The organism is Streptomyces sp. NPDC051018, from assembly GCF_044456085.1.
Lineage (GTDB): Bacteria > Actinomycetota > Actinomycetes > Streptomycetales > Streptomycetaceae > Streptomyces.
In genome coordinates, this window is record NZ_JBITFN010000014.1 from 113,649 (window position 1) to 213,278 (window position 99,630).

General features: G+C 71.2%; 73 protein-coding genes and 2 tRNA genes. 51 read left to right on the forward strand and 24 right to left on the reverse strand.

The window, feature by feature from the left end; genetic code table 11:
- The first annotated feature begins 225 nt into the window (after window positions 1-225).
- Window positions 226-831, forward strand: a complete 606-nt coding sequence (locus tag ACIBCM_RS23655; RefSeq protein WP_399246417.1) for a DUF1203 domain-containing protein — start codon at window positions 226-228, stop codon at window positions 829-831.
- Window positions 832-908: 77 nt separating this feature from the next.
- Here the strand turns inward: ACIBCM_RS23655 and ACIBCM_RS23660 are convergent, their stop codons facing one another.
- The gene (locus tag ACIBCM_RS23660; protein WP_399246274.1) at window positions 909-1,940 is read right to left on the reverse strand and encodes an aspartate-semialdehyde dehydrogenase; all 1,032 of its coding nucleotides are present in this window, start codon (window positions 1,938-1,940) and stop codon (window positions 909-911) included.
- A 191-nt stretch (window positions 1,941-2,131) separates the two neighbouring features.
- Here ACIBCM_RS23660 and ACIBCM_RS23665 point away from each other — a divergent pair, with 191 nt between their 5' ends.
- Complete coding sequence (locus tag ACIBCM_RS23665; RefSeq protein WP_399246276.1) at window positions 2,132-2,656, forward strand: RNA polymerase sigma factor; 525 nt, start codon at window positions 2,132-2,134, stop codon at window positions 2,654-2,656.
- A 1-nt stretch (window position 2,657) separates the two neighbouring features.
- Window positions 2,658-3,677 carry a hypothetical protein gene (locus ACIBCM_RS23670; protein WP_399246278.1) on the forward strand — a complete coding sequence of 340 codons (1,020 nt, stop codon included), beginning with the start codon at window positions 2,658-2,660 and terminating at the stop codon, window positions 3,675-3,677.
- 508 nt (window positions 3,678-4,185) lie between these two features.
- Here ACIBCM_RS23670 and ACIBCM_RS23675 read toward each other — a convergent pair.
- Complete coding sequence (locus ACIBCM_RS23675) at window positions 4,186-7,518, reverse strand: S8 family serine peptidase (RefSeq protein ID WP_399246280.1); 3,333 nt, start codon at window positions 7,516-7,518, stop codon at window positions 4,186-4,188.
- A 424-nt stretch (window positions 7,519-7,942) separates the two neighbouring features.
- Between ACIBCM_RS23675 and ACIBCM_RS23680 the strand changes: the two genes are divergently transcribed.
- Window positions 7,943-9,199, forward strand: coding sequence for a serine hydrolase domain-containing protein (locus ACIBCM_RS23680; protein WP_399246282.1), 1,257 nt, complete (start codon window positions 7,943-7,945; stop codon window positions 9,197-9,199).
- A gap of 25 nt (window positions 9,200-9,224) precedes the next feature.
- On the opposite strand, the gene ACIBCM_RS23685 is transcribed toward ACIBCM_RS23680, so the two are convergent.
- The gene (locus ACIBCM_RS23685) at window positions 9,225-10,244 is read right to left on the reverse strand and encodes a hypothetical protein (protein ID WP_399246283.1); all 1,020 of its coding nucleotides are present in this window, start codon (window positions 10,242-10,244) and stop codon (window positions 9,225-9,227) included.
- 180 nt (window positions 10,245-10,424) lie between these two features.
- Window positions 10,425-12,995 carry an aminopeptidase N gene (pepN, locus tag ACIBCM_RS23690; protein ID WP_399246285.1) on the reverse strand — a complete coding sequence of 857 codons (2,571 nt, stop codon included), beginning with the start codon at window positions 12,993-12,995 and terminating at the stop codon, window positions 10,425-10,427.
- Between the two features lie 125 nt (window positions 12,996-13,120).
- Between pepN and ACIBCM_RS23695 the strand changes: the two genes are divergently transcribed.
- A complete protein-coding gene (locus ACIBCM_RS23695) occupies window positions 13,121-13,762 on the forward strand; it encodes a DsbA family protein (RefSeq protein ID WP_399246287.1) in 642 nt (213 codons plus the stop codon).
- A 185-nt stretch (window positions 13,763-13,947) separates the two neighbouring features.
- Here ACIBCM_RS23695 and ACIBCM_RS23700 read toward each other — a convergent pair whose 3' ends face one another.
- The 3 genes from ACIBCM_RS23700 to ACIBCM_RS23710 form a co-directional block, all read right to left on the reverse strand.
- On the reverse strand, window positions 13,948-14,583 hold the full coding sequence (locus ACIBCM_RS23700; RefSeq protein WP_399246289.1) for a superoxide dismutase: 636 nt from the start codon (window positions 14,581-14,583) through the stop codon (window positions 13,948-13,950).
- 189 nt (window positions 14,584-14,772) lie between these two features.
- Window positions 14,773-15,885, reverse strand: a complete 1,113-nt coding sequence (locus tag ACIBCM_RS23705) for a glycerophosphodiester phosphodiesterase family protein (RefSeq protein ID WP_399246291.1) — start codon at window positions 15,883-15,885, stop codon at window positions 14,773-14,775.
- Between the two features lie 601 nt (window positions 15,886-16,486).
- The gene (locus tag ACIBCM_RS23710) at window positions 16,487-17,920 is read right to left on the reverse strand and encodes an amino acid permease (RefSeq protein WP_399246293.1); all 1,434 of its coding nucleotides are present in this window, start codon (window positions 17,918-17,920) and stop codon (window positions 16,487-16,489) included.
- Between the two features lie 381 nt (window positions 17,921-18,301).
- Here ACIBCM_RS23710 and ACIBCM_RS23715 point away from each other — a divergent pair, with 381 nt between their 5' ends.
- The 3 genes from ACIBCM_RS23715 (at window position 18,302) to ACIBCM_RS23725 (ending at window position 20,622) form a co-directional block, all read left to right on the forward strand.
- Window positions 18,302-18,886: a biotin transporter BioY gene (locus ACIBCM_RS23715; protein WP_399246295.1), complete on the forward strand. Its 585-nt coding sequence runs from the start codon at window positions 18,302-18,304 to the stop codon at window positions 18,884-18,886.
- 83 nt (window positions 18,887-18,969) lie between these two features.
- A complete protein-coding gene (locus ACIBCM_RS23720; protein WP_399246297.1) occupies window positions 18,970-19,455 on the forward strand; it encodes a ribose-5-phosphate isomerase in 486 nt (161 codons plus the stop codon).
- A 357-nt stretch (window positions 19,456-19,812) separates the two neighbouring features.
- The gene (locus tag ACIBCM_RS23725) at window positions 19,813-20,622 is read left to right on the forward strand and encodes an Fpg/Nei family DNA glycosylase (RefSeq protein WP_399246299.1); all 810 of its coding nucleotides are present in this window, start codon (window positions 19,813-19,815) and stop codon (window positions 20,620-20,622) included.
- Between the two features lie 295 nt (window positions 20,623-20,917).
- On the opposite strand, the gene ACIBCM_RS23730 is transcribed toward ACIBCM_RS23725, so the two are convergent.
- Complete coding sequence (locus ACIBCM_RS23730; RefSeq protein ID WP_399246301.1) at window positions 20,918-22,138, reverse strand: GNAT family N-acetyltransferase; 1,221 nt, start codon at window positions 22,136-22,138, stop codon at window positions 20,918-20,920.
- A 300-nt stretch (window positions 22,139-22,438) separates the two neighbouring features.
- Here ACIBCM_RS23730 and ACIBCM_RS23735 point away from each other — a divergent pair, with 300 nt between their 5' ends.
- Window positions 22,439-23,584 carry a PP2C family protein-serine/threonine phosphatase gene (locus ACIBCM_RS23735; protein ID WP_399246303.1) on the forward strand — a complete coding sequence of 382 codons (1,146 nt, stop codon included), beginning with the start codon at window positions 22,439-22,441 and terminating at the stop codon, window positions 23,582-23,584.
- Here the strand turns inward: ACIBCM_RS23735 and ACIBCM_RS23740 are convergent.
- Window positions 23,541-24,224, reverse strand: coding sequence for a DUF998 domain-containing protein (locus ACIBCM_RS23740; protein WP_399246304.1), 684 nt, complete (start codon window positions 24,222-24,224; stop codon window positions 23,541-23,543). The genes ACIBCM_RS23735 and ACIBCM_RS23740 overlap by 44 nt on opposite strands.
- Window positions 24,225-24,486: 262 nt before the next feature.
- Between ACIBCM_RS23740 and ACIBCM_RS23745 the strand changes: the two genes are divergently transcribed.
- Window positions 24,487-24,816, forward strand: coding sequence for a YciI family protein (locus ACIBCM_RS23745; protein ID WP_399246306.1), 330 nt, complete (start codon window positions 24,487-24,489; stop codon window positions 24,814-24,816).
- A 163-nt stretch (window positions 24,817-24,979) separates the two neighbouring features.
- Complete coding sequence (locus ACIBCM_RS23750) at window positions 24,980-27,028, forward strand: DUF6596 domain-containing protein (RefSeq protein WP_399246308.1); 2,049 nt, start codon at window positions 24,980-24,982, stop codon at window positions 27,026-27,028.
- Here ACIBCM_RS23750 and ACIBCM_RS23755 read toward each other — a convergent pair.
- Window positions 27,017-28,168: a cation:proton antiporter gene (locus tag ACIBCM_RS23755; protein WP_399246310.1), complete on the reverse strand. Its 1,152-nt coding sequence runs from the start codon at window positions 28,166-28,168 to the stop codon at window positions 27,017-27,019. The two genes, ACIBCM_RS23750 and ACIBCM_RS23755, sit on opposite strands and share 12 nt — an antisense overlap.
- Window positions 28,169-28,550: 382 nt before the next feature.
- Here ACIBCM_RS23755 and ACIBCM_RS23760 point away from each other — a divergent pair, with 382 nt between their 5' ends.
- The 5 genes from ACIBCM_RS23760 to ACIBCM_RS23780 all read left to right on the forward strand — a co-directional run bounded on the left by ACIBCM_RS23760 (window position 28,551) and on the right by ACIBCM_RS23780 (window position 33,493).
- The gene (locus ACIBCM_RS23760) at window positions 28,551-29,498 is read left to right on the forward strand and encodes an ABC transporter ATP-binding protein (RefSeq protein ID WP_399246419.1); all 948 of its coding nucleotides are present in this window, start codon (window positions 28,551-28,553) and stop codon (window positions 29,496-29,498) included.
- Window positions 29,498-31,948 (forward strand): FtsX-like permease family protein, encoded by a 2,451-nt coding sequence (locus tag ACIBCM_RS23765; RefSeq protein ID WP_399246312.1) that lies wholly within the window; start codon window positions 29,498-29,500, stop codon window positions 31,946-31,948. The genes ACIBCM_RS23760 and ACIBCM_RS23765 overlap by 1 nt, the downstream gene beginning before the upstream one ends.
- A 360-nt stretch (window positions 31,949-32,308) precedes the next feature.
- Entirely contained in the window at window positions 32,309-32,776 is a 468-nt protein-coding gene (locus ACIBCM_RS23770; protein WP_399246314.1) for an HD domain-containing protein, read from the forward strand.
- Between the two features lie 246 nt (window positions 32,777-33,022).
- Window positions 33,023-33,217 carry a hypothetical protein gene (locus ACIBCM_RS23775; RefSeq protein WP_399246316.1) on the forward strand — a complete coding sequence of 65 codons (195 nt, stop codon included), beginning with the start codon at window positions 33,023-33,025 and terminating at the stop codon, window positions 33,215-33,217.
- Window positions 33,218-33,301: 84 nt separating this feature from the next.
- Window positions 33,302-33,493 carry a hypothetical protein gene (locus ACIBCM_RS23780; RefSeq protein ID WP_399246318.1) on the forward strand — a complete coding sequence of 64 codons (192 nt, stop codon included), beginning with the start codon at window positions 33,302-33,304 and terminating at the stop codon, window positions 33,491-33,493.
- A gap of 151 nt (window positions 33,494-33,644) precedes the next feature.
- Here the strand turns inward: ACIBCM_RS23780 and ACIBCM_RS23785 are convergent.
- A tRNA-Gly gene (locus ACIBCM_RS23785) sits at window positions 33,645-33,718 on the reverse strand.
- Window positions 33,719-33,859: 141 nt separating this feature from the next.
- Between ACIBCM_RS23785 and ACIBCM_RS23790 the strand changes: the two genes are divergently transcribed.
- From ACIBCM_RS23790 to clpX, 5 genes are all read left to right on the forward strand, one after another.
- Window positions 33,860-33,936, forward strand: a tRNA-Pro gene (locus ACIBCM_RS23790).
- A gap of 208 nt (window positions 33,937-34,144) precedes the next feature.
- Entirely contained in the window at window positions 34,145-35,578 is a 1,434-nt protein-coding gene (gene tig / locus ACIBCM_RS23795) for a trigger factor (RefSeq protein ID WP_399246320.1), read from the forward strand.
- A 556-nt stretch (window positions 35,579-36,134) separates the two neighbouring features.
- Complete coding sequence (locus tag ACIBCM_RS23800; protein ID WP_399246322.1) at window positions 36,135-36,749, forward strand: ATP-dependent Clp protease proteolytic subunit; 615 nt, start codon at window positions 36,135-36,137, stop codon at window positions 36,747-36,749.
- An 87-nt stretch (window positions 36,750-36,836) separates the two neighbouring features.
- The gene (locus ACIBCM_RS23805; RefSeq protein WP_399246324.1) at window positions 36,837-37,496 is read left to right on the forward strand and encodes an ATP-dependent Clp protease proteolytic subunit; all 660 of its coding nucleotides are present in this window, start codon (window positions 36,837-36,839) and stop codon (window positions 37,494-37,496) included.
- Window positions 37,497-37,642: 146 nt separating this feature from the next.
- Window positions 37,643-38,926: an ATP-dependent Clp protease ATP-binding subunit ClpX gene (gene clpX, locus ACIBCM_RS23810; protein WP_399246326.1), complete on the forward strand. Its 1,284-nt coding sequence runs from the start codon at window positions 37,643-37,645 to the stop codon at window positions 38,924-38,926.
- 248 nt (window positions 38,927-39,174) lie between these two features.
- On the opposite strand, the gene ACIBCM_RS23815 is transcribed toward clpX, so the two are convergent.
- Window positions 39,175-40,236, reverse strand: a complete 1,062-nt coding sequence (locus ACIBCM_RS23815; RefSeq protein WP_399246328.1) for a hypothetical protein — start codon at window positions 40,234-40,236, stop codon at window positions 39,175-39,177.
- Window positions 40,237-40,374: 138 nt separating this feature from the next.
- Here ACIBCM_RS23815 and ACIBCM_RS23820 point away from each other — a divergent pair, with 138 nt between their 5' ends.
- The 12 genes from ACIBCM_RS23820 (at window position 40,375) to ACIBCM_RS23875 (ending at window position 57,878) form a co-directional block, all read left to right on the forward strand.
- Window positions 40,375-42,996: a valine--tRNA ligase gene (locus ACIBCM_RS23820; protein ID WP_399246330.1), complete on the forward strand. Its 2,622-nt coding sequence runs from the start codon at window positions 40,375-40,377 to the stop codon at window positions 42,994-42,996.
- Window positions 42,997-43,445: 449 nt separating this feature from the next.
- The gene (locus tag ACIBCM_RS23825; RefSeq protein ID WP_399246331.1) at window positions 43,446-44,630 is read left to right on the forward strand and encodes a sensor histidine kinase; all 1,185 of its coding nucleotides are present in this window, start codon (window positions 43,446-43,448) and stop codon (window positions 44,628-44,630) included.
- A 63-nt stretch (window positions 44,631-44,693) separates the two neighbouring features.
- On the forward strand, window positions 44,694-46,214 hold the full coding sequence (locus ACIBCM_RS23830) for a bifunctional folylpolyglutamate synthase/dihydrofolate synthase (protein ID WP_399246333.1): 1,521 nt from the start codon (window positions 44,694-44,696) through the stop codon (window positions 46,212-46,214).
- A gap of 4 nt (window positions 46,215-46,218) precedes the next feature.
- Window positions 46,219-46,569 (forward strand): DUF4233 domain-containing protein, encoded by a 351-nt coding sequence (locus ACIBCM_RS23835; RefSeq protein WP_399246335.1) that lies wholly within the window; start codon window positions 46,219-46,221, stop codon window positions 46,567-46,569.
- A gap of 216 nt (window positions 46,570-46,785) precedes the next feature.
- The gene (gene ndk / locus ACIBCM_RS23840) at window positions 46,786-47,199 is read left to right on the forward strand and encodes a nucleoside-diphosphate kinase (RefSeq protein ID WP_399246337.1); all 414 of its coding nucleotides are present in this window, start codon (window positions 46,786-46,788) and stop codon (window positions 47,197-47,199) included.
- Between the two features lie 257 nt (window positions 47,200-47,456).
- Complete coding sequence (locus ACIBCM_RS23845) at window positions 47,457-48,476, forward strand: rod shape-determining protein (protein ID WP_389264228.1); 1,020 nt, start codon at window positions 47,457-47,459, stop codon at window positions 48,474-48,476.
- A 311-nt stretch (window positions 48,477-48,787) separates the two neighbouring features.
- Entirely contained in the window at window positions 48,788-49,870 is a 1,083-nt protein-coding gene (mreC, locus tag ACIBCM_RS23850) for a rod shape-determining protein MreC (RefSeq protein WP_399246340.1), read from the forward strand.
- Window positions 49,871-49,882: 12 nt separating this feature from the next.
- Window positions 49,883-50,551: a rod shape-determining protein MreD gene (gene mreD, locus ACIBCM_RS23855; RefSeq protein WP_399246342.1), complete on the forward strand. Its 669-nt coding sequence runs from the start codon at window positions 49,883-49,885 to the stop codon at window positions 50,549-50,551.
- A gap of 22 nt (window positions 50,552-50,573) precedes the next feature.
- A complete protein-coding gene (gene mrdA / locus ACIBCM_RS23860; RefSeq protein WP_399246344.1) occupies window positions 50,574-52,832 on the forward strand; it encodes a penicillin-binding protein 2 in 2,259 nt (752 codons plus the stop codon).
- A gap of 3 nt (window positions 52,833-52,835) precedes the next feature.
- On the forward strand, window positions 52,836-54,038 hold the full coding sequence (gene rodA / locus ACIBCM_RS23865) for a rod shape-determining protein RodA (protein ID WP_399246346.1): 1,203 nt from the start codon (window positions 52,836-52,838) through the stop codon (window positions 54,036-54,038).
- A gap of 168 nt (window positions 54,039-54,206) precedes the next feature.
- Window positions 54,207-55,745 (forward strand): CHAD domain-containing protein, encoded by a 1,539-nt coding sequence (locus ACIBCM_RS23870; RefSeq protein WP_399246348.1) that lies wholly within the window; start codon window positions 54,207-54,209, stop codon window positions 55,743-55,745.
- Window positions 55,746-55,949: 204 nt separating this feature from the next.
- Window positions 55,950-57,878: a TIGR03960 family B12-binding radical SAM protein gene (locus ACIBCM_RS23875; RefSeq protein ID WP_399246350.1), complete on the forward strand. Its 1,929-nt coding sequence runs from the start codon at window positions 55,950-55,952 to the stop codon at window positions 57,876-57,878.
- Window positions 57,879-58,117: 239 nt separating this feature from the next.
- On the opposite strand, the gene ACIBCM_RS23880 is transcribed toward ACIBCM_RS23875, so the two are convergent.
- Genes ACIBCM_RS23880 through ACIBCM_RS23890 form a run of 3 tightly spaced genes read right to left on the reverse strand, consistent with a single transcriptional unit; the run spans window position 58,118 to window position 59,624 of the window.
- Complete coding sequence (locus ACIBCM_RS23880) at window positions 58,118-58,459, reverse strand: hypothetical protein (RefSeq protein ID WP_399246352.1); 342 nt, start codon at window positions 58,457-58,459, stop codon at window positions 58,118-58,120.
- Between the two features lie 26 nt (window positions 58,460-58,485).
- Window positions 58,486-59,394, reverse strand: a complete 909-nt coding sequence (locus ACIBCM_RS23885; protein WP_399246354.1) for a radical SAM protein — start codon at window positions 59,392-59,394, stop codon at window positions 58,486-58,488.
- Between the two features lie 56 nt (window positions 59,395-59,450).
- Window positions 59,451-59,624 (reverse strand): hypothetical protein, encoded by a 174-nt coding sequence (locus ACIBCM_RS23890; protein WP_399246356.1) that lies wholly within the window; start codon window positions 59,622-59,624, stop codon window positions 59,451-59,453.
- 345 nt (window positions 59,625-59,969) lie between these two features.
- Here ACIBCM_RS23890 and ACIBCM_RS23895 point away from each other — a divergent pair, with 345 nt between their 5' ends.
- Both ACIBCM_RS23895 and ACIBCM_RS23900 read left to right on the forward strand, forming a co-directional pair.
- Window positions 59,970-60,461 carry a helix-turn-helix transcriptional regulator gene (locus tag ACIBCM_RS23895; RefSeq protein ID WP_399246358.1) on the forward strand — a complete coding sequence of 164 codons (492 nt, stop codon included), beginning with the start codon at window positions 59,970-59,972 and terminating at the stop codon, window positions 60,459-60,461.
- A 116-nt stretch (window positions 60,462-60,577) separates the two neighbouring features.
- A complete protein-coding gene (locus ACIBCM_RS23900; protein ID WP_399246360.1) occupies window positions 60,578-61,366 on the forward strand; it encodes a hypothetical protein in 789 nt (262 codons plus the stop codon).
- Window positions 61,367-61,611: 245 nt separating this feature from the next.
- Here ACIBCM_RS23900 and ACIBCM_RS23905 read toward each other — a convergent pair whose 3' ends face one another.
- A complete protein-coding gene (locus tag ACIBCM_RS23905; protein ID WP_399246362.1) occupies window positions 61,612-63,186 on the reverse strand; it encodes a recombinase family protein in 1,575 nt (524 codons plus the stop codon).
- A gap of 143 nt (window positions 63,187-63,329) precedes the next feature.
- Here ACIBCM_RS23905 and ACIBCM_RS23910 point away from each other — a divergent pair, with 143 nt between their 5' ends.
- From ACIBCM_RS23910 to ACIBCM_RS23920, 3 genes are all read left to right on the forward strand, one after another.
- Window positions 63,330-63,491: a hypothetical protein gene (locus tag ACIBCM_RS23910; RefSeq protein WP_399246364.1), complete on the forward strand. Its 162-nt coding sequence runs from the start codon at window positions 63,330-63,332 to the stop codon at window positions 63,489-63,491.
- A 250-nt stretch (window positions 63,492-63,741) separates the two neighbouring features.
- A complete protein-coding gene (locus ACIBCM_RS23915) occupies window positions 63,742-64,140 on the forward strand; it encodes a hypothetical protein (RefSeq protein ID WP_399246366.1) in 399 nt (132 codons plus the stop codon).
- Window positions 64,137-64,592 (forward strand): tail fiber domain-containing protein, encoded by a 456-nt coding sequence (locus tag ACIBCM_RS23920; RefSeq protein WP_399246368.1) that lies wholly within the window; start codon window positions 64,137-64,139, stop codon window positions 64,590-64,592. Before ACIBCM_RS23915 ends, ACIBCM_RS23920 begins: the two co-directional genes overlap by 4 nt.
- Window positions 64,593-65,115: 523 nt before the next feature.
- On the opposite strand, the gene ACIBCM_RS23925 is transcribed toward ACIBCM_RS23920, so the two are convergent.
- Window positions 65,116-65,529, reverse strand: coding sequence for a hypothetical protein (locus ACIBCM_RS23925; protein ID WP_399246370.1), 414 nt, complete (start codon window positions 65,527-65,529; stop codon window positions 65,116-65,118).
- A gap of 391 nt (window positions 65,530-65,920) precedes the next feature.
- Here ACIBCM_RS23925 and ACIBCM_RS23930 point away from each other — a divergent pair, with 391 nt between their 5' ends.
- The 7 genes from ACIBCM_RS23930 to ACIBCM_RS23960 all read left to right on the forward strand — a co-directional run bounded on the left by ACIBCM_RS23930 (window position 65,921) and on the right by ACIBCM_RS23960 (window position 77,613).
- Window positions 65,921-67,132, forward strand: coding sequence for a hypothetical protein (locus tag ACIBCM_RS23930; RefSeq protein WP_399246372.1), 1,212 nt, complete (start codon window positions 65,921-65,923; stop codon window positions 67,130-67,132).
- Between the two features lie 131 nt (window positions 67,133-67,263).
- The gene (locus ACIBCM_RS23935) at window positions 67,264-68,010 is read left to right on the forward strand and encodes a TIGR03936 family radical SAM-associated protein (protein WP_399246421.1); all 747 of its coding nucleotides are present in this window, start codon (window positions 67,264-67,266) and stop codon (window positions 68,008-68,010) included.
- Between the two features lie 282 nt (window positions 68,011-68,292).
- Complete coding sequence (locus ACIBCM_RS23940; RefSeq protein ID WP_399246374.1) at window positions 68,293-72,105, forward strand: ribonuclease E/G; 3,813 nt, start codon at window positions 68,293-68,295, stop codon at window positions 72,103-72,105.
- A gap of 351 nt (window positions 72,106-72,456) precedes the next feature.
- Window positions 72,457-73,584, forward strand: coding sequence for a DegT/DnrJ/EryC1/StrS family aminotransferase (locus tag ACIBCM_RS23945; protein ID WP_399246376.1), 1,128 nt, complete (start codon window positions 72,457-72,459; stop codon window positions 73,582-73,584).
- Window positions 73,581-74,624, forward strand: a complete 1,044-nt coding sequence (locus ACIBCM_RS23950; protein WP_399246378.1) for a Gfo/Idh/MocA family protein — start codon at window positions 73,581-73,583, stop codon at window positions 74,622-74,624. The genes ACIBCM_RS23945 and ACIBCM_RS23950 overlap by 4 nt, the downstream gene beginning before the upstream one ends.
- A 62-nt stretch (window positions 74,625-74,686) precedes the next feature.
- Complete coding sequence (locus ACIBCM_RS23955) at window positions 74,687-76,333, forward strand: glycosyltransferase family 2 protein (RefSeq protein WP_399246380.1); 1,647 nt, start codon at window positions 74,687-74,689, stop codon at window positions 76,331-76,333.
- Complete coding sequence (locus tag ACIBCM_RS23960) at window positions 76,330-77,613, forward strand: nucleotide sugar dehydrogenase (RefSeq protein ID WP_399246382.1); 1,284 nt, start codon at window positions 76,330-76,332, stop codon at window positions 77,611-77,613. Before ACIBCM_RS23955 ends, ACIBCM_RS23960 begins: the two co-directional genes overlap by 4 nt.
- Window positions 77,614-77,774: 161 nt before the next feature.
- Here ACIBCM_RS23960 and ACIBCM_RS23965 read toward each other — a convergent pair whose 3' ends face one another.
- From ACIBCM_RS23965 to wecB, 4 genes are all read right to left on the reverse strand, one after another.
- Window positions 77,775-80,225: a glycosyl transferase family 1 gene (locus tag ACIBCM_RS23965; RefSeq protein ID WP_399246383.1), complete on the reverse strand. Its 2,451-nt coding sequence runs from the start codon at window positions 80,223-80,225 to the stop codon at window positions 77,775-77,777.
- 977 nt (window positions 80,226-81,202) lie between these two features.
- Window positions 81,203-83,335, reverse strand: coding sequence for a hypothetical protein (locus ACIBCM_RS23970; RefSeq protein ID WP_399246385.1), 2,133 nt, complete (start codon window positions 83,333-83,335; stop codon window positions 81,203-81,205).
- Window positions 83,332-84,729 (reverse strand): glycosyl transferase, encoded by a 1,398-nt coding sequence (locus ACIBCM_RS23975; RefSeq protein WP_399246387.1) that lies wholly within the window; start codon window positions 84,727-84,729, stop codon window positions 83,332-83,334. Before ACIBCM_RS23975 ends, ACIBCM_RS23970 begins: the two co-directional genes overlap by 4 nt.
- Before the next feature lie 88 nt (window positions 84,730-84,817).
- The gene (gene wecB / locus ACIBCM_RS23980) at window positions 84,818-85,903 is read right to left on the reverse strand and encodes a non-hydrolyzing UDP-N-acetylglucosamine 2-epimerase (protein WP_399246389.1); all 1,086 of its coding nucleotides are present in this window, start codon (window positions 85,901-85,903) and stop codon (window positions 84,818-84,820) included.
- 665 nt (window positions 85,904-86,568) lie between these two features.
- Here wecB and ACIBCM_RS23985 point away from each other — a divergent pair.
- Together ACIBCM_RS23985 and ACIBCM_RS23990 are read left to right on the forward strand one after the other, a co-directional pair.
- On the forward strand, window positions 86,569-88,137 hold the full coding sequence (locus ACIBCM_RS23985; protein WP_399246391.1) for a glycosyltransferase family 4 protein: 1,569 nt from the start codon (window positions 86,569-86,571) through the stop codon (window positions 88,135-88,137).
- A gap of 675 nt (window positions 88,138-88,812) precedes the next feature.
- Entirely contained in the window at window positions 88,813-90,963 is a 2,151-nt protein-coding gene (locus ACIBCM_RS23990; RefSeq protein WP_399246393.1) for a glycosyltransferase, read from the forward strand.
- 101 nt (window positions 90,964-91,064) lie between these two features.
- Here the strand turns inward: ACIBCM_RS23990 and ACIBCM_RS23995 are convergent, their stop codons facing one another.
- The 3 genes from ACIBCM_RS23995 to ACIBCM_RS24005 all read right to left on the reverse strand — a co-directional run bounded on the left by ACIBCM_RS23995 (window position 91,065) and on the right by ACIBCM_RS24005 (window position 94,054).
- Window positions 91,065-92,258, reverse strand: a complete 1,194-nt coding sequence (locus tag ACIBCM_RS23995; protein WP_399246394.1) for a glycosyltransferase family 39 protein — start codon at window positions 92,256-92,258, stop codon at window positions 91,065-91,067.
- A 248-nt stretch (window positions 92,259-92,506) separates the two neighbouring features.
- Entirely contained in the window at window positions 92,507-93,262 is a 756-nt protein-coding gene (locus ACIBCM_RS24000) for a polyprenol monophosphomannose synthase (protein WP_399246396.1), read from the reverse strand.
- Window positions 93,263-93,451: 189 nt separating this feature from the next.
- Window positions 93,452-94,054, reverse strand: coding sequence for an acyltransferase (locus ACIBCM_RS24005; RefSeq protein ID WP_399246397.1), 603 nt, complete (start codon window positions 94,052-94,054; stop codon window positions 93,452-93,454).
- A 496-nt stretch (window positions 94,055-94,550) separates the two neighbouring features.
- Here ACIBCM_RS24005 and rplU point away from each other — a divergent pair, with 496 nt between their 5' ends.
- From rplU to ACIBCM_RS24025, 4 genes are all read left to right on the forward strand, one after another.
- The gene (rplU, locus tag ACIBCM_RS24010; protein WP_114036861.1) at window positions 94,551-94,871 is read left to right on the forward strand and encodes a 50S ribosomal protein L21; all 321 of its coding nucleotides are present in this window, start codon (window positions 94,551-94,553) and stop codon (window positions 94,869-94,871) included.
- Window positions 94,872-94,885: 14 nt separating this feature from the next.
- On the forward strand, window positions 94,886-95,140 hold the full coding sequence (rpmA, locus tag ACIBCM_RS24015) for a 50S ribosomal protein L27 (protein WP_358823549.1): 255 nt from the start codon (window positions 94,886-94,888) through the stop codon (window positions 95,138-95,140).
- Between the two features lie 321 nt (window positions 95,141-95,461).
- Window positions 95,462-96,901 carry a GTPase ObgE gene (obgE, locus tag ACIBCM_RS24020; RefSeq protein ID WP_399246400.1) on the forward strand — a complete coding sequence of 480 codons (1,440 nt, stop codon included), beginning with the start codon at window positions 95,462-95,464 and terminating at the stop codon, window positions 96,899-96,901.
- A gap of 410 nt (window positions 96,902-97,311) precedes the next feature.
- The gene (locus ACIBCM_RS24025; protein WP_399246402.1) at window positions 97,312-99,360 is read left to right on the forward strand and encodes a glycosyltransferase family 4 protein; all 2,049 of its coding nucleotides are present in this window, start codon (window positions 97,312-97,314) and stop codon (window positions 99,358-99,360) included.
- Window positions 99,361-99,630 lie beyond the last annotated feature (270 nt).

Below are 99,630 nucleotides of genomic sequence, written 5' to 3' on the forward strand. Positions count from 1 at the left end.
GACGATGGATTTCGTGACGGTTTCCGCCATCCTTCCATGGGGTGCGGGGTGCCCGCCGCCGAGTGGAGCCGGGCACGGAAGGGCGAATGTGATGTCCGATTTCCGCCGGAATCCTGTGAGTTTCCGGGGGAGGCTCGCCGTATGACCACCGAGCCCGTCAGCACGAAGTCCATCCATGCCAGCAACGCCGATCCCAACGACGACGATCCCACCGGTACCGAGACCATGGAGACCGGGCCCGCCGGCGCCGACCCCTCGGGAACCGGGCGCCCCGCCGACGAGGAGTACGCGGCCGGCGCCGAGCGGTACCACGCGGTCCCGATCGAACCCGGTGTCCTCGACCGGCTCCGGACCCGCGACGACGCAGGCCGAGCCCTCGCCCCCTTCACCGACGGCGAAGGCGGCGCGCCGCTGCGGTGCTGTCTGCGGGCGAGCCGCGCCGGGGAGTCCCTCGCCCTCGTCTCGTACGCGCCCTTGCGGCGCTGGGCGGCCCGGTCCGGTGCGACGCCCGGGGCGTACGACGAGCAGGGGCCGGTCTTCATCCACGCCGCGCCCTGCGGGGGCCCGGACCCCGCCGACACCCGCTTCCCCTTCGTCCGCCCGGGCGCCCTCCGCGTGCTGCGCCGCTACGGCGCGGACGGCCGTATCGCGGGCGGCCTGCTCCTGGAGATCCCCGAGGACCCGGCGCCCGCGTTCGACGCGGCACTGGCGGAGGCGTTCGCCGATCCGGCGGTGGCCTTCGTCCATGTCCGCGCCGTGGAGTACGGCTGCTTCCTCTTCCTGGTCGGGCGCCCGCCGACCGGGGCGCCACCCGGGGCCGGGCAGGGCTGAGCGGCGGGGCGGGTCAGGCAGCGGCCCCCGGCACGCGGGACGCGTGGCGGGGGCCGGGGCCGGTACGACCCGGAGGTCTACTCGGCCTTCAGCTCGGCGGCCACCAGCTCCGCGATCTGCACCGCGTTCAGCGCCGCCCCCTTGCGGAGGTTGTCATTGGACACGAACAGCGCGAGACCGTGCTCCACCGTCTCGTCCGCCCTGATCCGGCCCACGTACGACGCGTCCCTGCCCGCCGCCTGGAGCGGCGTCGGAATCTCGGACAGCTCCACCCCGGGCGCGTCCTTCAGCAACTCGTACGCACGCCCGACGCTCAGCGGGCGCTCGAACCGCGCGTTCACCTGAAGGGAGTGCCCCGAGAACACCGGCACCCGCACACAGGTGCCGGAGACCTTCAGACCGGGCAGCTCCAGGATCTTCCGGGACTCGTTGCGGAGCTTCTGCTCCTCGTCCGTCTCGAAGGAGCCGTCGTCGACGAGGTTGCCCGCGAGCGGGAGCACATTGAAGGCGATGGGCCGCTTGTAGACGGCGGGCTCGGGGAAGTCCACGGCCCCGCCGTCGTGGGTGAGGGCCGCGGCGTGCTCCGCCGTCTTCTTGATCTGGCCGTCCAGCTCGGCGACACCGGAGAGACCGGACCCGGACACGGCCTGGTAGGTCGTGGCGACCATCGACACCAGACCCGCTTCCAGCGCCAGCGGCTTCAGCACCGGCATCGCGGCCATCGTGGTGCAGTTCGGGTTGGCGATGATGCCCTTGGGGCGGTCCTTGACCGCGTGCGGGTTGACCTCGGAGACGACCAGCGGCACCTCGGGGTCCATCCGCCAGGCGGAGGAGTTGTCGATCACGACCGCGCCCTGTCCGGCGACCTTCCCGGCGAGGGCCCGGGAGGTCGAGCCGCCCGCGGAGAGGAGCACGATGTCCAGGCCGGAATAGTCCGCGGCGGACGCGTCCTCGACCGTGATCGACCGCCCCTCCCACTCGATGACGGACCCCGCCGAGCGGGCCGAGGCGAACAGCCGCAGCTCCTCGACCGGGAACTTCCGTTCCGCGAGGATCCCGCGCATGACCGTGCCCACCTGACCGGTGGCTCCGACGATTCCGACCCTCACGGAAGACTCCTTCGTACTGATCTGGCTGGCCTGGGTTCCGTTCCATGATGCGTGTCCCCACGGCCGACTTGTCCAGTCCATTGTCCAGGGGGCGGGATGTGTGACGCAGACCATGGGCCGTGCGCCGGGTGTGGCGAACGATTCACCCGGTTCCCGCGTCGTAGGGGAAACGCATCGTGGGGGAGGCAGCCTTGCCGAGCAGCGGCGGAGGAAGGGGCGGGGGAGCGGACCCTCTCGCTCCGGCGCAGGTCAGCCGGGTACGTGCCGTCCTCGCGCTCGGCGGGGTGCCGTACGCCGATCTTCCGGACGGTGTGCAGCAGGTCAGGCTGCGGCTGCTGGAGCGCCGGGCGAGCGGCAAGGAACCACCGCGGGACGTGGGCGCGTGGGCCGCGGTGGTGGCGTCGAACCTCGCCGCCGACTGGCACCGCGAGCGCAGCCGCCGGGAGCGTACGGGCGCCCGGCTCGCCGCGCTCAAGGTGTGGAGCGCGGAGAGCCAGGGCGGGCAGGAGGCCCGGCTCCTCGCGCTCACCGTCGCCGACGGTCTGGACGCGCTGCCCGAGGCCCAGCGGCAGGTGCTGGTCCTGCGCTTCTACGCGGATCTCACCGTGCCGCAGATCGCACGGGAACTCGGACTGCCCGAGGGAACGGTCAAGAGCAGGCTCCACGCGGCGGCGAAGGCGATGCGCAGCCGGCTCCACACGGACGAGGTGGTCTGACATGTCCAGGGACGACATCGAGGGCCGCGGCGGATTCGGTGACGCGTTCGAGGGCGGGTCCCGTGGTGCGGCTGACCGTGGGTTCGGCGACGGCCCCGGCCACCGGCCAGGCGAGGGGCCCGGCGACGGCTCCGGCCACCGGCCCGGCGACAGCTTCTGCGGGGGGAACGGGGGCGGAGATCGTGACGCTGACGACGCGCTGATGGCGGTCCTGCTGGGTGAACCACCGGCCGAGGGCGACCCCGGGGCGGCCGCCGCCGCGCGCGACATGCGGATTCTGGGGGAGCAGCTCCGGCTCATCGGTGACGCGCTGGCCCATGAGGAGCCGGCTCCGGGGCCGGACCCGTTCCCCGGGCCGGACCCGTCTCCGGACCCGTTCCCCGGGCCGGACCCGTTCCCCGGGGTGGACACCGGACCGGACCCGTCTTCCGCGCTGGACACCGGGCCGGTCACCGGGCCCGGCCCGTCGCCCGAACCGGTCACCCCGCCGGACCGCCCGTCTCTTTCGCCGTCCCCGCCGGGCCCGGGCCTCCGGCCCGTACCGCGGCGAGAGCCCCGGCCGAAACGGCGCCGCCGCCGTCTGGCGGTCGCGCTCGCGGCCTCCGCCGCCGTCCTCGCCACCCTCGCGGGCATCGGCGTCGGCGTGCAGTACCAGGCGGCCCGGACCGGGGCCGCCGACAGCAAGGCGGCGAAGCTCGCCCCCGACGGGTACACGGCCTGCGCCCGGCTGATCGCCGAGGGCACCGTGGTCCGTACCGAGGCCGTGCCCGGACGTACCCGTGTCGTGCTGGAGGTCGAGCGCTACCTCAAGCCGGCGGCGGGCCCGAAGGAGGCGGAGTTCTTCGTCACCCGCGAGGAGACCGCGAACGTGCTGGTGGGGACCCGCATGCTGGTGATCGTGTCCCGGCTCCCCGAGGAGGGCGTCAGCTACTACACCGGCGCCGAGATCGCGGCAGGCCGCGCATGGGTGACCGAGGGCCTCTCCGCCGACGCCGACCTCTCCTGCCCCGGCGCGGGGTGACGACGGACCGCCCCCGGGCACCCGCCCGTGCGGTGGTGCGCGGTACGGCGGGCTGAAACGGGGCGCCGTTTCCGCAGCGGGATCCGAGCACCCGCTCGTACGGCCGGGCGGAGAGGGCCCGGGCGCCGGCGCCCGTACGGCAGGGCGAACCGGGAACGCCGCCCTTGGCAGGGGACGCCGGGTGCCGTCCCCGCAAGGGGCCCGGCTCCCGCTCGCACAGCCGGGTGAGCGAGCCCGGACATCCGCCCGTACGGCGGGACGGACTCGGGGGCCGGCCCGGGGTGCGTACGGCAGGACCTCATCCCGGCTCGGCACCCACCCCGACCGGCGGCGGGACGCCCGACACCCGCCCGAACCCGCAAAGGCGGGCGCCCGCAAGGGGCGCCCGCCTTTGCGCCCTGTCCTCCGGGGCCGACGGAACCCGGAAGGCCGAGGACCACGGACAGGCCGAGGACCACGGACAGGACATAGGACTACGGACAGGAGGACCACGGTCGAGGACCGAAGGTCAGGGGACGACCTTCCCGATCACCACGCTGCCCGCGCCCGCCGAGGTGCCGCGGGCGTTGACCAGGCGGACCTCGCCGAAGAACTGCCGGCCCTCGGGCGCCGCGCCCGCGGCCACCACCTCGGCGCCGACCTCCGCAGACTCACCGCTCCCCAGCCTGACCGGCTTGGCCGCGTCGACCGTCAGCCGTCCGAGGGAGGGCGTGAAGAAGACATCGCGGTAGTCGTACTCGGTCGTTCCCGAGGGCACGGAGTAGCCCTCGACCACGATGGTGTAGACGCCGGGAGCGGGGTCGGTCAGGCTGACCGCCTCCTCCGAGTCCCCGTCCGCGGCCTGGCCCACCTGCGCGCCCTCGCGGTAGACGTAGAGGTCGAGGTCCGCGCTCCGGTCGGAGACACCGCCGATGGCGACGTCCAGGCGCTCGACGTCCTCGCCGATGGTGACCGTCGTCTCCTGGGAGTCGCCGTTCCCGATGGACGGCCGGGTGACCTTCGCCGAGCCCAGCGAACCGCCCTCCAGCCTGCCGTCGATCGTGCCGTAGCGGTTGGTGACCTTCCAGCCGACGGCCGCCGGGGTACCGGCCTTCACCTCGGGCAGCGTCCTGACGGCCGGGTCGAAGTCGGCCCCCACCAGGGAGACGTCCAGCCGGTAGGGGTTGCTCAGCAGCGGGGAGGTACGCCGGGACTCGACCTCGATCTCCCACACACCCGGCTCCGGATCGGTGTACGACCGCAGATCCGGCCGGCAGGTGTTGCCGGGGTTCGGGTAGTCCGGGTAGCAGTAGACGGTCGCGCTGTCCTCCATCTGCACCCCGTGCGGATGGATGCCGATGAACCGCGTCTGGCTCCCCGCCGCGAGCCCGCCGAGCGCCACCTCCAGCGTCTTCGCGCCCTCCGGCACCGTGACGAAGTACGACCGGTGGCTGTTGCGGTCCACCGATCCGCTCGCCGAGTACGCGTACGACGGCGATGCCAGCGGAGCCGCGGCGACGACGGTCGCCAGGATCTGCTTGTCGACGCCCTCGGTGCGCGGATCGTCCGCCTCCAGGATCGCGCTGTGCACCCCCTCCGTCCTCGGCCGGGCCTGCACGGTGACGGTCACCGGCTGGTTCAGCGGCAGCCGGACCCGGTCACCGGCCGGCAGCCGGAAGGTCCCGTCCCCGTACTTCCAGTCGAGGTCGTGCCAGACAGAGCCCCGGGGACCGGTGGTACGGGTGAGCGTGATGTCGTACGACTTCGTGCGGCCGGGCCGGGCACCCCCGTCCCGGTCGTAGAGGCCGGTGCCGAAGCCCGGGGTCCGCAGCGCGTCGTCGATCGCCGTGTCGACGGGTGCCTTGACCTTGTACTCGTGCGCGCCGGCCCCTTCTTCAACAGTCTCCCAGGCATCCACGATGTCGATCAGTCCCGCGCCCTGCTCATGGGCCTTCGCCCCGGGGACCGGCCGTGCGGTGCTGGTGAGCGCGGTGCGCAGCTTCGCCGGGGTGAGCGCGATACCGCGCTGCCCGGCGGCCGACAGCAGCAGCGCGCCCGCGCCCGCCACCTGCGGTGAGGACATCGAGGTGCCCTGGATCATCGAGTAGCCGGGAGGCAGCGGGTAGCCCGCCTCCCTGACCGGGCCTCCGGGGGCCCAGGTCTGGGTGGTCTGGATTGCCGAGCCGGGCGCGGTGACGGTGGGGGTGAAACCGCCGTCCTCGCGCGGGCCGCGGGAGGAGAACGGCATCATGGCGTACCGGGCGGTCACCCGCGAGCCGTAGTTGGCGGCCCAGGTCTCCCGGGAGATGGACGCGCCGACGGAGATCGCCTTGTCGGCGACACCGGGGTCGCCGATGGTGTTGGTGCCGGGGCCGTCGTTGCCCGCGGAGATCACCAGCTGGACGCCGTAGGCGTCGATGAGCCGGTTGTACAGCTCCGCGCGGGCGTTGTTGCCGTCGTTCAGCGCCGGCAGACCGCCGATGGAGATGTTGACGATGTCCACACCGCGGTTGACGACCAGATCGAGCAGGCCCTCGGTGAGCGCGATGTTGGAGCAGCCGCCGCCCCAGGAACAGGCGCGTGAGGAGACCAGCCGGGCGCCGGGCGCCGCGCCGTTCATCGCGCCGCCGAACAGTCCGTTGGCCGCGGTGATTCCGGCGACGTGCGTGCCGTGCGAGCCCTCGATCAGGCCGATGCTCGCGTAGTCCGCCGTGTCGCCCGCGTCGTTGTAGACGACGTCCTTGCGGATCTCGATGACGAAGGGGATGCGTTCGGCGACCGGGGTGGCCGGGTCGTCCGTGCCGAACCAGCCGATCTGGAAGCCGTCCTTGTACGGCTTCATCGCGGTGTCGTCGGTGAAGTCGGCGTTGTCGTCGAGGTCGACGCGTACGGTGCCGGCGGCCGGGTCGTACAGCATCGCCCAGGTGTCGGTGGTGTCGCCGTCGCGGTTGAGGTCTCCGGCCATGTCCCCGGCGAGGGTGGCCCTCTCGGCGAAGAGGCTGAAGCGGTACGAGCCCGCGGGGGCGGTGTAGGTGCGGCCGTTCACGGGGAACGCCGGGCCGTTCACTTCCAGCCGCATCTGGCGCCAGGTGCCGTCACGGTCGGCGACGGGATCGGTCGCGGTGACCCAGTCGACGACCTTGCGTTCGCCGGTGGTGGTCTTCTGGAGCGCGGGGTGCCCGAGGTCGATCCCGGAGTCCAGGATCCCGATCGTGACCCCGCGGCCGTCGTACCGGGGGTTCTCCCGGACGAAGTCCACCGCGCCCGTCTCGAAGGACGGGTTGTACGGGTTCTTCGCCGGGGTGGCGGGCCCGGGCGCCGGGTAGGCCGCGCCCTGCCGGGGCGCCTTGCCCAGGGCGGCCGGGGTGCTGTCGGCTGCGGGCAGCGGGTCGTCCAGCACGATCTCGTGCCTCAGGTCGATGCCGTGCACCGAGGGGAGTTTCGCGGCCGCCCTGAGGGCCTTCTCCGCCTTCGCCGTGGGAAGCGTGGCCCGTACATAGCCGAGCTTGTCGTGGGTCCTGCCGACCAGGGCGCCCTTGACGGCGTCCAGCTGGCCGCTGACCTGCTCGGTCGATCCGGGGGCGGTGGCGACCATGAAGGTGACGCTCTTGTCGCCCTGGGCCTCGGCGTCGGCGAGTAGTTGGAGGTCGGCCGCGCCGATCTTCTTCTCGGCGGGTTCCAGCGCGGCCTTGGTCCCGGGCACGGCCACCGGGTCGTCCGCGGGCTGAGTGGAGAAGGCGGGGGCCATTCCCACCGCCACGAGCGCGGCCACCAGCGAGGCGGCGGCCCCGATGCGGACCGCGCGTCGTCTGTGCCGGGGTATGGGACTTCCGGGTGCGGAGTTCGGGGAGTGGGGGGTCATCGGCACTCCTGTGGGTGAGGAAACGGGTCGCTGTGGGGTGGAGCCAGTCCGGATTGCGGTGTCCGACGACCGCTCAGCCTTGCGTACGGGGCAGGTGTTTGTGGAGAGTCCATGGGTATGTGATGTGTCCATGGCGTACACCCGCCAGCGCGGACGATGCGCCATCGGGGACAAAGCCGTGCTCCCTACCCGTCTCCGGCGGCCCGCCGGTCGCTCCCTCGCCCGTCCTCGTGCCCGCCGGTGACCGGGGTGTGACGCGGAGGAATGTCCGGTATCCGCTCAACTCCCTGCCACCGCACAACTCTTGGGCTCTGATGCGGGTCTCTCCAGCCGACCGGGCCGACGTCCGCGCACAGGAAACCCGGAGAACCAGAAAGCCAGGAAAGCCAGAAAGCCAGGGAAACCAGGGAAACAGGGAGCTGATATGCCGGCACATACGGCCCGTACGGCAGTGATCGCGGCGGTGGCGGTCCTGGCCACCGCGGCCCTGACGGCACCGGCCGTCGCGGTGTCCCCGACCAGCACGGATTCCCCGACCGCCGGGAAAGCCCCGGCGCTGACGGGATCCCCGGCCACCGAGGAGTCCCCGGCCGAAGCGCAATCCCCGTCCGCCGCGGGCCCTTCGCCCGGCCGGGGCCATGAGCGCACCCAGCGGGCCATCGAGGCGGCCGTGCGGGACGGTGTCCCCGGGGTCGTCGCCCGCGCCCGCGACCGCGACGGCACCTGGAACGGCACCGCGGGCGTCGGTGATCTGCGCACCGGCCGTGAGCGGCTGCCCCAGGACCGCTACCGCGTCGCGTCCATCACCAAGACCTTCGTCGCCACCGTCGTGCTCCAACTGGAGGCCGAGGGGCGCCTGGACCTCGACGACTCCGTCGAGCGGGTGCTGCCCGGAGTGCTCCGGGGCAACGGCCACGACGGCCGCCGCGTCACCCTGCGCCGGCTCCTCAACCACACCAGCGGCGTCTACAACTACACCAGCGACCCCGGTCTTCAGGAGAAGTTCTTCGGCAGCGGCTTCTTCGAGCACCGCTACGACTCCTGGAAGCCCGAGCAGCTCGTCGCCGTCGCGATGAAGCACCGGCCCGACTTCGCCCCCGGCACGGGCTGGAACTACTCCAACACCAACTACGTCCTCGCCGGCATGGTCATCGAGAAGGTGACCGGCCGGTCCTACGGCTCCGAGATCGAACGCCGTTTCCTGCGCCCCCTCAAGCTGCGGTCCACCTCGGTGCCCGGCAACGACCCCCGGGTGCCACGCCCCGCGAGCCGCGCGTACTCGAAGCTCTCCGCGGATCCGAACGCCAGGACCCATGACGTCACCGAGCTGAACCCGTCGGCTGCCTGGGCCGCGGGCGAGATGATCTCCGACTCCGCCGATCTGCACCGCTTCTACCGCGAGCTGCTGAAGGGCCGTCTGCTGCCGCCGGAGCAGATGAGGGAGATGACCACCACCGTCCGTCCCGATCCCCAGCGGCCCGAGGTCGGCTACGGCCTGGGGCTGGTGCGGATCCGGCTGAGCTGCGGTACGGAGGTGTGGGGTCATAGCGGCGGCATCCACGGTTCCGCGTCCGAGGCGCTGATGACCCGGGACACCGGGCACGCGCTGACGCTCAACTTCAACGGGGACTGGGCCGGGGACAGCTCGGCGGTCGTCGAAGCGGAGTTCTGCGGCCGGTGAACGGAGGTGCCGCCCCGCCCTGTGCTCAGCGGGGCAGCACCACCAGATACGCGGCGGGCTCCCGGTCGCCCGCCGCCATCAGCGCCGTCCGTACCACCGTCGCCTGCTGCTCCAGCGAATCCCGCAGCTTCCTCGGGGTGATGTGCACCACGGTGACCCCGAGCCGCTCCAGATGCTCCCGCTTGCGTACGTGCTCCGACCACATCATGTCCTCGTCCTGCCGGGGCGCCCGGGTGTCCAGCTCCACCGCGACCGCCTCCTCGGGCCAGTAGGCGTCCACCCCGCCCAGATACGGTCCCCCCGGCAGCCGCAGATCCACGTTCCAGAGGGGGTCCGGCAGCCCGTGCAGGAACACCATCTCGTAGAGCCGGTCCTCCGCGACCGAACGCCCCTGAGCGAGCAGCGCGTCCACCGCGTCCACGACATGCGGCCGGTCCAGCAGCCGCGCCCGGTTCAGCTCCGCGACCACCGCGCCCGGTTCGCAGTGACCCCCGCGCACGGCCTCGGTCATCAGCAGCCGTACGGCCTCGGGGTCGTCCGACTGCGCGACGGCGTCCGCGAGCGCCCGGGCCACGGGGGCGACCGGCAGTCCGTCGATCCGCTCGGCCCGGGGCATCGCCTGGGTACGGACGATCCGGGCGCACCCGGTGGACCGCAGCCGCCGGGTCCTCGGCACCAGTACGTCGATCCGGTTCAGCGCGGTCAGCGGCGGTGCCGTGGAGAACTCCCGCAGCGCGAGGGCGGCGATGCCCGTGATCATCGCCTCCCCGTACGGGCTCCCCGCCCGGCCGCCCTGCGAAGGGATCGGGGGCCGCCCGGCGTAGAGCAGCACCCCGTGGAGCCGCTCCTCGCCGGTGGGCGGGCCGGGGTGCAGCACGTACACGCCCGGCAGCAGCGTCTGCCAGGGGCCTCCGGGCCGGCACTTCGCGGTGGTACGGGCGGCCGACACCCCGTGCGCGCGGAGCTGAGCGGTGGAGAGCACCCGGCGCTGGACGTCGGAGAGGTGGGAGAGGGGGACGGGGGAGAGCGGGGTGTTGTGGTTCATGGCGGGGGGATGCCCGCGGACGGGGTGGGAGCTAACCGCTGTTACACGGTCGTCGACAATTCCGGACAACACCGTCCTAAAGTACGGGAGTTCGAATGCCGAATGGGCCTCGGGCCACTCGTTGCGCAGGGCGGGCGGCGGCTTCCCGTACCGCCGCCGCTCGCCCCGGACGGCGGGTCCTCAGCCCGCGGCTCCCGCGTCGCACTCCTGGCCCCGCAGTGACCGGGCCAGATCGTCCCGCGCCTCCAGGATCAGCCGGCGCAGCGCGGGCGGCGCGTCCCGGTGGGAGGTGAGCCATGCGTCGGCCGCCGTGAGGGCGGGCTCGCCCTGAAGGGAGGGGAACAGGCCCGACACCACATCCATCGCGCTCTGGATGGAACGTTCGCTCCACAGCCGATCGATCGCCGCGAAGTACGCCGGCAGATAGGGCGCCAGCAGTTCCCGCTGCCCCGGCTGGACAAACCCGGAGATCGTCGCCGTCACCAGCGCGTTGGACAGGGTGTCGGACTCGACGACCCGCTCCCACGCCTCGTCCTTGACGGCGGTGGACGGGCGCGCGGCCAGGCAGCGGGCGCGGTGGCGGGTGCCGGACGCCGTGTCGTCCCGGGCGAGTTCCGCCGCGATCACGGACTCGTCCGCGCGACCGTGGGACGCCAGCGGCTCCAGGAGCGTCCAGCGCAGTTCCTGGTCCACCTCCAGACCGTCGATCTTCGCCGTGCCCGCCAGCAGCCCGGACAGCAGCTGGAGGTCGGCGTCCGAGACCGCGACCGCCGCGAAGAACCGGGCCCAGGCCAGCTGGTGCTCACTGCCCGGCCCGGCGAGCCGCAGCTCCCGGAGCGCCCCCTGGGCCAGCAGCCGTCCGCCCTCCTCGCGCCACTCGGGCGCGGCGTAGTGGACCAGCGCCGAACGGGCCCACGCGTGCAGCATCTGGAGCACGCCGATGTCGGACTCGCGCCCGGAGAACCTCAGCACCAGGTCCACGAAGTCCCGGGCGGGCATCAGGGCGTCACGGGTCAGATTCCACAGGGCCGACCAGCACAGCGCCCGCGCCAGCGGATCGGTCAGGTCACCGAGGTGCCCGCGCAGGGTCGCCAGGGAACCCTCGTCGAAGCGGATCTTGCAGTACGTCAGATCCTCGTCGTTCACCAGGACCAGCTCGGGCCGCTCGGAGCCCGCCAGCCCGGCCACGGTCGTGCGCGCGCCCGTCACATCCGCCTCGGCACGCGCGTACCGCACCAGCTCCGTGCCCTCGAACCGGTAGAGCCCCACCGCGATCCGGTGCGGGCGCAGCTCGGCGTCCCCGTCCTGGACGACCGCGAGCTCGGTGATCCGGTCGGCGGAGTCGCAGGTCACCACCGGGGTGAGCGAGTTGACCCCGGAGGTCTGGAGCCAGGAGCGCGACCAGGCGGCCAGATCCCGTCCGGACGTCTCCTCCAGTACGGAGAGCAGATCGCCGAGCCGGGTGTTCCCCCAGGCGTGCCGCTTGAAGTAGCGCCGCGCGCCCTCCAGGAACGCCTCCTCGCCCACATAGGCGACCAGCTGCTTCAGCACGGAGGCGCCCTTGGCGTAGGTGATGCCGTCGAAGTTCAGCTTGGCGTCCTCCAGATCACGGATGTCGGCCGTGACCGGGTGGGTGGAGGGCAGCTGGTCGGCGCGGTACGCCCACGCCTTGCGGCTGTTGGCGAAGGTGATCCACCCGTCGGTGAAGCGGGTGGCGCCGACGAGCGCATACGAGCCCATGAAGTCGGCGAAGGACTCCTTCAGCCACAGGTCGTCCCACCACTCCATGGTGACCAGGTCGCCGAACCACATGTGGGCCATCTCGTGCAGGATCGTGGTGGCCCTGCGCTCGTACGACGCCCGGGTGACCTGACCCCGGAAGATGTACTCCTCGCGGAAGGTGACACACCCCGGGTTCTCCATCGCGCCGATGTTGTACTCGGGCACGAACGCCTGGTCGTACTTGCCGAAGGGGTACGGGAAGTCGAAGCGGTCGTGGAAGAAGTCCAGGCCCTGCTTGGTGACGAGGAAGACGTCGTCGGCGTCGAAGTGCCGGGCGAGGCCCTTGCGGCACAGCGCGCCGAGCGGGATCTCCAGGCTCCTGCCGTCGTCGAGCGTCCGGGTGTAGAGATCGGTCTCGTAGTGGTAGGGACCGGCGACGACGGCCGTGATGTACGTGGAGATCGGGGGGGTCTCGGCGAACCGCCGGAGACCCTTCTCCTCGTGCTCCACGGCGCCGTTGCTCCAGACGGTCCACCCCTCCGGCGCGGTCACCTCGAAACGGAACGGGGCCTTCAGGTCGGGCTGTTCGAAGTTGGCGAACACCCGCCGGGCATCGGCCGGCTCGTACTGCGTATAGAGGTAGACCTCGCCGTCCTCCGGGTCGACGAAGCGGTGCAGGCCCTCGCCGGTACGGCTGTAGGCGCACTGCGCGTCCACGACCAGGACGTTCTCCGCTGCCAGGCCCTCCAGCGCGATGCGCGAGCCGTCGAAGACGGCGGCCGGGTCCAGCTCCGTGCCGTTCAGGGTCACCCGGGTGACCGAGGGGGCGATCAGATCGGCGAAGGAGGCCGCTCCGGGCCGTGCCGCGCGGAAGCGGATCGTGGTCACCGAGCGGAAGGTGCGCGGCCCGGAGCCCCCGGGGTCGTCCCCGACCGCGGACCGCAGATCGAGTGCCACCTCGTATCCGTCGACCGACAGCAGCTCGGCCCGCTCACGGGCCTCGTCGCGGGACAGATTCTCACCGGGCACGGGCACTCCTTTGTGTCTCGTTCGAACGGCATCGATCCTCCCATGCGCACCTTGCGGCCGGTATCCGGGAATCGGCCGCCGGGCGTCGGCGTTGTCGGGGGGAGGCGCACTCGATGAGGAGAGATATGACCGAGAACGGCAGGACCCCGGTGGACTTCTGGTTCGATCCGGTGTGCCCCTGGGCCTGGATGACCTCCCGCTGGATGCTGGAGGTGGAGAAGGTCCGGGATGTCGAGGTCCGCTGGCACGTGATGAGCCTCGCCGTGCTGAACGAGGACAAGCTGGACGAGGTCCCGGAGGAGTACCGGGAGGGCCTGAAAGCGGCGTGGGGACCGGTCCGGGTCGCGATCGCCGCCCGCGAACTGCACGGCGCAGAGGTCCTCGGGAAGCTGTACACCGCCCTCGGCACCCGGTTCCACAACCGCGGCGAGGGCGTCGGCCGCGAGTCCGTCGCCGCCGCCCTGGCGGACGCGGGCCTGCCCGCCGAACTGGTCGAGTACATGGACCGGGACACCTACGACACCCAGCTGAGGGCCTCCCACAAGGAGGGCATCGACAAGGTCGGCCAGGAGGTCGGCACACCGGTCATCGCGGTCCCGGGCGCGGACGGCGGGCAGGTCGCCTTCTTCGGCCCGGTCGTCACCCCCGCGCCGCGGGGCGAGGAGGCGGCGAGGCTCTGGGACGGCACCCTGCTGGTGGCGTCGATCCCCGGCTTCTACGAGATCAAGCGCACCCGTACACGCGGGCCGGACTTCTCCAACCTCTGACCGCGCCCCGGCCGACCGGCGTCGTCCGCGCCCCGGCCGGTGTCGTCCGCGGACCGGAACGCCGTCCGCGGACCGGATTACGGAAGGACCCCCGCGAGTCACGTCCTCGCGGGGGCCCTTCTTTCATCCGCCTGCAGGTGAAGGTTGAGAAGACGATCACGAGCAGGACGACTGTTGCCCGCCCGTCAGGGCGCGATCAGCGGGGTGCGCTCCTTCGCCTCCGCGTACCGCTTCGCCACGTCCTGCCAGTTCACGACCTGCCACATCGCGTCGATGAAGTCCACCTTCTGGTTCTTGTACTGAAGGTAGAAGGCGTGCTCCCAGGCGTCGAAGACCAGGATCGGCACCGAGCCCTGGCCCACATTGCCCTGGTGGTCGTAGACCTGCTCCACGATCAGCCGCCGGCTGACCGGCTCGTACGCGAGAACACCCCAGCCCGAGCCCTGGGTCGTCGCGGACGCCTTGGTCAGCTGGGCCTTGAACTTCTCGAAGGAGCCGAACGACTCCGCGATCGCGTCCGCCAGCTCACCGACCCCGTCCTTCTCCAGCGGCTCGCCGCCGCCGTCGCCGGTCATGTTGTGCCAGTAGATGCTGTGCAGGATATGGCCGGAGAGATGGAACGCGAGGTTCTTCTCCAGCCCGTTGATCGCCCCCCACGCGTCCTTGTCGCGTGCCTCCGCCAGCTGCTCCAGCGTGTCGTTGGCGCCCTTGACGTACGCGGCGTGGTGCTTGTCGTGGTGCAGCTCGATGATCTGCGGATTGATGACCGGTTCGAGCGCCGCGTAGTCGTAGGGAAGTTCAGGAAGCGTGTAGATGGCCATGTCCGGTCCCTCCGAGCTGCTTGTTGCACATTCTATGCAACTGCACGTTAGCAGCAGGAGGGAGCCGGACCGGATCAGGCCTTGGTCCTAGGACCTGAGTCCCCGTGCCCGCGAGCCCGCTTCCGGGACCCGCCGCCGGGCGCGGCGGCGGGCGCGGCGGCGGGTCTGTGCCAGGGGCTCCGGGCGGGTCTACGCCAGGGGCTCCGCGCGGGTCTGCTCCCTGGCGATGACCGCGAGGTCGGGGAAGTCGGTGACGACGGCGTCCACACCGAGGCGGTAGTGCCGGGCGTACTCGGCGAGCGCGTCACCGAACTCGCTGCCGACCGTGCCCCGGCGCAGATCCGCGGGCAGATACTGGTTCTCGGCGCGGAAGGTGTACGCGCCGACCCGCAGCCCCGCCCGGTGCGCGTCCGCGAGCAGCGGCGACGGCGGTACGACGGAGGACTTGTCCGGGCCGATCCACTGCGCGTACTCCGCGATTCTCCGCAGGCCCTCCGGCGTCGACATCTGCGCGTACGTCTGGTCGTGGCCGTAGGGACCGCCGGTCGTCCCGAGTGCCTGCCACAGCGGCAGCCTCAGCCGGGCGTCGGCGATCCGCAGCAGGCTGGACGGCTCGAAGGACTGGACCACGCACTCGCGCGCGCCGAGCCGGTTGCGGCGGATCACCCGGACGAGTTCCGGCTCCAGCGGCAGCCCGATGGAACGGAAGTACGTGGGGTGCTTGGTCTCGGGGAAGACGGCGATGCGCCGCTCATGACGCTTCGACAGTTCCCGTGCCAGATCCACGACCTCCTGGAACGTCATGATCCGCTCGGTCCGGTCGAACACGGTGTTGCGGTTGCGGATCAGGGGCAGACGCTCGACCGCGCGCAGGGTCTTCAGCTCGGCGAGCGTGAAGTCCTCGGTGAACCAGCCGCTCACCTGCCGTCCGTCGATCAGCTTCTTCGTCCTGCGCTCGGCGAACTCCGGGTGCGAGGCGACGTCGGTCGTCTGCGAGATCTCGTTCTCGTGGCGCACGACCAGGACATGGTCCTTCGTCACCACCAGATCCGGCTCGATCCAGTCGGCGCCCGTCTGTACGGCGAGGGTGTACGACCCCGCCGTGTGCTCGGGGCGCCAGCCGGCCGCGCCCCGGTGCCCGATCACCACCGGGCCCCGCGGATGCTTCGGCTCTCCCTCGCCCTTCTGCTGCTCCTGTGCCCGGGCGGTGCCGGCGAGCGCGGTCGCGGGGGTCACGGCGGTCGCCGCGGTTGCCGCGGTCGCGGCGAGAAGAAGGGAACGGCGTCGTGGCAGTGCGGACATGAGGCTCTCCCAATTCCGGGTCTCGGACATGGTGGGGGGCGATCCACCACGCTGATCACCTCACATGGCGCGCGGGGGACCGGAACATGTCCATGCGATGTCATTTCCCCGCGCCTCCGTGTTCCGGCCCGTCCGGCCTCCACTGCGCGGCTTGCTTGCGTGGCCCTGCCCCGATCCCCGCGCCTCAATCGCCGGCGAGGCAACTCTTCCGCCGCCTGCGCCTTTCCAGCCCACCCGCCACTTGAGCAAGGACCCCGGCCGGGGGTGCATGGGCTTGGTCATTCCAGCCCGCCCGGCGTTTGAGGACGGACCTTGGCCCGGTGGGTTTGGACGCGTGGGTTGCTTGCGGGGCTCTGCCCCGGCCCCCGCGCCTCAATCGCCGGCGAGGCTGTTTTTCCCGTCGCCTGAGCATGTCCACCCCGCCCGCCGCTTGACCACGGACCCCGGCCGGGGGTGCCTGGGCTTGGGCATGTCCAGCCCGTCCGGCGCTTGAGGACGGACCTTGGCCGGGGGTGCCTGGGCTTGGGTTTTTCAGCCTGTCCGGCGCTTGAGGACGGACCCCGCCCCCGGGCGGCGCCCCCGCCTCGCAGGGGCGGAAACCTCAGCCCGTCCGGCGCTTGAGGACACCCACCCTCTGCCGCGCGTAGCCCACCACCATCAGCACCGCCGTCAACCCACCCGTGTAATACAGCTGCGTCCGCGTCCCCGGCTCCCTCGCCATCAGAAAGAACACCGTCGCCATGCCCAGCAGCGCCGCCCAGGTCAGCCACGGGTACAGCCACATGCGTACGACCAGCCGCGAGGGATCCTCACGCTCGGTCCTGCGCCGCAGGATCAACTGGGAGACCGTGATGAAGATCCAGACGACGAGAATGATCGCGCCGATCATGTTGAGGAGCCACATGAAGACATCGTCCGGCCGCCAGTAACTGAGCAGTACACAGCCGAAGCCGAACAAGGAGGAGACGAGCACCGCCATCCGGGGCACCCCGCCGTGCGCGTGGCCGAGGACCCGGGGCCCCTGACCGCGGGCGACCAGGGAGCAGGCCATGCGCGACGCACCGTAGATATTGGCGTTCATCGCTGAGAGCAGCGCCACGAGGACGACGACGTTCATGATCTGGCCGGCCTCGGAGATCCCGAGGTGATCGAGCGTGGCGACGTACGGACCCTTGGACACCACCCGCGGGTCGTCCCAGGGCACCAGGGTGACGATGACGGCCATGGAGCCGATGTAGAAGACGGCGATACGCCACATCGCTGTCCGGACCGCCTTGGCGACGCCCTTCACCGGATGCTCGGACTCCGCCGCCGCGATGGTGACGGTCTCCAGACCGCCGTACGCGAACACCGACGCGAGGAGACCGACGACGAACCCGTCGACGCCCATCGGCATGAAGCCGCCCTCGCCGGTGAGGTTGGAGGCTCCGGGCGCGTCGGTCCCCGGCAGGAGCCCGGCGATCGCGAGCGCCCCGATCCCCAGGAACAGCACGATCGCCCCGACCTTCAGCGCGGCGAACCAGAACTCGAACTCGCCGAAGTTCTTGACCGCGGCCAGATTCGTACCGCAGAAGACCAACATGAACAGGGCGACCCACGCCCATTCGGGCGTCCCGGGCAGCCAGCCGGACATGATCTTCGCCGCTCCGATGCCTTCGAGGCCGACGGCCACACAGAGCAGGAACCAGAACGCCCAGCCGGAGGTGAACCCCGCCCAGGGGCCGATCGCGCGCTCGGCGTGGACGGAGAAGGACCCGGACGCCGGGTTGGCCGCCGACATCTCGCCGAGCATCCGCATCACGAGCATGACGAGCAGCCCGGAGAGGGCGTACGCGACGACGATGGAGGGCCCGGCCTTCGCGATGCCCGCGCCGGAGCCGACGAAGAGTCCGGCGCCGATGACCCCGCCGAGGGCGATCATCGAAAGATGGCGCTGCTTGAGGCCGTGGGAGAGCGTGATGTCGTCGGGGCGGCGTTCGGAGCCCCCGGACCCGCCGGAGCGGTCGGCGGGCGCGGGCGCGGAGGTACGGGACATGGGGGAGTGCCCTGTTCATTGGCTGTGGGGACGGGCCACAGTCTGAGCGGACGTACCGCCGACAGGGAACAGCTGTCCGCTATACGGTCACGAGGCTCACACAAGGTGTACACGCGAACAACTCGCCGCGAGGGCCCCGGTGAACGGGGCTTTGGTGGAACCCTACAGCTCGCCTACCTCCCGCAGGGGGATCGGACAAGCCCCTACCTCCAGTGACAAGAGTCACGGACGCGTCCAGGTGTGGCGCTGATTTTGTGGGACCCCCATGAAGCGCGCTCAGCCGCCTTTGTCGGCGGCTGACGGTGATCGGGGGAATCCTCGTGGGCTACCGTCACTGTGTTCCCTCTACACCTTCCTGCACCCTCGCCCCGCGGAGACCCGATGAGCACTGCTTCAGCCACCTCCCGTCCCGGCGCGGTCCTCGCGGACCTGCTGCCCGCCTCCCGTACGCGGGACATCGCCCTGGTCGTCGGCGGCGCGGCGCTCACCGGTGTGGCGGCCCAGATCGCCCTGCCGATCCCCGGCTCCCCGGTGCCGGTCTCGGGCCAGACCTTCGCCGCGCTCCTCGTCGGCACGGCGCTCGGCGCGCGCAGGGGCTTCCTCTCCCTCGGGCTGTACGCCGTGGCGGGCATGGCCGGTCTGCCGTGGTTCGCGGAGGGCGAGGCGGGCTGGGGGATGCCGTCGTTCGGGTACATCCTCGGCATGCTGCTCGCGGCCACCGTCGTCGGCGGGCTGGCCCGCCGCGGGGCCGACCGTTCCGTTCCGCGCGCGGCGGGCGCGATGGTGCTCGGCTCGGTGATCATCTACGCGATCGGCGTCCCGTATCTCGCTCTGTCCACGGGCATGACGCTCACTCAGGCGGTCGCGGCCGGGCTCACCCCGTTCCTGATCGGAGACGCCGTGAAGGCGGCCCTGGCGATGGGCGCGCTGCCCGCGGCGTGGAAGCTCATCGGCCGCAAGGGCTGAGGCCCGAACCGGGGGCAGGGTACGCCTTCCGGCCGGGGCACCCCCTGGCCGGAACGCGTCTTCGGCCGTGCCACACTCGGATCATGCGCGTGTACCTCGGTTCCGACCATGCCGGATACGAACTCAAAAACCACCTCGTCGAGTGGCTCAAGGCCCATGGCCACGACCCCGTCGACTGCGGTCCCCATATCTACGACGCCCTCGACGACTACCCCCCCTTCTGCCTCCGTGCCGCCGAGCGGACGGCCGCCGACCCCGACAGCCTCGGCATCGTCATCGGCGGCTCCGGCAACGGCGAGCAGATCGCGGCGAACAAGGTGAAGGGGGTACGGGCGGCGCTGGCATGGAGCGAGCAGACCGCGGCGCTCGGACGTGAGCACAACAACGCGAACGTGGTGGCGATCGGGGGGCGGATGCACTCCGTGGAGGAGTCCACGAAGTTCGTCGAGATCTTCCTCGGCACGCCGTACTCCGGTGAGGAGCGGCACACCCGCCGGATCGACATGCTGACGGCGTACGAGACCACGGGCGAACTCCCTCCGATCCCCGAGGGCCACCCCGAGTCCTGATCGCTGCTGCGACGCCGGGCCGTCCTCGGGCCCCCGGGACCGGGGCCGTGTCCCCGCGACCGGGATTCGCGGCACCGGCCCGCGGGCAGGGCCGGGACCGGGCGTTCGGGCACCGGACGGCGAGGCGGTCCGGCAGCCGGTACGATCCAGCCCGTCCGTCGATCGAGGACGGACGGTCCCGGCACCGAGGGGTCCCGGCACCGAGGGGTCCCGGCACCGAGGGGTCCCGGCACCGAGCCCGGCCGACCCGAGGGGGCCGCCCGGGCGGGAGCCGCCGGCCACCCGCGGGGATCGAGGAGCGGGAGCACGGGGCACGCCCCGGCAAGGGACCGGACCCCCTGTGAGAGGAGCCGTACCTTGCCCGAAGGGCACACGATCCACCGTCTCGCCGCCGATCACCGCACCCGCTTCCTCGCGCGCCGGGTCACCGTCCGCAGCCCGCAGGGCAAGTTCTCCGACTCCGCCGCGCTGCTCGACCGTCAGGTGCTCGACGACGCCGAGGCCCACGGCAAACATCTCTTCCTCGGCTTCGGCGCCCTCGGCTGGATCCATATCCATCTGGGCCTCTTCGGCAGGGTCGACTTCGGTGACGCCCCCGCGCCCCCGCCCCTGGACACCGTCCGGCTCCGCCTCGCCGACGAGGACTCGTACGTCGATCTGCGGGGGCCGACGACCTGCGCGCTGATCACGGACGGCGAGAAGGCGGCGATACACGACCGCCTGGGGCCCGATCCGCTGCGGCCGGGCGACGACCCGGGACGCGCGTGGGCGAGGATCGCCCGTTCCCGTACGACGATCGCCGCACTGCTCATGGATCAGAAGATCATCGCGGGCGTGGGCAACGTCTACCGCGCGGAGGTCCTGTTCCGGCACGGCATCGATCCGTATCGCGCGGGCCGGGAGCTGACCCGCGAGCAGTGGGACACGATCTGGGCGGACCTCGTGGAGCTGATGCGCGAGGGCGTACGCAACAACCGCATCGACACGGTCCGCCCCGAGCACATGCCCGAGGCGATGGGCAGACCGCCGCGGATCGACGACCACGGCGGCGAGGTCTATGTGTACCGCCGGGCGAACCTGCCCTGCCATATCTGCGCCACGGAGATCCGTACCGCCGGTCTGGCGGCGCGCAATCTGTTCTGGTGCCCGCGCTGCCAGCGCGGCTGATCGACGGCACCGGGCCCCGCGCCCGGGCACCCGCCCCCGCCCGCGTCCGCGTCCGCGCAGCATCCCCGTGCCCGGGCCGCGCCCCGGCCGCTCACCGGGCGCCCCGGCCGCACCCCGCCGCAGCGCCCGCCGAGGGCGCCCGTACCGGGCAGGCGCCCTCACACCCGCAGAGCCTCCGCGGAGCCCCCGCACCGGCAGCCGGTGCCGACGCGCACACCGGCCCAGCGCCCCGGCCCCACGGCCGCCCATCACCTCACCCGCGCGCCCCGCACAGGTCCCGCACCCCTGAGAACCCTCAGAAGTCGTGCGGAACCCAGGGCGCCACATCGCTTCCGAACGCCAGGGACGCCGTCTCCACCACGGCGGGCGAGAGCGTCCGCACCCGCCCGGCGCCCTCCAGTTCCCGCAGGGACGTCCCGCCCAGATAGAGCGCGCCCAGCTCCCGTACCGACAGGACCATGTCCGCGGGGTCCGCCGTACGCTCGCACACCGCGCCCTTGGGGTCGCCGGAGAGCCGCCACCGCCCCTCGTTCCAGGGGCAGAAGGAGTCCTCGACCTCCAGGACGGCGTCCACCGGCACCCGGTACGTCCGCGCGGCCAGCGCGGCCCCGACGTCCACGGGCCTGAGGAACAGCCCGTCCCAGACGCGCAGCGCGCACCGGCGCGGATCGGAGACCAGATGGAACAGCGGGTCGTCGGCGGGCCGGTTGTCGCAAGCGATCGTCGAGGTGAGGTCGATGCCGAAGAGGAACCGCCACAGGGCCGCGTACGAGGAGGGGTCCAGCGCGTTCAGCTCCCGCAGTTCGACCGTCCCGTCGGGCCCGGCCGCGTTCCAGGAGGCGCGGTTGCGGAAGAGGGCGTAGCCGGCGGGCTCCCCGTCCCGCTCCGCGAGCACGCACTGGAGCGGCGCCGAGGGGTCGCGGTCGAAGATCTGGAGGCGGTCCCAGCCGGGCAGCCGGTCGATCATCCCGGGGCGGCTCGGGACGGTCCCGGCGTAGACCGCCTCACAGGCGGCCATCCCTTCGGCGGGGGCGACCTGCCGGAGCCGTATCGAGTCCCCGTCCTCCGCCGGGCCGTTCAGCCGTACGCGTGAGGTGTCGACGTCGGTACGGAGGCGACGGCTCGCGATGCCGTAGCCGAAGCGTCCGTAGATCGCCGGCTCGGACGCCAGGAGCATGGCCAGCGGCTCGCCCCGCTCCCGGACGTCGTCGAGCTGGCGGCGCATGAGGGAGGTCAGGATCCCGCGACGGCGGTGTGTCGCCGCGACGCTCACCATGGTGACGCCCGCGGAGGGTACGAGAGAGCCGCCCGGCACCGTCACCCGGAAAGGGAAGGACCCGGCCGTACCGACGCATTCGCCGCCGTCGTAGGCACCCAGTGAGCGGTCGTAGTGGGTGAGACTCCTCACCAGCTCACGGTGCTCGGAGCCCTTGTCCCCGTCTCCGAAGGCCCGTTCCAGGCCGCCGTACCAGACGTCCCACTCGGTCGGACTGAGGACCCGCAGCTCGGTCGTCATTCACTCATCCCTGTCTCGGAGCATCCATCAGAGGTATCGGTCACAGGCGCCGGAAAGACGCCCGCATCACATCAGAGGGCACATACGTCACAGGGGTTTCACGCCACGCCGGCCGGGGCAACTCCAGCCGTCCGCACGACGGTTATGCGCCTCCCTCCGTCGTGGCGACAGCTCCCGCAACGTACTTGTCATATGCCATCATTACCAGGCGATATGTCGACAGTGCGATCCGATTTCGAACGCATTGTCTCAGGGGTCCCCCTGCACGAACCGCCGACGGATCGATAGGGTCACACGACAATGGCCCGTGGGAGCGCAGCAGATTCGATCAAGGCCCGGATGCGGAAGTCGGTGCACCGGGTGCGCACCGCGCTGCGCAAATCCGCGGTCGACTACTTCCGCGGCGACGGCTCGGACACCCTCGCGCTCACCGGGCTTCTGCTGACCGTGCCGCTGCTCACCTGGGGCACGACCCAGAACTCCGAGTGGATCTCGCCGGCGGCCCTGGTGCTGCCGATCGTGGCCGGCGCGCTGCTGCTGCGGCCCGCGAGCCTGCTCGGGCTGTACGCGGCGTGCGCGGCGGGCCTGATCGTGGAGACCTTCGCGCTCGGCCCGTACGCCGACGGGCCGGCCCGGGTCACCCCCGGCACCGTCCTCGTGGTCGCGGCCTGCGGGTTCTTCGGGCTGCTGATCGCCCAGTTCAGAGCCCGCGTCGGCGTGCCCTGGCGGCGGGGCGGGACCATGCTGTTCGACCTGCGGGAACGCATCCGGGTGCAGAGTGCCCTGCCCCGGCTCCCGGCGGGCTGGCACCGGGAGATGGCGCTGCGTCCGGCGGGCGGGCAGTCCTTCTCGGGCGACTTCGTCGTCGCCGCCCGGACGAACGGGGGCCGCACCCTCGAAGTCGTTCTCACCGATGTCTCCGGCAAGGGCATGGACGCGGCCTCCCGCGCCCTGCTGCTCTCCGGCGCCTTCGGCGGGCTCCTCGGCTCGCTGCCGCCGCACGGCTTCCTGCCCGCGGCCAACGGCTATCTGCTGCGCCAGGACTGGGACGAGGGGTTCGCCACCTCGATCCACCTGGTCCTGGACCTGGACTCAGGCGACTACGAACTGCTCTCCGCGGGCCATCTGCCGGCGCTCCAGCTGAACGCGGGCAGCGGACGCTGGGAGGAGAAGGGGGCGGAGGGTCCGCTGCTCGGGGTGTACGAAGGGGCGCAGTTCGACCCCGTGAAGGGTTCGCTGCGCCCCGGTGACGTACTGATGCTGTTCACGGACGGGCTGGTGGAGGCTTCGGACAGGGACATCAGCGAGGGCATGGACCGCCTGACCGGTGAGGCCGACCGCTATGTCCACTCGGGCTTCGAGGGAGCGGCCTGGCATCTGATCGAGGCGGTCGCCAAGGACGTCAACGACGACCGTGCCCTGCTGCTGCTGTGCCGCGGAGCTTGAGCAGCGCCACACCGGACAGCCACAGCATGGCGGTGATGGCGCCGATCGCCAGCGTGAGAGACCCGGCCTTGCCGCCGGCCGTCGCCCAGCCGTTGCCCACCAGCAGCGCCGCCCCGGCGATCCGGGACCCGATGGCGAGCCCGCGCTCACCGGCACGGCTGAAGTGGCGGCCGAGCACGAAGTTCGCGGCGATCAGGGCGATGAAGGAGATCGATCCGGCGAGCAGATGCCCCATGGCCATGCCGGAGATGGTCTCCGGTGTCCCGGCCGGGGCTCCGGCGAAGCCGTCCCCCGCGTCCATGACGAAGATCCCCGCGGCGAACATGCCGATCCCGTTGACCAGGGCGAGCCGGGGCACCCAGGTGCCGCCGGGGGTGCCGTACAGGGCGCGCCGCAGTCCGAACGAGCCCACGGCGGTCAACAGTCCGGCGATCACGAAGTTGGTGATCTGGAGCCAGCCGAGCGAGCCGTTGCTCAGCATGCTGAGCGGGTGACGGGTGAGGTCGAAGCCCTCCCGGGTGGCCGCCTGGGCCAGGGAGACGACCGCCCACAGAGGGGCGGAGACGGCGGCGGCGAGGAGGAGGCGGCGGGTGCTCGCGGTGGCGGGGGAGGCGGAGAGAGTGGTGGTGGTGGCGCTCATGAGGTGCTGCCTTCCATCGTGCTTGCTGGGGTGGTGCTTCGGGTGCGGGGCTCGGCGGGTGCCGGCTGCCCGGGCATCTCGGGTGTCCCCCGGGCTTTCCGGGTTCTCCGGTGTCTCGGGGTCCCGGCTTCTTCGGTTCTCGCTGACACGTCGATCGGGGCATGTGACAGGGAACGTTTCTCTTCCCTGTCGCATACGCTGTCCGACGCAGGGCCAGAGCGAGGCGAGTGACGCCGAGCACCACAGAGAAGGTGAGATTCCGATGCGCTACCTGATGATGAGCAAGGCGACCGAGGCCACCCCCGTACCCGACGAGAAGCTGTTCACGGAGATGGCCGCGTTCGTGGAGGAGTTGACCGCGTCCGGTGTGCTGCTGGCGACGGGCGGCCTCGCGCCCGTGGGCGTCCGGTTGGTCTCCGAGGGCGACGAACTCACCGTCACCGACGGGCCCTTCACCGAGGCCAAGGAGGCCGTCGCGGGCTTCGCGCTCGTGGAGGTCCGCAGCAAGGAGGAGGCGGTCGAACTGGCCCGGCGCTTCCGCCGGATCGTCGGCGACGGCGAGAGCGTGATCCAGGAGGTCTTCAGCGGATGACCGCCGCCGTGTCACCCGCCCTCCGTGTCGATCGTGCCGTGAGGCGCGCTCTCCACGGGATCCGCGCCGCGGGACCCGGCCTCCGGGGTCCCCGCGCCGCGGAGCCCGGCCTCCGGGATACCCGGGATACCCGGGATACCCGCACACAGGGGCCCACCCCTTGATGGACGCCCGTCGCACGATCGACGCGGTCTGGAAGCAGGAGTCCGCGCGGATCATCGCCGGACTCACCCGGCTGGTCCGGGATGTCGGCCTGGCCGAGGAACTGGCCCAGGACGCCCTCGTGTCCGCGCTCGAACAATGGCCGCAGTCAGGCGTCCCGGACAATCCGGGCGCCTGGCTGATGGCCGTGGCCAAGCGCCGGGCCGTCGACGAGATCCGCCGCTCCCGGAATCTCGAAGGCAAACAGGAACAGCTCGCCCGCGAGCAGCTTCAGGAGCAGCGGGAGCGGCAGTGGGGGGAACAGCCGGGAGCGGCGGGCGAGCCGGCACCCGGGGACGAGGAGGGGGAGCCGCCGGACCAGGACGACATCCTGCGGCTGATGTTCATCTCCTGCCACCCCGTCCTGCCCACGAGCGCCCGCGTCGCGCTCACCCTGCGCCTCGTCGCCGGACTGACGGCCGGGGAGATCGCCCGTGCCTTCCTCGTCACGGAAACGGTGATCGCCCGCCGTATCGCCGACGCCAAACGCACCCTCGCCGAGGAGCGGGTGCCCTTCGAGATGCCGCCCGGCGACGAGCTGGCCGAGCGGCTGACCTCCGTACTGGAGGTCATCTACCTGGTCTTCAACGAGGGTTACTCGGCGACGAGCGGCGACGACCTCCTGCGCCCCGGCCTCACCCTGGAGGCGCTCCGCCTCGGCCGGCTGCTCGCGCGTCTGGCCCCGGGCGAGGCCGAGGTCCACGGCCTGGTCGCCCTGATGGAGATCCAGGAGTCCCGTTCCGGGGCCCGTACGGGGCCCTTGGGCGAACCGGTGCAGCTCCACGAGCAGAACCGGGGCCGCTGGGACCAGCTCCTCATCCGCCGGGGCTTCACCTCGATGCTGCGGGCGCGGGACATCGCCCGTGAGACGGGCGCCCCGCCCGGCCCGTACGTCCTCCAGGCGGCCGTCGCCGTCCAGCACGCCCAGGCGCGCACCGCCGAGGAGACCGACTGGGCGGGCATCGCGGCGCTGTACGAGGCGCTCGTCCGGCTGCTTCCCACCCCGGTCGTACGTCTCAATCTGGCCGTGGCCGTGGGCAGGGCACGCGGTCCCGCCGCCGGACTCGCCCTCGTCGACGAGCTGGGCACCGATCCCGCGCTGCGCGACTACCACCTTCTGCCGGGGGTGCGGGGCGATCTGCTGGCCCGGCTCGGCCGGTACGAGGAGGCGCGCCGGGAGTTCGAACGGGCCGCCTCCCTCACCCGGAACGCGGCCGAGCGGAGCTTTCTGCGCCGTCGCGCGGACGCCGCCGGACTGTCCGTCACCCACACCCGTGCGACGGGCGTCACACTCGCGGGAGCCGCGCGCGACTTCCTCGCCCGGGACGGACTCGACGCGTCGACCGCGCGCTCGTACGGCCAGACGCTGGACCGGCTGCGCCGGGGCCTCGGCGACGGGCTGCCGCTCACGTCCCTGACGGCCGATCAGCTGGTCCGGGTCTTCACGGCGGCCTGGGGCGGCGCGGCGGCGGCGACCTGGAACCGGCACCGTTCGGCGCTGCGTTCGTTCGCGCGGTGGGCGTCCCTGGACGAGGAGATCGTCTCGGCGGTGGGACGGCGGGAGGGAACTCCCGTCCGGACGGCCCCGATCGCCCCGGAGCTGCTCGAAGCGCTCTGGGGCCGGGAGGACCTGCCGCTGCGCGAACGGACGCTGTGGCGGCTGCTGTACGAGTCCCGGGCCGGGGTCGGCGCGGTGCTGTCGCTGAACGCCGAGGATCTGGACCTGGAGGAGCGCAGGGCCCGGGCGGGCGGCGGCTGGGTGAACTGGCGCTCCGGGACCGCGCGTCTGCTGCCGCCGCTGCTGGCGGGCCGGACACGGGGGCCGCTGTTCCTCACCGAGCGGCGGCCCGGTCCGGCCCGCCGGCCGGTACCGGCCGACACGAGTCCGGACACGGGCCGCGGACGGCTGTCCTACGAACGTGCCGAGTATCTCTTCAAGAGCACCACCCGGGCCCTGGACCCTGAAGGCCGCGGTTTCACCCTGCGGCAGCTGGGGGTCTCAGACCCGTAGCGGCTCCCGCGCGGGCAGCATCCGCGCCAGCAGGGACGAGCGGCCGGCCATCAGGGGGCCGAGGACCGCCAGCAGCAGCACATAGCCCGCGATGAAGGGCGAGAGCCGGTCGTCGAGACCGGCCGCCGCGGCCATGGTCGCGAGGATCAGCGCGAACTCGCCCCGCGCCAGCAGCGTGGTGGAGATATTGGCGGCGGGTCCGGGGCCGAACCGGTAGATCCGGGCGGCGGCGAGGCCCGCGAGGACGTTCATCGCCAGGGTGACCGCGACGGCCGCGAGCACCGGCCACAGGACGGTCGGCAGATCGCCGGGGTCGATCGAGAGGCCGAAGGCGAAGAAGAAGATCGCGCCGAAGGCGTCCCGGAGGGGGTGCACGAGCTTGCGGATCCGGTCGCCGGAGGCCGTACTGCCGAGCATCAGACCGACCATGAACGCGCCGATCGCGTCCGCGACCCCGAACCACTCGGAGACACCGGCGAGGAAGACGGCCGCGCCGAGGAAGGAGATGACGAGGAGTTCGTCGTCCCGGGTGTTGATGAGCCGTCCGACGACCCGGGTGCCGTACCGGGCGGCGAGCGCGAGCAGCAGCAGGAAGCCGAAGGCCCTGCCGCCGTCCATCACGGCGGCCGAGAGACTCTCGGCGCCGGACAGGATGGGCTGGAGCGCGGCCAGATAGAGCGCGAGGAAGACGTCCTCGACGACGATGATGCCGAGGATGGGCTTGGTCTCGGGGTTGCCGATACGGCCCAGGTCGACCAGGACCTTGGTCACGATCGCGGACGAGGAGATGCCGAGCACCCCGGCGAGGACGAGCGCCTCGGACGTGCCCCAGCCGAGGGCGAATCCGAAGCCGAGCCCGGCGCCGACGTTGAGGACGAGATACGTCCCTCCGGCGAGGGCCATCCGGCGGCCGCCCGACTTCAGATCGTCGAGGTGGAACTCCAGGCCCAGATAGAAGAGGAGGAGCACCAGGCCGAGGGCCGAGAGCATCTCCAGATCGTGCGGGTCGGCGACGAGGACGACGCCGGGGGTGTGCGGGCCGAGGAGGATCCCGGCCAGGATGAACAGGGGGATCGTGGGCAGACCGATGCGGCCGCCGAGGCGGGCGAGGAAGGCGGCGGCGAGAAAGGCGCCGCCCATGGCGATGAGGGTGTCTGCGTGTCCGATGGGCTCATCCTTCGTCGAATCGGGGGAACGGCGGGAGAACGGGAGGGAACTGGGGAGAACGGGAGAGAAATAGTCAAGGGGACGTCAAGGAAGCGTCAGTAATTAGTTTACCAAATGATTGATGTTCGCAACTACCCCCGTCTGCATGGAATGCCGTCGGTGGGGTTCTCCCCACCCCCGTCCCTACAGCAGCCGCCATGGTTCACCAGGGCTCCGATCCGTAGCGTCTAAGGCGTTGACCTGCGGGGACCGACAGCGCCCGACCGTCTTTACGGGAGGGAGCGCCTGGGCCGCGCAGGCCACACGGACCACCGACGGCGACGGACTCGGTGACAACGGGAAGGCGGAGACGACCATGGGGCTGCGACGCACAAAGCGCCGGCACACGACGGAGGGCGGTGCTCCCGGCGGCTCGGCGGTACCCGACCACTCCGCGCCCGGCGGCGCGCAGGTCCGCTCCGGGGCCGGCGGCTCCGTTCCCGACCACTCCGCGTCCCGTGGCCTCCTGCCGGGCCCGCCCCCGCACCCGCCCGGCGCCCCCGGGGCGCCCGCCGGCTCCGCCGCGGTCGAACTGCGCGGCGTACAGCGCCGTTACGGCAAGGGAACGGGCACCGTACACGCCCTGCGCGGGATCGACCTCGTCCTTCCGCACGGCACTTTCACCGCCGTCATGGGGCCGTCCGGCTCCGGCAAGTCGACCTTTCTCCAGTGTGCGGCGGGACTCGACCGCCCCACCGGGGGAACGGTGTGCCTCGGCGGCACCGACATCACCGGTATGAGCGAGAACAAGCTCACGGTGCTCCGCCGCACCCGGCTCGGCTTCGTCTTCCAGGCGTTCAATCTGATGCCGTCCCTGACGGTCGAGCAGAATGTGCTGCTGCCGCTGCGCCTCGCCGGAAAGCGCGCCGACCGCCGGCGGGCCGCCGAGGTCCTCGCACAGGTCGGCCTCGGTGACAAGGGCCGGCGCCGTCCCGCCGAACTGTCGGGCGGTCAGCAGCAGCGAGTCGCGCTCGCCCGTGCCCTCGTCACCAGGCCCGATGTGATCTTCGCCGATGAACCCACCGGCGCGCTCGACACCACCACGGCCTCCGAGGTGCTCACACTGCTGCGCTCGGCCGTGGACCGGCTCGGCGCGACCGTCGTGATGGTCACCCACGACCCGGTGGCCGCGGCCTACGCGGACCGTGTGCTGTTCCTCGCCGACGGCCTGATCACCGAAAGCCTCGCGGGCGCCGACGCCGACCGGATCGCCGCCAGGATGGCCTCCCTCACCCGCCCCGCGTACGTGGGAGCGATCGCCTGATGTTCGCTCCCAACGGCCTCGCCCGCGCCGCCGTCCGCTTCCGGCCGTCCTCCTTCGCGGGTACGTTCATCGCCCTGATGCTGACCGCGATGATCGTCTCCGCGTGCGGAATCATGCTGGAGAGCGGCCTGCGGGTCTCCGTACCGCCGCAGCGCTACGCCGGAGCACCCGTCGTCGTCGCGGCCGACCCCGTCTCCCACTACGTCGTCGGCAGCGGCGAGGAGCGCTACGACGAGTCCGTGTTGATCCCCGACAAGGCACGCCTCGACGAGGCCCTGGTGGCGGAGGCCGCCGCGGTGCCCGGGGTGGCGAAGGCCATCGGTGACGTGACCTATCCCGTGCTGCGGGGCACCTCCGCGCTGACGGCGCAGGGCTGGGGCTCGGCCGCCTTCACCGGCACCGGGCTGACCGCCGGGGCCGCACCGCGCAACGGCGAGGCGGTGATCGGCGGCGGGGCGCGTGTCGGCGACCGGATCACGCTGGAAACCCCGGCGGGTAAAAGGGAGTTCACCGTCTCCGGTCTGACCGCGCGGCCCGGCGTCTGGTTCTCCGACCGGCAGGCCCTCGCGCTGTCGGGCCACCCCGGCAGGATCGACGTCATCGCGGTCGTTCCCGAACAGGGCACCTCCGCGAAGACCCTGGCCACCCGGCTGACCGACCTCTACGGCAAGGGCTACGACAAGCCCAAGGTCCACACCGGCCAGGACCGGAGCCTGGCCGAGGGCGTCGGAGCGGCCGAGGCCGAGGAACTCCTGGTCGGTTTCGGGGCGTCCTTCGGCGGGGTCGCCACGATGGTCGCGATCTTCACCGCGTCGGGCACGGTGGCGCTCTCCGTCGGGCTCCGCCGCCGTGAGTTCGCGCTGCTGCGGGCCATCGGCGCGACACCCCGCCAGATCCGCCGTGCCATCGCCACCGAGGCCATGCTCGTGGCACCGCTCGCGGGAGCGCTCGGCTGCCTGCCCGGAATCGCCCTCGCCAACTGGTGGTTCGGCGAACTCAAGGACCGGGGCGCGATCCCCGCGCCCGTCGAACTGGCCGTCTCCGGCCTCCCGCCGGCGATCGCCGGCGGCGCCGTCGTGGTCACCGCCCTGATCGCGGGCTATGCCGCCGCCCGCCGGCCGTCGAAGATCAAGCCGGGCCAGGCCCTGGCCGACGCCTCCGTCGAACGGGTCGGCTTCGGGTGGATCCGTACGCCGCTGGGGCTCGCCGCCCTCGTCGGAGGCATGGTCCTCGCGGGCGTCGCCGCGAACGAGAGCGGCGAGGACGCGGCGAACGCCGCGCTCGGTGTGGTCATGCTCTTCATGCTCGCCGTCGGCCTCCTCGGCCCGCTGATCGCCCGGGTCTGCGCCGCGCTCTTCGGGCTGCCGCTGCGCGCGGCGGGCGCGTCCGCCTCACTGGCCGTCGCCAACTCCCGTACCAACGCCCGCCGGCTGGCATCCGCGATCACCCCGATCGTGCTCGCGATGGCCTTCTCCTCCGTGCTCGTCTTCCTGCACACCAGTACGGACCGGGCCACCGAGCGCCAGCAGCGCGAGGGCATCACCGCCGACCATGTCGTCACCGGCTCCGGAGGCGGCCTCCCGATGGACGCGGCCGAGCGCGCCGCCGCCACCCCCGGGGTCTCGGCCGCCGTCTCGCTGCTGCGTACGAGCGTGCTGGTGCCCGTCACCTCCATGGGCGAGAAAACGCTGTACGAGGCGTCCGCCCAGGGCGTCGGAGGCGATCCCGCGGCCCTCGGCAAGGTCCAGGACCTCGATGTCCGTACGGGCTCACTGGACACCCTGGCCCCCGGCGACATCGCGATCGGCAGCGCCCTCGCCGACTCGGCCGGGGCGGGTGTCGGAGACCGGCTGCGGCTGCGGCTGCCCGACGGCACGCGGACGACCGCGCGGGTCGTGGCGGTGTACGACCGGAGCCTCGGCCTCTCCGAGGTCACCCTCCCCGCGTCCACGCTCACCGCGCATGTCTCGGCCGCCTACCCCCAGGACCTGCTGGTACGGGCGACTCCCGCCGCCGCGGCCGACCTCACCGCGCTCGGCACTGTCCGGGACCGGGCGGGCTACGCCGCCGCGCAGAGCGTCGACCGCGAGCTGAGCGCCTGGGTCAACACCGTGATGGCGGCGATCCTGGGCGGCTTCGCCGCGATCGCCGCCGCGAACACCCTGGTGATGACCGTCCTCGACCGCCGCCGGGAACTGGGCATGCTCCGGCTGATCGGCTCCACCCGCCGCCAGGTGCTGCGCATGATCCACTGGGAGGCGCTCCTGGTCACCGTGGCCGGTCTCGCGCTCGGCACCGCCATCGCCCTGACCACCCTGATCCCCATGGTCGACGGCCTCACCGGGCAGGCACCCCATGTGCCGCCGCTGCTGTACGGCTCCTTCGTGGCCGCGATTCTCGCCCTGGGCTTCGCGGCGACGACGATCCCGGCCCGCGCGGCCCTGCGGTGACGATGCCCGGGCGCTCCTGGTCCACTGGACCGTTCCCCGGACCATCCGGCCCGGGGCCCGGTCCATGGGCCACCCGGTCCCAGGGGCCGCGGCGCACCTGATCAATGGGGCACCCGGGGCCCCGGGCGCTCCTGGTCCCCGGGCCACACCCGGCCGAGGGGCCCCGGCCCACCGGGGCACCCGGGGTCGCGGTGCACCTGGTCCATGGGCCACCCGGGCCCCAGCGGTCCCGTTCCCGGTCCGCTCCCGATCAGGCCGGCATGGCCGTCCGGCCGGGGGCCGCGGCCCGTGGGAGCGGACCCGGGTGAACCGGCCGCCGGGGGCGGGCGGGCGGGGCGCCCGGCCCCTACAGTCGGAGGTATGACCACACCGCCGCTGACACTCGCCGAGGTCGAGGCGATCGCCCGGGACGCCCATGCGCGTCAGACCGACAAGTCCGGACGTCCGTACGCCGAGCACCTGGCCGCCGTCGCGGAAGGCGTACGCACCCGGGGCGGCACCGAGGAGCAGATCGCCGCCGCATGGCTGCACGACGCCGTCGAGGACGATGCGCTCTCCGAGCGGTGGCTGGCGGAGGCGGCGCTGCCCGCGCGGGTGAAGGACCTGGTCCTCGCGCTCACCAAACGGCCGGGCGAGGAACTGGAGTCGTACACCGCGCGCATCCTCGCGACCCCGGGCGCACTCCTGATCAAGGAGTCCGATCTCGCCCACAACAGCGACCCCACCCGGCTCGCCGCCCTCGACGAGCCGACCCGCGCCCGCCTCACCGCCAAGTACACCAGGACGCGCGCGCTGCTGGGACTGTCCGAACCACGGTCCGGTGACTGAGATCACCCGGTGACGATCAGGCCGAATTCTTTCGCGGCTTTCCTCGCACTCTCGCTCCACCAGAGGTGAAAACACCCTGCGTGGCAGGGGTGGCCGGGAGCGCGGATGGCGAGATTCCCTCGTCGACGATTCGTCAGAGGGTCGCATGGACCGCCCGGTTGAGTGGCACGATGTTCAAGAGGCGGGGAAGTGCAGCGTTCTGTGCCCCCGGACCGGCGAGGCGGACGATCGAGGGTGTGATCAGTTGTGGCCATTTCACTGTCTGTGGTGCTGCTGTTGGGCATCATCCTCGTGGTGCTGATGCGATCGGGCGCGATCAAGGCCGGACCGGCCGTCGCTGCCATCCTCTTCGGCTTCTTCCTGGCGTCGACGGGCATGGCCCCGTCGATCAACAGGTTCCTCAACTCGATAGCGGACACGATCAACGAGATCACCTTTTGACCCGGTGACCCACCCGTCCCGCCTCCCGGCGGGGCACCCGCCGTCCGGCGCCGTCCGCGCGGCGCGACGGTACGATGCGCCGTCATGAGCAAGTCACTCGGAGTGGACATCACCGGCGGAGACGCCCTGGGCACCAATGTGCACATCGCCGTACCGCGTTCGCTCCTGAGCGCCCTTCTGCACAGCGGCACCTGGGTGGGCCACCAGGTCGACGGCGAGGTGGCCAGCGACACTCTGGACATCGGCAAAGTGATGATCACCGTCACCGACGACTGACCCCACTCCCGGGGCCCGCCACTCCCACCGGAACCGCCCGGAGCCCCGTCGGCGCCGGGACGGCGGCTTTCCCCTGCGAACGGGCCGGCCTGCAACAACGGCTCAGGGCCGGTCCCGGAGGATGAACCTCCGGGACCGGCCCTGAGCCGTATGGAGCGGGCGACGGGAATCGAACCCGCGTAGCTAGTTTGGAAGACTAGGGCTCTACCATTGAGCTACGCCCGCGAGGTGCCGCAGGTCCGCGGCACGAAGAGCATCGTAGCGGGTCCTGGGCGCGCGGCGCACACCCTATTCCTCCCGGTCGGCCACCACTCGATAAGCGGCAGCCTGACTGCCTGCGAACATGTACCCTACGTGTCGCACCGACGGGGTGTGGCGCAGCTTGGTAGCGCGTCCGCTTTGGGAGCGGAAGGTCGTCGGTTCGAATCCGGCCACCCCGACCACCACCAGCATCGCCCTGCAAGATCGCATTGTGGGGCGGATCCGGCTTGCGGCTACTATGCAAACTGCGTGCCCGTGTGTCGGACGAGTCGGACGAGTGAGGCCGACCGCGACGACGATCCGGGTCGATCAGCTGAGCCGCCCCGTATGCGTTCCATATGCGGCGGACGCGGCAGAACCCCAGAATTCAGCCATCAAGGAGACCGAACCGTGAAGAGCGCCGTGGAGACCCTGAACCCGACCCGGGTTCGGCTCACTGTCGAGGTGCCCTTCGAGGAGCTCAAGGACAGCCTCGACGCGGCGTACAAGAAGATCAACCAGCAGGTCACGGTCAAGGGCTTCCGCAAGGGCAAGATCCCGGCCCGAGTGATCGACCAGCGGTTCGGGCGGGGCGCGGTGCTGGAGGAGGCCGTCAACGACGCGCTCCCGAAGTTCTACACCGAGGCTGTCAACGAGGCGGAGATCAACCCCCTCGGCCAGCCGGAGGTCGACATCACCGAGCTGAAGGACGGCGAGACGCTGAACTTCACGGCCGAGGTCGACGTCCGTCCCTCCATCGAGATCCCGGACTACTCCGGTATCGAGGTCACCGTCGACGCGGTCGAGGTCACCGACGAGGACGTGGACAAGTCGGTCGAGCAGCTCCGTGAGCGCTTCGCCTCCACCAATCCGGTCGAGCGCGCCGCCGACGAGGGCGATGTCGTCACCCTCGACCTGGAGGCCAAGGTCGACGGCGAGGTCCTGGAGGACGGCGTCGCGGCCGGTGTCTCCTACACCATCGGCTCCGGCGAGCTGCTCGACGGCATCGACGACGCCGTGAAGGGCCTTGAGGCCGGCGGTGAGGCCACCTTCACCTCCCAGCTCAAGGGCGGCTCGGCCGAGGGCAAGGACGCCGAGGTCACCGTGAAGGTCACCGCGGTCGCCTCCCGTGAGCTTCCCGAGCTGGACGACGACTTCGCGCAGCTGGCGAGCGAGTTCGACACCCTTGAGGAGCTGCGCGCGGACAGCCGCAAGCGCCTGGAGAACATGAAGGCGTACGACCAGGCCACGCAGGCCCAGGAGCGCGTTCTGGAGGAGCTGCTGAAGCTCGCCGAGGTGCCGGTCCCCGAGAAGCTCCTCGAAGAGGAGATCAACACCCGCAAGCACAACCTGGAGCACCACCAGCTCGGCCAGATGGGCATCGACCTCGCGAAGTACCTGGAGATCCAGGGCAAGACCGAGGAGGAGTTCGACGCCGAGACCAAGGAGCAGGCGGTCAAGGGCATCAAGACCCAGTTCCTGCTGGACGAGCTGGTCAACAAGGAGAAGCTGAACGTCAACCAGGAGGAGCTGACCGAGCACCTCATGCGGCGTGCGGCTTCCTCCGGCATGAGCCCGGACCAGTTCGCCCAGGCCGTCGTCGAGGGCGGGCAGGTCCCGATGCTCGTCGGCGAGGTCGCCCGCGGCAAGGCGCTCGCCGTGGTCGTCGAGGCGGCGAAGGTCCTCGACACCAACGGTGAGGTCGTCGACCTGGACGACGACGAGGACGAGGCCGAGGCGGGCGAGTCCGCCGAGGGTGTCACCGCCGATGCCGCCGATGCCGGGACCGACGCGGCGGACAAGGCCGACCAGTCCGAGGACAAGGGGGACAAGCCGGAGGCCTGAGCACCCCCCGCCCGGGCCCCGGACAGGGGGTCCCGGGGGACAGTGCCCCCGCGCGTGGCCCGTGCGGATCCCGCCAGGGGCCGTACGTGCCGCCCCGCACCGCCCACGGAGGGCCCGGACGCACCCGCGTCCGGGCCCTCCGGCCGTTCCCGGCCCGGCCCGGCCCGGCCCGGCCCGCGCCCGCCCCGCGCCCTCCCCTCCGGGGATCCCGGCCGTGATCGGGCACGGGCGGGATCCCGGGTTCCCGTACCGTCTCCCGCCCGGCCCCGCCCCGGGACCCCGTACGCGCGCCGGACGGCCGGCCCCCGTACCCGCGGCCCCCGGGCCATCCGCATCCCGTACCCGGCCCCGGGTGTCGAACGCGAGCGCGGGCGCCGGGGGCCCGTGCCTCAATCCCGCCGTGTGACCTTGCGCTCCGAGCGAACAGTTCGGGAACCGGGATGGCGTTGTCCGACCTGCGCGTTAGGGTCCATGAGTACGAGGGGCAGGGCAGCACCCGCCCCGGCTACGAAGACGCGAGACGGCGGGCAGCCGTCAGAGACGAGCAGGTGGACACGTGACGAATCTGATGCCTCAAGCCGCCGGTGAGCCGTCCCTCGGTGGCCTTGGTGACCATGTCTACAACCGGCTGCTCGGCGAGCGCATCATCTACCTCGGCCAGCAGGTCGACGACGAGATCGCGAACAAGATCACCGCGCAGATGCTGCTCCTTGCGGCCGACCCCGACAAGGACATCTACCTCTACATCAACAGCCCCGGCGGTTCGGTGACGGCCGGGATGGCGGTCTACGACACCATGCAGTTCATTCCGAACGACGTGGTGACCATCGGCATGGGCATGGCGGCCTCGATGGGCCAGTTCCTGCTCACCGGAGGCGCCTCCGGCAAGCGCTTCGCCCTGCCGAACACCGACATCCTCATGCACCAGGGCTCGGCCGGTCTCGGCGGCACCGCCTCCGACATCAAGATCCAGGCCGAGTACCTGCTGCGTACGAAGCAGCGCATGGCGCAGATCACCGCCCACCACTCGGGCCAGACCGTGGAGACGATCATCCGCGACGGCGACCGCGACCGCTGGTTCACGGCGGAGGAGGCCAAGGAGTACGGCCTCATCGACGACATCATGTCGTCCGCCTCGAACGTCCCGGGCGGCGGCGGCACCGGCGCCTGAGCCCTCACGGCTCCCACCCAGCCAATCCAGCCCGCGCGACGCCCGCGAAACGCTACGCGCAACGCCTCCAGGACGGTGAACACCCATATGAGCAACTTCTCCGCCAGCGGCCTCTACACCGGCCCGCAGCCGGACAACCGCTATGTCGTCCCCCGCTTCGTCGAGCGCACATCCCAGGGGGTGCGCGAGTACGACCCGTACGCGAAGCTCTTCGAGGAGCGCATCATCTTCCTCGGTGTGCAGATCGACGACGCCTCCGCCAACGACGTCATGGCGCAGCTGCTGTGCCTGGAGTCGATGGACCCGGACCGCGACATCTCCATCTACATCAACAGCCCCGGCGGCTCCTTCACCGCGCTGACGGCCATCTACGACACGATGCAGTTCGTCAAGCCCGACATCCAGACGGTCTGCATGGGCCAGGCGGCCTCCGCCGCGGCCGTGCTGCTCGCCGCCGGCACCCCCGGCAAGCGGATGGCCCTGCCGCACACCCGGGTCCTGATCCACCAGCCGTCCACGCAGACCGGCCGTGAGCAGCTCTCCGACCTGGAGATCGCGGCCAAGGAGATCCTGCGGATGCGCGAGCAACTGGAGGAGATGCTGGCCAAGCACTCCACCACGCCGCTGGAGCAGGTCCGCGACGACATCGAGCGCGACAAGATCCTGACCGCCGAAGAGGCACTGGCGTACGGTCTCGTCGACCAGATCGTCTCCACCCGCAAGACCACGGCGGCTGCCGCCGCCTGACCCGGTGCTTCACTCTTGGCGCGGTACACGACAATGTGAACCGCGCCAAGGGGGGCCCGAACGAGGGTCCCGGCAAGGTACCGTCGGATATGAGGCACCAGGAGCAGGCTGAACCAAGCCGCTCCCAGGCGAAGGGGAAGCACCTCGTGGCACGCATCGGTGACGGCGGCGATCTGCTCAAGTGCTCGTTCTGCGGGAAGAGCCAGAAGCAGGTGAAGAAGCTCATCGCAGGCCCCGGTGTGTACATCTGCGACGAGTGCATCGAACTCTGTAACGAGATCATCGAGGAGGAGCTGGCCGAGTCCTCCGAGGTGCGGTGGGAGGAACTGCCCAAGCCGCGTGAGATCTACGAGTTCCTCGAGGGCTATGTCGTCGGGCAGGAGCCCGCGAAGAAAGCCCTCTCCGTCGCGGTCTACAACCACTACAAGCGCGTCCAGGCCGGCGAGACCGGCGGGGCGCAGGGCCGGGACGACGCCATCGAGCTGGCGAAGTCCAACATCCTCCTCCTCGGGCCCACGGGCTCCGGCAAGACGCTGCTGGCCCAGACCCTCGCCCGTATGCTCAACGTCCCGTTCGCGATCGCCGATGCCACGGCGCTCACCGAGGCGGGTTACGTCGGCGAGGACGTCGAGAACATTCTGCTGAAGCTGATTCAGGCGGCCGACTACGACGTCAAGAAGGCCGAGACCGGGATCATCTACATCGACGAGATCGACAAGGTCGCCCGCAAGAGCGAGAACCCCTCGATCACCCGGGATGTGAGCGGCGAGGGTGTCCAGCAGGCGCTGCTGAAGATCCTGGAGGGCACCACCGCGTCCGTACCGCCGCAGGGCGGACGCAAGCATCCGCACCAGGAGTTCATCCAGATCGACACCACGAATGTGCTGTTCATCGTGGGCGGTGCCTTCGCCGGCCTGGAGAAGATCATCGAGTCGCGGTCGGGAGCCAAGGGCATCGGCTTCGGCGCGACGATCCGTTCCAAGCGGGAGATCGAGGCGAGCGACCAGTTCCAGGAGGTCATGCCCGAGGACCTGGTGAAGTTCGGGATGATCCCCGAGTTCATCGGCCGGCTGCCCGTCATCACCTCCGTGCACAACCTGGACCGCGAAGCGCTGCTGAAGATTCTCGTCGAGCCCCGCAACGCGCTGGTGAAGCAGTACCAGCGTCTCTTCGAACTCGACGGTGTGGAGCTGGACTTCGACCGTCCGGCGCTGGAGGCCATCGCCGACCAGGCGATCCTGCGCGGCACGGGCGCGCGGGGCCTGCGGGCCATCATGGAGGAGGTCCTCCAGTCGGTGATGTACGAGGTGCCGTCCCGCAAGGACGTCGCCCGGGTCGTGATCACGGCGGACGTGGTGCGCGACAACGTCAACCCGACGCTGGTGCCGAGGATCGTGAAGAACGACGGCCGCCACGAGAAGTCGGCGTAGCGGCGCACGGTACGACACCTGTACGTCACAAGGGGCGCCCCACCGGACCATCCGGTGGGGCGCCCCTTGTGTGCCGTACGACTTCCGGCGGACGGCGGGCTCCGCGCGGAGAGCAGCGGTGAGGCCGCCTCCCGCGGCGGGCACGCCGGAGCGGGCGGTCACCGGCCCGGCGCGAGACATCACGCGGGCCGTCGGACTCCGCAGGCGCCTTCTTCGCCTCGCGACCCCCCGGGTGCGGCGAGGCGCGGTCAGACCTTGGTACGCGAGGTCTTGTAGACCTTGGCCGTGAGATCGGCGGCCTCGCTCTGCGGCATGGCCTCGCCCTTGCCGGTCATCATGGTGGCCATGTCCATCGACATCACCACGGCCACGGTGCTGTAGTCGGCCCAGACGCACATGGGAATCTCGAACGCCTTGGCGCCGGGCGCCGACGCCTTCGTGGGCGTGAACTTGGCGTTCTGGCACTTCATCAGCGCGCCCTCGAAGCCGGACGGGGTGAACGCCTTGGGGCTGCCGATCAGTTTGACGTCCACCTCGGAGTCGGTGTCCTTCTTGGCGGTCTGGAAGAACTCGTCCACGGCCTTACCCGGGTCTTCGACCTCGCCCCAGAGTCCGCTGACCACGAGCATCTTGCCCGTCAGCGGATCGTCACCGGACCGGTAGGTGGCGCCGACCTGGGTGGGGTCCTTGATCCCCATGGCGGCCGCGTCCTTCTTTTCCTTGTCGGACATGGGCTCCGACTTGTCGTCGCCCGCCTTCTTGTAGTCGTCGACGGCCGCCGCGGGGGTGAGCTTGTAGCCCCTGGTGGCGTCCGAGACATCGCTGCCGGAGCCTCCGTCGTCCTTGCCCAGCAGGAAGTACGCGCCTCCGGCGATCACCGCGAGCGCGACGACGGCCGCGCCGATGATCAGACCGGTCTTCTTCTTCCCCCCGGCCGGCGGGGGCGGGACCTGGCCGGAGTGGTCCGGCTGCTGTCCGTACGGGCCCGGCTGCTGCGGCTGGCCCCACTGGCCCTGCCCCTGCTGCGGCGGGACCCCCGGGGGAGGCTGCTGCGGATAGCCGTAACCCGGCTGCCCGTCCTGCGGCGGCTGTCCGTACGGGCCCGGCTGAGGGCTCTGCTGCGGGTAGCCGTAACCCGGCTGCTGCGGGTCCTGCTGCGGGTAGCCGTAACCCGGCTGCTGGGGATCCTGCTGCGGGTAGCCGGATCCGGGCTGAGGGGCCCCCGGCTGCTGGCCGTAGGGCCCCGGCTGTCCGTACGGTCCGGGCTGCTGGGGCTGGCCGCCGTATGGGCCCGGCTGGTTGTGACTCATCTCCGAGGTCCCCCTCCAAACACTTATATGGCCCTGACATCCTGACTTACCCGCCCTCAAAGCGGGGCGACGGGGGTCACACCGTTACGGAACATTCCCGTTTCAGTACGCCCCTGAGACACCCCTAAACTGAGCCCCGTGACCGAGAACACTCAGCAGCAGCCAGCCAGCAACCCCGAACTGCCGACCCAGTACGCGCCGGCCCAGGTAGAGGGGAAGCTGTACGAGCGCTGGGTAGAACGCGGTTACTTCGAGGCGGACGCCAAGAGCGAGAAGCCGGCGTACACGATCGTCATTCCGCCGCCCAATGTCACCGGCGCCCTCCACCTGGGGCATGCGTTCCAGGTGACGCTGATGGACGCCCTCACCCGGCGCAAGCGCATGCAGGGCTTCGAGACCCTGTGGCTCCCCGGAATGGACCACGCGGGCATCGCCACCCAGAACAAGGTGGAGCAGCAGCTCGCCGAGGAGGGCAAGTCCCGCCACGACCTCGGCCGTGAGGCGTTCACCGAGCGCGTCTGGCAGTGGAAGGAGGAGTACGGCGGCCGGATCCTCGGCCAGCTCCGCCGCCTCGGCGCCGGACTCGACTGGAGCCGTGAGCGCTTCACCATGGACGAGGGCCTCTCCCGGGCCGTCCAGACGATCTTCAAGAAGCTCTACGACGACGAGCTGATCTACCGCGCCGAGCGCATCATCAACTGGTGTCCCCGCTGTCTCACCGCGATCTCCGACATCGAGGTCGAGTACCAGGAGGACAGCGGCGAGCTGGTCTCGCTGAAGTACGGCGAGGGCGACGAGACGGTCGTCGTCGCCACCACCCGGGTCGAGACGATGCTCGGCGACACCGCCGTCGCCGTCCACCCCGACGACCCGCGCTATGCCCACCTCATCGGCAAGCGCATCAAGCTCCCGCTGACCGACCGGACCATCCCGGTCGTCGCGGACACCCATGTGGACCCCGAGTTCGGCACCGGCGCGGTCAAGGTGACCCCCGCCCACGACCCGAACGACTTCGCCATCGGCCAGCGCCACGGCCTGGAGTCCCTGACGATCATGGACGAGCGGGCCGTGATCACGGTCCCCGGTCCGTTCCAGGGCCTGGACCGCTTCGAGGCGCGTTCCGCGATCGTCGCCGCCCTGCGCGAGCAGGGCCGGATCGTCGCCGAGAAGCGCCCCTACGTCCACTCCGTCGGCCACTGCTCCCGCTGCAAGACCACCATCGAGCCGCGCCTGTCCCTCCAGTGGTGGGTCAAGGTCGGCCCGCTCGCCCAGGCCGCCGGTGACGCCGTCCGCGACGGCCGGGTCGCCATCCACCCCGCGGACATGTCGAAGCGCTACTTCGACTGGGTCGACAACATGTACGACTGGTGCATCTCGCGCCAGCTGTGGTGGGGCCACCGCATCCCGGTCTGGTACGGCCCGAACGGCGAGATGGTCTGCGTCGGCCCCGACGAGCAGCCGCCCGCCGGCGAGGGCTGGACCCAGGACCCGGACGTCCTCGACACCTGGTTCTCCTCCGGGCTGTGGCCCTTCTCCACCCTCGGCTGGCCGGAGCGGACCCCGGACCTGGAGAAGTTCTACGCCACCGACGTCCTGCTCACCGGCCACGACATCATCTTCTTCTGGGTCGCCCGGATGATGATGTTCGGTCTCTACGCCATGGACGGCGAGGCGCCCTTCCACACCGTCGCGCTCACCGGACTCGTCCGGGACGAGACGGGCAAGAAGATGTCCAAGTCCAACCCCAATTCGGTGGACCCCCTGGACTGGATGGACGCGTACGGCTCCGACGCCGTCCGCTTCACCCTCGCCAAGGGCGCCAACCCGGGCGCGGACGTCCCGATCGGCGAGGACTGGGTCCAGGCATCCCGCAACTTCGCCAACAAGATCTGGAACGCGACCCGGTTCGCGCTGATGAACGGCGCGACCGTCGAGGGCGAACTGCCGCCCGCCGAGCGGCTGTCGGCGGCGGACCGCTGGATCCTGTCCCGGCTGAACAAGACCGTGGCCGAGGTCGACGCGTACTACGACGACTACCAGTTCGCCAAGCTGTCGGACGCGCTCTACCACTTCGCGTGGGACGAGGTCTTCGACTGGTACGTCGAGCTGTCCAAGACGACGTACTTCGAAGGCGGCGAGCAGGCGAAGGTCTCGGCGCGGGTCCTCGGTGAGGTCCTGGACGTCACCCTGCGGCTGCTGCACCCGGTGGTGCCCTTCGTCACCGAGACGCTGTGGACCACGCTCACCGGCGGTGAGTCCCTGGTGATCGCCGACTGGCCCGGGGACAGCGGCTTCCGCGACGAGGCCGCGGAGAAGGAGATCGAGCTTGTCCAGCGCGTGGTCACCGAGGTCCGGCGCTTCCGCTCCGACCAGGGGCTCCAGCCGGGCCAGAAGGTCCCGGCGCGGCTCGACCTCGCCGGTACGGCCCTGGCGCCGCACGAGCCCGCGATCCGTCAGCTGCTGCGCCTCCAGCCGGAGGGGGAGGGCTTCAGCGCCACGGCCACGCTTCCGGTCGCCGGTGCGACGGTGGCGCTCGACCTGTCCGGCGTGATCGACGTGGGCGCGGAGCGCAAGCGGCTCGCCAAGGATCTGGCGGCGGCGGAGAAGGAGAAGGCGCAGGCGGGGGCGAAGCTCGGGAACGAGGCGTTCCTGGCGAAGGCGCCGGAGCAGGTGGTCGGGAAGATCCGTCAGCGGCTCGCGCACGCGGAGGAGGAGATCGCGCGGATCAGCGCGCAGCTGGAGGCGCTGCCGGTGCGGTGAGGGGCGGCCGGGGGGCCGCGGCTTGGGGGTGGTCCACGGGGTGGGGCCGGGTCCCACTGGCGTGGGGGGCCTGGGCCGCCGGTTCCTTGCGGTTGCCTGGTTCGTGGGTGTCGGGTCCTTGTCGGTGGGCTCTGCCCCCGGGCCCCTGCGCCTCAATCGCCGGCGGGGCTGGTTTTTGTGCGGCTGTGTTGTCGGGTCCGGGCTTTTGGGGTGCCGGGGTTCCCCTTGGGGCTGCCTGGTCCGCGGGTGTCCGGTCCTTGTCGGTGGGCTCTGCCCCCCGAGCCCCCCCGCGCCTCAATCGCCGGCGGGGCTGGATCTGGTGCGGCTGTGTTGGTGAAGCCCCGTCGGTGGGTTCCGGGCTGCGGGACTTCCGTGCCTTGACCGGCGGCGAGGCGGAGTTTGGGTGACCCGGCGGGTGGGGTGGGGGTGGGGGCGTTGATGATGGGGGGATGCTTGCGCCCGTCACGTATGCCGTCCGCCGTATCAGTGCGGCGACCCGTCGGCATACGCGGCGCTGGGCGACCTCCCCCCGGGCCCTCGATGTGATCACCGCGCTGAGCTGCTTCTCGTTGATGGTGCTCGATGTGCCGGGGCTCGCGCAGGGGGACAACTCGCTCACCGGGCTGACCGCCACCCTCGTCCTGGCGGCGGGCGCGGCCACCCTGGTGGTGCGCAGGCGGCTGCCGTGGCTGCCCTATCTGGTCGCGCTGGTGCTGCTGGGCTGGCTGCACGAGCTGACGCTCATCCAGTTCGCGCTGTACTCGCTGGGACGGTTCCGGGGGCGCTGGGCGGGCACCGTCGCCACCGTGGGCTATATCGCCGTGGCGTACGCGCTCTTCAATCTGCCGGGGTGGCCGGAGCACCAGGCGGGCACGCTCAGCGAGTTCCTGGGCCTGGTCGTTCCGATCGGTGTGCTCGCGTCGGGCGTCGGTATCGCCGCGTACCGGCAGGACCTCGTACGGGAGCTGGAGGCCCAGCGCGCGGAGACGGCCGCGCTCCAGGCCGTACAGGACGAGCGGACGTCCGTCGCGCGTGATGTGCACGATCTCGTCGGGCGGGAGCTGACGGTGCTCGCGGTCCGGGCGGAGGTGCTGTCCGTGCGGGCGCGGGGCACCGCCCACCACAAGGACTTCGAGGAGCTGGCGGACACCGCCCGCCGCGCGCATCTGATGCTCAACGACACGATCGTCCACCGCGCGGACGAACGCACCGCGACCCCCGGTCTGGAGGGGCTGCCCGCCCTCGCACGGGAGAGTGAACGTATGGGAAGCCCGGTGACGCTGGAGATCAGCGAGGCGGCCCGGGGGCTCTCCCCGCTCCGGCAGACGGCGGTGTACCGGGTCGTCCAGGAGTGTCTGACGAACGCGGCGAAGCACGCGCCGGGGGAGCGGGTGGCGGTCTCCATCGGGCTGGACACCGGGCGGCTGCGCGTGGCGGTGGGCAATCCGCTGCCCGCGGCCGCACCGCCGACCGAGCCGGTGTCCAGCGGGACCGGCACCTTCTCCATGCGGGAGCGGGTGGAGAGCATGGGCGGCACGCTCACGGCCGGCGCGCACGAGGGGGTGTACGAGGTGGTGGCGCTGCTCCCGGCAGGCCGGCTGCCCCGGGGAGAGCCCGGCCGCCTGCCCCGATGAGAGCACGGTGAGAGAGCGTGAGCCCGCGGACGTGGGGCAAGGCCCGGACTTTAGACTGGAGCCGTGAGTGAACACCCCGCCGGCGATCCCGTCGAGCCGAACGAGCCCGACCTCTTCGACGAGATCGTCGACGCCGAGACCGACCGTGACCCCGACCTGGCGGTGATCGAGGCCGGCAGCCGTACGCTGCGGGCCCAGGCCGGACCGCCCCGGCCCGGCACCGCGCCCGCCCGCCCGGCCGACCCCGAGGTCGCCGAGGCGCTGCGCGCGGTCGAGGCCGATCTGGCGACCCGCTGGGGTGAGACCAAGCTGGAGCCCTCGGTCACCCGGATCGCCGCGCTGATGGACGTGCTGGGCCAGCCCCAGCGCGCATACCCCTCGATCCACATCACCGGCACCAACGGCAAGACGTCCACGGCCCGCATGATCGAGGCCCTGCTCTCGGCGTTCGACCTGCGCACCGGCCGGTACACCTCGCCGCATGTGCAGTCGATCACCGAGCGGATCAGCCTGGACGGCGTCCCGGTCGAGGCCGGGCGGTTCGTCGAGACGTACGAGGACATCAAGCCGTACGTGGAGATGGTGGACGCGGCCCAGGAGTTCCGGCTCTCGTTCTTCGAGGTGCTGACGGGCATGGCGTACGCGGCCTTCGCGGACGCGCCCGTGGACGCGGCGGTGGTCGAGGTCGGCATGGGCGGCGCGTGGGACGCGACCAATGTCATCGACGCCTCCGTGGCCGTGGTCACCCCCATCGACCTGGACCACACCGACCGGCTCGGCACCACGCCCGCGGAGATCGCGCTGGAGAAGGCCGGGATCGTCAAGCAGGGCGCGACGGTCATCCTGGCGCAGCAGCCGGTGGACGCCGCGCAGGTCATGCTGAAGAAGGCCGTCGAGGTCGACGCGACGGTGGCCCGGGAGGGCATGGAGTTCGGCATCGTCTCCCGGGAGGTCGCCGTCGGAGGCCAGATGCTGACCCTGCGCGGACTCGGCGGGGAGTACGAGGACATCTTCCTCCCGCTGTACGGGGCCCACCAGGCGCACAACGCGGCGGTGGCGCTGGCGGCGGTCGAGGCGTTCTTCGGTGTGGGCGCGGAGCACGCGCGCACCCTGGACACGGAGACGATCCGCAAGGCGTTCGCGGCGGTGACCACGCCCGGACGGCTGGAGGTGGTGCGCCGCAGCCCCACGGTGGTGCTGGACGCCGCCCACAATCCGGCGGGCGCGCGGGCGACGGCCGAGGCGGTCACCGAGGCGTTCGGCTTCTCGCGGCTGATCGGAGTAGTCGGCTCCAGCGAGGACAAGGACGTCAGAGGGCTGCTCGAAGCCTTCGAGCCGGTCTTCGCCGAGGTCGTCGTGACCCGGAACTCCACCCATCGCGCCATGGACGCGGACGCGCTGGCCGCGATCGCGGTGGAGGTCTTCGGCGACGAGCGCGTGGTCGTCGAGCCACGGATGGACGAGGCTCTGGAGGCGGCGGTGACGCTCGCCGAGGAGGAGGCCGAGTACGCGGGCGCGGGTGTGCTGGTGACCGGCTCGGTGTTCACGGTCGGCGAGGCCCGGCTGCTGCTGGGAAGGGGCTGAGGACATGCGTATGCTCTGCGCGTCGACGCTGATCGGCGAGTTCTTCGTGATCGGGTTCGCCGGACTCGTCGCCATGAAGAGCGACGATCTGTCGATGACGACCGTGTGGACCGTCTGCGGTGTCGGGATGCTGCTGTCGGTCCTGCTGAGCGGGATGGTCACCCGGCCCGGCGGTGTCCAGCTCGGCTGGGCCCTCCAGATCGGCCTGGTCCTGAGCGGCTTCGTCGTCCCGATGATGTTCGTCCTGGGCGTGTGCTTCGCGGGCCTGTGGTGGGCGTCGGTCCACTACGGACGCAAGATCGACGAGGTGAAGGCGCGATGGGCCGCCCAGGGCGAGGCCCAGCCCGGGGCCTAGCGTCCCGCCCGTCCCCCCGGAAGGGGCGCGCCCGCCTCCGGACCGGTCCCGGCGCGGGGACGGGCGCGGTCCGGACCGCGCGGGGCCGGCTCTTCCTGCCGCCCGGCTGCCCGCCGCCCCCGGCCCCTGACCGGTGATCAGTTCCGGGTGCCGCCGTGCCCCCGCCCCCTGTAGCCTCACACATCCGCACCCGAATGCCGCAAGGAGCCGCACACCATGACCCAGCGCACCCTCGTCCTCCTGAAGCCCGACTGCGTCCGCCGTAAGCTCGTCGGCGAGATCATCGGCCGCATCGAGGCCAAGGCGGGCTGGACCGTTTCCGCTCTGGAACTGCGCCGGCTCGACCGTGAGACCCTGGAGCAGCACTACGCCGAGCACATCGGCAGGGACTTCTACGAGCCGCTGGTCGACTTCATGCTCTCCGGACCCGTGGTCGCGCTCGTCGTCGAGGGCGAGCGGGTCATCGAGGGCGTACGCCGGCTGGCCGGGCCGACCGATCCGATCGCCGCGCAGCCCGGCTCCATCCGTGGCGATTTCGGTACGGTCGTCCGGGAGAACCTGATCCACGCGTCGGACTCCGAGGAGTCCGCCATTCGGGAACTGAAGATCTTCTTCCCCGGTCTTTCCTGACCGTACGTCAGCCATACAGCGCTCACGACCTGGGGCGACCGAAGGAATTCGGTCGCCTTTTTGGTATATGCGAGAACTTTTCGGGAACGCATCGCAGCGACACCTCGTCACCTATACAGAGGTGGACCACCGCGCCGTGTCGGTAGAGGCGGCACTACGATGGAAGCCTCTACGCCACAGCATCCACCACCTCGCCATCCTGAAAAGCAGTCAGAGCTCGATTTGGGAAGGCCAGACGCATCCTCATGGGGAACAACATGTCGTTCATCGGCCGTGACATGGCTGTCGACCTCGGGACCGCCAACACGCTGGTGTACGTCAGAGGCCGGGGAATCGTTCTCAACGAGCCGTCCGTCGTCGCCATCAACACCAACACGGGCGGCATTCTCGCGGTCGGCTCAGAGGCGAAGAAGATGATCGGCCGGACGCCCGGGAACATCGTGGCCGTCCGGCCGCTGAAGGACGGCGTCATCGCCGACTTCGAGATCACCGAGCGGATGCTCCGCTACTTCATCCTGAAGATCCACAAGCGCCGCTACCTCGCCCGTCCGCGTGTCGTCGTCTGTGTGCCCTCGGGCATCACGGGCGTCGAGCGCCGCGCGGTCATCGAGGCGTCGACGCAGGCGGGCGCCCGGCAGGTGCACATCATCGAGGAGCCGATGGCCGCGGCCATCGGCTCCGGACTCCCGGTCCATGAAGCCACCGGCAATATGGTCGTCGATATCGGTGGCGGCACCACCGAGGTCGCCGTCATCTCCCTCGGCGGAATCGTGACGGCGCAGTCCATCCGCGTCGCGGGTGATGAACTGGACAACGCGATCATTCAGCACATCAAGAAGGAATACTCGCTCCTTCTCGGTGAGCGGACCGCCGAAAACATCAAGATCACGATCGGTTCCGCGTACGACATGGACAAGGACGAGCACACCGAGATCCGCGGCCGTGACCTTGTGTCGGGACTGCCGAAGACCGTGGTGATCTCGGCCGCCGAAGTCCGCAAGGCGATCGAGGAACCGGTCAACTCGATCGTCGACGCCGTCAAGACCACTCTCGACAAGTGCCCGCCCGAGCTGTCGGGCGACGTCATGGACCGGGGCATCGTCCTCACCGGCGGCGGCGCGCTGCTGCGCGGGCTCGACGAACGGCTCCGCCGTGAGACCGGTATGCCGATCCATATCGCCGAGGACCCGCTGGACTCGGTGGCGCTCGGCTCCGGCAAGTGCGTGGAGGAGTTCGAGGCGCTCCAGCAGGTCCTGGACGCCCAGCCCCGCCGATAGCGCCGTGACCGCACGGGTGCGATGACCGCGCCCGTGCGGTGGCACGGCCGGGCCGGGCTCCGCCGGACGCCCACGGGGTTCGCCCCGGTGGGCGGGGCCGGGGTCGGACGGGTTCCCGGGAGCGGCGCGCCCGGCGGGTGTGCCGTACGCGGGAGGGGGAAGGCGATCGTGCTCCGGGGTCCTACGGCTCCGGGGAACCGGGGCCCGGGGGGTTGCACGGGGAACCCCTGTACGGGTGCCTGCCAACCCGTACAGCCGATCGTTGATATACAGACATCGACATTCCTACGAGGAAGGCACGGCCGCCGCACGTGAGGGACACACGAGAGAGCCGGCTGCTCCTGGTGCTGCTGATCGCCATCGCGTTCGCTTTGATCACGGTGGACATCCGCGGGGGCGAGGACTCACCGGTCGACGGCGCCCGGCAGGCCGCCGCCACCGTCTTCGGGCCGATCGAGGACGGTGTCGCGACCGCCGTGAACCCGGTCGGCAACGCCATAGGCGCCGTGCGGGACTCCGGCGAGCGCCATGACCGCATCAGCGCCCTGGAGCGGGAGAACGCGGCGCTGAAGGCCCGGCTCGGCAGCGACGACCGCAACCGCAGCCGCGCCCGCGAGCTGGACAAGATGCTGAAGACGGCCGGTGCCGGGCAGTACGGCATCAAGGGCGCGGAGGTCATCGCCATAGGAGCGGCCCAGGGTTTCTCCTGGACCGTGACCATCGACGTGGGCTCGCGTGACGGCATCAAGCGGGACATGACCGTCCTCAACGGCGACGGACTCGTCGGCCGGGTCACCACCGTCGGCCCGGGCACCGCGACCGTACTGCTCGCCAACGACCCGGACTTCACCGTCGGCACCCGGATGGAGAAGACCGACGAGCTGGGCTTCGCCACCGGCCAGGGCGACCGCCCGCTCTCCGTCCAGCTGCTCAACGGCAAGTCCAAGGTGAAGAAGGGCGACCGGCTGGTCACCTTCGGCTCCCAGGCCGCCAGGCCGTTCGTGCCCGGTGTCCCCATCGGCGAGGTCGTCCGCGTCGACCCCTCCGGCGGCGATCTGACCCGCACGATCTACGTCAGGCCGTATGTCGGCTTCACCAAGCTCGACATCGTCGGTGTGGTCGTCGAGGCGCCCCGGACGGACCCGCGCGACACGGTCCTGCCGCCCAAGCCCGCCCCGCCCAAGACCAAGCCCACACCGACCGTGACCGTCACGGTCACCCCCTCTTCCGGCGGCGCCGACGTCCAGGGGCGGAGCGAGAGCCGGGACGGCGTCCAGGGCGACGACCCGGGCGTGGCGTCCGGCGACCCGAGCACCCCGCCGGACGACACCCCGAGCGACGGAGGCCAGGGCCGGAGCACCCCCGGCACCACCGGCCCGAACGACCAGCGGTAGGAGCCCACCGTCATGCGCGTCAACCGGATGCTTCTCTCCTCGGCCCTCGTCGTGGTCGCCCTCGTCGTCCAGGTCTCCGTCCTCGCCCGCCTCCAGCTCCCCGGCGCCGTCCCCGATCTGGTGCTGCTCACCGTGCTCGGACTCGCCATGGTGTACGGGCATCTGGCGGGCGCCTTCATCGGCTTCGGCGCGGGCCTGCTCGCCGATCTCGCGCCGCCCGCCGATCACGCGGCCGGCCGCTACGCCCTCGTCCTGTGTGTGATCGGCTATCTCGCGGGCCTGGCCCGCCCGGAGAACGGCCGGCTCAGGTCCGCCACCGGGCCCATGCTCGTGGTCGTCGCCGCGGCCATCGGCTCCACGCTGCTGTACGCGGGCGTGGGAGCCCTCGTCGGGGACACCGCCGCCCGACATGTCGGCCTCGGCAGCCTGCTGTTCACGGCCGTCGTCTACGATCTGCTGCTCGCGCCGTTCACCGTGCCGTTCATCATGGCGCTCGCCCGCCGCACCGACAACGACCCCCTCGCCGAGAGCCGGGACGGCGGTGGCGGCGACGTCGCGTCCGGCTGGCTCGCCTCCGGCACCGGGCTGCGGATCGGCGGCCAGCGCGGGGGACTGCGCGCCAAGGCCGCGCGCGGCAGAGCGGCACGGGCCGGCCGCATCAAGGGCGTCAAGCGACTGTGACCGCGGGAGGGGCACGCACACCATGAGCAATATCCCCGAGACCGGGCGGACCCCCCGGGTCCAGATCCGGCTCGTCGTCATCCAGGTACTGGTCTTCTCCCTGCTCCTCACCCTCGGCGGCCGCCTCTGGTACCTCCAGATCCGCAACGGCCAGGAGTACACCGACGAGGCCAAGAACAACGGGGTCCAGCGGGTCGTCCAGCCCGCCGTCCGCGGCTCCATCCTCGACGCCCGGGGCATCCCGCTCGCCGACAACGAGACCCGGCTGGTCGTCTCCGCATCCCGGACCGAGCTGATGAAGATGAAGGACGACGGCAAAGGCGTTCTCACCCGTCTCGCCGGAGTCCTCGGCATGAAGCCGCAGGACGTCATCGGCAAGGTCAGGCTCTGCGACGCCAAGACCCCCCAGCCCTGCTGGAACGGCTCGCCCTACCAGCCGATCCCCGTCACCGACGAGGCCACCACCCAGCAGGCGCTCCAGATCCGCGAGCGCGCCGAGGACTTCCCCGGCATCACCGCCGAGCCCACCGCCGTACGCCGCTACACCGCGCCCGGCAAGGCCAACACCGCCCAGGTCCTCGGCTATCTCTCGCCCGTTACCGACGACGAGATCGAGAAGGCCAAGGACTCCGACTCGCCCTACCTCCGCTCCGACCAGGTCGGACGCTCCGGCATCGAACGCACCTACGACAAGGCCCTGCGCGGCAAGGCGGGAGTCACCCGCTACGAGGTCGACAACCTCGGCCGGGTCATCGGCGAGGCCGACCGCGACGAGGCCCAGCCCGGCGCCAATCTCGTCACCTCCATCGACGCCCGCGTCCAGGCGGTCGCCGAGTACGAGCTGAACCAGGCGATGAAGGCCGCCCGCAAGGAGTTCGACCGCAACACCCGGGAGAACTACAAGGCCGACGCGGGCGCCGTCGTGGTGATGGAGAACAAGACCGGGCGGGTCGTGTCGATGGCCTCCCAGCCGACGTACGACCCCAACGCCTGGGTCGGGGGGATCTCCGCCAAGGACTACGCGAAGCTGACCGGCAAGGACTCCAACTATCCGCTGCTGAACCGGGCGATCCAGGGCCAGGCCGCGCCCGGCTCGATCTTCAAGGTCGTCTCGTCGGCCGCCGCGGTCAAGGCCGGATACGAGTTCAACGGCAACTACCCCTGCCCCTCCTCGCTCTCCTTCGGCGGCCGGGAGTTCAAGAACTTCGAGTCCAGGGGGTACGGCTCCATCAGCCTCGGCCGCGCCCTGGAGGTCTCCTGCGACACCGTCTACTACGGACTCGCCTACAACGAGTGGCAGAAGGACGGCGGCACCAAGCCCAAGAAGAAGGCGAAGGACTGGTTCTACCGGACCGCGCACCAGTTCGGCCTCGGCAAGGAGACCGGTATCGACCTCCCCAACGAGGTCAAGGGCCGCGTCCCCGACCGCCAGTGGAAGCAGGACTTCTGGAAGGCCAACAAGGACGGCTGGTGCAAGCAGGGCAAGAAGGGCGGCGACTACGTCGAGCAGATCGCCTACGAGAACTGCCTCGAAGGCAATCTGATGCGCGCGGGTGACTCCGTGAACTACTCCATCGGCCAGGGCGACATCCTCGTCACCCCGATCCAGATGGCGACGGTCTACGCGGCCATCGCCAACGGCGGCACGCTCTACAACCCCACCATCGGCAAGGCGATCGTCAGCCCCGACGGCCGGAGCGTCCAGGAGATCAAGCCGGCGTCGCACGGCAGGCTCCCCATGGACAACAGGACCAGGAACCAGATAAACGACGCCCTCGCGGGAGTCGTGACCACCGGATCGGCCGCCTGGCGCTTCAACGGCTGGCCCCACGACAAGATCCCGATGCACGCCAAGACGGGTACCGCCGAGGTCTTCGGCAAGCAGACGACCTCATGGTTCGCCACGTACACCGACGACTACACGATCGTGATGACGATTTCCCAGGGCGGTACCGGCTCGGGCGCCTCCGGCCCGGCCGTCCGCAATATCTACGAGGCGATGTACGGGCTCGACGACAAGGGCGGACAGGACCTGAAGAAGGCGCTGCTGCCCAAGCCGCAGAAGGCCCTCCCCAAGATCCAGGCCGACGGCACCATCGACGCGCCCGCGATCCGGCCGTACCAGCCCGAGAAGGAGAAGAAGGCCGAGGACGGCACCGGACTCACGGACGGCGACCGGCAGAACCAGCCGCAGACACCGCAGCAGACCCCGGCGGGTCCCCGGCAGGACCGGCGGGACGGAAACCAGCAGCTGGCGGGCACCCCCGCGCGGAGGGACTGAGGCATGTCCGGCACCCATGGCTTCTCCGTCTCGGGCTACGGTCCCCAGCGCGGCGGTCTGTGGACCCGGCTCACCGCGCGGGACTCGATCGTCCGCCGGCTGGACTGGCCGCTGCTGTTCTCCGCCGTCGCGCTCTCCGGCATCGGCGCGCTGCTCGTCTGGTCGGCGACCCGGGGGCGCACCGAGCTGAACCAGGGCGACCCGTACTACTTCCTCTTCCGCCATCTCCTCAACACCGGGATCGGCTTCGCGCTGATGGCCGGGACTGTCTGGCTCGGCCACCGCACCCTGCGCGGCGCGGTCCCGGTGCTGTACGGGGTCTCCGTCCTGCTCATCCTGCTGGTGCTCACCCCCGTCGGGGCGACCATCAACGGCGCGCACGCGTGGATCGTGATCGGCGGGGGCTTCTCCATCCAGCCCTCGGAATTCGTGAAGATCACGATCATCCTGGGTATGGCGATGCTGCTCGCCGCCCGGGTGGACGCCGGTGATCTGGTCCATCCCGACCACCGCACGGTCGCCAAGTCCCTGGGCCTGGCCGCGCTGCCCATGGCGATCGTCATGATGATGCCGGACCTCGGCTCCGTCATGGTCATGGCGGTGATCGTCCTCGGGGTGCTCCTCGCCTCCGGCGCGTCCAACCGCTGGATCCTCGGACTCATCGGCAGCGGCGTCGCCGGAGCCGTCCTGGTGACCGCGCTCGGTCTGCTCGACGAGTACCAGATCAACCGCTTCGCCGCCTTCGCCAACCCGGAGCTGGACCCGGCGGGCGTCGGCTACAACACCAACCAGGCGCGCATCGCGATCGGCTCGGGCGGGCTGACGGGCATGGGCCTGTTCAAGGGCTCCCAGACCACCGGCCAGTTCGTTCCCGAGCAGCAGACGGACTTCGTCTTCACCGTCGCGGGCGAGGAGCTGGGCTTCCTCGGCGCCGGGCTGATCCTGGTGCTGCTCGGTGTGGTCCTGTGGCGGGCCTGCCGGATCGCCCGGGAGACCACCGAGCTGTACGGCACGATCGTGGCGGCCGGGATCATCGCCTGGTTCGCGTTCCAGTCCTTCGAGAACATCGGTATGACCCTCGGCATCATGCCGGTGGCCGGACTGCCGCTGCCGTTCGTCTCGTACGGAGGCTCGTCCATGTTCGCGGTCTGGGTGGCGATCGGCCTTCTCCAGTCGATCCGGGTCCAGCGGCCGATAACGGCTTAGGGAGTTTGCGGTGGACCGGGCCGGAGCCCGGCAGGATCCATCACAAGCGCCCCAGGGCCTTCCGGCGGATCCCGCCGGGCCCGCCCGATCCGAACGGGGACCCGCCGGAAGTACCTCGTCACCGCCCTGGGTCTGCCGAAGACGGCCGCCGCGAACTAGATTCAAAACATGGCGGACACGAAGCGCGAGATCGAGCGGAAGTACGAAGCCACCCCCGAGACCCGACTGCCGGACCTGACCCGGGTGGCCGGGGTCGCGGCCGTCCTCGACCAGGGCGTCATGGAACTCGACGCCGTCTACTACGACACGGCCGACCTGCGGCTCGCCGCCGCCTCCATCACCCTGCGGCGGCGCACCGGCGGCGGCGACGCCGGCTGGCACCTCAAACTGCCCGTGGCCCCCGGTGTGCGCGACGAGATCGGCGCCCCCCTCGCCCCGCGCATCCCGCGCGGCCTCGCCGCCCTGGTCAGGGCCCGGACCAGGGACGCCGAACTGGTGCCGCTGGTGCGCCTGCGCTCCACCCGGGAGGTCCACCACCTCATGAGCGACGGGGACGGCGGCGGGAACGGGGAGGGCGACGGCACTCTGCTGGCCGAACTGAGCAGGGACGCCGTCCGCGCCGAGCGCCTCGACGACGGGCGTACGGCCGCCTGGGACGAGATCGAGGTGGAGCTGGCGGACGACGGCGACCCCGCGTTCCTCGACCGGACCGGCAAGCGGCTCCGCAAGGCGGGGATCCGGCCGTCGAGCGCCCCGTCCAAGCTGGCGAGAGCGCTTGCCGAGACGGGTTTCGACGTGCCCGCCACCGAGCCCGCCACCCCGTCGGACGCGGGCGGCTACATCCTCGCCTATCTGCGCAAGCAGTCCGCCGCCCTGCTCGCGTACGACCCGGCGGTACGGCGCGATCTGCCCGACTCGGTCCACCAGATGCGGATCGCCACCCGCCGCCTGCGCAGCGCGTTCCGCACCTACCGCAGGATCCTCGACCGGGCCGTCACGGACCCGATCGGCGAGGAGCTGAAGTGGCTGGCCGGCGAGCTGGGGGTCGCCCGTGACCAGGAGGTTCTCGCCGAGCGGCTGCGGTCCCGGATCGGCGCCGTACCCCGGACGCTGCTGCTCGGCCCGGTACGCGGGCGGCTGCGCGTCTGGAGCGTGGCCCGGGGCGCGGGCGCGCGCCGCCGGGCCGTCACCACCCTCGACAGCCGGCGCTATCTCGCCCTGCTGGACTCCCTGGACGCGCTGCTGGCGGACCCGCCGCTGCTGAAGGCGGCATCCGGCCCGGCGGCCACGGTCATCCCGAAGGCCGTGCTCAAGGACTACGGGCGGCTGGAACAGCGGGTCACCCACGCCCTGGACCTCCCGCCGGGCCAGGAGCGCGATCTCGCCCTGCACGACGCCCGCAAGGCGGCCAAGCGCACCCGGTACGCCGCCGAGGCGGCCGTCCCCGCGCTGGGGAGGCCCGCAAAGCGCTTCGCCAGGCGTATGAAGGCCCTCCAGACCGTCCTCGGCGACCACCAGGACAGTGTGGTGGCCCGGGACGCCCTGCGGGATCTGGCGATCCAGGCCCACGCGGCGGGGGAGTCGGCCTTCACCTGGGGTCTGCTGTATGCCCGGGAGCAGTCGACGGCCGCCGAACTGGAGCGGGAGGCCCTCGGTGTCTGGGCGCGTGCGTCGGCCGGGAAACTGCGGGCGGCGCTGGGAGGCTGAGGTTCCGGGAGACCGCGGACGGCAGCGGAGGACGGCACGGGACGGCCGGAGCTCGGGAGTAAGCGGACGGCGCCTGGCGGACCGGGGCCGGGAGAAGGCGGACGGCGCCGGGCGGTTGCAGCCCGGGAAACGCTCACGGCACGGGGCGGCTGATGCTCACGGTACGCTGGATGGTCACTCCTGCCAGCTCACGAAAGCCCTGAGATGTCTGCTGCCGAGTCGGTCTTCCCACAGCTCGAAGCTCTCCTCCCGCATGTGCAGAAGCCGATCCAGTACGTCGGCGGGGAGCTGAACTCCACCGTCAAGGACTGGGAGGCCACCGACGTCCGCTGGGCCCTGATGTATCCGGACGCGTACGAGGTCGGGCTGCCCAACCAGGGCGTCATGATCCTCTACGAGGTACTGAACGAGCGCGAGGGGGTGCTCGCCGAGCGGACGTACAGCGTATGGCCCGATCTGGAGGCGCTGATGCGGGAGCACGGCGTACCCCAGTTCACGGTGGACTCGCACCGGCCGGTCGGGGCGTTCGACGTGTTCGGCCTCAGCTTCTCCACGGAGCTGGGGTACACGAACATGCTGACCGCCCTCGATCTGGCGGGCATCCCGCTGGCCGCGAAGGACCGGACGGTGGACCACCCGATCGTTCTCGCGGGCGGGCACGCGGCCTTCAACCCGGAGCCGATCGCGGAGTTCATCGACTGCGCGGTCATCGGCGACGGCGAGCAGGCCGTGCTCGACATCACGGAGATCGTCCGCGCCTGGAAGGCCGAGGGGCGCCCCGGCGGCCGGGAGGAGGTCCTCTTCCGGCTGGCGAGGACCGGCGGTGTCTACGTCCCCGCGTTCTACGACGTGGAGTATCTGCCGGACGGCCGTATCGGCCGGGTCGTGCCGAACCGTTCGGGCGTCCCGTGGCGGGTGTCCAAGCACACCGTCATGGACCTCGACGAGTGGCCGTACCCGAAGCAGCCGCTCGTCCCGCTCGCCGAGACCGTCCATGAGCGGATGTCCGTCGAGATCTTCCGCGGCTGCACCCGCGGCTGCCGTTTCTGCCAGGCCGGCATGATCACGCGCCCCGTGCGGGAGCGGAGCATCACCGGTATCGGCGAGATGGTCGACAAGGGGCTGAAGGCGACGGGTTTCGAGGAGGTCGGCCTCCTGTCGCTGTCCAGCGCGGACCACTCCGAGATCGGCGACATCGCCAAGGGGCTCGCGGACCGGTACGAGGAGGACAAGATCGGGCTGTCCCTGCCCTCCACCCGTGTGGACGCGTTCAATGTCGACCTGGCCAACGAGCTGACCCGCAACGGCCGCCGCTCCGGACTTACCTTCGCCCCCGAGGGCGGCTCCGAGCGGATGCGCAAGGTCATCAACAAGATGGTCTCGGAGGAGGACCTGATCCGCACGGTCGCCACCGCGTACGGCAACGGCTGGCGGCAGGTGAAGCTGTACTTCATGTGCGGGCTCCCGACCGAGACCGACGAGGACGTGCTCCAGATCGGCGACATGGCGGTCAACGTCATCGCCAAGGGCCGCGAGGTCTCCGGGTCCAACGACATCCGCTGCACGGTCTCCATCGGCGGCTTCGTCCCCAAGCCGCACACCCCCTTCCAGTGGGCCCCGCAGCTCGGCGCCGAGGAGACCGACGCCCGTCTCGAAAAGCTCCGCGACAAGATCCGCGGGGACAAGAAGTACGGCCGCTCCATCGGCTTCCGCTACCACGACGGCAAGCCCGGCATCGTCGAGGGCCTGCTCTCGCGCGGCGACCGCCGGGTGGGCGCGGTCATCCGCGCCGTCTACGAGGACGGCGGCCGTTTCGACGGCTGGCGGGAGCACTTCTCGTACGACCGCTGGATGCGGTGCGCGGACAAGGCGCTGCCGGAGTTCGGGGTGGACGTCGACTGGTACACCACCCGTGAGCGCACCTACGAGGAGGTCCTGCCCTGGGACCACCTCGACTCCGGGCTCGACAAGGACTGGCTCTGGGAGGACTGGCAGGACGCCCTCGACGAGACCGAGGTCGAGGACTGCCGCTGGACGCCCTGCTTCGACTGCGGGGTCTGTCCTCAGTTCGACACATGGCCACAAACAGGGCCGACGGGCAAGAAGCTGCTCCCGCTTGAGGTCAAGAAGTAGCCGTGACCAGCGGCGATGCTGTCCAGAGGATGGCTGAGACGCTTGCTGGCATGAGCGAGGCGGAGCGTACCGAGATCCTCCGGGGGCTCGGGGCAAGGGAGCGAGAGCAGGCTCCCCGCCCTGTGCGGCGCACGCCGCTCCCCGCTCCTCGGCACGATCCGGGAATCGTCTCGGCGGTCGAGTGGGTGTAGGCGCTGAGAGACGGCCGGGCAGTCATCTGTCCGGCCGTCCTCGTTGTGCTAGACGTGCTGGGGTGCGTTCAGGGAACGCAGTTCGGTCAGTCGCCGCTGATACAGAGGTCCGGCCACGTGGGCGGCGCGTGCCTCGCTGGGGGCCGACTGTTCGATCAGGTGATGGGCGACGGCCTTGAGGTGGGCCGACCACGCCAGCACATGTTGCTGCGCAGTGCGCCCGCACTCCTGGGGCTCTCCCGGGAGGCACAGCGGAAGCGTGGGGCCGAGCTTGTTCGCGGCGTGCCGGATGTACCCGGCGATGACGGCCCATTCCTCGTCGCTCCGCTGGACGGCATCGGGGGAGGCTTCCGTCCCCCACCGGCCGAAGTCGTCTCCGTGGTCGTCCATCTGCGCACCCCAGGATTCTCGGCGGGTCAAGCGGGTGCGCCGATGCTAGCGGCTTCGACCGCCGGGTTCGCCTCCCTCGGATCGCAGTGCCCGACCGAGGGAACGCAGGGCTGGCACGGTCCGCACATCGGGAGGAACTGCGGGGGCGTGCACGACTGCGCGCCGTCTCCGTGGACGGCCGTGATGTCAGCGGTCACCTTGTCCATCCGGGTACCGCCCCAGATGTCGGCGAGCGGGGTTTCCCGCACGTTGCCGATGGTGAGGAACCTTCCGAGGACGCAGGGCCACACGTCCCCCGTCGGGCCGATGGCGCACTTCTCGCGGGCGCAGTGTCCGCACAGGTCGGCGATGGTCGGCGCGGCTCCTCGACTGGCCCGGCCGAACGCCCGGGTCCTGTCTCCGCCCACCGTGCCCACGCCGAGCGCCGTAAGGTCCCGTGCCGCCTCTTGGACGCGCTGACCTTCCCGGACTGCCACGACTCCGCCGCGAAGCGGGATATCCAGGCTCAGCGCCTTTTCCACGTTCGCCCGGGTCCGCTTGTGGGACCCCTTGAGTCGGGTCACCGTGTCGTGGTCTTCCGCGCTGTCGGAGTAGTACGACGTGGCCAGCTTGACGCCGCACTCCGTGAAGGTCTCCCACAGCTCGTCGCGGATGTGGGTCAGGTTCGAGAACACCTCGATCCCCAGTCCCGCTCCGTGCGCATGCTCGATCAGCTCGCGGAGGTGCGGGTACAGCGTCGGCTCTCCGCCGATGAACTGAACGTCCTGTCCACCCATGGCCGCGAGTTGATCGATCGTGTTCTTCCAGTCCGGCACGGTCATCGTGCCGTGCGTCCCCTTGGGGGACGAGTCGGCGTAGCAGTGATCACAGAACTCGTTGCAGAGTCCCGTCACCTCTAACCACGCGAACTTCAACAGGTTCCGGGCAGCACTCATGGTGAGGCTCCTTACGGCTTAGGGGATGGTGGTTTCCGCTGAGCGGGGCGCGAGTCTCAGAGGTTGTCCGTGATGGCGAGCGCCACGGTGGCGAAGCACAGGACGACCACGCCGAACGCGAACGTCGGCCACGCGGCGCGGCCGAGGAACCGCTTGACGACCGCCCACAACCTCCGGGCGGAACGCCGTGCGGTTCCGTGTCGCTGCTTGGCGACCGGCGGCCGGATCACGGCTTGCCCCTGCGGCTTCTCCGGTTGACCCCCGCGAGCCTGGTCCGCAGGCCGTTCGCGGTCTGCTCCACCGGGGGCGGGCAGTCCGGGCACCGCGTCGATCCACACCGGCACTTCGGCCACCGCAGGGCATCCCCCGGAACGAGGTCTGCTCCCTCCGGGGCGGGGTCGGCTTTCTGCACCAGGAGCACCCCGGCCACTCCGCGCGCTCCGGAGAGACGGGACAGGAATCGTCGGGCCTCAGTGCTGGGCTTCATACCGTTCAGCCTCGGCCTGCGGAAGGTCGGCATCCATTGGCCCGGCATGGGCCCTCACATGGGCCAATGTGTCGGCCACACTGGGAAGATGACCACGGTGATCGGGGCCAGCACCAGGCGTCTGCGGAAACAGCGTGGATGGACTCAGGCGCGCTTGGCGTGGGAGCTGTGCCGTGCGGCGGGGGTGCAGGGCAAGCCGGTCAGCGCCCAGGAGATCAGCCGGTGGGAAGCCGGTCGGCGCACCCCCCGCGACTGGCTTCCCTTCCTCGCCGCTGTTCTGGGGGTTACCGTCGAAGTACTCACAGGCCCTCCGGTGCCCCCGGAACCAGCGATGCCGTCGCTGGCCGACTACCTTCCCGAAGGTGACCCACTGGCCCCTCTCAGCGCCAGGAACGGACGCCGTATCGGGGAGGGGGTCGTACGTGACCTGCACCAAAGGGTTCACGGGCTGCGACTGGCCGACGATGTCGTCTACGGACTGGACCTGATCGGGCGGGCGATGCGGGACCTGCGCGCCGCCATCACCTCTACCGGGAAGCCCGGCATACCGAGGAGACCGGCCGCCACCTTCTCAGCCTGATCGGCGAGTTCGCCCAGATCGCCGGGTGGATCGCCAGCGACGCCGGCCAGCACGCCGACGCGGAGCGCATCTACCGGCTGGGGCTCAGCGCGGCCCAGCAGGCCGAGGACCACACCTTGGCCGGGAACCTCGCCGGGTCGCTGGCCTACCAGCTCAGCAACACCGGCCGCGAAGCGGAGGGCCTGGACCTCGCCCGCGCGGCATTGGCCGAAGCCGGGCCGGCGGCACCCCCGAGAGCACGGGCGCTTTACCTCGACCGGGTCGCGTGGGCCCACACGAAAGCCGGGGGTCCTGAGAGTGCGCAGCAAGCCATGCGGGCCCTCGGAGAAGCCGGGGAAGCACTGGCCGAGGACAGCGAGGGGACCGAGTCCCCGACCTGGCTGTACTGGGTGGACGCGGGTGAACTCCAGGTCATGGAATCCCGGGTCTACACCGAGCTGCACCGACCGCTTCGGGCCGTGCCGCTCCTGCGGGACGTGCTCAGCCGGTACGACGCGACGCACGCCCGGGAACTCGCGCTCTACCTGTCGTGGCTCGCCGTGGCCTGTGCCGACGCCAACGAACCGGAGGAGGCGGCGGCGACCGCCGAACGGGTGCTCAGCCTGTCGGCGGACGTGGCCAGCGAGCGCACGGCGGAACGGGGCCGGTTCGTGCTGGCCCGGCTCGCCGAGTACGCCCACGTCGCAGAGGTGCGGGCGGTGCTTGATCTGGTGGAGCCGCCGCCCCATGTCCTTGACGGCCCCCATCAGGCGGACAGCGTTTCGGGGCCGCAGCAGTGGGTCCGTTCGTCTGTGAGAGGTGAGGTGCACACCTCACAGGTCCAGACGACTTCGATCGTGATGGCCAAGGTTGGCGACCTCCTGATGGCGACCGAGGCCAGTACGCGACTACGCCTCAGTGGGTGAGTGGAAGTCGCGCGTACCGTTCGCGCTCGGGGTGCCCTCGGCTTCCCCTGCCAGCCCCTCGGGATGGCGGCCCCTTCACGGAGTGGCCAGCTCTACCGCCCTCTGCGGGGCGGGAGCTACGGTGCCGCTCCATCGGGAGCGGGACAGCATTCCTACGTGGTGAGGCGTCGACTGTCAAGCGGGGCGGACGGGGACTCCCCGCCCCGTGGTTCAGGCATGGGTGAGGAGTCCCCGGTGTCCGGCCGTCAGAGCTTCGTGGCGAAGTCGTCGCCCTTGATGACGAGACGTTCACGCACATCGCGGGGGATCTTCAACCGCAGGTGCACGGAGGGGGCGCGCACGCCCTTGACCTTGGTTCGAGTCACCGCGCATGTGACGCCGACGCGGCGCAGATCCTCGGCCATGGCTTCCATGCCGCCCTGCTCCCAGACCTGGCGGAACGTCTTCCCGTTGTGGACGAGCGTCCAGCGGTCCTGTGTGGTCTCGGGGTCGATCGCGCTCAGCTCGTCGGTCAGCTTATCGAGCGCCTTCTCCGCCTGCTCGTGAGTGAACCGCGTCTTCGTGTAGCGGCCTCCCGGCTCAAGGCCCGTCATGTAGTAGGTGATGGCCTCTTCGAGTCGCTTCACTTCGGCCCGTGCCTCCGCCCCCTGCGCGTACTCCCGCACCTGTACGGGGAAGTCGCCGAGCACTCTCAGCACGTCGTTCACGAGCACGTCGTACACACCCTGTGGATCGGGTGCGCCGAGCCCTCCGCTCTTGCACTTCTGGCACCGAAGGTACTGGTACTGGCCGAACTTGTTGGTCGTGACGTGCACGGTCATGTTCGACGTGCAGTCGACACAGGTGAGGACTCCCAGGAACTGCGTCGCGCCGTGCGTCTGGCGCTGGGGTTGGTTCTTGCCGCGCCGGTCGATGGCCTCTTGGAGTTCCTCGTACTCCTCCTTGCTGAAGATCGGCTCGGCTACCTTGATCGGCTTGCCGTCGTGTCCGAGTATCGGCTTCGAACGGCGGACACCCTTGTTCTTGTTCTCCTCTACTCGGTAACCCATGAGCGCCGGGTTACGGAGGCGTCGGAGAAGAGTCGTCGTCGTGAGTCCTGAGGACATGAGTCCGGAGCGGACGAGACACAGAGCCATACGCCGGGCGGACACTCCCCGAAGCGCCATGCGGCGAGCCCAGTGCAGCGCCTTGTACGCGTTCGGCTCGATGGCCAGGGACGGCCTTCCGTTCGCCTTCGTGGTGACGAAGCCGTACGCGGGCTTGCCGACGAACCATGCGTCCTGAGTCCGCGTGTAGTCCCACAGTGACGCGACCCGGGTCGACGTGTTCGCCGCCTCGATCTCGGCGATACCGCCGATGAGCGTGACCATCATCCGGCCGACAGTCGATTCGAGATCGATGCTGTCGTTCTTCGAAACGAGGTTCTTCCCGTACCGCTCGCACCACTCGATCATGGTCGAGAGGTCCGACATGCGGCGGATGAACCGGTCGAGCTTCCAGAAGAGAAGGACATCGAACTCCGGGGCTCGGTTGTTGAGCCACTCGCCAAGCTCCTTCCGCTTCCACGGCGGAACCTTCGTTGCCGACACGTTGAGGTCAGAGGCGACGCCGACCACGCGGCACCCCTTCTCTCTGGCCAGGAGGCGGAGGTCAAGCTCCTGCCGTACCGGCGACGTGGTGTCCTCTGTAAGAACGGACAGGCGGATGGACAGCAGGGCGCGCGGAGCGTCCGCAGGGAGTAGAGCCTCCGCCTTCTTCAGGTCCTCCAAGAGGGCCAGGTCTGAGGCAGTCCACTCGGTCTCGACGGCATACGTCTTCATGGGCCGGAGCGTATGGATGGATGTGGCCCTGTGTCCATCTGCCCCCAGATGGACACCTCCATCCAGATCGGCCCCACTGGCAGGAAGCTGCTTCCACTCTCGGTCAAGAAGCCGTAGTGACCGGCGGCGATGCCGTTCGGCGGGTGGCTGAGGCGCTGGCCTGGATGACGGAGTCGGAGCGTGCCGAGTTCCTTCGGGGACTCGGGGCGACAGAGCGTGAGCAGGCTTCCCGCCCGGTACGGCACATGCCGCTCCCGGTTCCGCGACGGGAGACCGGCATCGTCTCGGCGGTCGAGCGGGTGTAGGTCAGCGAACGGCAGCACATGAAGATCTCAGCTCCGCCGGTGAACGACGAGGACGTCCGCCCCTCGGAGTGAGGACGCCGGGTGTAGCGGATGTCATGTGCGGGGCCACGTCTTCGCGGACGTTGAGCGGGGGAGCCGAGGGGCGTACGCGGGCCCCACCCTGGGGCTGCGGTCGTGTGGGTGGTGAAGCGCAGCCGCACGAGTGAGTTCCGAGTGTCAGCGGCGCCGGCAGAGAGGAGGAAAGGAGAGCATGTCGCCCATCGGCGCCGTTGTCGTGGCGGCACTCTCTTGTTTCCGGAAGGAGATCCCGGTGAGACCCATCAAGGTCTTGGGACTTGTTTCACTGTTGGGACTGACAGTCCTCGGCGGGGCGAACGTGGTTGCGGCTGACTCGTACCGTACCGATTCTGATCAGGGCGAACACCACGTGATCCCGGGTGGTTCCCACCAGGCGAACGTCCCGTCGAGCGCCAGCAACTGTGTCGGCTACGTCGGTATCTGTGGGCAGACCAATGTGTTCGCCCCGAACATCGGTCTGCTCAACCTGCTCAGCAACTCCATTGTGATTCCGACACCGACACAGACACCCCCTGCTGGGTCTGACCGGAACATCAAGTCCGACGTCGTCCCGGTCGTGTGGGAGCGGTGAGCAGTCGTCTGAGGAGCTGGCTGATTCGTCGGGCGGCATCCCGGATGACCGGTGCGGTGTGGTCGCCGGTGGCGTCCACGGCTGAGCAGGGTCAGGTTCAGTCCTGTGAGCCGGTCAACGGATTCAAACTGCTGGACGAAGTCCTGAAACTGCCGGTGAGTACGTGGCGTTACACCGCCGATCCGCCTGAGGTGCGCCACCTCGGGCCGATGGCGCAGGACTGGTGGGCCGCGTTCGGTGTCGGCGTCGATGACAAGACGATCTGCTGCACCGACGCCAACGGGGTGAGCATCGTGGCCATTCAGGCACTGCACCGCCTGCTGGCCGAAACCCAGGGTGAACTCGTGTCCCTGCGCGAGCAGGTCGATCTGCTGCGCGCGCGGCAGGATCAGGCCGTGACCGTTGTCGCCCAGGGCGACGTCGCGCCCCGCATGGTGCCGGGCAGCCGATAGTACCGCGGCGCGTCCCCTGGGCGTCTTTGGCGCACGGGGGAGCGTGTACCCAGGGAACGACGAGCGGCCCCGCCCGCAGGCGGGGCCGCTGCCGTGATGGCGCCGGCGGAACGCCGGTGCGCCTGCCTCAGGCGCACTCGATGCGGATCCGAAGAGAGGGAAGCGTCTTGCCCTACGGCCTGCCCCTCGCGGGGGCGCGGCGGCGCCCCGTCCGCCTGGCCCCCCGGTCTTCCTGACGGCATTCCCTTCCGTACGGTCTCCCCTCCAGGGACAGGTCCGTGGCTGTCTCCTTCGACGAGTACGGACGCGCACTCTTCGCGGATCCGGACGATCTCGCTCGTGATGATCAGGGTTCGCGACCTCCTGGCGGTTGGCGGCGGCGGACGTGGCCGTGCTTCGGCAATGAGGTGGGAGATCGCGCGTACCGTTCGCGCTCGGGGTGCCCCTGATCTGGCAGCCGGCCCCTCAGGAGGGCGGCCCCTTCACGGAGTGGCCGACTCTACCGCCGTCTGCGCGGCGGGAGCTACAGTGCCGCTCTCTCGGGAGCGGGACAGTATTCGTACGTGGTGATCCACTCGCCTGTCGAGCAGGCTGAGCGGGAGAGCGGACTCCTCGCCCGGCGCTCAGGCGCGGGCGAGGGTCTGCCGTCGTCCGTCCGCCAGAGTTTCGTGGCGAAGTCGTCACCCTTGATGACGAGGTGTTCGCGCACATCGCGAGGGATCCTCAGTCGTGGATGGACGGAGGGTGCACGTACCCACTTGACCTTGGTTCGCGTCACCTCACAGGTGATGCCGACTCGGCGCAGAGCCTCCGCCATGGCTTCCATGCCGCCCTCTTCCCACATCTGGCGGAACGTCTTCCCGTTGTGGACGAGCGCCCATCGGTCCTGCGTGGTCTCGGGGTCGATGGCGTTCGGCTCGTCCGTGAGCTTGTCCAAGGTCTTTCTCCGCCTGCTCCCGCGTGCATCGGTTCATCGAGAAACGGCCTTCTGGTTCGAGTCCCGTCATGCAGAAGGTGACGGCCTCTTCGCGGCGCTTCATCTCGCTCGGGGTGCGTCTGCGGGGAGGAGCGCCTCCGCCCTCTTCAGCTTCTCCAGCATGGCCAGGTCAGACGGCGTCCACTCCGCCTCAATGTCGTACGTCTTCATGTCGGTGGACAGTTGATGGATTCAATCCTGTGTCTTTCTGTCCCGCCATGCAGACGGAGATCCAGGTCGGCCGACGGGACGGAAGCTGCTGCCGCTGTAGTTGGTGAAGTAGCTACGGGCACGGGGGAACGGGGGAGGCGGATGCGGCATCCGTACGGGCGCGCGCTGCGTCTTGTCTGACATGGATCTGCGCAAACCGGCACCCGGGGCGGTCCCGGACACTCCCCGGCGGGTGCCCGCCCCGGCACCCGAGCCCGAGGGATGCCTGGCGGTGGCCGTGCGGGTGCCCGTGCGGATCGTGGTGCTGATCGTCGTCGTACCCGTGCGGCTGGTGTGGGACCTGCTCGCCCTCACCGGCCGGGCGACCCACCGCGCGCTGCTCAGACCGCTGGGCAACGCTCTGGTCTGGCTGTACGAACACGCTCTGGCCCCCGCCGCGTACGGACTGGGCCTGGCCCTGCTCCTCCTGGCGAAGCTGCTGCTCGTCTGGCCCTTCGTCGGCCTGTGGCGTTATGTCGTCGTGCCGGTGTGGACGTACGGGATCGCGGTGCCGTCGGTGTGGGTGTACCGCTCGCTGCTGACCCCGCTGGGCCACGGTCTGTCCTGGGCCGCCGTCCATCTGCTGGCCCGCCCCGGCGGCCGGCTCTTCCGGTCGGTGCTGGCGCCCGCGCTGAAGTGGGCGGGACTGGCGCTGTTCGTCTGGCCCTTCGTCGGCCTGTGGCGCTTTGTCGTCGTGCCGGTGTGGACGTACGGGATCGCGGTGCCGTCGGTGTGGGTCTACCGCTCGCTGCTGACCCCGCTGGGACACGGGACGCTCTGGCTGTCCGGCCAGACGCTCCGGCTGCTCGGCCTGCTGATCGCCGGCATCGGCCGGGCCACCGGCTGGATCTTTGTGTATCTGCTGTTCAAGCCGCTGGCCTGGGTCGTCCTACAGTTGCTGGCACCACCCCTCGGGCGGCTCTGGCGCCGGGTCCTCAAGCCCGTCGGCGCCGAGATCGCCGCCGCGATCGGTGTCGCCTGGCGGATCGCCGGATATCTCACCCGTGCCCTCGGCGACGGGCTGCTGTGGCTTCTCCGCACACTCGTGACCCGGCCCGCGCGCTGGTTCTACCAGAACGTCTGCGTACCCGTGGGACACACGGTGCGCGATGTGATCTGGCGGCCGGTGAAGAGGGCCGCGATCGAGGCGGGAGAGGCCACCCGTTCCGCGTTCCGGTCGGCCCGTGAGGCGGTGGGTCAGGCCAGGCAGAGCGCGTGGCGGGCACTGGGCGGTGGGAAACGCGTGCCGGAACCTGTGGAACCGGTTGTCCCTCCGGCGCGTACTCTGGGGAGAAAGACGACTGTCCCCGGCACGGCGGCCGGGCCCGAGATCTCCCTGCACAAGCGGGGGTGAACCGGGCGGGCCCCACGGGACACCCCGCATGGACAGGGCGGCGCGCCACCGCGACCGCTCCGCACCGAGGAGAAGAACCACTGGGCAAGCGACAGCCCGAAGGCCCGCCGCCCGCACCCGCGGTACAGCGCATCCGCTTGCGCTACACCAAGCGCGGCCGCCTCCGGTTCACCAGCCACCGTGACTTCCAGCGCGCCTTCGAGCGGGCGCTGCGGCGCGCCGAGGTACCCATGGCGTACTCAGCGGGCTTCACCCCGCACCCGAAGGTGTCGTACGCCAATGCCGCACCCACCGGCACGGGCAGCGAGGCCGAGTATCTGGAGATCGCCCTCACCGAGCCCCGCGACCCCGGGACGCTGCGCGAGCTGCTGAACGGATCGCTGCCGAGCGGGCTCGACATCACCGACGCCGTCGAGGCCCGTACACCGGGACTCGCCGACCGGCTCACCGCCTCCGTGTGGGAGCTGCGGCTCGACGGCGTAGGTGCCGAGGACGCGGAGAAGGCGGTCACGTCCTTCCTCGCGGCCGGGACCGTCGACGTACAGCGCAGGACGAAGAACGGAGTGCGGACCTTCGACGCGCGGGGTGCCGTGGTGGAGCTGCGGGCACTTCGTCCACAGCCTGATAGGCCCCTGGACCAGCCCTGTGCGATACTGCGGCTGGTAGTACGGCACGTAACACCTGCCGTGCGACCCGACGACGTCCTGTCCGGTCTCCGCGCTGTGGCCGACCTGGCGCCGCCGGTCCCCGCAGCGGTGACCAGGCTGGCGCAGGGGCTCTTCGACGAGGAGTCCGGCACGGTGACCGACCCGCTCGCGCTCGACCGCGAGGCAGTCCCGGCCGCTCCCACCACGGCCGTCGGGACGGCCTTCCCCTAGCTCCGCCGGGGGGAACACCGCGACGGCGACCGATGGTCGTGCCGCACACAGGCAGTCGTCGCAGCGCAGCCCTTGTACTCGGAAGCCACCTGGGTCGGGCCGCGACAACACCAGAAGACTTTCGCCAGGCCGTGCGTACATCGCGTACGGAACCGGCGAGCCATACATCATCAGCTCCCGTGCGGCGCCCGCGCCCCGGACGGCGGCACCGCGCGACGCGCGGGCCGGGACCGGACCGGAAAGAGGCGTGGCGCCCGGGAGCGTGACGGGAGAACCGCCCGCATGCACGAGTCGAACGAACCCGGCACCGCCGGTGACAACCACAACGAAGAAGACCGCGTGACCCCCAGCGACACGCTGCCGCCGCGTCGGCGTCGGCGCGCCGCCTCGCGGCCCGCGGGGCCGCCGGTCGCCGCAGGCGGCGAGGAGGTCGTGGAGACCGTCGCCGCCCCGGCTCCCGCCGCGGAGCCGGTGGAGGACGACGTACCCGCGCCGCGCACCCGCCGCCGGGCGACCCGCAAGGCGACCGCGCCCGCGGGAGCGCCGCAGGTCGGCGAGGCCGTGGAGCCCGCTGCGGAGGCGGCTGGGGAGGAGGAGGCGCCCGCGCCGCGTACCCGTCGTCGGGCGACGCGCAAGACTGCCGCGCCGGAGCCGGTGGCCGGGGCCGTGTCCGCTGAGGCCGTGTCCGCCGAGTCCGTGGTGGCCGAGGGTACGGAAGAGGCCGTCGAGACTGTTGAGGCGGAGGCGGTGCCTGCCCGGCGTACGCGTCGTCGGGCTTCCGCGCCCGCGGGAGCGCCGCAGGCTGGCGAGGCTGTGGAGCCCGCTGCCGAGGCGGTCGCCGAGGAGGAGGCGCCCGCGCCGCGCAAGCGTCGCCGGGCGACGCGCAAGACCGCCGCGCCCGAGCCGGTGGCCGAGGCCGTGTCCGCCGAGGCCGCTGAGGAGACCGTCGGGACGGGAGAGAGCCTGCCCGTGGGCTCCGTGTCCGAGATCGCCTCGCACGAGGACGAGGTCACCGCCGCCGAGAAGGCCGCGACCCGGGGCCGTAAGCGCCAGGCAGCCGCCCCCGCCGAGTTCACCGCCCAGCAGACGGAGCCCACCGGGAAGCCGGCCCGTGCCGGGCGCCCCGCGGTCGCGCTCTTCCAGGCCCCCGTCTTCGCCGAGCCCATGTTCCAGACCCCGGAGACGGCCGCCGCTGCCGCTGCCGCCGCCGCGGCAGCGGACGTCGAGGACGAGGAGCCGGCCGAGGACGAAACCGCCGTGGTGGAGGCCGAGGCGGCCCCCGAGCCCGAGCCCGAGCCGGCCGGGCGGCGGCGCCGCCGTCGCCGGAGCGAGAGCGCCGAGCAGCCCGCCGCCGCCGCCGAGGAGAGCGAGCAGGCCGCGGAGGAGGCACCCGACGAGGGCGAGGAGTACGACGAGTCCGACGACCGTCCCTCGCGCCGCCGCCGCCGTGGCGGCCGCCGCCGTCGCCGTGGCGAGTCCGGGGACACCGACGAGACCTCGGACGAGCAGCACCCCGAACCGGCCACCGAGGCCGCCGCCGAGGAGTCGGCTGACGAGGGCGAGGAGCAGGAGGACGAGGAGGCCGAGGCCGGGGCGCCCGCCGCCGGTTCCTCCAGCAGCCGTCGTCGCCGTCGCCGTCGTCGTCGCAGCGGTGAGTCCGGCGCGGACGACGAGTCGGACACGGGCGACCCGGAGCGTACGGTCGTCAAGGTCCGCGAGCCCCGTGCCGCGCGCACCAGGAGTGAGGAGCCCTCGGACTTCCAGGACGCGGTGCAGTCCATCAAGGGCTCCACCCGGCTGGAGGCCAAGAAGCAGCGCCGCCGCGAGGGCCGTGAGCAGGGCCGCCGCAGGGTGCCGATCATCACCGAGGCCGAGTTCCTGGCCCGCCGTGAGGCCGTCGAGCGGGTGATGGTCGTCCGCCAGAGCGGCGAGCGCACCCAGATCGGTGTGCTGGAGGACAACGTCCTCGTCGAGCACTACGTCAACAAGGAGCAGTCGACGTCGTACGTCGGCAATGTCTACCTGGGCAAGGTGCAGAACGTCCTGCCGTCGATGGAGGCCGCGTTCGTCGACATCGGCAAGGGCCGCAACGCGGTCCTGTACGCCGGTGAGGTCAACTTCGAGGCGCTCGGCATGTCGGGCGGCCCCCGCCGTATCGAGGCCGCGCTGAAGTCCGGCCAGTCGGTGCTCGTCCAGGTCACGAAGGACCCGATCGGTCACAAGGGAGCGCGGCTGACCAGCCAGGTGTCCCTGCCCGGCCGCTATCTGGTGTACGTGCCCGAGGGCTCGATGACCGGCATCAGCCGCAAGCTGCCCGACACCGAGCGCGCCCGGCTGAAGACCATCCTCAAGAAGATCGTCCCCGAGGACGCGGGCGTCATCGTGCGCACCGCCGCCGAGGGCGCCAGCGAGGACGAGCTGCGCCGCGATGTGGAGCGGCTCCAGTCGCAGTGGGAGGACATCAAGAAGAAGACGAAGAGCGGCGGTGCTCCGTCGCTGCTCTACGGTGAGCCGGACATGACCGTCCGGGTCGTCCGCGACATCTTCAACGAGGACTTCTCCAAGGTCATCGTCAGCGGTGACGAGGCGTGGGAGACCGTCCACGGCTATGTCGCGCATGTCGCGCCGGATCTGGTGGACCGTCTTCAGCGCTGGACGAGCGAGGTCGACGTCTTCGCGACCTACCGCATCGACGAGCAGCTGATGAAGGCGCTGGACCGCAAGGTCTGGCTGCCGTCCGGCGGCTCGCTGGTGATCGACAAGACCGAGGCCATGGTCGTGATCGACGTCAACACCGGCAAGTTCACCGGCCAGGGCGGCAATCTGGAGGAGACGGTCACCAGGAACAACCTGGAGGCGGCCGAGGAGATCGTGCGTCAGCTGCGGCTGCGCGACCTCGGCGGCATCGTCGTCGTCGACTTCATCGACATGGTGCTGGAGTCCAACCGCGATCTGGTGATGCGGCGGCTGCTGGAGTGCCTGGGACGTGACCGTACGAAGCACCAGGTCGCCGAGGTCACCTCGCTGGGCCTGGTCCAGATGACCCGCAAGCGGGTGGGCCAGGGGCTGCTGGAGTCGTTCTCCGAGACCTGTGTCCACTGCAACGGCCGCGGTGTGATCGTGCATATGGAGCAGCCGACCTCGGTCGGCGGCGGTGGCGGCGGCAAGCGCTCGAAGAAGCGCGGCCGCGGCGGGGCCGAGCAGCCGCACGAGCACGAGGCCGTCGCGGTGGCCGAGGCCGCCGGGACCGAGACCGAGGCGGAGATTGCCGCCGAGGTGGCCGAGCCGGTCGCGCTCGCCGCGCCCGCGTTCGTACCGGACGAGGAGCTGTACAACAGCGCGGCCGAGGCGGAGGCCGCCGCCCAGCGCGGCCGCGGCCGTCGCCGGGCGACCCGCAGGGCGTCCGCGCCGAGCGGTTCGCCGAAGGCCGCCGAGGCGCAGGCCGCCGAGGCGGAGATCGTGACCGAGGCGGCTCCCGCCGCGCCGGCCGCGGTCGAGCCGGAGCCGGCCGCCGCCGAGTCCGTGGCGGCTCCCGAGGCTCCCGAGGCTCCGGAGCCCGCCCCCGCCGGCCGTACGCGCCGCCGCGCGACACGTAAGGCGACCGCGCCCGCCGGCTCGCCGAAGGCGTCCGAGCCCGAGGTGGTCGTCGAGACCAAGGCGGGGGCCGCCGAGCCGGAGGCCCCCGGTGCCGAGGCGGCGCCGGCCGAGCAGGCACCGGCGGCCGAGGTTCCCGCGCAGGAGGAGCAGGCACCGGCCGCGCCGCGTGCCCGCCGCCGGGTGACCCGCAAGGTCACCGCACCGGCCGGCTCGCCCACGGGCGCCGAGGAGGCCGCGGTCGTCGTGGTCGACGCCACGCCCGGGATCTCCCCGGACGATGCGGCCGGGGCGCCGGAGCCGGAGGCCGAGGCGGCACCGGCCAGGAAGGCGGCCCGCAAGACCGCCAAGAAGGCCACCGCGAAGAAGGCCGCCACCAAGAAGACGGCGGCCAAGAAGAGCGCGGCGAAGAAGGCCACCGCGAAGAAGGCGGCCAAGAAGACCACGGCGGCGGCCGAGCAGCAGGCGCTTCCTTCGGTGACGGCGGTCACGGAAAACTGATCCGCCCGAAGCGGGAAGGCGAACATTCGATGAGTGATCGGTGAATGCACCGTGTCCCATCCCACAGCAGGGGATGGGACACGGTGTTTGTCGCCGAATTGATGCGGTGCTTCCCTTAACGGCCCCGAAAGGGGCCCCGAAATCCCTGATAATGTTACGGCGGTTGCTGCCGGGTGATGATCCCGTCCGGACACTACGGTGGGTGACCGGGCCCGGTTCGGGAACGGAACCGGTCCATGATCCTCGGTAGGGCGCCGGCTCGCGCCGGATGGGGTGTGTGCGGCCTCGTGCGACGCCCGCTTCCCGGACCTCCTGCCACAGACAGCTCTTTGGTGTTCTAGGAGGACCTCCATGACGAGCAGCAACAAGCAGCCCATCCCCGCTGCCCGCCCGGTTATCGGTGAAGAGGAGATCGAGGCCGCGGTACGTGTACTGCGCAGCGGGCGGGTTGTGCAGGGCCCCGAAGTCGCGGCATTCGAGGAGGGCTTCTCGGAGCTGGTCGACGGGCGCCACTGCGTCGCTGTGAACTCGGGTACCTCCGCGCTGCATCTGCTGCTGCTGGCTCTCGGTATCGGTCCGGGCGACGAGGTAATCGTTCCTTCCTTCTCCTTCGCCGCGACCGCGAACGTGGTCCGGCTCGTCGGCGCCGACGCCGTCTTCGCCGACATCGAGGCGGACACCTACTGTCTGGACCCGGCCGCCGTCGAGGCCGCCATCACCCCCCGTACCGCCGCGATCATGCCGGTGCACCTGTACGGCCACCCGGCCGCCATGGACGAGATCACGGCCATCGCCGCCCGGCACAAGCTGGCCGTCGTCGAGGACGCCTGTCAGGCGCACGGCGCGGCGCTCAACGGCACGCGGGTCGGCGCCTTCGGGGCGGGCGGCACCTTCAGCTTCTACCCGACCAAGAACATGCACTCGCTCGAAGGCGGCATGATCTCCACCGGGGACGCCGAGATCGCCCGTACGCTGCGGCTGCTGCGCAACCAGGGCATGGAGCAGCGGTACGCCAACGAGATCATCGGCTGCAATATGCGGATGACCGATGTGGCCGCGGCCGTGGGCCGGGTGCAGCTGGGCAAGCTGAACGGCTGGACCGAGCAGCGCATCGCCAACGCGGCCTACCTCACCGAGCAGATCACCGCGCCGGGCGTGAGCACGCCGACCGTCGCCGAGGGCGCGCGCCACATCTACCACCAGTACACGATCCGCGTGCGCGGCGGGGCGGCCGCCCGTGACGCCGCGATGGCGAAGCTCACCGAGGCGGGCGTCGGCAACGCGGTCTACTACCCCACCCCGATCCACCGGCTGAAGCCGTTCTGGGAGCCCGACCAGAAGGCCGGGCGCAACTGGGACCTGCCCGAGACCGAGCGGGCCGCCGCCGAGGTCGTCTCGCTGCCGGTGCACCCCTCGCTGTCCGCGGAAGACCTCGATCGCATCGCCGCCGCCGTGAACGACCTTGGAGAGAATCTGTGACCACCGCCCAGGCCCCCCAGGGAGCCCAGGGACTGCGGGCCGGCCTGATCGGCCTCGGCTCGATGGGCCGCCACCACGCGCGCGTACTCGCCGGCCTGGACGGCGTCGAGTTCGCCGGTGTCGTCGACCCGATGGGTGACAAGAACGGCTGGGCGCAGGGCGCGCCCGTGCTGTCGGAGGTCGACGAGCTGATCGCGCTCGGCATCGACTACGCCGTGGTCGCCTGCCCCACCGCGCTGCACGAGGAAGTCGGTCTGAAACTGGCCGGGGCCGGTATCGGCGCCCTCATCGAGAAGCCCGTCGCGGACACCGTGGAGGGCGCCGGCAGGCTCGTCGAGGCGTTCGAGTCGCGCGGGCTGATCGCCGGGGTCGGCCATATCGAGCGCTGCAACCCGGCGCTGCGTTCGCTGCGCCAGCGGCTGGAAGCCGGTGAACTCGGCGACGTCTACCAGGTCGTGACCCGCCGTCAGGGCCCCTTCCCGCACCGCATCGCCGATGTCGGTGTGGTCAAGGACCTCGCCACCCACGACATCGACCTGACCGGGTGGGTGACCGGCCAGACGTACACCTCGATCTCCGCGCGCACGGTCTCCAAGTCGGGACGTCCGCACGAGGACATGGTCTCCGCGGTCGGCCAGCTCTCCGACGGCACGATGGTCAACCATCTGGTGAACTGGCTGTCCCCGCTGAAGGAGCGCTTCACCTCGGTCACCGGTGAGAAGGGCTGCTTCATCGCCGACACCCTCACCGCCGACCTCACCTTCTACTCCAACGCCGCCCAGGCCACCGAGTGGGAGGCGCTCCAGGCGTTCCGCGGCGTCGCCGAGGGCGACATGATCCGTTACGCCATCCCCAAGCGCGAGCCGCTGCTCGTCGAGCACGAGCTGTTCCGTGACGCGGTGCTCGGCAAGAGCGACGACATCTGCACCCTGCGCCAGGGTCTGCGTACGGTGGAGGTCGCGGCCGCCGTCCTGGAGTCCGCGTCGGTCGGCAGCACCGTCAGTCTGGTGGACCGGGAGCGTCGGGAACATGACGGCTGACGGGCGCGGCGCGCCCGTCGCACCCAGCAATATCGGCACCCGAGTGAGGCAGGGAGCGGGGGATGGGCAGAACGTCTGACGTCCGGGTGCCGGACGTCAGTGTCGTCATCGCCGTCTACAACACGATGCCGTATCTCACGGACTGTCTGAACTCCCTGGTGAAGCAGTCCATCGGTCTCGGCCGCCTGGAGATCGTGGCGGTGGACGACGGCTCGACCGACGACAGCGGCCGGGAACTCGACCGGTTCGCGGCGAAGTACCCGAACACGGTCAAGGTCGTCCACCAGGCCAACTCCAAGGGCCCCGCGGCCCCCAGCAACCGGGGTCTGGAGATCGCCTCGGGGCGCTATGTCTACTTCATGGGCTCCGACGACTACCTCGGCAAAGAGGCTCTGGAGCGGATGGTCGCGTACGGCGACAAGCACGGCTCGGACGTCGTCGTCGGCAGGATGGTCGGCACCAACGGCCGCTATGTGCACCAGGCGCTGTACAAGAAGAGCGACCCGGACGTCAGCCTCTACGACTCCGCGCTGCCCTTCACGCTCGCCAACACCAAGCTGTTCCGGCGGGAACTGGTCGAGGCGCACAAGCTGCGCTTCCCCGAGGACATGCCGGTCGGCTCCGACCAGCCGTTCACCATCGAGGCGCTGGTACGGGCGGAGAAGATCTCCGTACTCGCCGACTACGTCTGCTATTACGCGGTCAAGCGCGGTGACGCCTCCAACATCACCTATCGCGCCAACCATCTCGCCCGGCTGCGCTGCACGGCCGACATCATGCGGCACGCCGCCACGCTGATCGAGGCCGGTCCCCGGCGGGACGCCGTCTTCAAGCGGCACTTCACCTGGGAGCTGGCCAAGCTGGTCCAGGACGACTTCCCCGCGCTGGAGCCGGAGACCCAGCGGGACGTCTGCGCCGGGATCGCCGCGCTCGCCGATCTGTACTTCACGGACGCGCTCCGGGACTCCATGGACGTCAAGCGGCGGGTCCGTATCGGTCTCGCCCAGCGGGGCGCGCTCGCCGAACTGGTGGAGTCGATCAGCGGCGGTCCGGTGACCTTCCTCATCGAGGACGGCCGGGTGTACGCCCGGTATCCGGGCTTCCGCGACCGCCGGCTCGATCTGCCCGACCGGCTCTTCGAGGTCATCGGCGACGAGGGCCTGCCCGCGCTCCTGGCCGAGGGTACCGGGCTGCTGGACGCGGCCTGGGAGCAGACCGGTGAGCGGGGCCGGGACATGGCCGTCGCGCTGAGGGCCCGGGTCCCGGTCGTCGGCGAGCCGGGCGCCCTCTCGCTGCGGCTGGCACCCGACGCGCTGCCCCGGAGCGCCGACAAGCCCGGCGGCCGGCGGCTGCCGGGGGGCGCCGCGCTCCCCGCGCCCGGGGACCGGCCCACCCGCGAGGTGAGCGACGACGGCACCGGTACGGTACTGGGTGCGACGTTCCCGCTGCCGCCGCGGCGCGCCTCCCTGGGGGTCCGTGTCTATGTCGACATGGTGGGCGCGACGTACGAGATTCCCGTGAAGACGAAGGACCGGCCGCTGCCGCTGGCCAGGCGCTGGAGGGAGGGGACCCCGTACCGGGTCTCCGCCGCCGGTGACCGCAGGGGCAGGCTGGTGATCGGTACGGCTCCCCTCTGGGGGCCGCCGCCCGGCGCGGGCAAGCGACTGCGCCATGTGCTGTCCCGTGTGAAGAGGAAACTGACCCGATGAATATCTGTGTAGTCGCGCTCGGCAAGATCGGCCTCCCGCTCGCCGTGCAGTTCGCCGCCAAGGGCCACAAGGTCATCGGCGCGGACGTCAACGAGAAGGTCGTCGAGCTGGTCAACGCCGGCACCGAGCCGTTCCCCGGCGAGCACGACCTCGATGTCAAGCTCAAGCAGACGGTCGGCGCGGGCCTGCTGTCCGCGACGACCGACACCGCCGCCGCCGTCGCGCGGTCCGAGGCCGTCGTGGTCGTCGTCCCGCTGTTCGTGGACGCCGAGGGCACCCCCGACTTCGGCTGGATGGACTCGGCCACCCAGGCGATCGCCAAGGGCCTCAAGCCCGGCACCCTGGTCTCGTACGAGACGACCCTGCCGGTCGGCACCACCCGCGACCGCTGGGCGCCGATGCTGGAGAAGGGCTCCGGCCTCACCGCCGGGAAGGACTTCCACCTGGTCTTCTCCCCGGAGCGGGTGCTCACCGGCCGGGTCTTCGCCGATCTGCGCCGCTACCCCAAGCTCGTCGGCGGTATCGACGAGGCGTCCGCGAAGCACGGTGTCGAGTTCTACGAGCAGGTGCTGGACTTCGACGAGCGCGAGGACCTGCCGAGGCCGAACGGCGTGTGGGACCTGGGCACCGCCGAGGCGTCCGAGCTGGCGAAGCTCGCCGAGACCACCTACCGCGATGTCAACATCGGCCTGGCGAACCAGTTCGCGCGCTTCGCAGACAAGAACGGCATCGACGTCAAGAAGGTCATCGAGGCCTGCAACTCGCAGCCGTACAGCCACATCCACCAGCCCGGTATCGCCGTCGGCGGCCACTGCATCCCGATCTACCCGCGGATGTATCTGTGGAACGACCCGGAGGCGACCGTCGTGCGCTCGGCCCGTGAGGCCAACGCCGCGATGCCGGAGTACGCCGTCGATCTGCTGGCCGCCGCCTACGGCGAGCTGACGGACGTGAACGTCCTGGTGCTGGGTGCCGCATACCGGGGCGGGGTCAAGGAGACCGCGTTCTCCGGTGTCTTCGGGACCGTCGAGGCCCTGAAGGCGCGCGGCGCGGTGCCGTACGTCTCCGACCCGATGTACACGGCCGAGGAGCTGGCCGCGCACGGCCTCACCCCCCACAGGGGCGAGAAGGTCACCGCCGCGGTCCTCCAGGCCGACCACGCCGAGTACCGGGAGCTGGCCTCCTCCGATCTGCCGGACGTCACCGTGCTGGTCGACGGCCGCCGGACCACCGACCCCGCGCGCTGGAGCGGTGTCCGCCGGGTCGTCATCGGCGGCTGAAGCGGATCTGATGGGATCTGGCGGTTCTGCTGGGATCTGGCGGATCCGGCCCGGCCTGTTCGGGCCTGATCCGTTCTGATTCGTCTGATCCGTGCTGATCGCGGAGAGGCGGTCACCCCTCGGGGTGACCGCCTCTCCCCGTGTGTGTGCCCGCCTGCCCGTTACGTCAGGAACCCGGCCAGCACCGAGGCCGTCTTCGTACCGTCGTGGAACTCACGGGCGAACGAGGCCGAGCGCCTGCCCAGTTCCATCGTGGCCGTACGGTCGTCGAGCAGGGACTCCAGCGTCTCGCGCAGTGTCTCCGGGGTGGCGTTGACGATGGGCAGCTCCGGCGCGTACCGCTCGCGGACGCCCTCCGTCAGATAGGCGACCACCGGTTTGCCCGCCGCCATGCCCTCACAGGCGAAGGTGCCGTAACTGCCGATCGCGAACTGGTCGACGACGATGTCGCAGTCGCGCACCATCTCCCGCATCCCCGCCCACTCGATCCCCTCGGCGAGCCGGAACTCGATGATCCCGCGGTCGTGCAGGTCGTTCAGCACCGGCAGCACCCGGTCGGTGCCCTTGGTCCAGCGGGTGGAAGGGGCGTGCAGGACGACGGGCCTGGCGCGCTCCATGACGGGCCGGTCGCAGGCGAAGGCGTCCACATTGACGACCAGAGGGGCCCAGGTCGCGGTGGGGAGGTCGTCGAGGAGGTCGGGCGTGGTGACGAAGGTGGGCAGTCCGGTGCGCTCGACGAGGGCGCGGTTGCGTTCGGCGACCGCGGTCAGCCGCTCGGCGAGTCCCTCGGGCGCGTCGTTGAAGTGGGAGTTCGGGTGCCGCTCCCGGTGTCGCCCGGGGTGGCGTACCTCGCTGCCGTGGGCGAGCAGGGCGACCTTGAGCCCCGGGCGCAGCAGGGCGGGAAGATCGCCCTCGATGTGATTGCCGTTGAAGCGGCCGAGCAGCGGGTGGAAAGCGTCGGCGAGGACATGGGTCGAGTGGGCGAAGACCCGCTCGATCTGCTCCAGCTGGACCGTGAGACGGCCGAGCTGGGAGGAGTCGAGCCGGATGTCCGCGGGGTACCGGAAGCCGCCCGAGGCGGCGGCCGCCGTGATCACCTGCGCCGACACATCGGGGCGGGAGCGGCATACGGCGTGGGCGAAGGAGGAGAGCTGGCCCGCGTAGTTGGCGGGGCCGAGGGTGAGCCGGACGGGGGTGTCACGGCTGATGGGCGTCCAGATGGGGACGGGGCCCGAGGGGGCTTCCGGGGCGACGGCGACCGGTTCGAGGGCGGGGTGTCCGGCCAGCTCCGCGAAGCGGTCCAGCAGGGGGGCGATGTTTTCCTCCCAGCTCCGCGCGGCGGGCGGGCCGGCCGCGATGTTCTCGACGACGGCCTTGGCGAGTTCGCGCGGCCGGTCGCCCGCGCTGACCAGACGCAGTCCCGCCAGCGCGTAGCGCGCGGCCAGCAGATCGCGGTCCGGGAGGCCGGGGAGCGCGGGCTCGGGGCCCGTGATCGCGATGTCCGCGGAGGCGAGATAGGCGTCCAGGTCTCCGGGGCGGTTCCCGGGCGGCGCCGGCAGATGGACCCGGTCCCGTAACCCGGCCTCGTCGGCGAGGCGCAGCAGTTCCTTCACGGGGGCGGAGCCGCGGTCGCGCAGGACCGCGAGATGGTGGTCGCCCAGTTCGGCGAGCGCGCCGACCACCGTGCCGGGCGGCGGAGCCGGCAGCGGGCCGTCGGGCCACACCCACAGGGGTCCCGCGCCGTGCAGGCCGCACAGATCGCGTAACGCGGGCCGTGGGTGGCCGCCCGTGGGCGCGGTGGAGGCGTTGGGTGCCTCCCGGACGACCACGACCCGGTCCGGCGGGACCGTCCCCTCGGCCGGCTCCGGTATCGCGGCGGTCACGGCGTCCGCCTTCCCGGCGAACTCCCGCACCAGCGCGTCCAGCGCGTCCGCGTCCGGGGCGGCGGGGTCCCGGTCGGCCCACACGGCCTCGTACACCCAGCGGGTGGACAGGCCGAGCGTCCGGAGCCGGGTGACGCTGATGGAGGCGGTGGCCAGCAGGCCCGCGCCGACGACGAGCACGACGGCGGGCCGCAGCCTCTCCAGCACCGGGCCGAGGGCGACGTCCCGGTCGAGCAGGGCGGGCCAGCGGGTGCCCCAGTCCCCGCGGGCGGGCCTGCGGTCGCGCCGTTCCTCCCAGCGGAACACATCGGCGCGGACCCGGTGCGCGGTACGCCTCAGCCGCAGCCATGCCTTGAGCGCCGTCCGGGCGGTGCCGCCGCGCTCCGCGGCCCGCGCGCTGGTGACCCGTACCCATGCGTGGTGCGCGGCGCGCACCCGGTCGTACGCGTCGCGGTCGGGAAGGCCCAGCTGGGTCAGCCGGCGCAGCCGGTGCCCCCTCCCGGTGCGGGCGGCCCGGGCGCGCAGCGCCGTGCCGACGGGCACCCGGACGACCGAGACGGACTCCAGGGAGCCGCGCTCCGTGCTCGCTCCGCCACCGGGGCAGAGCACGGTGACGTCCCAGCCCGCCCGGGCCGCGGCGAGCGCGGTGCGGCCGGTTCGGTCATCTGGAGCGATATCGCCGTCGGTCGTCAGAATGACCAGACGGGCAGGCATTGCTAGCGAGGGCATCGAGGCCTCTCCTGCCGGGGAGCAGTCGTGATCGGGGACGGCCCGCGGGCCCCGGCACCTTTCCGCGAACGGGCGTGGGCAGGGAGGCCGGGTTTCGGCCGGGGGCCGGGCGGGTCGGTAAATCATTCTAGAGTTCGGGGAGTTGGGGCCGGGAGGGTTCGATCCGATGGCGCGTACGGAAAATCACGGTAGACCCGTGCATATGCGTGTGCCCCGCGTGCGTCGCGTGATCCCCCCGAAGGGGGTAGCGCCTGGGAGATGACGGTTTTTCATACTCTGTGACGGATGTGGCCCAGTGCGGTGGCCGGGTCGGATGTTCCCGGACGGGTGCGGCCGGTGGGGTGGGTGCGGCCGCTGTTTCCGGTGGAAGCGCGGCCGTGGGGCGTACGCCTCGGGGGAGCGGGGTTTCCGGGCTGTCTCCCGGGGCCGTTGCCGGGGTCGCAGAGAGGGCCGGCGGGGTCGTTGGGCAGGCTCCTCGGCCGGTGTCGCCGGGCTTGCCCGGGGCCGTCGTCCCGTTGCGGGGGCCCTTGGCGCGCCCGGCAGAGTGGGGCGGCACGTCAGGGGACGGGGCCGAGTGGGGCCGGCGGCTTCCCGGGGCCGGTCCGTGAGCGGAAGGAGCCGGGGAGCAGCGCCTGAGACCGACCCTGCCCGCCGGTGTGCGCCCGGGCGAAGGCGCCAGAGGTCGTACGGGATCCCCGGGGGCCGTCGCCGGGTGCCGGGCGGCCCGGGCAGCGGCTCCGCCGGAACCGGGACCGCGTCCATGACACCCGCGTTTCGTGACACCCGCGTTTCGTGACGCCCGGCGTCCATGGCACAAGCGGGCGGGGACCCGGCACACCAAGGCGGAGGGCCCGCCCCGGCGGCCCCGAGGGCTCCCGGGGCCGGGGCGGGCCGTTCACGGCGGCGTCACCCACGGGCCGCCGCCCCGGACGTGCCCCGGGCCGCCGTCCCGTTGAGGCGGGCGCGGCGACCCGGTCTTACCGCTGGTCCGGAGTGCCCAGCAGGAGGTGGTCGAACGCCTCGGCCACCACCGGCCAGTCCCAGGTGGCGATGGCGTGCTCGGACGCCATCCGCGCCTGCTTGCGCCAGACCTCCTCCGAACCGGTCAGCGCGAGGATCCGGTCCGCCGCCTCACGCGGGGAGGCGACCACCCAGTCCTGGGGGAAGAGGGTCCGCGCACCCGTGGCACCGCGGGCGAAGAACGGCCAGTCCCGGCCCACCGGCACCGCGCCGCTCGCCGCGCCCTCCACGAAACCGCAGTGGAAGCTCTCCCGGACCGAGGAACTGAGGATCACCCCGACCCCGGTCAGCGCGGCGGGCACGTCGTCGAGCTGCCCGAGGCGGCGGACCGCCCCCGCCTCCTCCAGTCCGGCGAGGTCCTTCTCGTACTCCCGCGCATACGCCTTGGACGCAGCGCTCAGCCGTGCGTCGACGTCGGAACCGATCAGGAACAGCCGGTAGCGCTCGTCCGACTCCCGCAGCAGCCGCAGCACTTCGATCGCCCAGCGCGGGTCCTTCGCCACGGCCGAGATACCGATCAGCGCCAGGGTGAACCGCGCCTCGGCGTCCTTGGGCAGATCGTAGGAGGCCAGATCCATCGCGTTCGGGATGACATGCAGCGCGGGCGCGTGGGCCTCCCGCAGCTGCGGGACCGCCGCCACCGTCAGATCCCGCAGATGCGCGCCGACGAAGATCAGGTCGTCGACCCGCGAGAGATCCGTGAGATACGGCCAGGCGCTGAAGGTCTCATAGCTGTGCAGCCGTACGACGATCCGGGTGGTGCCCGGGTCCACGGCCGTGAACAGGGCGGCCGGAACGGTCATCCAGTCGACGAACACCGTGTCCGCCCAGTCCAGATGGGGCCGCAGCCGCCGCTCCAGCAGCTCGCCGACCTCCGGCGCCCCACCGAGCCGGAACTCCGCCACCCGGTCCGCCGAGACCTTGGCCAGCGCGGGGTCGTCCGCCACGTCGAGCACCCGGACCTCCACGTCCGGGTGACTCTCGTAACGGTCGCGGATCTCACCGAGGAAGTGGTCGTTGCGGCGGACCACGAACAGCAGCCGCAGCGGCCGTCCCACGGGCGGGGCGGCGGCGGGGACCGCACGCCCGGCGGGCCGGGAGAGCGCGGTGACCGCGCTGCTGTGCCACAGGGGTGCCGGGAACTCCCCGGGGGCGTCCGCGAGCGGCGACTCGGTGCGGTCGAAGTGCAGGACCCGGTGGAAGACCAGGCCCATCGCCCGCATCACCGACGCGGCGGCCGGCTTCTTCCTCCCCGCCGCCAACAGGGTGTCGGCGCACCCGAGTTCGGCCTTCACCGCGTCGGCGAGACCGCCCGGGACCCGGCCGCGCGCGAGATCGAGCCGGGCCGCGTCGCCCAGCAGCCGGGCGCGGTGGCGCGGGTCACGGGTGCGCCCCGCGGCCGAGGTGAGGGCCAGCACCGCGCCGCCGGGACGGTTCGCCTTGCGCATGCCCTCGCCGACCCGGCGCGCGAGCTTGAAGCGCACGTCCTCGGGCAGCCCGGGAGCGGTCACGGCGGCCCGCCACAGCCGGGCGCCGGGGCCCGTGCGCAGCACCCTCGGGCCGATCGCGCCCCGCGCGACCTTCTTGGGAGCGCGCAGGACCCGGCGCTTCGCTCCGCGCGCCACGGCACCGGCCCGGGGCAGCGAGGCGACGAAGTCGGCGCGCAGATAGTGCCCGCCGCGCGAGCTGCGGTCGGCTACGGCACGGGTCGCCGCGGCGACCCCATAACAAGCGTGCGCGGCCCGGTTGATCCGCGCCAGCTGCCAGACCGTGTAGACGGCCTGGATGTCCAGGGCCACGATCACCTTCGCCCGGCGGGCGACCGAGAGCAGCGCGCCGTCCTGCCGGGCGGCCTGCCACACCGGGCCGCCGTCCTTGGCCCCCCGGGCGGCGGCGGCCGCCTTGGGGCCCTTGGCGCCCGCCGCGAACGACTGCCGCGACACCAGGCCCTCGGCGTCGGGGAGTTCGTCCAGCGGGGGGAACCCGGCCAGCCGGACCCGTACCTCTCCGCTCTTCGCCAGGTCGCGCACCGCGGCCGCGAGATTCTCGGCGCGCGGGGCGGTCGACGCGACCAGCAGTACCTCGATCACGCCTGCACACTCTCCGCCCGGGCGTCAGCGCGGCCGGACCGCTCACCGTCGTGCCGCGCCTCGATCAGCTGCCGTACGGCGGGCTCCATCACCGCGTCCCGGGCGAACCGGGCCGCGTGGTCGCGCGCCGCCCGCCGCTGGGCGTCGTCGGCCTCAACGGCCATCCGCGCCGCCGTGCAGAACGCCTCGGTCAGGAACTCCTCGTCCAGGCCGCCCGCCCCGGTCCACAGCGGATGGCCCTCCAGCATGGCCGAGGCGTCGTGGTCGCTCTCGTGCGCCGAGAGCACCGGCAGGCCCGACGCCATGAACTCGTACACCTTGCCCGAGGTGACGAACCGTCCGCCGACGAGCATCAGGACGAGCGCGTCCCAGCTGTTGTACGTGGCGGCGACCTCGGCCTTGGGCACCGGCCCGCCGAAGGTGACACCGTCCGGCTCGGCCGCCCGGATCAGATCCATGTGCTTGTTGGCCTCGCGGCTGGCGCCCGCGCCGATGTGCCCGCGGATCTCGAACCGGGAGCGCGCCACCAGCGGGTCCCGCTCCCGCGCCGCGCGCCACGCGTTGAGCACCGTCTCCAGGAAGACGGGCTTGAAGTTGACCGACCCGAGATAGCCGAAGACCAGCCCCTCGTCCTCGCGGGGCACGGAGGTGACCGGCGGCAGGCTGTCCTTGTCGAAGCCGTTGCGCACGACGTGGACCCGGTGGGCCAGTTCCGGGTAGCGGTCCCGGTAGAAGTCGGCGATGGGGTCGTTGACACACCAGATGCCGATCGCGTCGCCGAGGACCTTCGACTCCCAGCGGCCGGACACCGAGTCGTGCTCGAACGCCTCGCCGCCGCCGATGACATCGACGGACCAGCCGTCGCGGAAGTCGATGGCGTACGGCACCTTGTGCGTCTCCCACAGCTTCCACGCGGCGGCGAGATTCACATACGGAGCGCAGCTCGCCACCAGCAGATCCGCCGGGCGCTCCCGGTGGATGTCGACGACCGCGCGCTCCAGTTCCTCGCGCCAGCCGCCGAACACCGGCTCCGGGAAGTGCTTCAGATGGCTCTCGCGCTCCCGCAGCGCCCACTGGGTGGGCTGGAGCGCCCGCTTCTCCGTGAAGCGGCGGATGTCCGTCTCCAAGTCCTCGCGCACCAGCGGCAGTTCGACGATGCTGGTCCGTGGGTCGACCGCCTCGGAGAGCGTGTGGTCGAGACCGTACTCACGCTCCCAGCTCTCCTCCAGGATCGTCACCACGGTCACGTCCCAGCCCTGGGCGATGAACTGGTTCGCCGTCTCGCGCATGCGGTACGCGCAGCTCTTCGCCGCCGGCGGGAAGCCGATCGCCAGATAGATCAGATGCGGCCGGCCGGGCTCGGTCACCGGTGCGGGGCCGCCCCGGCGGGTCATGGGCCTGTTGTCGCGCCCACGTGAGCTGAGACGCTTGATCGGATTGCGCAAGGGGGAACTCCGCTGTCTTCAGGGCCGGGCAGGTGGGTCAGTTCTGGTCGGCGAGGACCTGGACGACACGGCGGGCGGCCTGGCCGTCGCCGTACGGCTCACCCCGCTCGCTGTCGGGGGCGGGCCGGGTCGCCGTCTCGGTCCAGGCGTCCCGGTCGAGGCTCCGGGGGTCGGGCACGAGCTGGTTCCAGCGGTCCTCCAGGGTCTCCACCCACTCGGTCTCCGGGCGCAGCGTGGTGCAGGCGCGGCCGAGGAGGAACGCCTCCTTCTGGAGACCGCCCGAGTCGGTGACCACACCGGCGGAGCGCAGCACCGCGGCGACCAGACCGGCGTACGGCAGGGGGCGGCCGACATGCAGATTGCCGCGGCTGAGCTTGAGGCCGTAGCTCTCGGCGCGGGCGTTCAGCCGCGGGTGCGCCAGCAGCGCCACCGGCACCGGCAGCTCGGCCAGCGAGTCCAGCAGTCCGGCCAGCCGCTCCGGGTCGTCCGTGTTCTCCGCGCGGTGGAGCGTGGAGACGAGGTACGGGGCCTCGGGGTCGATGCCCTCCGGCAGCTCCGGCAGCGGGTGCTCACCGGCCAGCACCGCGTCCCGGATGCGCAGGCACACATCGACCATCACATCGCCGACCAGGACGGAACGCGACGCCAGCCCCTCGGACGCGAGATGGCGCATGGCCTCCTCGGTGGGGGCGAGCAGCAGATCGGCCGCGTGGTCCGTCATGACCCGGTTGTGCTCCTCGGGCATCCGGCGGTTGAAGGAGCGCAGCCCTGCCTCCAGGTGCGCCACCCGGTAGTGCAGCTTCACCGCGGACAGCGCGCCGGCCAGCGTCGAATTGGTGTCGCCGTAGACGAGGACCCAGTCGGGGCGCTCCTGTTCCAGCACCTTGTCCATGGCCGCGAGGACGGCGCCGGTCTGGACGCCGTGGCTGCCGGAGCCCACGCCGAGGTGCACATCCGGGTCGGGGATGTTCAGGCCCGAGAAGAAGACGTCGGACAGATCGGCGTCGTAGTGCTGACCCGTGTGCACGATCACATGGTCATGAGGAGTGCCGGCGAAGGCCGCCGCGATCGGGGCGAGCTTGACCAGCTGGGGGCGAGCCCCTACGACACTGAGGACCTTCACGGTGGTACTGCTCCTTGCTGAACGAGAATGAACGGGATTGAACGGTACTGACGAGAATGAACAGATAAAGAACGGATCAGCGGGATGAACAGGGCGGACGGGGTCAACAGGGCGAGGGAGCTCAGGCGCCCGAGGGCGCGCCCGCCGACCCATGGTACGAGGGTCCGCAAAACCGGCCCGCGCCGCGGCGGGGACCCGGCTCCCCGGTCCGGCACGACGCGGTGCCCTCCGCCAGGTCTGTAATCCCTACAATCTCTGTATTCTCCGCAATCTCCGCAAGACGGGCCCCGGTCACGGCAGTACGGGAGGCAGCGTGCCCCGGATCTCCGGATCTCCGGATCTCCGGATCTCCGGATCTCCGGATCTCGGGGTTTTGCGGTTTCCGGGCCGCGGACCCGCCGGCTTCCCTGCTCGTGGGGGTCACCGGCCCCCGGACTCGCCCGACTCCCCGAGTTCACGACGTCCCGAGTTCCCGACGTCTCCGGCATTCAGGTCTTCCGGCTTCCCGGACTTTCCGGATCCTCGGCGACAATGGACACGGCAGCTGTGTCGTTCATAGCACCTTTGCCCGGGACGGTATGCTCCCTTGGCCGTAGTGAGCCACGAATAGCCAGTGTGTACCGGCTGCCACGCAGGCGTCGCATCAGATCGAGGAAGGCATGTGCATGGAGCTCGACAGCGCCACGGAGGCCCGGAGAACCCGGGGGCGGGTCGTCATGCTCGTCGACAACACCGTCCGTAACGATTCGCGGGTCCAGAAGGCTGCCAGGTCCGCTGCGGACGCCGGGTGGGATGTCGTTCTCTTCGGGCTCTCCCCCAACCGGGAGCACCACAAGTGGAACATCGGCCACGCCGAGGTCCGTCTGGTGCCCAAGCCCTCCCCGATGGGCCGCCACCGTTTCGAACTCCGCCGCCCGCTGCTGCGCCAGCCGCTCGCCTACCGCAGCGACGACCACGCCAAGTACCGTATGCAGGCCGCCAAGGCGTGGCGCTCCGACCTGAACTTCCGCCGTGCCGCCGAGGCCGCGGACGGTCCGGGCGCCAACAGCGCGAGCGGTTCCCCGATGCGTCTGGTCGTTCCCCGCGTCAGCGCCAAGGTGTACAGCAAGTGGGTCGGTCTGCGCGCCCGCCAGACCCGCCGGCTGCGCGCCAGCCGCAAGGACCTGTCGGCACCGATCGACCGCGCCACGACGGCGATGTGGCAGAAGCTGCGCGGTGAGCGCGCCTGGCGTTCGCTGATGCCCTATCTGTGGGACTTCGAGCTGACCTTCGCCCACCACATCGACGAGCTGAAGCCCGACATCATCCACGCGCACGACTTCCGCATGCTCGGGGTCGGCGCGCGGGCCGCGGTGCGCGGCCGGGCGGCCGGGCGGCCGGTGAAGCTGGTGTGGGACGCGCACGAGTACGTGCCCGGTCTGCACTCGCCCCACCGCCGCTGGCTGCTGGCGCACATCGCGTGGGAGAAGGAGCACGTACCGTTCGCCGACGCGGCGATCACCGTCTCCCCGACGCTCGCCGAGTTGCTGAAGAAGGACCACAAGCTCAAGGAGATGCCGGCCGTCGTCCTCAACGCGCCGGTCATGAACCCGGCCCCGGAGGAGCTGGCCGAGGCGGAGCCGGTGCCGGACCTGCGCGAACTGTGCGGCATCGACAAGGACACCCCGCTGCTCGCGTACGTCGGCGGCATCAACCCGGTGCGCGGTGTGGAGACGATCATCGAGGCGCTGCCGTCGCTGCCCGATGTGCATGTCGCCCTGGTCTCCATCCCGCCGGGCAAGCGGTTCCCCGCGCTCCGCAAGATCGAGGAGTTGATCGAGGAGCTGGGTGTCGGCGACCGCGCCCATGTCCTGCCGTTCGTCCCGCACTGGCAGGTGCCCGAGTTCCTGTCGGCGGCGGACGCGGCGGTCAGCCCGCTGCACCATCTGCCCAACCACGAACTGGCGCTGAGCAACAAGTTCTTCGAGTACTCGCACGCCCGGCTGCCCCTGGTCGTCAGCGACATCCGCACCATGGCCGCGATGGTGGAGAAGACCGGTCAGGGCGAGGTCTTCCGCGCCCAGGACACGGAGGACTACATCCGCGCCGTGAAGGCGGTGCTCGCCGACCCCGGCCGCTACCGCAAGGCGTACGAGAAGCCCGGTCTGCTGGAGGGCTGGACCTGGGAGCGTCAGGGCGAGGTCCTCGACGAGGTCTACAGCAAGCTCCTCCCGGACCGTCCGAAGCTCGGCTGAATCCCGCCCGTCCGGGACCGGCCCCGCCCCTGTTCCCGGGGGCCGGGGCCGCTTCCGTTTCAGGGGACGGGCCGTACGGAGAGGGGCGGGGAAGCGCCGGACCGGACCTCCGTCCGGACGGCCCCGTCCGGACCTCGCCCGTCCGGCACCGCGCCGAGCCGTCCGGCACCGCGCCGAGCCGTCCGGCACGAGCGGCACGGCGGTGCGAGCGGTACTCGCGGTGCGAGTCGTACGACGGTGCCGGGCCCCACGGCCGGCGCGCGGAGTGGAACCGGTCCGAGGCCGGGACGGCGGATTGGGGTGCGGGCGCCGGCACGGCGGATTGGGCGGCGGGCGCCGGTACGGCCCGGTGGCCCCGTAAACCCCCCGCCGGAAAGCGGTGTTGAGCAGCGGCGGAACCCGTACTCCGCCGGAGCCGCAGCCGGCCGGGAGCCATGGCTCGGGCCGTGGCCGTGCGTGATGCCATGATAGTTTTTCGTCCGTGTTCCTCCCGCCGACAGCACGGGCGGCACCGACCGCGCCCCCGGCACAGGGCCTCTTCGAGGGCCGGGACCCCCGCGTACGGACCGTCGGCAGGCGGAGCACGGAACCGGCCGTTCGACGGTCGCGGGAAACGGTGGAATCGGGACGCACCTCTTCGTCCTCGAACCTGGACGCGGTGGAGGGCCTCGCGGCATGACGCATGTACTTCTGATCGCGGGCGCGGTACCGCAGCCCGCGGTCCTCAGGGCCTCGCTGGAGAAGTTCCGGGCCGAGGGCGCCATCGTCCGGCTCGTGGGCATGTTCGACGCGCCGGAGCTGAGGGAGGGCCTCGGCGACGAGAGCGCCCGGCTCGAAGGGCTGCGCTCGCTGACGGAGGCCAACGAGGCACGGGGGGCCGCCTTCGCCAAGCGCGTCGCCAAGATGCCCGCGCCCCGCCGGGTCTGGGCCAGCGCCGAGGGCGACGCGCCGACCCGCCGCTGGGCCCGGAAGGCGCAGGTCCTGGTGGCGCTCGACCAGGGCGCGGTGTACGCCACCTGGCAGCTCGCCCAGCGCAACCGCCGCGCGCACGCCGTCTTCGGCACCGCCCCCGGGCTCAAGGCCGTCGCCGACCGCCGCGACCGCCCCCGCCACTACCGCATCCAGGACGCGCGCAACTCGGTGCCCAGCCCGGCGCACGCGGCCCGTACCACCAAGCGCACCACCCGGCGGGCCATGGGCAGCGCGCTGCGCCGGGCCTCGTCGCCCGCCGTGATGCGCACTTCCGTCGGCGCCAAGGCGTGGCGGGTCGCCGTCACCGCGCCCAAGGTGCCGGACGGGCTGCGCGCCAAGCTCGCCCGCAGGGTCAGCACCTCCATGGCCAAGGGCGGCCGCAAGGCCGGTGCCGCGATGGTGCTCGCCTCCGCCGCGCAGCTCACCGCCAACCGCGGGCTCCAGGCCGAGCTGTACGCCGAGTCCGCCCGTACCGACCTCAATAGGGGACATGACAACCCCGGGGGCCGGGCCAAGGCCATCGGGGCGGCGCTCTCCCAGGCCGACGCCCGCCTCAAGAAGGACGACACCAAGGGCGCCGCCGCCGCACTGTCGAGCGCCCTCGGCATCGCCTTCCACCGGGCCATCCACTCCGACGGCCTCTCCTCGCCGCTCGCCGCCGACCCGTCCGCGTACCTCGCGCCGTTCCGCGCGGGAAAGGCGTACCAGAAGCTCATCGCGCCCGGCGGCCGTGCGCTGCCCGCAGCGCCCGCCCCGACGGGCCGGCCGCTGCGGCTGCTCGTCACCACGTACTACTACGACAACTTCATCAAGCCCGTCCTGGACCGCTACGGCGACCACCCGGACGTCGAGATCCGCTACTTCGACGTCAAGGACGACGACATCCTGCGTCCGCTGGCCCGCAGCGGCGGCCGGATGCTGGAGTACGCCCTCGGCGGGCAGAAGCCCTTTGGCCATCAGGTGGAGGCCGCCCTGCGCCCCCACCTCGACTGGGCCGACATCGTCTTCGTCGACTGGTGCACCAGCGCTGCCGCCCTCTTCACCCAGGTCGACCCGGGCACGACCCGGATCGTGCTGCGGCTGCACAGCTATGAGGCGTTCACGCACTGGCCGCACCTCGTGGACTACTCGCGCGTCGACGACATGGTCTTCGTCGGCAGCCATCTGCGCGATCTGGCGGTGGACATCCTGCCCCAGCTGCGGCAGGAGTACGCACCGAAGCTGCACGTCATCGCCAACGCCATGGACCTGGAGCCCTTCCAGCGGGAGAAGGACTCCGCCGACGCCCGCTTCACCCTCGGTCTCGTCGGGGTGAGCGCCGTCGCCAAGGACCCGCGCTGGGCCCTGGAGGTGCTGCGCGAGCTGCGCGCCCGGGACCCGCGCTACCGGCTCGTCGTCATCGGCGACGGGCTCGACCGCAAGGCGAGCGCGACCGCCCGCGCGTACGACGATCTGCTCCAGAAGGATCTGGAGGAGCTGTCCGACGCCGTCGAGCTGGTCGGCCGCACCGACGACGTACCGGGCGCGCTGACCCGTGTCGGGGTCATCCTCAGCAGTTCGGTCCGCGAGTCCTTCCACTGCGGTCTGGTGGAGGGCGCCGTCAGCGGTGCCCTGCCGGTCGTGCGGGACTGGCCCTTCTTCGCCGGGAAGGAGAACGGCGCACGCACGCTGTTCCCGGCCGACTGGGTCGTCGCCTCCCCGAAGGAGGCCGCCGAGCGCATCCTGGCCCACACGCTCTCCGAGACGGACTGGCGCGCCACGACCGCGTCCGCGGCGAAGCACTCCCTGTCCACCTGGGACTGGTCCGTGATCAGCAAGCAGTTCGACACCCTGATCCTCGGCACCCCCGCCTGAGCAGTGCCCGGGCAGGCCCCGGTCAGAGGGCCTTTCCGGGGGCGGGCGGTGCCCTGCGGGCCTTTCCGCGGGCGGGCGGTGCCCCGCCCGGGGCCGCGCGCTCACGGGGAGGTCGTGGCGACGAGGACCACGTAGCTGCCGTAGGCGCCGGAAACCAGGGTGCCCGCCGTCAGAATCGTGCCGATGACCGGGGGACGCGACCGTGCCAGTGCCTTCGCGACCGGGATGATCAGGACGAACGCGGGGATCAGCAGCCGGGCCTTGGAGTGGAAGTACTCGCTGCCGCCGAGGGCGACGACGAGGACCACGGCGGCGTAGATCAGCAGCGGCGCCGGCTGGCGCTGGAGTGCGCAGATGATCAGCAGGGTCACGGCACCGCAGAGCGTGGTCGTGATCACCAGTGCGGTGAGGGTCCCCGCACCCTTCACGGTGAAGACGTCGACGATCCGCCCGTAGGTGAAGACGCCGAAGTCGAAGCGCGTGCTCCAGCGCTCCTGTACCCGGAAGTAGCCGTCCCAGCGCCCCGCGCGGTGGCCGACCCAGCCGAACCAGGCGACGAGCCCCATCGGTGAGACGAGCAGCGCCGTCAGCAGACGCGGGACGGGCCGCTCCCCGTCCGGTCCGGGCCGCAGCAGGGCCCAGAGCGCGCAGAGCGCGACGGCGGCGACCACGGCGGCGCCCGTGGGGCGGGTCAGCCCGGCGAGCACGGCGAGGGCGGTGGCACTCAGCCACTTCTTGGTGAGCACCGCGTACAGCGCCCAGGCCGCCAGGGCGGTGAACAGGGACTCCGTATAGGCCATGGACTGGACGACGGCGTGCGGGACGATGCCCCACAGCACGGCGGTGATGATCGCGGCCCTGCGGTCGGCGAGATGCTCGACGACGGCGAAGATGCCCCAGGCGGCCACCAGGGAGAACAAGAGGGCGATGGCCCAGGCGATCGTGACGGGGGAGAGCGGGATGATCCCGCTGATGCCGCGGATCAGCCCCGGATACAGGGGAAAGAAGGCGTAACGGCACATCTCACCCTGGAGCGCGCAGTTCTGGGTGTAGCCCGATTCGGCGATCCCCAGATACCAGCCGCTGTCGAATCGTGTGGCCAGCAGGTCGTGCAGCGGCCGGTCGGTGCTCAGCTCGATGAGTACCAGGTTCACCAGCCTGACCAGGGCGTATCCCGCCAGGGCGGGCCAGGCCCGGACGGCTGCGGCGGTCAGGCGCCGGACCCGGGAGTGCGTGGTGCGCCGGAAGGCGGGTGTGGTGGCGGCGGGCCCTGCGCGGAGCTGAGTTCGCTGCATTGTCGTTCTTTCTCGGTCTGGGAAGCGGGCGGCCTGCTGGGGGAACGATCATTCGGTCGGGCGTGATCGACAGCTGGACATGCTGAAATGTCATGAGATGTGCTGAAAATGAGGGAACAAGTAGCAGGTGGCGGGCATGCGGATGGGTGCAGCGACGACCGCGCGGACTGGTGTGGGCCCGATGGGCTGCCGGCCCGGGTGGGCCGGGCCGTCCGCGCCGGTCTACCCGAGCGGGGTCATGGGGCCGGCTAGGGGAGGCGGGAGCCGAAGCGGCTTCTGAAGCCCCAGGCGGTGACCCGCCACAGCGCCTCGAAGGTGATCGAAAGGCTCATCTTGCTGTGCCCGTGCTTCCGCTCGACGAAGGTGATGGGGACCTCGACGACACGGAACCCGGCCCTCACCGTGCGCCAGACCAGATCCACCTGGAAGCAGTAGCCCTGGGACTCGACCCCGTCGAGGCCGATGCCCTCCAGAGTCTTTCTGCGGAAGGCGCGGAAGCCGCCGGTGGCATCGCGGATCGGCAGACGCAGGAGGGTCCGTGAGTAGAGGCCGCCGCCGCGGGACAGAAGCCGGCGGGACAGCGGCCAGTTGACGACCTTCCCGCCGTGAACCCAGCGGGAGCCGAGCACCAGATCGGCATCGGGCAGGGCCGCGAGGAGCCTCGGCAGTTCCTCGGGGCTGTGGGAGCCGTCGGCGTCCATTTCGACGAGGACGTCGAAGTCCCGGGCGAAGCCCCAGCGGAAGCCGGCCAGGTAGGCGGCACCGAGGCCCGCCTTGCCCGCACGGTGCAGCACATGAATGTGCTGGTCGGCCTCGGCCAGTTCATCGGCGAGCTCGCCCGTGCCGTCGGGGCTGTTGTCGTCCGTGATCAGGATGTGCGCTTCGGGCACCGATGATCTGACGAGCGTGACGATCGGGCCGATGTTCTCGGCTTCGTTGTACGTTGGAATGATCACAAGCACAGCGCCGAGAGGCCCGGATGTGTGCGGTGTGCTGTCCGGCATGCTCTTCCCCCTTGAAGGCAGACGCGGAGACCCGGCACGGTGCGGTCGGTCCTTCTCCGCGGTGGGCCTCTGCGTTACATGAGGGCTTGAGTAGCTGGACGGCCCGCGCCGTTGCAGCGCGGGCCGTCGATCTGCGCGTGATAACCGACCGGTGAACCGTGTGGGCCCGGCGGCTCCGCTTCGGCGGGACTAGAGGGCGCGTTCGGTCAGGACGCCGTCCTTCTCCTCGTACGCCTCACCCGTCTTCGGGCACTCCCAGACCCCCGGCTCACCCTCGCGCTCCACGAGCTTTACGCCCGCCCGGCCGACCCAGCCGACCCGGCGCGCGGGCACGCCCACGACCAGTGCGAAGTCGGGGACGTCCTTGGTGACGACCGCCCCGGCCGCGACCATGGCCCAGCGGCCGATCCGGATGGGGGCGACGCACACCGCCCGCGCGCCGATGGACGCGCCGTCCTCGATCCGCACCCCGACGGCCTCCCAGTCGCCACCCCGCTTCTGCTTGCCGTCGGGGTCGACGGAGCGCGGGTTGTGGTCGTTCGTGAGGACCACGGCGGGGCCGATGAAGACACCGTCGCCCAGCTCGGCGGGCTCGTAGACCAGGGCGTAGTTCTGGAGCTTGCAGTTGTCGCCCATGCGCACGCCCGTGCCGACGTACGCGCCGCGGCCGATGACACAGCCCTCGCCGAGCCGGGCGTCCTCCCGGATCTGCGCGAGTTCCCACACGCTGCTGCCGGCACCGATCTCGGCGGTCTCGGCGACCTGGGCGGTGGGCTGGACCCTGTAGTTCACTGTTCTGCCTTCCGGGCGGTGCGGGATACGGGCGTACGCAGGGTGGGAGCGTGTGGCGCGGTCGGTTCCCTGACGTCGGTGGGAGCATACGTGCCACGGTCGAACGGCCCGCGGGCACCGGGAAGGCGGCCCGGGAAGGCGGGCTTGGGAAGGCGGCCTGGGGAGCCGCGCTCCGGGGAGCCGGGGGTCAGGGCGGGCCCGGGCTCCGGGAGCCACCGGTCCTCCCCGGCCCGGACGGCTCCCGGACAGCACGCCGAAAAGTGCCGGTGATCCGGTCGCCGGGTGCCGCGAGAGGCCCGCGGGGACCCGGTTTGACCCCCCTGGCCCCGCCCCCGTAACCTTGACCGTCGGCGTGTCTGTCGCACGCCAGCTCCTGAGCACCTCCCTCCGGCTTCCGCCCGGAGAGGCCGCTCACCCCATCCGGACAGTCACGGGCCCCGGCCCGTGCGGGCGGCTGGCATCAGGAGTTTCCGTTCCGAGCGAGAGAGAGATCCGCGTGTACGCCATCGTGCGCAGCGGTGGTCGCCAGCACAAGGTTGCTGTCGGCGACATCGTTGAGGTTGACAAGATTTCCACCGCCAAGGTTGGCGACACGGTAGAGCTCTCTACCCTGCTCGTTGTCGACGGCGACGCCGTGACCAGCGACCCCTGGGTCCTGGCCGGTATCAAGGTCACGGCCGAGGTCGTGGACCACCACAAGGGCGCCAAGATCGACATCCTTCGCTACAAGAACAAGACCGGTTACCGCCGTCGCCAGGGCCACCGCCAGCAGTACACGGCGATCAAGGTCACCGGCATCCCCACGGCTGCGAAGTAAGGGACTGAGGAGAGATGGCACACAAGAAGGGCGCATCGTCCACCCGGAACGGTCGCGACTCCAATGCTCAGCGGCTCGGCGTGAAGCGCTTCGGCGGTCAGGTCGTCAACGCCGGTGAGATCCTGGTCCGCCAGCGTGGCACCCACTTCCACCCCGGCTCGGGCGTCGGCCGCGGCGGCGACGACACCCTGTTCGCGCTGCAGGCCGGTGCGGTCGAGTTCGGCCGGCACCGTGGCCGCAAGGTCGTGAACATCGTTCCGGTCGCCTGACCCAGGCAGCCGGACCACGGTTCTCATCGCGAGGGCGGACCTCACTTTCCGTACGGATCTCCGTAGGGGAAGCGGGTCCGCCCTTCGCGTGTTACGTCTAGGACGGAGCCCACAGCAGGCGGAGCCCCCGTCCCACGGAGCCCCGTCCCTCGGGGCGCGGCCGAGCCCTAGTTCCACGGTCCGGTTCCCCGGGACGCGGACGCCGCACGGCGGACACCCCGGTCCCGTAACCACCCGATCCACAGCCTGTACCCACCCCGATCCACAGCCTGTACCCACCCTCGATCCACCCAGTAGTTGACGTTTCTGGAGGCACATCCCATGACCACCTTCGTGGACCGCGTCGAACTGCATGTCGCCGCGGGTAACGGAGGCCACGGCTGCGCCTCCGTACACCGTGAGAAGTTCAAGCCGCTCGGCGGCCCCGACGGCGGCAACGGCGGGCGGGGCGGCGATGTCGTCCTGGTCGTCGACCAGTCGGTGACCACGCTGCTGGACTACCACCACAGCCCGCATCGCAAGGCCACCAACGGCCAGCCCGGCGCCGGTGACAACCGCTCCGGAAAGGACGGCCAGGACCTGGTCCTGCCGGTGCCCGACGGCACGGTCGTCCTCGACGGGCAGGGCAATGTCCTCGCCGACCTCGTCGGACAGGGCACCACCTTCGTCGCCGGCCAGGGCGGCCGGGGCGGCCTCGGCAACGCGGCCCTCGCCTCCGCCCGCCGCAAGGCCCCCGGCTTCGCGCTGCTCGGTGAGCCCGGCGAGGCGCGCGACGTCGTGATGGAGCTCAAGACGGTCGCCGATGTGGCGCTGGTCGGCTATCCGTCCGCCGGGAAGTCCTCGCTGATCTCGGTGCTCTCCGCAGCCAAGCCGAAGATCGCGGACTACCCTTTCACCACCCTGGTGCCGAATCTGGGCGTGGTGACCGCGGGCTCCACCGTCTACACGGTCGCGGACGTCCCGGGGCTCATCCCCGGCGCCAGCAAGGGCAGGGGCCTCGGTCTGGAGTTCCTCCGCCATGTCGAGCGCTGCTCGGTCCTCGTACACGTCCTGGACACGGCGACCCTGGAATCGGACCGCGACCCCGTCTCCGATCTCGATGTGATCGAGGAGGAGCTGAAGCAGTACGGCGGTCTCGACGACCGGCCGCGCGTGGTCGTCCTGAACAAGATCGACATCCCGGACGGGCAGGATCTCGCGGAGATGATCCGCCCCGATCTCCTGGCCCGGGGATACCGCGTCTTCGAGGTGTCGGCCGTGGCCCGTACCGGGCTCAAGGAGCTGTCCTTCGCGCTCGCCGGGATCGTCGCGGAGGCCCGTGCCGCCAGGCCGAAGGAGGAGGCGACCCGGATCGTCATCCGTCCGAAGGCCGTCGACGACGCGGGCTTCACGGTCACGCTGGAGGACGACGGCGTCTTCCGGGTACGCGGTGAGAAGCCGGAACGCTGGGTGCGCCAGACCGACTTCAACAACGACGAGGCCGTCGGCTACCTCGCCGACCGGCTCAGCCGCCTCGGTGTGGAGGACCAGCTGATGAAGGCCGGTGCCCGCGCGGGCGACGGTGTCGCCATCGGCCCCGAGGACAACGCGGTCGTCTTCGACTGGGAGCCGACCGTGATGGCGGGCGCCGAGATGCTCGGGCGCCGTGGTGAGGACCACCGCCTCGACGCTCCGCGCCCGGCCGCCCAGCGCCGCCGGGACCGGGACGCCGAGCGGGACGAGGCCGAGCGCGCGTACGACGCCTTCGACCCCTTCAAGTGAGCCGGGTGAGCGCCCGATGGGTGCCCGCCGAGCGCCTGCCGCATGCCCGGCGAGCACCCGCCAAGCGCGCGGTGAGGCGTCCATGAGCGGGTCCGCTCCCTCCGCCGCGCCCTCCATTCCGGGAGCGGGCGGCGGAGGGCGCGGACCGTGCCCGGCGACCGGCCCACCGGGCACGGAACGCCCGGCCCGGCATCGGATCGGCACCATCGGGAACACCTGTCGGCGGATCGGACGGGCAGGACTGTGAACGGCCGCCGCGGACAGGGAGAATCGGTCCGGCAGACGGTGCGACCTCTCGCACCCGGAAGGCGTCCTGCAGCCCTGACCCGGAGGACCGTGACCCGGTGGGCGGCCGGCGTCGTGTTTCCGGGGCAGAGCCACAGCGCCCCAGAACAGTGAACGGAGCCTTGATGAAGATCTCCTTCCTCATTCACACGATCTACGGCATCGGCGGCACCATCCGCACCACGCTGAACCTGGCGGAGGAACTCGCCGACCGTCATGAGGTGGAGATCGTCTCGGCCTTCCGGCACCGCGACATCCCGCTGTTCCCCACGGACCCGCGCATCAGCCTCGTCCATCTCGTCGACACCCGGCCGAAGTCGCCGACGTACGAGAAGGACGACCCGGTCCACCAGGAGCCCTCCGAGTACTTCCCCCGGAGCGAGGCCCGTTACCGGGAGTACAGCAGGCTCACGGACGAACGCGTGCGCGCCCACTACGCCGGTTCGGACGCGGACGTGGTCATCGGGACCCGGCCCGGACTGATCGCGTACGTCACACAGTTCGCGCCCGAGGGCGCGGTGCTCATCGGCCAGGAGCACATGACGTACCACCACCACAAGCCCGAACTGCGCGAGGAGATACGCCAGTACCTCGCACGGCTGGACGCCTTCGTGACCGTCTCGGAGGGCGACGCGGAGGTGTGGCGGGAGCACATGCCGCTCCCGGACACCCGCATGCTCTCCCTGCCCAACAGCGTGCCCGAACCGGTCGTCGCCCCCTCGGACCTGGAGGGCAGTCTGATCGTCGCCGCGGGCCGGCTCTCCCGCGAGAAGCGGTACGACGTCCTGATCACGGCCTTCGCCACCGTCGTCGAGGCCCGGCCCGAGTGGCGGCTGCGCATCTGCGGCTGGGGCCCGGACAAGGACCGGCTGCGCCGCACCATCGACCGGCTCGGCCTCCACAACAGCGTCCAGCTGATGGGCCCGCGTTCCCCGATCGAGCCCGAGTGGGTCAAGGGCGCCATCGCCGCCTCCACCTCCCGCAGCGAGTCCTTCGGCATGACCCTCGTCGAGGCGATGCGCTGCGGACTGCCCGTCGTCAGCACCGACTGCGACTACGGCCCGCGCGAGATCATCACGGACGGCGAGGACGGTCTGCTGGTGCCCGTCGGTGACGCCGACGCCTTCGCCGCGGCCCTGATCGCACTGATCGACGACAAGCCGCGACGCCGTGAGATGGCCGCCGCCGCGATCAGGAACGCCCGCCGTTACGACCCGGGCGTCATCGCCAAGCGGTACGCGGACCTCTTCGCCGAACTGGGCGCCGGCTCCTCGCAGCGCGCCACCGCCGCGCCCGCCGCCCCGCGTACCCAGCCCTTTGCCCCCGTGGCCGACTGCGTCGCCGAGGCCGACGGCTCACTGACCGTCACCGTGGTCGCGCCCCAGGCCGCGGCCCTGAAGCACCCCGGGCTGCGGCTGGTCTGCACCCATATCGAGGGTCACGCCGACGAACGCGTCTACCCGCTGCGGCCCGACGGCACCGCCGTGATCCCGGCCGGCGACGAGTTCGCCGACGGCCACTGGATGTGCCACGCCGACGATCCCCGTACGGGACGCAGGGTCCAGCTGACCGCCCGCGCCGTGGACCAGCGCGGCTCGCTGAGGGTCGCGGAGCGGCTGAGAACCGACTCCGGGGTGCGCCATCTCGTACCCCACCGGCGCGCGCCCCAGCAGCATCTGGTGCTGCGCTCCTGGGTACGGCCCGTACATGTCGAGGCCGCCGACGTCGTACCGTCCGGCCAAAGGCTCACCCTGACGGGCCGCCTGGTCGGGCCCGTCGAGCCGTCCGGCGAACCCTCCCTCGTGCTGCGCCGCCGGGGGGACGTCAACGACGAACTCGTCTTCCACGGCACCCGCGAGGGAACCCGGGGCTTCTCCGCCGCCATCGACTGCGAGGCCGCCGCCGAGCGGCTGGAGGGCGAGCAGGAGTACTGGGAGGTCTGGCTCCGTTACGCACCTGGGCAGGATCCGGTGCGCGTCGGGCGGGTCCTTGACGACGTGGTCCGGAAGAGTGACGTCTTCGTCTACCCGGACGTCCTGGTGCACAAGCAGCGCTCCCTGCTGCTGGCCCGCCGGGTGCTGCGCAAGCTCCGGGGACAGGACCAGCGGCTGATCAAGGTCGCCCTCGCCTACAACGCCACCAACAGGCTCGTGCTCCATGTCGGGGACCGATGAGCATCTGCCGTCAAGCCCGCCACGCCGTCTGTAGAACCCACCACTCTGTGTCGTCCCTCACTCCGCTTCTCCGTGAGGAGAGCGTCAACCTCGCCGGTCACCGCGTGAACCCCTGGTGTACCGACGGTGTTCCGCGGACGGGGTCCGCCTTGCGGGACGGTCACGCAGAGTGCGACCATCGCTGCGTCCCCCAGTCGTTTCAAGGTAGGTCGTTTCGTGTCAGTGCTTCGTGAGGCCAGGCCCCGTACCACGGCAGTCGTGCTGGCGGGT

Excerpts from the sequence above, each read along its gene's own strand:
- ACIBCM_RS23760 (WP_399246419.1), top strand. The coding sequence starts at position 28,551 with ATGGGGCTGCGACGCACAAAGCGCCGGCACACGACGGAGGGCGGTGCT.
- mreD (WP_399246342.1), top strand. The coding sequence starts at position 49,883 with ATGCGCGTCAACCGGATGCTTCTCTCCTCGGCCCTCGTCGTGGTCGCC.
- ACIBCM_RS23965 (WP_399246383.1), bottom strand. The coding sequence starts at position 80,225 with ATGCCCTCGCTAGCAATGCCTGCCCGTCTGGTCATTCTGACGACCGAC.
- ACIBCM_RS23885 (WP_399246354.1), bottom strand. The coding sequence starts at position 59,394 with ATGAGTGCTGCCCGGAACCTGTTGAAGTTCGCGTGGTTAGAGGTGACG.
- ACIBCM_RS23825 (WP_399246331.1), top strand. The coding sequence starts at position 43,446 with ATGCTTGCGCCCGTCACGTATGCCGTCCGCCGTATCAGTGCGGCGACC.
- ACIBCM_RS23975 (WP_399246387.1), bottom strand. The coding sequence starts at position 84,729 with ATGACCCGCCGGGGCGGCCCCGCACCGGTGACCGAGCCCGGCCGGCCG.
- ACIBCM_RS23895 (WP_399246358.1), top strand. The coding sequence starts at position 59,970 with ATGACCACGGTGATCGGGGCCAGCACCAGGCGTCTGCGGAAACAGCGT.
- ACIBCM_RS23815 (WP_399246328.1), bottom strand. The coding sequence starts at position 40,236 with ATGAGTCACAACCAGCCGGGCCCATACGGCGGCCAGCCCCAGCAGCCC.
- ACIBCM_RS23915 (WP_399246366.1), top strand. The coding sequence starts at position 63,742 with ATGTCGCCCATCGGCGCCGTTGTCGTGGCGGCACTCTCTTGTTTCCGG.
- ACIBCM_RS23930 (WP_399246372.1), top strand. The coding sequence starts at position 65,921 with ATGGATCTGCGCAAACCGGCACCCGGGGCGGTCCCGGACACTCCCCGG.
- ACIBCM_RS23995 (WP_399246394.1), bottom strand. The coding sequence starts at position 92,258 with ATGCAGCGAACTCAGCTCCGCGCAGGGCCCGCCGCCACCACACCCGCC.
- ACIBCM_RS23880 (WP_399246352.1), bottom strand. The coding sequence starts at position 58,459 with ATGGACGACCACGGAGACGACTTCGGCCGGTGGGGGACGGAAGCCTCC.
- ACIBCM_RS23845 (WP_389264228.1), top strand. The coding sequence starts at position 47,457 with ATGTCGTTCATCGGCCGTGACATGGCTGTCGACCTCGGGACCGCCAAC.
- ACIBCM_RS23655 (WP_399246417.1), top strand. The coding sequence starts at position 226 with ATGGAGACCGGGCCCGCCGGCGCCGACCCCTCGGGAACCGGGCGCCCC.
- ACIBCM_RS23955 (WP_399246380.1), top strand. The coding sequence starts at position 74,687 with ATGGGCAGAACGTCTGACGTCCGGGTGCCGGACGTCAGTGTCGTCATC.
- ACIBCM_RS23755 (WP_399246310.1), bottom strand. The coding sequence starts at position 28,168 with ATGGGCGGCGCCTTTCTCGCCGCCGCCTTCCTCGCCCGCCTCGGCGGC.
- ACIBCM_RS24000 (WP_399246396.1), bottom strand. The coding sequence starts at position 93,262 with ATGCCGGACAGCACACCGCACACATCCGGGCCTCTCGGCGCTGTGCTT.
- ACIBCM_RS23735 (WP_399246303.1), top strand. The coding sequence starts at position 22,439 with ATGGCCCGTGGGAGCGCAGCAGATTCGATCAAGGCCCGGATGCGGAAG.
- ACIBCM_RS23700 (WP_399246289.1), bottom strand. The coding sequence starts at position 14,583 with ATGGCCATCTACACGCTTCCTGAACTTCCCTACGACTACGCGGCGCTC.
- ACIBCM_RS23870 (WP_399246348.1), top strand. The coding sequence starts at position 54,207 with ATGGCGGACACGAAGCGCGAGATCGAGCGGAAGTACGAAGCCACCCCC.
- ACIBCM_RS23705 (WP_399246291.1), bottom strand. The coding sequence starts at position 15,885 with ATGTCCGCACTGCCACGACGCCGTTCCCTTCTTCTCGCCGCGACCGCG.
- ACIBCM_RS23765 (WP_399246312.1), top strand. The coding sequence starts at position 29,498 with ATGTTCGCTCCCAACGGCCTCGCCCGCGCCGCCGTCCGCTTCCGGCCG.
- ACIBCM_RS23685 (WP_399246283.1), bottom strand. The coding sequence starts at position 10,244 with ATGAACCACAACACCCCGCTCTCCCCCGTCCCCCTCTCCCACCTCTCC.
- ACIBCM_RS23710 (WP_399246293.1), bottom strand. The coding sequence starts at position 17,920 with ATGTCCCGTACCTCCGCGCCCGCGCCCGCCGACCGCTCCGGCGGGTCC.
- ACIBCM_RS23675 (WP_399246280.1), bottom strand. The coding sequence starts at position 7,518 with ATGACCCCCCACTCCCCGAACTCCGCACCCGGAAGTCCCATACCCCGG.
- ACIBCM_RS23770 (WP_399246314.1), top strand. The coding sequence starts at position 32,309 with ATGACCACACCGCCGCTGACACTCGCCGAGGTCGAGGCGATCGCCCGG.
- ACIBCM_RS23695 (WP_399246287.1), top strand. The coding sequence starts at position 13,121 with ATGACCGAGAACGGCAGGACCCCGGTGGACTTCTGGTTCGATCCGGTG.
- ACIBCM_RS23940 (WP_399246374.1), top strand. The coding sequence starts at position 68,293 with ATGCACGAGTCGAACGAACCCGGCACCGCCGGTGACAACCACAACGAA.
- ACIBCM_RS23835 (WP_399246335.1), top strand. The coding sequence starts at position 46,219 with ATGCGTATGCTCTGCGCGTCGACGCTGATCGGCGAGTTCTTCGTGATC.
- ACIBCM_RS24025 (WP_399246402.1), top strand. The coding sequence starts at position 97,312 with ATGAAGATCTCCTTCCTCATTCACACGATCTACGGCATCGGCGGCACC.
- ACIBCM_RS23720 (WP_399246297.1), top strand. The coding sequence starts at position 18,970 with ATGCGCGTGTACCTCGGTTCCGACCATGCCGGATACGAACTCAAAAAC.
- ACIBCM_RS23780 (WP_399246318.1), top strand. The coding sequence starts at position 33,302 with ATGAGCAAGTCACTCGGAGTGGACATCACCGGCGGAGACGCCCTGGGC.
- ACIBCM_RS23680 (WP_399246282.1), top strand. The coding sequence starts at position 7,943 with ATGCCGGCACATACGGCCCGTACGGCAGTGATCGCGGCGGTGGCGGTC.
- obgE (WP_399246400.1), top strand. The coding sequence starts at position 95,462 with ATGACCACCTTCGTGGACCGCGTCGAACTGCATGTCGCCGCGGGTAAC.
- ACIBCM_RS23745 (WP_399246306.1), top strand. The coding sequence starts at position 24,487 with ATGCGCTACCTGATGATGAGCAAGGCGACCGAGGCCACCCCCGTACCC.
- mrdA (WP_399246344.1), top strand. The coding sequence starts at position 50,574 with ATGAGCAATATCCCCGAGACCGGGCGGACCCCCCGGGTCCAGATCCGG.
- ACIBCM_RS23740 (WP_399246304.1), bottom strand. The coding sequence starts at position 24,224 with ATGAGCGCCACCACCACCACTCTCTCCGCCTCCCCCGCCACCGCGAGC.
- ACIBCM_RS23960 (WP_399246382.1), top strand. The coding sequence starts at position 76,330 with ATGAATATCTGTGTAGTCGCGCTCGGCAAGATCGGCCTCCCGCTCGCC.
- ACIBCM_RS23945 (WP_399246376.1), top strand. The coding sequence starts at position 72,457 with ATGACGAGCAGCAACAAGCAGCCCATCCCCGCTGCCCGCCCGGTTATC.
- ACIBCM_RS23715 (WP_399246295.1), top strand. The coding sequence starts at position 18,302 with ATGAGCACTGCTTCAGCCACCTCCCGTCCCGGCGCGGTCCTCGCGGAC.
- ACIBCM_RS23905 (WP_399246362.1), bottom strand. The coding sequence starts at position 63,186 with ATGAAGACGTATGCCGTCGAGACCGAGTGGACTGCCTCAGACCTGGCC.
- ACIBCM_RS23985 (WP_399246391.1), top strand. The coding sequence starts at position 86,569 with ATGGAGCTCGACAGCGCCACGGAGGCCCGGAGAACCCGGGGGCGGGTC.
- ACIBCM_RS23750 (WP_399246308.1), top strand. The coding sequence starts at position 24,980 with ATGGACGCCCGTCGCACGATCGACGCGGTCTGGAAGCAGGAGTCCGCG.
- rpmA (WP_358823549.1), top strand. The coding sequence starts at position 94,886 with ATGGCACACAAGAAGGGCGCATCGTCCACCCGGAACGGTCGCGACTCC.
- ACIBCM_RS23990 (WP_399246393.1), top strand. The coding sequence starts at position 88,813 with ATGACGCATGTACTTCTGATCGCGGGCGCGGTACCGCAGCCCGCGGTC.
- ACIBCM_RS23730 (WP_399246301.1), bottom strand. The coding sequence starts at position 22,138 with ATGACGACCGAGCTGCGGGTCCTCAGTCCGACCGAGTGGGACGTCTGG.
- ACIBCM_RS23670 (WP_399246278.1), top strand. The coding sequence starts at position 2,658 with ATGTCCAGGGACGACATCGAGGGCCGCGGCGGATTCGGTGACGCGTTC.
- rodA (WP_399246346.1), top strand. The coding sequence starts at position 52,836 with ATGTCCGGCACCCATGGCTTCTCCGTCTCGGGCTACGGTCCCCAGCGC.
- ndk (WP_399246337.1), top strand. The coding sequence starts at position 46,786 with ATGACCCAGCGCACCCTCGTCCTCCTGAAGCCCGACTGCGTCCGCCGT.
- ACIBCM_RS23805 (WP_399246324.1), top strand. The coding sequence starts at position 36,837 with ATGAGCAACTTCTCCGCCAGCGGCCTCTACACCGGCCCGCAGCCGGAC.
- ACIBCM_RS23875 (WP_399246350.1), top strand. The coding sequence starts at position 55,950 with ATGTCTGCTGCCGAGTCGGTCTTCCCACAGCTCGAAGCTCTCCTCCCG.